This window comes from Trinickia sp., from assembly GCF_051953405.1.
Lineage (GTDB): Bacteria > Pseudomonadota > Gammaproteobacteria > Burkholderiales > Burkholderiaceae > Trinickia.
On sequence record NZ_JBQCIV010000054.1, the window covers coordinates 57,529 to 156,283 of the forward strand.

Here is a 98,755-nt window from a genome sequence, read left to right on the forward strand (position 1 = left end):
CGTTCGGCGGCGCGTCGAAAGGCACCTATTCGACGGATACGGGCGTGACATGGACGAGCTTTCCGACCGTGCCGCCGGTGATAACGGGCCGTGGCGACGAATCCAAGGTCGCGGTGACGGCCGACGGTTCCAACGTGATTTGGGCCATCGCGGGCCAGGTGCCGTACTACACGAGCGATCGTGGTGCGACATGGCAGGCGACGAACCTTCCGGCGCCTGCCGAGGCGTACCATATCGCCGCCGACCGGAAAAACCCGCTCAAAGTGTATGCGTACGATCACGGCGGCAATTGGTGGTACCCCAATCCTCCGGGACGGTTCTATGTCTCGACGGATGGAGGACACACGTTCACCGCGAGCGCGTTGACGTGGCCTCACAACGGCTTCGGCGTCACCGATCTGGCCGTGAACCCGTTCGCGGAGGGCGATGTGTGGCTGGCCGATGCCGACAACCTGTGGCACTCGACCGATTCGGGCGCGACCTGGGTCAAGCTGACTGCGATGGCGACCGTCGGTTCGGAGCCCGCGATCGACCACGGCGCAATGAAGGTCGCGCTCGGCGTGCCGGCGGCAGGTTCGCAGTATTCGGCTGCTGTGTACCTGATTGGAACGATCAACGGGATCGATGGCGTCTACCGGTCGGACGATGAGGGCAACACCTGGGTGCGCATCGACGACGACAATCACCGTTACGGTGGTGTCGGGGGCATTGCTGCCGACACGAGCGTTTATGGCCGTGTCTATCTGTCGGGTCGGGGGATCAATTACAACTTCTAGCGTCCCAAACCGGCGGGCAGATTCCAGCCTGTCGGTTCAGACCTTCGAGGGGGGCGGACACAAGTGTCCGCCCCTAGCGTGTGGCCGCGAATAGCGTGGTAGGACTGAGGCGGTAGAACGAGGCCCGAGCGGCCGAACGAGGGCCGAACAACCGAACGAGGGCCGCACAGTCAACGCGGGTGCATGGGTGAACAACCTTTGCTGTCCGCCCAAGGACGCGCCTTTCTTTTGGTTACTTTTCTTTGGAAGACAAAGAAAAGTGACCGCTGCCCCGCGGAGGGGCGACGCTAGCAGACCGATAAGAAAACAGGTTGCACGAAAAGGCGAGAACAGAGAAGGCGGGCGACGCTAACAACCCACTAAGAAAGCAAGTTGCACGAAAAGGGCGAGAACCAAGAACCCCACGCCCGCGGCGCAGCTCACTAGTGCATCCCCGAGCTAACCCTCCCCATCTGCTCGACCCCCGCATCGACGAGATGCGCAAAAAACGGAATCATATTGGGCAACATGAGCATGAGCAGCAGCATGCCGACCATGAGGGTGACGGAAAACCCGATTTGAAACACGCCGATCTGGGGTGCGGCGCGATTGAGAATCCCGAGCGAGAGGTTAGCCACGAGCAGGGCGATGACGATGGGCAGTGACAAAAGGAGCCCGGCGGAAAAGATAGCTCCGCCCCATTGCACGACGGTATGGAGCCCGGGCGGCCCGATCAGCGCCGCCGCGACGGGCATGGATTGAAACGATTCAATCAACGCCGCGATGACCTGCAGGTGTCCGTTATAGGCGAGAAACGCGAGCATCGCGATCATATTGAGAAAGCTCGAGATGACTTGCGAAGAAGCATTCGAGCCGGGATCGAAAAACGTGGCAAACCCGAGTCCCATTTGCAGGCCGACGAGCGTGCCGGCCATCTCGACGGCGGCGAACACGAGCTGCATGGTGAACCCGAGCGCCGCGCCGATCAAAAGCTGCGTGACGAGAATCCAGACCCCGTTAGCGGAAAACACGGTGGCCTGAGGCATAACCGGCAGCGTCGGCGCAACAATGAGCGTCATAAACGCGGCCAGCCCGATCTTCACGCGCGCGGGAATGCCCGTATGCCCGAGCACGGGCGCAGCCGCGATCAGCGCGGCGATCCGCGTGAACGGCCACAAAAACGCCGTGAGCCAGGCATTGAGTTGTGCGTAGGTGACGGTAAACATCGCCGGTTCCGAGGGCGGCGGGCGGGGCCGCTATCCCGCCATCGAAGGAATGCTGGTGAGCATCTGCCGCATGTAGTCGAGCACGATCGAGAGCATCCACGGCCCCGCGATCACCAGCGTGATCGTCACGGCCATGAGCTTCGGAATGAACGAGAGCGTCGCTTCGTTGATCTGCGTGGCGGCTTGGAAGAAGCTCACGAGCAGGCCCACCACGAGCGAGACGATCAGCGGCGGTGCCGTGAGCAGTAGGGCGACGTACATCGCGCGGTGCGCAAGCGTCAGGACGGATTCGGGCGTCATGAGAACGAGTCCTCGATACTAGGGGAGCCGTCGAGCCGGCTCAAACGAAGCTTTGCGCCAGCGAGCCGATCAGCAACTGCCAGCCGTCGACGAGGACGAACAGCATGAGCTTGAAGGGCAGCGAAATCGTGACGGGCGACACCATCATCATCCCCATCGACATCAACACGCTCGCAACGACCATATCGATGATGAGAAACGGAATGAAGATCGTGAAGCCGATTTGAAAGGCCGTTTTCAGTTCGCTGGTCACGAATGCGGGCACGAGCAGCGGCAGCGGGACGTCTTCCGGTCCTTGCAGCGGCGGCGAGTGCGAAATCTTCGCAAACAAGGCGAGATCGGATTCGCGCGTTTGCTTCAGCATGAATTCCTTGAAGGGCGCCACGCCGCGCGTCACCGCCGTTTCCATCGGAATGGTGCCGTCGGCGAACGGCTTATAGCCGTCGGTGTAAGCCTTGTTGATGACGGGCGACATGACGAACAGCGTCAAGAACAACGCCAGGCCGACGAGCACTTGATTGGGCGGCGTGGTGCTCGTGCCCAGCGCCTGGCGCAGCAGCGAAAGCACGATGATGATGCGCGTGAAGCTCGTCATCATCAGCACCATGGCCGGCAGAAACGACAGCATCGTGAGCAGCAGCATGGTCTGCACGCTCAGCGAGTACGTCGTACCGCCGTTCGGACCGGGGCTCGTGGTAAAGGCCGGCAGTCCGGTCGGCGCTGTTTGCGCGTGGGACAGCGAGGGCAACAGCGAGAAGATCAGAAAGGGCAGTGCGGGGGCCGCGGCACGCGCGAACCGCACGATGGAGCTGGACGACATTTACTTGCCTCCGCCCGTAGGCCGAGAAAACCGTTTTTTCGCCTCGCCCGCCAACGCGTCGCGAAAGCGCGAGCCGAACGTGCCGGGCAGCGTGCCGTCGGCCGTAGCCGAGCCGCTGCCGGGCGTGCCGGCCGCATCGCCTGTCGGCGCGGGCATGGTATGGAGCAGCCGCACGTTGCCGGGCGCGGCGCCGAGCACGAGCCAGGTGTCGCCGATCTCGACGACGGCCACCCGCTCCTTGCCGCCGAGCGACACGCCGCCGACGGTGCGCACGAGCTGGCCGCGGGCCGAGGGCTGCAGTCCCAGGCGCCGCGCGAGCCAGGCACACGCGAACACGAGCGCGACGACGACGGCCAGCCCGACGAGCGTTTGCAGCACGGCACCGACGCCGACGGACGGCACGGCCGTGCCGGCGCCTACGCTCGAGGCGATTTTCGCGGCGTTGTTGACTGCGTTCATATCGGCGGCCGCTGCCGCGGGCGAGAGTGCCGCCGATGCGGTGGCCGTGGCGATCGCCAGGGCCGCGTGGATTGCCGCCATGCGCCGCCTATGCGGCGCACGCTGCAAGCGTGATTTCATCGATTTAATTTTCGAATGCGTTCGGCCGGCGTGATGATGTCGGTCAGCCGGATACCGAACTTGTCGTTGACCACGACGACTTCGCCTTGGGCAATCAAACAGCCGTTTACGAGCACATCCATCGGCTCGCCGGCCATCCCGTCGAGTTCGACGACGGAACCTTGCGCAAGTTGCAGCAAATTGCGGATCGCAATTTTCGTGCGCCCCAGCTCGACCGTCATCTGAACCGGGATGTCCAGGATCATGTCGATGTCGTTGCGCGTCGTGGTCGGTTCGACTTTCGACAGCGGCTGGAACACGCCGGCCGCGGCGGGCGCGGGTGCCGGGTTCGTATTTTGCTCGGCGAGCGCCGCGGCCCAATCGTCGAGACTGGTTTCGTCGTCGTCGGCCGTCGTGGCGGGTTTGGCGGTTTCGGCGGCCATGGCGGCCAGTTGCGCGTCGAGTTGGGCCGAGGCTTCACCCGGCGTAGCGTTCAGGTCACTCATAATCCGTTTCCTTAATCGTGTTTTCTGCTGCGCTGATCATCTTTTGCACGCGCAACGCATATTGACCGTTGAAGATTCCGTAGCCGCATTCCATGACGGGCACGCCGTCGACTTTCGCGACGATGTTTTCGGGGATGTTGATCGGCAGCACGTCGCCCGCGCGCATGTTCAGGATGTCCTCGAACGTGACCGGAATGTGCGCCAGGTCGGCCGTCAACTCGACCTCGGCCGCCTGCACTTGCTTCGAGAGCACGCGAACCCAGCGGCGGTCCACTTCGAGCGCTTCGCCTTGGATCGGCGAGGTCAGTACGTCGCGGATCGGCTCGATCATCGAGTACGGCATGCAGATGTGCAGCGTGCCGCCCGTCGGGCCGAACTCGATCGAAAACTGCGTGACGATCACGATTTCGTTCGGCGTCGCCACGTTGGCGAACTGCGTATGCATTTCCGAACGCATGAATTCGAACTGCAGCGGCCGCACGCTCTTCCAGGCCGTCGTGTAGTGATCGAACACGAGGTTGAGCAGCTTGGCGATGATGCGCTGTTCGGTTGCCGTGAAATCGCGCCCTTCCACACGGGTATGGAAGCGGCCGTCGCCGCCGAACAGATTGTCGACGACGAAGAACACGAGGTTCGGATCGAACACGAACAACGAGGTGCCGCGCAGCGGCTTCACGTGAACGAGGTTCAGGTTCGTCGGAATCGGCAGATTGCGCGTGAATTCGCTGTACTTCAGCACTTTGACCGGACCGACCGAAATTTCGGCGGTGCGGCGCATGAAATTGAAAATTCCGAGGCGCAAGAGGCGCGCGAAACGTTCGTTGATGATTTCGAGGCCGGGCATCCGGCCGCGAACGATCCGCTCTTGCGTCGCGATGTTGTACGGGCGTACGCCCGCCTTCTCGCGGTGCTCGGTGTCGGCATCGGATTTGCCGGTTACGCCCTTGAGGAGTGCATCGACTTCCTCTTGGGACATGAACTCTTCGTGGCCCATCGCTTTGCTCGTCCCTGTATTGCAGTTGATGAGAAACGCCTGAAGTGGCAGGTTCGGCCCGGCGTGACGCACCGGGCGCCGCGCACTACTGGACCACGAATTCCGTGAAGAGCACTTCTTCGACGTGCACCGGCGGCTCGCTCGCGTCCGTCGGCTTCTCGATCAGCGTCTTCAGCTCTTGCGAAAGGGCGCGCTTGCCGTCGAGCGTTTCCAAATCCTCCGGATGCTTGTTCGACAGATCGAGCAAGATGCGGCTGCGGATTTCCGGCATGTGCTGCGTCAAGGCCTCCTGAATCTTCCCGTCGGCCAGCTTCAGCGACAAGCCGACGCGCAGATAGTGCTGGCCGTCGTCGGACAGCAGATTGACCGTCATCGGGTCGAGCGCGAAGAACACCGGCGGCGGGGGCGGGGGCGGCGGAGCAGGCTTGCCGTTACCCATGCCGTTCTTGAGCAGGAAAAAGTACATGCCCGCGGCGGCGACGCCCGCCGCGACGAGCGCGATCAAAACGATCAGCACGATGCGTTTGAGCTTGCTCTTTTTCGAGGGAGCGTCGACGGTTTGCTGAGCTGCGGTCGTGGATGCCATGACAATGCTTTGCGTGAGTGCGGTAGGGTGAATTGTTGGCTATCCCGGGCGCTTGCGATAAGCCGAAAAGAAGGGACATTCGACGCCATCTCATCCGTTTAAGCCGATCGGACGCCCCAAGCGCGCGCGGCCCGGCCGGAACCGGGCATCGACGCGCGCTCTCTCGCGCGGTACCGCGTCCGCGGCTTTAGGCGAAGGTATCGACGATGCCGACGGTGCGGCGCGTGGCAACCGGCGCGACGGCCGCGACGGTACTGTCGACGCTGCCGCTGCCCGAGCCGCCGCCCCCGCGCCGGCCGTTGCCGCTGCTTTGGTTGCCCGCTTGCTGTTGGCTCGCTTGGCGCGCGAAGCCGTCGCTGACGCTCGCGCTGCCGAGCCCGAGCCCGCCGGCTTCCAGCGCGTCGCGCAGCTTCGGCAAGGCCGCTTCGACCGCTTCGCGCACTTGCTGATGCTGCGAGACGAACAAGGCGTGAGCGTGGTTGTCCGCCACCTGGAGGACAACCTGCAGCGGGCCCAGATCGGGCGGATTGAGGGTGAGTTCGGCGCTCTGCTGGTGGGCGTTCGTGAGGAAGACGACCTTCTGGCTGAACGCGTCTTCCCAATCGGGCGTGCCGACCTGCGGCGCGATCGACGCCGCGGCTGCCGCTGCCGCCGCCGCGTTCGGCGAGGCCGCGGCGGCCTGGGCGGCCGCGCTGGCCACGCTCGAGGCGGAAGCCGCTTGGGTGGCGGCCAGGGCGGCGTTGGCGGCTTGGGCGTTGTCCTTCAGCGTGGCGATCGCGGCGGTGGCGTCGCCCCCGCCCGCGAGCGCTTGCGCCGTGGCGACGGCGGCGCTGTCGGGCGAGGCCGTGGCCCCGGCCGTCGCCTTCGCGGCCTGCTCCGTTGCGTTGGCGATCGCCTGCGCATTGGCGTTTTTGCCGTCGCCCGTCAGGGCCGTAAGGGCTTTCGAATTCAGCGGCAGCGAGCCCGCCCCGTTGCCGAGGGTGCCCGAGCCTGCCGAAACGCCCGAGTTGCCGAGTACCTGTGTGCCCGATGCGCCGCCGGCCGCGGCGCCCGTCGCAGCGGCCCCTTGCATGCCCATTTGGGCGGCCAGTGCGGCTTCCAGCGCCGCACGCACGCTTTTCGGCTGCACCGTGCCTTTCGCGGCGCTGCCGGCTGCACCGATGGCAGTGCCCGCGCCCGACCCGGACGTCGCATCGCCGCTGGCGACCGAGCTAGCGCCTGCCGTCGCCGCATTTGCGGCGGCCTGTGCCTGCTGCGCGGCAGCTTGCGCGGCGGCTTGCGCCTGTGCGGCGATGTTGCTCGCCGCTTGCGCCGCGCTTTGGCCTTGGCTCGCTTGCTGTTGCGAATCGGGGGCGCCGTCGCTCGATTTCGTACCGGAGCCCGCTTGGGTCGACGACGTGCCGTCGCTGCCTGTGGCGCCGGACGTTCCGGACGAACTCGACGAGCTTGATGCGGTGCTGCTGCCGTTGGCGGTATTGCCGCCGTCGTTGCCGTTGCCGTTCGCCGCATTCGCGCCGTTCGACGCGGATTGGGATGCGTTGGCGGCGTTCGAGGACGAGGCGCTCGCGTTGGACGGCGCCGATTGCGCCGATTGTGCCGATTGGGACGATTGCGAGGCTTGTTGCTGCGCATTGACGCTTTGCTGCAGCGTTTGCGAGAACGGCGTCGGCGCCGGGGTGTTCGCGCCCGCGCCGGCAACGCCGGACGAGGGGGTCGACGCGCCCGTGAGCGAGCCGAGGAAAGAAATGGGCGACATGGCTATGCCTCTATATAAGTCGGCCGGCCGCACGCACAGGCGTGCCGGCCGCCGATTCGATTCCGGTTCAGTTCAAGTTTTCGTGCCGCATGCGCAGCATTTTGGCGGCGTGCTCGTCGGCGTCGCGCTGCTCGCGCCGTGCGGCGAGCCGTGCCTCGGCCGCATCGCCGCGCGCTTGCAAGACTTCGTATGAGCCCAGCTTTTGCTTCTGACGCTGCCACTCGGGTTTGGCCGCCTCGACGCGCGAGGTGGCCGCCGCGAGCAGGCGCCGTTGCTGTTCGATCGCCGCGTCGAGCGTATCGATGAACGCCTGAAAATTACGCCAGTTGCCGGCCGGCATGCCGTTCTGGGCCGAAGCCGAGAAGTTCGCGTGGTATTCGTCGCGATAGCGAACGAGCGATTCCAACTGCGCTTGCACGTCCGAGCGCTCGCGTTGCGCGCGGCCGAGCTGCTTGGCCGCCGCGTCGACGTCGTTTTGCGCGAGATCGATCAGCGTCTTGATTGGAAAGTGATTTCCCATCGCTCAGAACTCCTCATTGGAACAACGCATCCAGCATATTGAGGCTGGAATCGAACGGTGCACATTCGCGAAAGCCCTGCTGCAAGAATGCTTCGATGCGTGGATACAGTGCGATGGCCCGGTCGAGCAGCGCATCGCGTCCGCTCGAATAGGCGCCCACATTGATCAAATCGCGATTGCGCTGATAACGGGAAAGCATCTGCTTGAAGAGCCGCACGCGCTCCAGATGGTTCTCGTCGATAAGCGCCGTCATCGCGCGGCTGATCGAGGCTTCGATGTCGATCGCCGGATAGTGGCCGGCTTCGGCGAGCGCACGCGACAGCACGATATGGCCGTCGAGAATCGCGCGCGCCGAGTCGGCGATCGGGTCTTGCTGATCGTCGCCTTCGGTCAGCACGGTATAGAACGCCGTGATCGAGCCCCCGCCGGCCGGGCCATTGCCCGTGCGTTCGACGAGTGCCGGCAGTTTGGCGAAGACGGAAGGCGGATAACCTTTCGTTGCCGGCGGCTCGCCGATCGCGAGCGCGATCTCGCGCTGCGCCATCGCATAGCGCGTGAGCGAATCCATGAGCAACAGCACGTGCTTGCCTTGGTCGCGGAAGTATTCGGCGAGCGATGTCGCGTACGTGGCGCCTTGCATCCGCATGAGCGGGGAGACGTCGGCCGGCGCCGCCACCACGACAGAGCGGGCCAGGCCGTCTTCGCCGAGGATCTGCTCGATGAATTCCTTCACTTCGCGGCCGCGTTCGCCGATCAGCCCGATCACGATGACTTCGGCGCTCGTATAGCGCGCCATCGTGCCGAGCAGCACCGATTTACCGACGCCCGATCCCGCGAACAAGCCCATACGCTGGCCGCGTCCCACCGTGAGCAGGGCGTTGATCGCTCGCACGCCGACGTCGAGCACTTGGTGGATCGGCTCGCGTTGCAATGGGTTGATCGACGGGGACGACAGCGGGGCGTCGGCGCCGGTATCGAGCGGACCGAGACCGTCGAGCGGGCGGCCCCCCGAATCGACAACGCGTCCCAGCATGCCCCAGCCCACCGGTAGGCGCTTGGCGCCCGCCAGCGGATCGGTCAGCAGCGCGCTTTCGCGCGGGTAGACGCGCGCCCCGGGCAAGAGGCCGGCGAATTCGGTCGTCGGCATCAGAAAGAGCTTGTCGCCGGCAAAACCCACGACCTCGGCTTCGGCCATCGGCCGGCTGCTGCCGGGCGGCATTTCGATCAGGCACTCGGCGCCTACCGCCATGCGCATGCCGATCGCTTCCAGCACGAGCCCCGCCGCGCGCGTGAGGCGCCCGCACGCCGACAGCGGCCGAGCGAGCGCGCTGCGTTCGCGCAAAGCGTCGAGCCGCGCCCGCCAAGCGGCCAGGTGGCGATTGTTCGCCAGTGCGGGATCGTGCGCCGGCGCCGGGGGTGGGGGCGGATAGGGCGCAGCGGCGCGCACCGTTGCGGGCGTGTCTTCGCCCGCGGCGGCTTTGGCGATCGCGTCGATCGCGTCGATCGTCGCCATCTCCTCGGTCGGATCGAACGCGCTCGCTGCGCCCGCGCCGGCGTGCGGGTCGAGCACGCGCCGCGCCTCGGGCTGTGCCTCGGGGCTAAACGACGCGAGCGCGAGTTCGACCTCGAGCGGCGAGAGCCCGCTTGCGCGCAGCGATTCGAGCGTAGGGGCCGCGTTCACCATTGGCTCACCTTGCCGAGTGCGGTGACGACGCGCTCCCAGCGCGAGCCGATCGTCGCATCGATTTCGCCGGTGGCGGCCTGGGCGCGGCACCCGCCACGCTCGACGGCCACGTCGGTGCGTACGTTCCAGCCGAGCGTGTCGAGTTCATCCTTCAAGTAGGCTTCGACAATCGGCAGATCCGCCGGGTTGACGATCAGTTGCGGCGCACCGGCTAACGCCGGCTCGGCCGCGAGGACTTCTCGGGCGCAAGCGATCAAGGCCGCCGGATCGTGCGCGACGTGCTGGCGCACGACCTGGTGGGCAATGTCGATCGCCAGCGCGACGAGCGATTCCGCCATTTCCGCTTGCGCACCGTCGAGCGCGGCTTTGAATGCATCGGCGAGCCCGGCGAGCCGCGCGGCTTCCGCGAGCGCTTCCTGACGGCCTTTTTCGAAGCCTTGAGCGTGGCCCTGGTCGAAGCCGGCTTGGTAGCCGATCGCCTGACCGGCGACGTGGCCGGAGGCGAGGCCCTGTTGATGAGCGGCCGCGCGAATGCGTTGGATCTCTTGCGCGAGCTTGTTCTCGCGCACGGGATCGGGCGGCGGGGGCGGGTCGAACGAAGCCATCTCCCAGCGCTGGTACGCGGAGACGGGCTTCTTGTCCGAACGGCCAGAGTCAGACATAGGCATCTTCCGCCTTTCCACCAATCACGATTTGGCCGCTCTCGGCCAGGTTGCGCACGATCTGCAAGATACGACGCTGTTGCGTTTCCACTTCCGAGACGCGCACCGGACCGCGCGCGTCGAGATCCTCGGCGAGCAGCTCGGCCGCGCGTTGCGACATGTTCGAGAGGAACTTCTGACGCAGTGCCGGCGGGGCGCCCTTGAGCGAGATGATGAGCGCTTCGGACTCCACTTCCTTGAGCAGCAGCTGGATCGCCCGGTCTTCGAGGTCGAGCAGGTTCTCGAACACGAACATCTGGTCGATGATCTTTTGCGCAAGATCGGCGTCGTATTGGCGCACGTTCTCGAGGATCGATTCCTCGTGCACGCTCGGCATGAAGTTCAGGATTTCGGCCGCCGTGCGGATACCGCCCATCGGGCTGCGCTTGAGGTTGTCGCTGCCCGAGAGCAGGCCCGTGAGCACGTCGTCGAGTTCGCGCAGCGCGGCCGGCTGAATCCCGTCGAGCGTGGCGATGCGCAGCAGCACGTCGTTGCGCAGCCGGTCCGTGAAGCAGGCCGCGATTTCCGAGGCCTGGTCGCGGTCCAAATGCACGAGGATCGTCGCGATGATCTGCGGGTGCTCGTTCTTGATGAGTTCGGCCACGGCGGGCGAATCCATCCACTTGAGCCCTTCGATCCCGCTCGTATCGCTGCCTTGCAAGATACGGTCGATCAGCACGCCGGCCTTGTCTTCGCCGAGCGCCTTCGTCAGCACCGAACGGATGTAGTCGTTCGAATCGAGCGACATCGCCGTGTGCTGCTCCGCTTCCTTGACGAAGTCTTGCAGCACGTGCTCGACTTCCTCGCGCGTCACGTTCTTGAGCGCGGCCATGGCGGCGCCGATCTTCTGCACTTCGCGCGGTGCGAGAAACTTGAATACTTCAGCGGCTTCTTCCTCGCCGATCGACATCAGCAGAAGCGCGCTCTTCGTGACCCCTTCAGCGCTCATCGGACACCCAATTCTTGACAACCGTCGCTACGATCTTCGGATCCTTGCGCGCGATGGTCCGCGCGTAATCGAGGTTCCGTTCGAACTTGTGCTTTTCGCTTTCGAACGCCAGGAGGTTCTGCTCCATGTCGTTGTCGAGCTCGATCGCCGTCGTGACCGGCGAAGGCGAGCCGCCGTCGAGCAGCACGGGCTCTCCGGGGCCGTCCAACAGGCTGCCGGCGCCCGAGCCGTCGGCGGCCGCGCCTTCACCCGGCGGCGGGAAGGCGCGCTTCATCGCGGGCTTGACCATCATCAGATAGAGGACGAGGGCCACGATGCCGATACCGATCCACTTCGCCGCTTGGATCGCGAGCGCGATCATCTGCGGCGTGCGCCACCACGGCACGTTCGCGAGCGGGTCGGTTTCGGTCGTGAAGGTCGCGTTGACGATGTTGACCGAATCGCCGCGCTTGGCGTCGTAGCCCATCGCGTCCTTCACGAGCTGCGTGACTTGCGCAAGCTTTTCGGGCGTGAGCGGCTGCATCGTCGCGTGGCCCTTGGCGTCGACCACGCGCTGGTAGTTGATGACGACCGCCGCGGACAGGCGCTTCACGCCGCCCTTGGCTTGCTCCACGTGGCTCACGCGCTTGTCGAGTTCGTAGTTCGTGGTGGCATCCTTGCGCTCGCTGATCGGCGTCGTCGTCACGCCGGGCGTGGCGGCCGCGCCGCTTGCAACGACGACCGGCGCCGACGCCGGTTGCGGCGGCGTGTTCGACAGCGCGCCGGGCACGCCCGAGGCGCCGCTTTGCGTCATATCGGCCGATTGGCTCGTTTGCTGGCTGCGGATCGCCGCTTGCTGCGGGTTGCCGTTCGGGCCGTACGTTTCGGCCGTCTGTTCCTGCTGCGAGAAGTCGATGTCGGCGCTCACTTGCGCATGCGCGTTGCCGGCGCCGAACAGCGGCGCCAGGATCGCGTCGATGCGTTGCTGCGTGTTGTGCTCGACTTGCTGGACATACTTCAATTGGGACGCGTCGAGGCCGGTTCCCGAAGAGGGCTGCGTGAGCAGGTTGCCGTCCTGGTCGACGATCGTGACGTTCTTGACGGGCAGATCGGCCACGCTCGACGCCACCATGTGCGTGATGGCCGAAACTTGGCCTTCGTCGAGCACCCGGCCCGGATACAGGTTGACGAGCACCGATGCCGTCGGCGCTTCGCGGTCGCGCACGAACACGGAGGGCTTCGGAATCGCCAGATGCACGCGGGCTTGGCGCACGACCGAGATCGATTGGATCGTGCGCTCGAGTTCGCCTTCCAGACCGCGTTGATAGTTCACTTGCTCGGCGAACTGGCTGATGCCGAACTTCTCGTTGTCCATCAACTCCATGCCGACCGAACCGCTCTTGGGCAGCCCTTGCGAGGCAAGCTTCAGGCGCGTTTCGTCGACTTGATCCGACGGCACCAGAATGGCCGAGCCGCCTTCCGAGAACTTATAGGGCACGTTCGCCTGCTGCAGTGCGGCGATGATGGCGCCGCCGTCCTGGTCGGAGACGCCGCTGTAAAGCACGCGATAGTCGGGGGTGCGGCTCCAGAGGACGAGGGCGGTGACGACGGCGATGAGAACGGCGACGGCAATGATGAGCGGCGCGCGCGGGTTGCCGCGCATTTGCGAGAGCGACGACAGCCGCTGGGCGAAGCCGCCGAACTCGGCCGCGCCGGCGCCCGCGGTGCCTGCTCCGGCGCTTTGCAGGGAGCCGGCCGCGCCGGCGCCTGGCTGCGCGCCGGCGAGGCCCATGCGGGCGTCGGGGTTGATCAAAGAGTTAGCCTGCGAATCCATGCGTCGGGGTTCTCCGGAATGCGGGGGTGTCCGACCGGCGGGTCCGGGAGGGCGCTACGGCCGCATCGGGACTGGCGGGACACTTTCACGATGGGGATTATCCATACCGGTGCGCAACTGAATCAGTCGAATAGAAGCGGGTTTTCCCCCTAGTTTCACGGGTTTGCGAAGGGGGGCGCTGCTATGCTCACTCTCCGTGATGGGTCAGTGCGCCGCCGGTTCGGAGGGTGCTTCGCCTTTCGCCCCTTTTTACGGAGAAACCATGACCGTTCCAGTCAATCCGCTCACCTCGGCGCTGCAGCAGATGCAGTCCATGGCGGCCGAAGCCGCCGGCGAGTCGAAAGCCGCGACGCTCGGGGAACAGTCGGGCGTCGCGACGGCCGGCAGCTTCGCCACGGCGCTCAAGAGTTCGCTCGACAAAATCAGCGACGACCAAAACAAGGCGGTCGGGGAATCGCAGGCGTTCGAACTCGGTTCGCCGAACGTGTCCCTGAGCGATGTGATGGTCGACATGCAAAAGGCCAATATCGGCCTGCAATTCGGCTTACAAATTCGTAACAAGCTCGTGGCCGCCTACAACGACATCATGCAGATGTCGATTTGAGGCTGGCGCGGCCGCCGCGGATTGGCCGCTTACGGATGCCTAAAGCTTTGGCCGGGGCGATCCGATAACCGCGATAAGACCTGCGCGTTCGTACGACGGCGCGCTTGGCAAACCCCCATCCACGACTAACAAGGAGAAGCGCCGATGTTTTCCCAAGGACACGCTGGAGCGGGTGCCTATGCGCGCGTCGGCGTCGAGACAGGGGTGATGGGCGCCAATCCGCATCGATTGATCCTCATGCTGTACCAAGGCGCGCGCAAAGCTATCGCCCAAGCGCGCATGCATTTGCAGCAAGGCAATATCGGCCCGCGCGGCGAGGCGATCACCAAGGCCATCGGGATCATCGGCAGCGGCTTGCAGGCATCGCTGAACAAAGACGTCGGCGGCGAGATCGCCCAGCGGCTCGACGCCCTCTACAGTTACATGATGCGCCGGTTGCTCGAAGCGAATATCGCGCAGAGCGAAGCGATGCTGATCGAGGTAGACGGCTTGCTGGCGACGCTCGAGGAAGCGTGGGTCGGCATCGGCGTCGAGGCGGCGCGCATCATGGCACAGCAGGGGCAGGCGGACGCGCAGCGATGAGTTCGAAAGCAGATTACTTTGAACGGTACGAGGCGATCGCGGCGGTTTCGTCGCGGATGCTCTCGGCGGCCCGAGAGGCGCTCTGGAACGACCTGATGGCGTTGCAGGACGAGTACCGGGTGCTTGTCGATGCGCTGTGCGAGTTCGACGCGGGCGTGCCGCTCGACGAGCAAGAGCGGATGCGCAAGTACGACCTGATTCGTCAGATCTTGGCCGACGACGCGGCGATTCGCGACTTGCTCAACCCGAGCGTGGCGCGCTTGTCCGCTTTTTTTTCGGCGCGGCGTCCTGCACACGTGCTCAAGGAGCTGTTCGGCGCGCGCTGAGCGCGCCCGTTTGCTCGACCCCTTCAACTCATTTTCCCGGCCCGCGGCGCATGTCGCCTGCGTAGTGAGGGTAGGCCCGAACGACGGCGCAAGGACGCGGCATGACAGGAATCGATTCTGCCCTCGCCTCGATGCTGGTCAGCCGCATCGATAGTGTGCTCGACAGCGTGGGCGCGGGCGCCCGCACGAGTCCGGCCCAATCCGGCGCGACGGGCCTTACCGTCGACACCCCGGCTCCGGCCGATTCGGCCGCCGCGCTGCCCGACACGCCCCCGCCGGCTTCCGCCCAAGCCATCCTTTCCGAAGTGGCCCTGACGCTCGACGCGATTTCGCGCTTCGGCGGGGAAGCGACGCCTGCCGTGATCGGCGAGGTGCCGATTTGGCCCTCGCCGCCGGCGATCGATACGGCCGCTGGTGGCGATGGACTGTTTCAAGCGGGGCAGGGCGCTGCGGGCGCCGGGGCGAACGCGGCTGCGAGTGCGGGTTCCGGCGCTGGCGCTGCGGGGCCGGCGCAAACCGGTTCGACAGACTCCGCGGCCGGGGCCAGCGGCGTGGGGGCGGCCGCAACGGCGATGCCGGTGGAGGCGTTGGCTGCTGCGCTCGAGCAGACCGTGGGCGAATCGGGGCTATTTTACGAATCGCATCTGGCGCAATGGCTGAGCGGCGGATATTCGGCGGCCGCGCTGGCGAACGAGCCCCAAACGCGGCTTGCTGCCGAAGCTATCCAGTTGCCGCTCGATTGGAGCTACTCGTCCGGCGGGGGCGATGCGGCCACCATGTCGGGCTGGCAAGGCCCTGCCGCATCCGTCCCCGCGGGCGGCGGCTGGCTGCCGCATGAACTGCCGCCGCAGTTGTCTTTACCTACATTCGGCGCGGGGCCGCACGCCGCTGGGGTCCCGCCTTATCCGGGTGCCGCGGCGGACGGCACGCCGTGGCGGGGCACGCAGGCGACCTTTTTCGAAGATGCGGCCCTGCATGGCAACGGCGCTGGGCATGGCGCGACGCTCCCGCCGGACGTCCGCTCGTCGATTGCCGCATCGATCCATCCGGCCACGATTCCGCTGGTGCGCCAGCAACTCGACGTACTGGCCACGCAGCAGTTCCGTTGGACGGGCGAGGTTTGGCCGGGGGCGAAGCTCGATTGGACGATCGAACCCGACCGCGAGCAACGCGCGCGTGCCGGGGAGGGCGGCGAGGATGCGGAGCAGACGTGGCGAACGCGCGTGACGCTTGCGCTGCCGACGCTTGGCACCGTCGATGCCGAACTGGTGCTGAGCGGCTCGCAGCTTGTCGTGCGGGTGCAGGCGAGCCCCGGTGGGGCTGCGAAGCTCGCGACGGGCGGCGCCGCGTTCGGGCGCCGGTTGGAAGCGGCGGGCATCGAGTTGGCGGGCTTGCAGATCCGCGAGATCGGCGGGACCGCGCCGGCCGCTGCGGGCGGGGCGGCCGCGGCGGCGACGTCGGCCTATGCGCGCGCGGCGGCGGAGGCCGAGCCGCGCGAGACATCGAAGGATGTATCGGATGTCGAAGCGCGCGATAGCGGGCTCGATCCGACGAGCGCGAGCGGAGCGTTCGGGGCATTCGCCGGACAGGGCGGCGAGGGGGATCCGGCTCAAGCTAAGCGCGGACCGGTGCCTTCGCCGATCGATCGTTTGTTCGACGATCCGTTCGAATGGAGCGGATCGTGAGCCGGCGCGAGCGACGCCAAAGCGCGGCGGCGCTGGCCTACGACGCGAAAGGCGGCGATCGAGCGCCGCGCGTGGTGGCGAAGGGCTATGGGCTCGTGGCGGAGATGATCATTCAACGGGCCCAGGAAGCGGGGCTTTATGTTCATCGCGCACCCGAGATGGTGTCGCTGCTGATGCAGGTGGATCTCGATGCGCGGATTCCGCCCGAGCTTTATAAGGCGGTGGCGGAGTTGTTGGCTTGGTTGTATCGGCTTGAAAGCGGGGTGGCGGAGGAGGGGGCGGCCGAGGGTGGTGCTTCGACGGGCGCGCCGGACGCCGATGAAAGTCCGGCGACGAGCCCGAGCGCCGCATATCCGTTGCTGCCACGGTGAGCGCGGGATCGACGTCCTTCTCGACAGTTGCGGCCGACGGCGGTTAAAGACGATTGCGCCGCCTCCATCTGGATCTGATCCAGGCGAACATTGCTTCCGTCAGGTAAACCAGCGGAACAGATGCGCAAGCGATTACCGCCCACTCGATGGCACCGAGGTCGTGCGCGGGATACTTGTAGCGGTAGTGATCCAGGGCGCTTCGGATCATGTCCCAAATTAACGGCGAGACCACGAGCACGCCGCACATCAAGAAGCCTATCGTTTTCACAACGCTTTTCCGAGAGGATTCAAGCGGTGGAAAAGCGGTCGCCCGGCCAATGCCTATGATTCCAACATGGCCAAGTACAAAGATACCGATCGTCCAAAGCCATGCCAAGGCCCGATTTGCATCAGATGCCAGGGGGCCAAGGATAAAGAAAACCATCATGAACCATAACCCGATGCAAAGAAAGAAGGCTGGAATAAGTCCGAAAATATAGTAAAAAATCAGCCTGATCGGTGGCGACAGCTCGCAAAGTATTTCTTTCATACGTTCTCTTGAATTTTACCCAATAAGATTAGCGATGGTCAGTCGACCTCGGCCGATTTCGCTATCAAAACTGCACCGCAAGTCGTCTTGTGCCCTTCGAGGGCGACGGGCGCGCCAAAGTCGAGGCTACCGTCGCAACCCTCCGCGATCTCGAACAGGTGAGGCTCGCATTTCGGGCACGTGACCTTGTCGCCCTTGCGTGCAATGGGAATCTCAGCCCGGCTCCATGTGGAAGATGGGCTGCCGGAGATCACGCGGCCACCGTGGCTGGTTGTGTCGCCGATTACGATTTGCGCTTTTCCGTCTACGGTTGCTCGTGTCACTTTCGGAGCCTCATTGCGGATTGGAGGGCGATCCCTGCAATGCCTTGATCGGTGGGTCCTGGTAAGTCGTGTCGATCGCGTAGCCTTGTTCTTTCAGAACCGCTTCGGTCTTGAGGCGATCTGCATGGTACTTCTGTAGCTCCGCTGGAAGCAGCTTCTTCCAGTTGGCGATTTTCTCCGAATTGCCCGGAAAGTAACCTATTCCATAAAATGAGTATTCATTTTTAAATGTTATCGTCAGTAAATATGTACTCTTGTCGATGAAATCTTCCGCGTTGCTTTCCAGGAGCGAGACGTCTAGATAGACGCCGTCGGCGTAGAAAACCCAATGTGGCATCTTTCTGATCGTCGCCTTCCATTCATCCATGGTTGGCATATAATTCGGGTCGAGCGAATAGACGGGGTTCAACTTGATGTAATTCCATGCCTGTCGACCGCTAAGGCGCGGATGGTTTATTCCGATATATCTAACCCAACCTTTTCTGCGGAGGTCGGAAAAAAGACTTTCTATCCGTGCGAGAGCAGATTTATGCGTATCCACTCGCTCGGGGCTCACTCCGAAGTTTACGCTCCATTGGTAGATTCCATCGGGCACGCCGTTGGCGTCTGTGCCCATTGCCGACAGCGCGTTGTCAATCAGGAAACTATGCTTGCCGTGCATAAACTCCAGCGTGCCAAGATTGCCATCAATCCAGTCGTATTGGAAGAAATTGGTTCCGGATGGATGGTTGTCAACGGACGATCCGGGCTGGTTAAGGTCCGATTTTTTGGGATCGCCGAGGCTGATCCGCACAAGGGAAAGTTTCATGCTTTTGCTGTCACCATGGGTGAATTCGAACGGGAGGCGGGGCGTGGCCAACGCCACACCGGACGCAGTCAGCCCTAAAAAAACAACGAGAGGGAGAATTCCTTTCATCATTTATCTGGCCAGTCGAGCCATCCTTCTACGGTTCGGAGTTCGCCGAGCATGAATGTTTGCTGGGTCAGCATCAGCCCGTGATATTTTTCTGCTGCTTTTTGGATCCAATCCATACGCTTGCGATAATTTTCTAGAACCAGGCGATCCGGAGCGTCAGACCGGTATTTGATATCTTTCGTCTTGTAGTCGGATGTCAGCACCAGATGAAGACCTGGCACCACAGCGCGGGTAGTGACCACCAACGCGTCGGGGCCGTCGGATAAACCGGACCTCACTGTTGGTGAGATTGTCGAATGATTGATTGCTGTATTGTCAGCGACTGCCAGCGCTCGACGCTGGTCCTTAAGCCACTTGCTGAAATCCGGGTCGTCGTAGATTAACCCTTGCAGCACCTCGCCTTGCTCATGCTGCGCAATCGCAAGCAGATGCGAGAACGCAATGGCGGGCCTATCGACGTCACGGGCATTTTCCCAGGCCGTGACCAGCTCGAATCCATCTTTGACAATCTGCGTGCATTTCAGATACCCGAGCTTCGCCTTCTTCGTGCCTGAATCACCATCGACCTCATAAGGAACCTGACCGATCGAATCGGCGTGCGCGTGTTGCCGCGTAAAATTGGTCGCGACCTGATCGACAAAATGCCTACTGTCGCGCGAATTCGCGCACTTTTCGAATGTGTCGGCACCCGCGGCGTAGCCGTAGAACCAACCGAGGACGTCGTTGAAGAGCCAAAGGTTGCCGCGGCCCAGGCCTGCACGTAACTCGGAACAGTGCAATACCCAGTCCACCTGCCATTGGTTGAGCGTTGCCGCGACCTGCTTGGACGCGAACGCTCCCAAGCCCAACCAATAGAAGCGGCCGATCTTGCTCGGGTCGCCCAGGTGGAAGTTCTCGAGAAACACGTGCGCATACGCGGCTGCAATACGTCTTGCCCGAACCTCGGGGTCGCTGACGAACGTGGGCGGTCCGTTCTGAGGAAACAAATTCTCCGAAACATGAGTATTGCAATCGCGATAGTCGAGCACCTCACCCAACACGGACCAACGCGTCACAAGCTGTCGCATCGCGAACTGCTGCGCCAGCGACCAAATGACGTTGCAATCGCAGTGCGCATCCACGCAGGTATTCGGTTCGGGATTCGTCGTTCCCGTGACTTTCAAATTCTTAGCCAAACTCTGTACTCCCTGTCGACTCTCGGTGTGATGGGTCAAGCGCCGGAACGGCCGGCAGGCGCAGCTGCGAATTCATCCCAGTGCAACTCGAATTGCGCGGCCTCCTGCTGCACCGTATTCAGTGCCGGCGAGCGACCGTGCCCATCTGTCCTAAAGATGTGGCCACTGGATTGCGCGCTGAGCCGGTAATCCACGCCAGGCAGCGGCTTGCCGGTTGGCAAGAGAACCCCGAAATTCGCGCTTTTCCGCCGACGGTTGCTCGCGTCATCTCCGAAACCTCATTGCGGGTTGGCGGATGATCCCTGCAATGCCTTGATCGGCGGATCCTGGTAGGTCGTGTCGATTGTGTATCCTTGTTCTTTTAGGACTGCTTCGGTCTTGAGGCGCATTGCGTGATACTTCTGAAGTTCCGCGGGAAGCAGCATCTTCCATTTGTTAATCTTATCCGAATTGCCGGAAAAGTACCCAATTCCATAAAAACTGTATTCGCTTTTCAAGTGCATTGTTAGTAGATAAGTGCTCTTTCCAACGAAATTTCCCATGTTGCTTTCTATCGGTGATACGTCCAAATAGACGCCGTCTGCGTAAAATATCCAGTGTGGCATCTTTCTGGCTGCTGCTTTCCACTCAGCAATGGTTGGTGTGTAGTTTGGGTCGAGCGAGTAAATTGAATTTATTTTGATGTAATCGAAGGTCTGTTGGCCTGTAAGGCGTGGATGGTTTGTTTTTATATATCGTATCCACCCATTTTTTCGTAAATCGGAAAACAACTTCATCATGCGTGCAAGGGCGGCTTCGGGCGTGTCGGCTTGCTCTGAGCTGACTCCAAAATTTATGCTCCAATCGTAAATACCCTCTGAGACATCCTGGTCATCGGTACCCAGCACGGATAACACATTGTCTATCTTGAAGCTGTGCTTCCCGTGCATGAACTCCACGGTACCCAGGCTACCTCTTTCCCACTCACGTTGGTAAAACTTCATCCCGGAGGGATGGTTGTCGGTGGACGAACCGGGCCCCTTGAGATCTGAATCTTTCGGGTCTCCCAGCCGAATTCGCATAGGCGATGATTTCATGTTGTTGCTGCTTCCAATTGTTGGATTAGAGGGCAAAGGACGCGCGGTCGACGCGGCACAAGCGACAAGTATTGCTAGCGTTAGCGAAACATAGAGATATTTTTTCATCGTTTGCTCGGTCTATCGCTGAGATTTTTTATTTTGCTGAGTTCATCAAGCATGAATTTCTGCTTTTTTTGCATCAATCCGTCGTATTTATTTGCGGCGTCCGTGATCCACCCCATGCGCTTCTGGTAATCGGCCAAATCCAAACGGTCCGGAGCGTCAGAGCGGTATTCTGCGTTGTCTGTTTCGTAGTCCGATGTTAATACTAGCTGAAGGCCCGGTACTAGGGCGCGGACAAATGGCGCTAACGGACCTGCGCCTTCGGATAGACCATATTTGATCGTTTCCATCGAAGCATTCAGTGCTGTGTCGTCGCCAAAGGTCCTTGCGAAACGCTGCCGGTTGAGCCACTTATTAAAGTCCGGATGATCATAGATTAGCCCTTGCAGCACCTCGCCTTGCTCATGTTGCGCAATCGCGAGAAGATGTGTAAGTGCAAAGCTGGGCCTGTCGCCATCGGCAGCATTTTCCCAGTCTGCGACCGCCTTGAAGCCGTCTTTGATAATTTGCGTGCATTTGTGGTACCCGAGCTTCGCCTTCTTCGCGCCGGTGTCGCCATCGATCTCATAAGGAATCTTATCGATCGTTATGGCATGGTCCACCTGCCGCATAAAGTTGGTCGCGACCTGATCGACAAAATGCCTACTGTCCCGCGAATCCGCACATTGTTCGAAGGTATCGGCGCCGGCAGCGTAGCCGTAGAACCACGGTAGGACGTCGTTGAAGAGCCAAAGGTTGCCCCGCCCCAAACCAGCACGCAACTCGGTGCCGCGGAGGAGGCCCTTCACCTGCCATGTGCCGAGCGTCGCCGCGACTTGCTTGGACGCGAACGCTCCCAAGCCCAGCCAATAAAAGCGGCCGATCTTGCTCTTATCGCCCAGATGAAAGTCCTCGAGAAACACGCGTGCATACGCCGCCGCAATACGCCGCGCTCGGACCTCGGGATCGTCGACGAACGTGGGCGGTCCCTTCTTCGCGAACAGTTCCTCCGAAACATGAGTTTTGCAATCGCGGTAGTCGAGCATCTCACCGTGCGCGGGCGTATGCGTCACAAGCTGTCGCATCGTGAACTGCTGCGCCAGCGACCAAATGATGTTGCAATCGCAGTGCGCATCCATGCAGGTATTCGGTTCGGGATTCGTCGTTCCCGTGACTTTCAAATTCTCAGCCAAACTCTGTGCTCCCTGTCAACACTCGGTGTTATGGGTCAAGCGCCGGAACGGCCGGCAGGCGCAGCTGCGAATTCATCCCAGTGCAACTCGAATTGCGCGGCCTCCTGTTGCACCGTATTCAGTGCCGGCGAGCGACCTAGCCCATCTGTCCTAAAGATGTGGCCTCCGGATTGCGCGCTGACCCGGTAATCCACACCGGGCAGCGGCTTGCCGGTTGGCGAGAGAACCCGAAACGTTTGATCGTTCAACTGCACGTCCGGTTGCCCGTTGGCGTTCACGCCCATCGTCTTGGATGGCATCGTGCTGACCTGCGCATTGACCTCGTATTTCCCGCTACCCACGGTGATCTTCCCGGGGTTCAGGCTGATATAGCTGTCGCCGCCGTTGAGCATGAGCTGCTTCGTCGCCCTGATCGTGATGCTTTCCGCCGTCTGGGTGATATCGAGCTTGGCCAACAGATTCAGGTTCTTCTGCAGCGCTTTGATATCGATGTCGCCGGCGTAGGAAACCATTCGAATCCCGAGCCGATAGGCGAAGAAACGGATCGCGTTTTTCGCGGAAGCGAGCAAGCTGTTGCCGGTGCTCACGCTCAGATGACCGCCGGCAGTCATTGCCGTATGCGCGCCACTGGCGAGGTGCGTACTGCCGGCTGTCGTCGCTTGTATCCCAGCGGGCGAAGCCAGCACCAAATGCGGCTTCGACAGTTCAGGAAAATCCCCGCCCGCCTGCCCACCGATTTCGTCGTTTTGTTTCTTCAACGCAGCAGTCACCGTCGGCTGATCCTGCTTGTCCTGCGCCTGAGCCTGTATTGCCGCGCTGGCGAGCGTATCGTGTTGCTCCCGCGCTTGTGCCAGACGCTGCACGGTCTCGCCCATCTCCTTAGCCGCAGCCGCCGCACCCGATCGCGTCTCCGTGGTCACCAGCATGCCCTGATTCGCGCGCAGCACGCCCCACGCGTCGGTTGCCAATTCCCACCCGGTCCCGCGCGCCTGTCCGCGCCCGGCGTGGCCAGTAATGCGGGTGTTGTAGCCCACCACCAGCCGCGACTGTGCATAGTCGCTCGATACCTGGACCTGAAGTTTCCCGTTCGTGTCGTCGGCCACCACCCGGTTTTCCTGCGAGCCGGCCAATTCGCGCGAACGCAATCCCGATAGCGCCTGGTTCTCGGGCAGCTTCCACTGCACGTAGTTGATGGCGTTCGACACGCTCCCCATGACGATCGGCCGGTCCGGCGAGCCATCCACAAAGATGACGGCTACCTCGTCCCCGATGCGCGGAAGATGGCGCATCCCATACCCGCGTCCGGCCCACGGATGGATGACGCGCAGCCAGCAGGAACTCGTCTGGTCTTGCTTGCCTAGCCGGTCCCAGTGGAAATGCACCTTCACTCGGCCAAGCTCGTCGGTGTAAATCTCCTGGCCAGTGGGTCCCGTTACGAACGCTGTCTGTATCCCCGGCACCACCGGTCGCGCAATCGTCCGCGCCGGGCGGTATGGGATCTTCTTTCGAATGCAGGTGAAGCTTGCGCTGTACGCTGCCGCGCCGTCGCCCGTCTGATAGTTGTTGCGCGCGCTATGCCTGATCTCGGTCAGCATGAACTGCCTGTCTTCAGGCTCGGTGCCCTTGTGATCGTAGTGATCCTCGAGCTGGAAAAAACGCCTCGGCATCAGCTTGCGGCACGTCGTCTGCCCAAAGAACAGCTTAGCGGCGGATGCGATCGCCTCGGCGTGGAAGCCGGCCAGATCCTGGCCCCGAGCCTCGTCCGGGTACGCGTGCGCGCCCGGATAGTCGTAGATGTCGTAGGCGGGTACGTCGCCCTGGTCGTTCTCGATATCGAGTCCCGCCTCGCGCAGTGCGTGCGGCACCTTGTAGTCGAACGTCTTGTACGACACGCTGCCCGACGCCATTTGCCGCCACGCACGGAACGACGAAATGATGTCGATGTCGTCCAGCCGCTCGCCCTGCGAATACGGAATGCCCGGGCTGAAGCCGTCGATGGGCTTCGCACTGGTCGAGGTGTCGGTGACGATGAGCTTATGGCTTTGCTTCGTATGCTCGAAGTAGAAGAAGAGACCTTCCTCCTGCATGAGCCGCAGGGCAAACACCAAATCCGTTTCGCGGTATTGCGTGCAGTAACTGCGATTCGCAGTGGGTTTCGACAGTCGGAACTCGAACGAGGCGAGCGAGCCGTATTCCTTAAACACTTTCGAGAGGATCGATTGAACGGTCTGTTCTTGAAAGATGCGGATATCCTGCCTGCGTGTCAGTCTCCACAACCAAGGCCGTATTTCCGCTCTGTATCGCGCGAGTCCGCCATCGTTATCGACGTGGGAAAAAGCGGTGACATACCCGTGAAAATATCGATGTTGCGAACTCGAGAGCGCAGTGTCCTGTTGCAGTGAAATCGTCACCGGCTGGCCGATCATTCGCTTGAGTTCGATGGTCGAGTCCTGCGACACGAAGCTCGCCTGCATTTCATCGATGACCGACAACCCTTCCGTACAGTCGAAGGCAACCAACAACAGCTTCGACCGCCCCGACAGCGGTGTCTGCGCGTCGATATGACGAGGGGCGTTCAGGAGCTTGAGAAAATCCGGAATCTTGGACATTGGATTCGAATAGCGCGCGCGACCTCAATGCCGCGGAAACGGGAGCCGGATAATAGCGCGGAAAATTATAGGGTGTCACTTCTATTTACGGAGAAAACGTTTTCTCTTCGAGGTGCGGCTGATGTTGTCGGGCGTGATGGAGAATTATCCTATTGCATTTTGATTCGGCGCGTGATGCAAAGAGTTGGGCAAGTGATATGCGCGATGCGTTTTGGGTCGAATGAGGGACGGTTCCGTCCGTGACGAAAAATATTTATTTGCGCCATTGTGCGGAAAGCATTGCGTCGTTTTAATACAACCGCTTATAGTCCGTACCTTTCGTATAGCCCCGCACCCCCGCGCCGCACCCCTAACCGCATGGACGACTTCGATACCCTTGTGCCGCATTACGAACGCGAATTGGCGCTGCTGCGTCAGGGCATGGCGCGGTTCGAACGTGAGTTTCCGGCGGCTGCAGTCCGGCTTTCGCTGTCCGACGGGCTGAGCGGCGACCCGAGCGTGGGGCGCATGATGCAGGGGGCCGCGTGGCTCTATGCGCGCACATCGCGGCGGATCGGCGACCACGTACCGGAGTTCACCGAAGCGATGCTCGAAACGGTGTTCCCGGCGTATCTGCGATCGGTGCCGTCCTGCTCGATCGCGCGGTTCGATGTCTCTCGTTTGTTCGAGGACCGGACGCGGACATTCACGGTGCCGCGCGGCACGGAGCTGGCGTCCCGCCCGTCGCAGTGCCGCTTTGCCACGGTCTGCGACGTGACGCTCGCGCCACTGGAAATCGCGGATGCGCGCTTTGCACCCGCCGCCGTCGCGCCCATTCTCAATGCGGGTCGGCTGCCCGACGATACCGCCGGCATCATTTCCATCGAATTCGCGTCGCCCCACCGCGAGTGGGTGGAGCGCAGCGAGTTGTTGCCGGAGACGCTGCGCGTCTACCTGCATGGCGAGCGTTTCTTTGCCACCTCGTTGGCGGATGCCCTGTTGCTGCGCCCGGCCACGGCCTTTGTCGAAGCGAACTGTAGGAACGGTAGCGGCTGCTGGCGTCCGTTGGAACGGTCGCCTGTGTCCGCAGCCGGCTTCGAGCAGAACGAGGCCCTCATCGAGGAGCCGCGGCACGTGCCCACCCAGCCGGCGCTACGGATGCTCATCGAATACTTGGCTTTCCCGCAAAGGTTCCGCTTCGTCGATCTCGACTTCACGGCGCTGCTGCGTGCCGCCGGCAGATGCGACCGGCTCACGCTGCACCTGCCGGTGTCGGCGCAGCTAACCGATGCGCGGGCCGTGCAGCGCCTCGCCGCATTGAGCCGAGATCATCTTCGGCTCTTCTGCACGCCCGTCGTCAATCGCTTCCGGCTAGAAGCGGAGCAGGCCGACGTCAAGCGGGGGCGGCCGTACTACCCGGTCGTGTTGCCCAAGCCGAAGAAAGGGGCGGCGCGCGCCATCCCCCATTCGATCGATGCCGTACGCATGATGCTGGACGAGGACGGCAAAACGCGAGGGGACGAAATTCCGCCCTTCCATTCCTTCCAGCACAGCTCGCCAGTGGGGATGTTCTGGCTGCGGGAGCGCGAGCGGTCGGCTGCGCGCGGGGTGGGCAACAAAGCGGCGATCCGCGTTGTCGACTGGGGACACGAGCCCGTCGTTCCCCGCGCTGCCCGGCTCGCGATCTCACTGACCTGCACGAATGGCGACGTGCCGGCGATACTCGGCACCAGCGTGCAAGAAGGCCGCCTGCACAGCGAGTCGCTGGGTCTCGACGCACCGGTCGCCATGCTCATGCATCCGTCCTCGCCCATGCGCCTGCCACAGGACGGCGAATCGCATTGGCGATTGATTTCGGCGCTCTCGCCCAATCCGGCGACGCTGTCGGCCTCGGGCCTGCCGATGCTGCACGATCTGCTGCACCAGTTGGGCAACGGCGCGTCCAGCGATACGACGCGGTTCGTCCGCGGCATCGTGAGCATGGACTGCAGCCCGATTCGGCCGCTGATGTCCGTCCCGGGCATCCCGACGCCCCATCTCGTCCCGGGCATCCGGATCGTATTGACCATCGACGAAGCCGCCTTCGCCGGCGAAGCGCGGCATACGTTCGCGCGGTTGATGGAGCGGTATTTCCTGCGGTACGCCGGCATGGACTGCGTACAGCTCGCGATCGTATCGACGGCCGGCACTGAAATCTGGCGTGGAGAACCGCTGCTCGGGCCGCCCGGGCAGGGCATCCTCTAACGCCGTCGGAGACGAGGGAACCGATGGACGGACTGCTGCCCTGGTATGAACGCGCGCTATCTCATCTAAGGCAGGGTGCGCGTGGGTTTGCCGCGCGCTATCCGAAGATTGCGGGGCACCTTGTCCCAGCGGACGAGGGCGAGCGCGATCCGCACGTCAACCAGATGCTCGATGCGCTTGCGCTGCTGAGTGCCCGGGCCGACAAGAAGCTCGACGACGACTATCCGCAGTTCGCCGAAGCGCTGCTCGATGTGCTCTACCCGCACTACTTGCGGCCGTTTCCGGCCTGCTCGATTGCCCAGTTCACGCCTGCACCGTTCACGGCCGCATCGGATACGACGTTCCCTTCCAAGCAGACGATCGCGCGAGGGAGCGTCCTGGAAAGCCGATATGTGGGCGCGGTCGCGTGCCGGTTCAGAACGGCCTACGACGTGACGTTAGTGCCGCTTGCTGTCAGCGCGGCGCGCTATGCCCCGGCCGCCGTTGCGCCCATCGTGCTGCCGCCCGATGCGGCCGGCGTCGTGTCCGTCACGTTCGAATCTACCCGCGCGTCATTCGATATACGATCGCTCGACCAGCAGACTGTGCGTCTGCACTTGCACGGCGAGCAGTCGCTCATCGCCGCGCTTGCCGACGCGCTGTTCATCGATGCCTGCGCCGCGTATGTCCAGTCGGACGAGGGCGCTTGGACGCCGCTGCCGGCCGTCCCGATTGCCCAAGTGGGCTTCGATCCGGCGGATGCGTTGCTCGACTACCCGGCTCGATCGCATCCGGCGTTTCGGCAGTTGATCGAATACTCGGGCTTCCCGGAGAAGTGCGATTTCGTCGATGTCGATTTCCGCGCGATGCTCGCCGCCGCTGGGCCTTGCCGGCGCGTGACGCTGCATGTCGTTCTGAGGGGCACGCAGGCGACAGGTCCGCTGGATTCGCTCTCGGCCACGCATTTCCGGCTCTTTTGTACGCCGATCGTCAACTTGTTTCGCCGGCCGGGCGAGCCGATTCGCGTGACGCATACGGCCGTCTCGTATCCGGTCCTTGCGGATGCGCGTCACGCGTCTGCGTACGACATTTATTCGATCGATTCGGTGCACCTTGTGCGCCAGACCGAGGAGCGCGAGCAGATCGTCGAATTCCGGCCGTTCTTTTCGTTGCACTATGGCGAGCCGCAGCAGCGCGGCCATTACTGGTTCGCTCGGCGGGACGATGAGGTCAAGGCGAAGAGCCCTGGCTATGAGATGGAAATTTCCGTCGTCGAGGCGGATTTCGACCCGTCGATACCATCGACCGACACCCTCAGCCTGGCGCTAACATGCACGAATCGAGATCTGCCTTCGCGCCTTGCCCTCGGTCTCGACGGTGGAGACCTCTTCCTTTGGGGCGATGCACCGGCCGCCCTTATCGCGATGCTGCGTCGGCCCACGGTGCCTTTGCATTTCGAGCGCAAACGCGAACTGCACGGCCGGCTGCTGTCGCACCTCGCGCTCAACCATACATCCCTGGTCGGCGCCGGCGCCGGCGTGTTCAGAGAATGGCTGACGCTGTACGACTTGCAACGCAGCGCCACATCGTCGCGTCACATCGCCGGCATTGTGGCGCTCGAAGCGCGCCAAGCGGTGCACTGGTTGGCTGGCAAGCCATTCGCAACGCCCGTGCGGGGCGTCGAGGTGCGAATGACGCTGGACGAAGGGCATTTTGTCGGCACAAGTATCGCGACGTTTGCCGGGATGATCGACGCGTTCCTGGGCCTCTATGTCCATCTGCGCAGCTTTGTGCAATTGGTCATCGTGTCGAAAAAGACCGGCAGGGAGATCTTGCGATGCCGGCAGCGCAATGGCGAGACCCAACTGCCATGATCCGGCAACTTTTCAAGAAGCCGCAGGCGTTCGGCTTCTTTCAACTCGTTCGGCTCCTGGATCACGGGTACAGACGGCGTACGCCGGGCGCCTCCCCCGACGGGCCTATACAGAAGCTGTTTTTCCGCAATACGTTGTCGCTCTCGTTTGCACCGAGCGAAGTCGAGCGCCTGCAAGTGCTCGATGCCGACGGGGTTCCGCTAGACAGCGACGAAGCCATTGCTGCAGCGCTTGGGCACGACGGGGCGGAGCGGATCGACCGGATCGAGGTGACGCCGGCATTTTTCGGTTTACTCGGCGTGCACGGTGCATTGCCGCCGCGCTACACGGAGCAGATCGCCGGACACGAATCGCTTAAACGCGACTTTGCGGCACGCGCGTTCCTCGACGTACTTAGCCATCGCGCCACCGCGCTCTTTTGGTCGGCTTGGAAGAAATACCGGCTGCCGTTTCACTATCGGACCGATGACGACAAGCGATATCTGCCGCCCCTGCTTGCACTGGCAGGCGTGGCGGAGAACGGCACACGCGCCGGCCTGCGATGTGACGGCGGCGCGTTCTCAGACGAAGCGATCGCCCACCATGCGGCGGCGGCGCGACATTGGCCGATGTCGGCGGCGTACCTGCAGCAGACGCTGTCCGAATTTTTTCGAGTCCCTGTGCAGACGGAACCGCTCGTAGGCGAGTGGTACGGCGTGCCGCGGGAACATCTGTCCCGATGGGCTCGATCGGGCGGGATGAATATGGTGCTCGGTTCGGCAACCCTCGTCGGCGAACGGGTCTGGCAGTGCGACATCGGTGTCCGGCTGGTCATTGGGCCTTTATCGAAACGCGACTACGAAGCGTTCTTGCCTGGATTCGATCGCGCCGTCGCCCTGCGGCGCCTCGTGACGATGTTGGCGGGCGCGACCGCCGAGTACGACGTTTCGTTGGTGTTGCGCCGCGCCGAAGTCGCTCCGGCACGGCTGGGCGGAAACGGAAGACTGGGGTGGGACGCCTTTCTTTCTACGCGGGCCGCGTGCACGGATCGCGACGATGTGCGCTACAAATTGCACGGGAATCAGCGCTGACCCGGGACCGAATGCGCTCAGCCGATGTCGGCATGCCGTTCGAACCCGACGCCCGAACGGCGGCGCGTGTGCGCCGGCCTACGGTCGGCAAGCCAGCGCACACGGTTGCTCAGGACCGCGACGTCCATGCTTTCCACGACTTGCCGCCTTTGCCCCCCGGCGCCGACTCGAACACGGCCGCATGTTGCCCCGATGGCCCGGCCGGTTGCGGCGCGTCGCTCGGCAGTGAGTTGTCCGCCGCGCTTAGCCGCGCGGCGAAGCGCTTGAAGAATTCGTCGGCGACTTTGCGCACGACATCGTCGGCGGGGCTCTGTCCGTCTGCGTGCAGCGTTTGCGCATATGCCGTATAGAGCAGCGTGCTCGACGCATCGCCGTCGGCTTCGAGCCGTAGCCGCGCCCCGTGTGCCCCGCCGCCGTTCACCGTGCCGGCCGGCGGTGCCTCGAGTTGAAACAACAGCGTGCGTGCGCCCGGCGTGTCGACTTCCGTCAGCCGCACACGCCCCTTGAATCGCGTTCCGACCCCATCGGCGCCGAGGTCGACGGCGAGTGCAAAGCCGTTTTCCCCTTCGGCTTGAATGTCTTCACAGCCGGGAATGCACGCGCGCAAGATCGCAGCATCGGACAGGGCCTCCCAAGCCCGTTGCGGCGGCACGGGCAGCGTGTAGCTTTCCGTCAATTCCATTGCGTTGCTCCTCCTTCTTCAATAGGGAAGGGCCGGCGCCCGTCAACGGAGCGTCGGAGATGATCAGCGGAACTTGTTCATTATGGACCGCTCAGCGCGCGTGAGTTCAATGCGCAGCGCATGCTTTCGCGCAGCAAGGCCTGTGCAGCGTGCCGTAAACAAAAACGGCATCGCTGCGTAAAGCCGGCGATGCCGTTCGGATGCCGCAGGGGCGCGGTGTTCAGCACCCCGCTCGGGGCACCTCGCCGCCGCGCTAACGCGCTAGCGGCGGCAGTACATTCGCACTCACGCCTTGCCGCGAGCCAGCAGCGAATGCTTGCGCGAGTAGCCGAAGTAGACGGCCAGACCGATCAAGAGCCACACCACGAAAGCCACCCACGTGATCCACTGCAAGTTGATCATCAGGAACACGCAAGCCGCCACGGCGAGTAGCGGCAGGACCGGCACGCCGGGGCAGCGGAACGAGCGCGGCAGATGCGGATGCGTACGGCGCAGGACCAGCACGGCGATCGAGACCATCGAGAACGCGGCGAGCGTGCCGATGTTGATCAGTTCGGCCAGGACGTTCAGCGGCACGAGTGCGCCGATGAGGCCGAAAAAGATGCCGACGAGCCAAGTGGTCGTGACCGGCGTGGCGAAGCGCGGATGCACGCGCGAGAGCACCGGCGGCAGCAAGCCGTCGCGCGACATCGCGAAGATGATCCGCGTCTGGCCGTAGCTCATGACCAAAATGACCGTGAGCATGCCCAGCACGGCGCCGAGATCGATAAAGCCAGCCACCCAGTTCTGCCCCGCCACTTGCAGCGCGTACGAGACCGGATGCGAGACGTCGGCGAAGCGCGGCGAGGGCACGATGCCGGTCACGACGGCGGCCACCGCCACATAGAGCACGGCGCACACGGCCAGCGACGCGATGATGCCGATCGGCAAGTCGCGTTTCGGGTTCTTGACCTCCTCGGCCGCGGATGAAACGGAATCGAAGCCGATGAACGCGAAGAACATCACAGCGGCGGCACCGAACACGCCATGCCAGCCGTTCGGCATGAACGGGTGCCAGTTCGCCGGCTGCACGTGGAACGCGCCCACCGCGATGACCGCGAGCACGACCGCGACCTTGATCGCCACCATGATGTTGTTCACGCGCGTCGATTCGCGCACGCCGACGGACAGCAGCGTCGTGATGACCATCATGACGAGGAACGCGGGCAGGTTGAACAGAGTGGTTACCCCGGCCACCGCGCCGGGCGCCGCCGTGAGCGCCACGGGCAGTTTCAGGCCGAAGCCCGCCACGAGCGATTGCAGATACCCGGACCAGCCGACCGAGACGGCCGAGGTGGCCAGCCCGTATTCGAGCATCAAGTCCCAACCGATGATCCACGCCGCGAGTTCGCCGAGCGTCGCATACGAGTACGTATAGATCGAGCCCGCGACGGGAATCGTCGAGGCGAATTCGGCATAAGCGAGACCGGCCAGCGCGCACGCGACGGCGGCGATCAGGAACGCGATCATCAGCGCGGGGCCGGCTTGCACGGCGCCCGTGCCGGTCAGCACGAAAATCCCGGTGCCGATGATGGCGCCGATGCCGAGGAACGTGAGATCGAGCGCGCCGAGGGCTTTCTTCAAGCCGGTGCGTTCGGCACCGGCAATCATCTGCTCGACGTTTTTCTTGCGGAAGAGGGACATGGAACGGGAGTCTCCTATGGGTTGCACCCAATGGTGCAACTCTGTACGGAAAAACCCTAGATTCTAGCCCATCGGGCCCGCAAGACCGGTTGCGACGCAAGTAAATCGGAAAAGTCTGACAAACGATTAATCGTGCCCTGAATTCATCCCGTCATCGCCGGGTTCAGGTCCACGAGCCGATTGCTCATGACGTAGAAGGTAAGTTCGGCGTTGTTGCTGAGCTTCATCTTTTCGAGCAGGCGCGCGCGGTAGACGCTCACCGTCTTTACCGATAGCGAGAGCGCATGGGCGATGTCGGTCAGCCGCTTGCCCGATGCGAGCATGCACAGCGTCTGGTACTCGCGGTCGGACAGCTTTTCGTGGGGGAGCTGATCGCTGTCGAACGAGACGTAATCGGCGAGCGCCTCGGCCAGCGCGGGGCTCACGTATTTGCGGCCGGCAGCGACCTGCCGAATCGCCTCGATCATTTGCGAGGCCGTCACCGTCTTCGACAAATACCCGGCCGCGCCCGCCTTGAGCGAGCGGACGGCGTACTGATCCTCGCGATACATCGAAAACATCATGACGGGCGTGCCCGGCGCACGGCGCTTGACGCGTTTGAGCACTTCCACGCCGTTCATGTCGGGCAGCGAAATATCGAGCAAGACGATGTCGAACGTATCGCCATCCAGGCTGGCGAACGCCTGCGCACCGCTGTCGGCTTCGACGACTTCGCGCGCAACCCCATGATTGATCAAAAGCTGACGAACGCCTTGGCGGACGATGGCGTGGTCGTCGACAAGCAAGATCCTGAGCGTCATTGCCTTACCTCGCGCGCCTGACGCGGGTTGCACCTCGCGCACCGCGGCCGGTGGCGGCATCTTGCTCGTGCCCCATCGCGGCCCACAGGAAGTGCGCTCGCACGGTCGTGCCCGAGCGCGCGGCCGGGGCGTCGGTATCGCCCCCCCAGGCGCCGTGCCATAGGGCGAACGATTCGTCGCGCAGCCGCGAAGCAATGCGCACCGCGCCGCCGAATCCTTCGCAGCGGGCGCGCATCCCCGGCAGCCCGAAGCCGCGTGCACTGATCGAATCCGGCGCGCCGGCGCGGCGAGCGCGGGGCGGCATGCCGCGGCCGTCGTCTTCGACGATCAGCACCAAGCGCTTGGCGTCGGTTTGAATGCGGATATCGGCGCAGGTGGCGTCGGCATGCTTGGCCACGTTGTTCAGCGCCTCCTGGGCCACGCGCATCACGGCCAGTGCCGCATCGGCCGGCAATTGCGCCAGGCGCACGTCGGCTGCGCAGACGAAACGCGTGGCCAGACCCGTGCGCTCCGAGAACGCGCGTGTCCATTGCGCGAGCGCGGTGGCAATTCCGCCCTCCACGTCGGGCGCATGCAACGATTGAACGAGCGTGCGGCTGGCTTCGCAGGCCGCCTCGAGCGAGCGCTGCGCAACGGCGAGCGCCGCCGCAGCCGCCCCGGTGTCGCCCCCCGCGCTCAACGCGTGTTCGACATTGGCCAGTGCGAAGCGCGTCGCCGTCAATTCGGCGCCGAGGCCATCGTGAATCTCGCGGGCGACGTGTCGTTTGATGGCTTCGCCGATATCTTCCAGCTCGGCGGCGTGCTCGCGCGCGTGCCGCTCGTTACCGTCGCCCTTGGGTTCCTCCGAGAAACCGGCCGGCGCGGCCGCAACGGGGCGGAGGCGCGCATCGCGTTGCCGCGAACGGTCCGCCTTGCGCGCCGCGGCGGGAGTCGCGCCGGCAACCAGCGGGACGCCCGTCGCGGCGTCCGAATTGGGGTGCTGCCGGGCGGAATTGGCCAGACGTTGACTCATCGCGAAGACCACATCTCACATTTGAACGCGCCACGCCGGAAAACAGGACGTCCGCACGTAACGCAATTTACATCTAGTAACAACCGGACCACCGGCGCCAAACCGTTTCCATTCGACCCTTCTTCGGGGCGGATCATATCCCAAAATTCGGAAAATTGGCGTCGCGGCAGGCGTTACGAAGTGCTTATTGACAGATTGGACGTTTTTCGCTGTAGGAAAAATTCCTACGAGGGGATGGCGCTTCAGGACGGGGTAAATGTAACAAGAACGCTGCGACGATGCGTCGCAGATAACGCCGCAGGCAACGTAGCAGGTAAGCAAAAACGTAAGCAAAAACCGAAGCACGAAGGCTCCGGTTTTGGGGGATGCCGGCTACGCCGGGCGGCGCAGCGGACACATGCGTGGATTGGCCGGTCATCGAGACCGGCACGGGGCGTGCCGACCTTGGGCGTGCTAACGGCGCCGGTCGACGCTCGGCTGTCAGCCGACGAACGCTTTCTCGACCACGTAGTGGCCCGGTTCGTTGTTGCTGCCTTCCTTGAAGCCGAGGCCGTCCAGCAATTCGCGGGTGTCGCGCAACATATGCGGGCTGCCGCAGAGCATGACACGGTCGTTCTCGAGCGAGAACGGCGGCACGTTCAAGTCTTCGAACAGCTTCTTCGTATCGATCAGTTCGGTGATCCGGCCGCGGTTGTGGAACGTTTCGCGCGTGACCGTCGGATAGTAGACGAGCTTTTCGCGGACGATTTCGCCGATGTCCTCGTGAGCCGGCAGGTGTTCGGTGATGTAGTCCTTGTAGGCCAGTTCGTCGACGAAGCGGCACGTGTGCGTCAGCACGACCTTCTCGTAGCGGTCGTACACGGTCGGATCCTTGATGATCGACATGAACGGCGCGAGGCCCGTGCCCGTCGAGAGCAGCCAAAGCGTCTTGCCCGGCAGCAGGTTGTCGGCCATGAGCGTGCCCGTCGGCTTTTTGCCGATCAGGACTTGGTCGCCGACCTTCAAGTGTTGCAGACGCGACGTGAGCGGGCCGTCCTGCACCTTGATGCTCAGGAATTCGAGATTTTCTTCGTAATTCGCGCTGGCCATGCTGTAGGCGCGAATCAGCGGTTTGCCGTCGACTTCGAGCCCCACCATCGTGAATTGCCCGTTTTCGAAGCGAAACGACGCGTCGCGAGTGCAGGTGAAGCTGAACAGCGTGTCGGTCCAGTGGTGGACGGAGAGGACGGTTTGCGGGTTCAGATTGCTCATGGCTACTAGAAAGTGCGAAGGGAAGGGCACCAAAGCGCTCGGCACACGAACGCTCAGGCCGGCGGGGCAAGGGCGAAGGGCTGTCGCGGGGCTGCGTCTCACGACGCTGAAAACCGGACATTTTACCGCGCCTCGAACATCACCGGGGCCCGTGGGGTTTTTCGCCCAGCGGATAGACGCCGCGCAAGCCGTCGCGAGCGCCGACAGGACGGCGCCGGCGGCTTACTGCGACAGGGTGCCTCAGCGGCTGAGCGCCTCGGCGCCTCAGCGTTCGGCGACGAGCTTCGCGCCGAGCCCGACGAGGGCCGCGCCGCAGAACGCGTCGATGGGCCGGCGCACTTTGCGGTAGCCGCGCTGCGTGCGCTCGCTAGCGAACATGAACGCCATGCCGCAGTACCAGCTCGCCGAGAGCGAACCGACCGTCGCGAACACGGCGCCGTAGAACCAGAGCGGCGGATGGGCGGGGAACATCGTCGCGAAGACGCTGGTCCAGAACGCGACCGATTTCGGATTGGTCGCGCAGGTCACGAAGCCCGACCGATAGGCCCGAAACCAGGCAGCGGCGTCGTGCGCGGCGCCGGGCAAGACCTGCGCGGGCGTCGGCGGAGCCGGGGTGCGGCGGGCGCTGGCGCGCAGCAGCTTTAGGCCGAAGTAGACGAGGTAGAGCGCCCCCGCGATGCGCAGCCCGGTATAGAGCCATTCGAGCCGCTGCAGCACGGCCGCGAGACCGAGCATCGCGAGCGTGACCCAGAGCATCGAGGCGGTACAGACGCCGAGCGCGGAAGCCGCGCCGTGGCTACGCCTGCCTGCCAGCGACAACTGCGTGATCATGAAGAAGTTCGGGCCGGGACTGGCCGCGGCCATCAAATAGATCACGGCGATTTGCGCGAGGATCGGCAGGAAATGCATCGGGGCACCAGGCGAAACGGGTACGGGAGGGCCTAATCTAACCGAACTTGCGCGTTCAGTCTTTCAATTCGAGCCGGGCGATGTAAGGCAGGTGATCGGAAAGCCACGCCGTTTCCTGCGTGGGCGGGACGCAGGCGATCGGCTGCATGCCGCGCACGAACATTTTGTCGAGCGCGAGCGCCGGCGAAAACGCGGGAAAGGTGCGCGCCGGTTGCCCCAGCAACGTCGCCACTTCCACGAGCCCATGTTCGCCGAAGATCCCGACCGAATCGTTGCGCCAATCGTTGAAGTCGCCCGCGAGCACGAGTGGGCCGGCCGGCGCCTCGCGCGCGATCCAATGGGCGATCCAGTTCATTTGCCTGACGCGAGCCGCGCGTGTCAGCGCAAGATGCGCGCACAGCAACGTGACAGAGTGTCCCGCGAAGGCCGCGCGTGCGACGAGCAAACCGCGGCGCTCGAAGCGGTGGGCGGAGATGTCCCAGCGCCCGCCCAAATCGAGCGGGTGCGGCGAAAGGATCGCATTGCCGTGGCGCCACGAGGGTTTGAAGACGTTCGGCCCTAGCGCGATCTCGAGGTCGAGCGAGTGGGCGATCTCCGTGGCCTGGCATTCCCAGACATCGGCCAGCGGTTCATGCACGGGTGCGCCGAAACTCGTCGCGAGCACCGGGCCCGGCATGCGCCGCGCCATCGCTTCCTGCAGAAAATAAACGTCGGCGTGCGTGGATTCGACCCAGCGTTGCATCGCCTTCCACGCGGTAAAGCCGAGCGGCGACCTGCCCTTGTGCAGGTTCCAGCTAACGGCCACGAATTCCTTTTTTTGCGGGTGAGCCGCAACGGCCTGGGTCAATTCTTCGGGGTTTCGCATGCCGCGTTGCATCCGCTTCGTTCCAATCGTTAATGAGACGTGACGCCTGCATGCACGCGATAGACGAGCGTCGGATTCTTGTCGATCAGCGTCCAGTCGGCCGATTCGCCGATCGGCACGAACAGGCCGGGATGGCTCGCATTCACGCGTCGCGGTTGCGGCGGCAGCGCACAGCCTTCGGGCGTTGTCGGGGCCGTATCGTCCTCGATCGTTTCGTCCGCGTCGATGGCGAGCGTGATGCCCTTGATATCCGCCGCGACGGGCGACACGGAAACGGTCCGTGCAAGATCGATGCCGCCCGCGGGGTTCTCTTTGCATCCCACACGGTGCGTGGTGGGGTGATGATGCGTATCGCTGAAGGTTTGCCCGACCATCGTCGTGGCTTGGAACGTGTCGATCGTTCGACCGTCGCGCACGACGTCGAGCTGCCAGGCGACGGCCGTGGGCATGGCGCCGAGCGCGGACGAATCCGCAGCTGGGGCGGCGGCGCTTGCGGCCGCGTCGCCCGCGGCGGCCGCCGCGGTTGCAGCCAGCGTGCTTGCCAACATGAGCGCGGCCGACATGCCGAGCGCTCCGAGGACGCCGCGGCGCAGCCTGGCGGCGATAGGGGTAACAGGCCTCATCGAACCCTTTCTCCTTCGCGCGGAAATGAATCCAGCCGAATGCGGCCGCGCGGGACGACAAGCGCCCATCTTACGCCTAACGCGGCGCTCGCCGGGCGCCGTATGCCGCGGCCCCCGTGGGCCGAAGCGCGGATGCCCAGGACAACGCCAGGCGCAGCGCCGGCGCGCCGGGCACGCTCTCGCATGGGTTGCGTTTCGTTACCGTCCGTTTCGTTTTTTTGGTTTTTCGTTATTAGCAGCACGTACGCCGCGCTGCTGGCTTTTCGCATGGAACTTGCTTCGCTACACTGAAACCGGAATTAGCGAACGATGCGCCGCTTCCGAAGGCCGCACGAGAGGGCAGCACAATGGATCGACGGGGGCGCGCTCGGCAATGTGCGACATGCGCTTGGCATGGCATGGGAGGTGAGCGATGACGACTGCCGTAGTGAAACAGGAAATCGCAGTGGCATCGTTCAGCAAGGTGTACGACCTCGATCGGGTCGAGACGGCGCTGAACGAGTTGTCCGAGGGCGCGAACGACGCGTTGCGCGCCACGTACGAAAAAATGCTGAAAGTGGGCAACTTGCGGTTCTGCGTCAAACCGAATCGGATGCCCGCGATCGATGCGCTCATCGACGCCTTGCCGAATTTTGTCGATCCGCTCGAGGACGTGCGCCGGCAAGTAGCGTTATGCGTCGAAACGGAAGACCGGCTCGAACTGATGCCGATCCTTTTGCTCGGCGATCCGGGCATCGGCAAAACCCACTTCGCCAAGGCCCTCGCGCGCTTGCTCGGCACCTCGCACCACTACGTCGCCATGAGTTCGCTCACGGCAGGCTGGATCCTCTCGGGCGCGTCGTCGCAATGGAAGAACGCCAAGCCCGGCAAAGTCTTCGAAACGCTCGTCAACGGCAGCTATGCGAATCCGGTGATCGTCGTCGACGAACTCGATAAAGCGAGCGGCGATTCGCAGTACGATCCGCTGGGCGCGCTTTACGCGTTGCTCGAATACGAAACGGCGCAGACCTTCATCGACGAGTTCGCCGAGGTGCCGATCAACGCGGGCCAAGTGATCTGGATTGCGACGGCCAACGACGAACGCTCGATTCCCGAACCGATCCTGAGCCGCATGAGCGTCTACGAAATCGCACCGCCCGATCGAGAGGGGGCGCGCCGCATCGCGCAGACGATCTACGACGAAGTGCGCTGCGCGCACGGCTGGGGGCGGCGCTTTCCCGAACGGCTTGGCGAAGACGCGCTCGAAGCGCTCTCGCGCGCCTCGCCGCGCGACATGCGCCGCGCAATCCTGCATGCGTTCGGGGAAGCCCGCGTCGATGGGCGCGATGTCGTGCGCGCGGCCGATATTCGCCCGGAACGCGGGGCGCGTCGCCGGCCGATCGGCTTCTGAAACACGGTTCTTTCGGCCGTAGCGCCGGCCTTTCGCTCGCGGCTCGGAAGGGGGCTCGCGGTTCGCGTCGTACAATGACCCTACGCCAGATCGACGCGACCGACGCGACATGACTCGGCGCATCGATGCGAGGGCAGAGACAGGACGTTCCAGGCGCAACCAGCGTGTTCGCGAAGAAGTTCCACCGAAGTTGCAGGCGGACGGAGAAGCGTGCCCGAGCGGGCCGCGACGAAACAATATGGATGAGATCGAATGTGTGGTGATCGGCGCGGGCGTGGTCGGTCTAGCGATTGCACGCGCGCTGGCCGAGCGCGGCCGCGAAACGATCGTGCTCGAAGCGAGCGAGGCTATCGGCACCGGCACGAGTTCGCGCAATAGCGAAGTCATCCACGCGGGCCTGTACTATCCGCGCGGTTCGCTGAAAGCGACCCTGTGCGTGCGTGGCCGCGAAATGCTCTATGAATACTGCGCCGAGCGCGGTGTGCCGCATCAGCGTTGCGGCAAGCTGCTCGTTGCAACGGCGCGCAATCAGCTGCCGCAATTGGCGGCCATCGAGGCGCGCGGCAAAGAAAACGGCGTGCTCGATTTGATCCGCCTGTCCGGGGCCGATGCGCAGGAACTCGAGCCGGCGTTGCAATGCGAGGCCGCCGTCTTTTCGCCGCAGACGGGGATCGTCGACAGCCATCAGTTGCTGCTCGCGCTGCAGGGCGACGCCGAGCGTGCCGGCGCCGTCTGCGCGTTTCATTCCCCCGTTCAATCGGTCGAAGCGCGGGCCGGGCGTTTCGTCGTCGCGGTGGGCGGCGAATCGCCCACGACGCTGTCGGCCGCCTGCGTCATCAATAGCGCCGGCCTGCACGCAAATGCGCTCGCTCGCAAGATTCGTGGCCTCGACGCGCGGCACGTGCCGCCGCTTTATCTCGCGCGCGGCACCTACTTCAGCATTTCCGGGCGCGCGCCGTTCTCGCGTCTGATCTATCCGATGCCGAACGAAGCGGGCCTCGGCGTGCATTTGACGATCGATCTCGGCGGCCAAGCGCGTTTCGGTCCCGACGTCGAATGGGTCGATACGATCAATTACGACGTCGATCCGCGCCGCGCCGATGCGTTTTACGCGGCGATTCGCGAGTATTGGCCCGAGCTTCCCGACGGCGGCTTGCAGCCCGCCTATGCGGGGATTCGTCCGAAGCTGTCGGGACCGGGCGAACCGGCCGCCGATTTCGTCATCCAAGGGCCGGCTGCGCACGGCGTGCGCGGGCTCGTCAACTTGTTCGGGATCGAATCGCCGGGATTGACGGCCTCGCTGGCGATCGCCCTGCGAGTGTGCGAGATGGTGGGCCGAGGCTAAGGGGCGGGGGAACTCGGCACGCCGGCACGCCGTTTTGCCGTTTGGCCCCTTCGCTGGTTCGCTCGGCAGACCGCGACGTGCCGGCGACATCGGCTGGGTTATCCGCGACATTTGGCCGATGTAGCTGCGCCGAGCGCGCTTCATTGTTATGCTTGCCCCCTGCTGCCGCGAGAAGCAGCGGTGAGTAGGACCATATAAAGGAGAGTCCCCCATGAAATCCTCCCGTCGCACGTTTTTGATCACGAGCTTGGGCGCTGTTTCCGCATTGGCGTTGGCTTCCCGCGAGGCGCTGGCCGATGCGCCGCACGTGGCGGAAAACGATCCGACCGCCGTGGCGCTCGGCTACAAGATGGACGCGAGCAAGGTCGACAAGGCCAAGTATCCGAAGTACGCCGCGGGCGAGAAGTGCGCCAACTGCCAATTCTTCCAAGGCAAGGCCACGGACACCTTCGCGCCGTGTCCGATGTTCGGCGGCAAGCAAGTCGCGAACGGCGGCTGGTGCAGCGCCTATTCGAAGAAAGCGTAAGGCCGTAGCGGCCGGCGGCTCGCTTAGCGCGCGCCAGCCGCATTGGCGAGCCAAGAATCGGCACGACGTAGACCGCCGCGCCGATTCGCCGCTCACAAGTGCTGCGAGAGGAAAGTCAGCGTGCGCCCGTGCGCGAGCGCGCAAGCGTGCTGATCGAAGGCGGACCGGTCCGAACAATTGAAGCCGTGTCCGACGCCCGGATAGTCGTAAAACTGCGCGTTCGCATGGCCTGCGAACTGCTGCTTCACTTGCGCGACGGCCGCTAGCGGAATCGACGAATCGTGCTCCGCGTAGTGAAACACGATCGGCACACGCACGTTCGCCGCTTCGTCGAGCTTGTTCTGAATCCCTCCGCCGTAATACGAAACGGCCGCATCGACGGTGCCGCGCGCCGCCATCAAATAGGCGAGCTGCCCGCCGAAGCAAAAGCCGACCGCACCGATTTTCCCTGCCGTTTCCGGGAGCGCGCGTAGCGTCTTGGCCGCCGCGCCGAGATCGGCCACGGTCTGCGGCACGTCGACGCGCTTGAGCAGCGCGAGCGCCTGGTCGCGGTCGGCGCCCTCGTAGCCGAGGTCCACGCGCCGCTCGGCGCGCCAGAAGATATCGGGTGCGAGGGCGACGTAGCCCGCAAGCGCATATTGCTCGGCCACCGACCGGATATGGGCGTTCACACCGAAGATCTCTTGCACGATGATGACGCCGGGGCCTTTGCCGGCACGCGGCAAGGCCAGGTAGCCATCGTAACGCTCGCCGTCGCCGGCATCGATTTCGATCCATCGAGTCGTCAGACTCATCGACCACCTCCTATCTCTCGAGTCGCAAGGGTTGCCAGTTTCGCATCGATCGGCGACGCGCGCTCGACAGGGCGTCCCGCCGTCGCCGTTCGGGCCGAGCGGTCGTTCATCGAATGCGAACGAAACGATCTCGATAATTCATTTTTCGTGCGGGTGGCCCGGGCGTAGAGTGAGCCCATTTACGGGCCCGCACGCGGCGCATCGTGACCTGCCGCCTACCGCCAGCCGGCCCGAACCGAAACGAGACAAGGAGAGTCGAGATGAACGCGAGCACGACGAGCCGCCACGCCACGGCGTTTGCGCGGCGGTTCGATTTGCGCCTGCCGCTCGTGCAGGCACCGATGGTGGGCGCGAGCACGACGGCGCTCGTGGTCGCGTCTTGCAACGCCGGTGCGCTCGGCTGTCTCGGCGCGGGTGCCATGACGGCCGAGAAGATCGCGGCGGAAGTGGCGCAGATTCGAGCCGCCACCTCGCGCGCGTTCGGCCTGAACCTGTTCGTGCTGGAACCGGCGGCGCCCGACGACGCGACCGTGCGCCGCGCACTCGGCGCGATCGACCCGCTGCGTGCCGAATTCGGCTTGCCGCCTGGGCGAGCCCCCGAACGTTACGCGCCTGCCTTTCGCGAACAGCTCGATCAGGTCATCGCGCTGCGCGTGCCCGTCGTCAGCTTTACGTTCGGCGTGCTGGACGCGGCCGACGTCGCGCGGCTAAAGGCGGCGGGCAGCTACGTGATCGGTACGGCCACCCACGTGGCCGAGGCGCTGGCGTGGCGCGACGCCGGCGCGGACGCCGTCTGCGCCCAAGGCGCCGAGGCCGGTGGCCACCGGGGCACCTTCATCGACGCCGAGAAGAACCCGCTGGTCGGCACCATGGCGCTCGTGCCGCAGCTCGTCGATGCGCTCGGTATTCCGGTGCTGGCGGCCGGCGGCATCATGGACGGCCGGGGCATCGCGGCGGCGCTCGCGCTGGGCGCCCAGGCCGCGCAGCTCGGCACGGCGTTTCTGCCATGCGCCGAAAGCGCGATTGCTAACGACTGGCGCAGGCGGCTCGCGGCGAGCAGCGATACGTCGACCGCGGTGACGCGCGCCATCACGGGCCGCTACGCGCGCGGCATCCGCAATACGCTCATGGACCGGCTCGAAGCCGAGCCCGCGCTCGTCGCGCCGTACCCCGTGCAAAACGCCCTCACGCAAGAGCTGCGTCAAGCGGCCGCGCGTGCCGATCGGGGCGAGTTCCTCTCCCTGTGGTCCGGACAGGGCGCGCCGCTGTTGCGCGGCCGCCAGGCAGGCTGCGGCGCGGCCGAACTGATCGACGCGCTCGATGCCGAATGGCGGGCCGCTTCGATGCGCGCGTCGGGCTTCGCGGCATTGGAATAATCCGTCTAGGGCGTGCCGTATAAGCGAGCGTTCACCGGACGACTGAATGACATTCGTATGTCCGCCTTAGCGTTCTTTTTGATTGCGCTCAACGCTTTCGCGCATCGCTTTCGCAATTGAAAGTGAAGCTGTTGCGCGGGCGCCGCACCCCCCGACTGCTCGAAAACCCGCATGCTTAGTGGGTTTCGGGGCAGCAGGGGCGGTTTCCGCAAACGCTTTTTGCGGCCGGCGCTATTAGTAGTCTTCCCACTTTCTCAAAAAAATCCCCAACTTTAATTTGTTGCCCTACACTTGCGCGCAGCACGAAGGCGCGGCCAGTCACGAACTCGCCGGCTCGCGTGCACCACCAAGTGCATGACGATGCATCCGACGTAATTGCCCCTTCGACGGAAAACAACAGGAAGGCGGGGATTCGGGCGATCACGTCGTTTTTGGGACCGAAACCGGAGACTTACATGAATATCAAGATGCAAAAACTGTTGCCGATCACCGCGGCTGCTATGCTGTTCGCGACGATGGCAACGGGTGCCGCGGCAGACGAAATCGTCAAGATCGGTCACGTCGGGCCGCTGACGGGCCAAATCGCCCACCTCGGCAAGGACAACGAAAACGGCGCGCGCCTTGCCGTCGAGGAAATCAACAAGAAGGGCCTCGTGATCAACGGTCAAAAGGTCACGCTGCAACTGGATCCGCAGGACGACGCGGCTGACCCGCGTCAGGCCACGCAAGTTGCGCAAAAGCTCGTCGACGACAAGGTCGTCGCGGTTGTCGGCCACCTGAACTCCGGTACGTCGATCCCGGCTTCGAAGATCTATAGCGATGCAGGCATCACGCAGATCTCGCCGTCGGCAACGAATCCCCAATATACGCTGCAAGGCTTCAAGACGACGTTCCGCGTCGTGGCGACCGATGCACAGCAAGGCCCGGCTCTCGCAAACTACGCGTCGAAGGATTTGAAGCTGAAGAAGGTCGCAATCGTCGACGACGCCACGGCATACGGCCAAGGCCTGGCGAACGAATTCGAGAAGACGGCGAAGTCGCTCGGCATGGATGTGGCCTCGCATGACGCCACGAACGACAAGGCTGTCGACTTCCGCGCGATTCTGACGAAGATCAAGGGCGAAGGCGTCGACGCAATCATGTACGGCGGTATGGACGCCACCGGCGGCCCGTTCGCCAAGCAAGCGAAGCAGCTCGGCTTGAAGGCCAAGATCCTCGCGGGCGACGGCGTGTGTACCGACCAGCTCGCCACGCTGGCTGGCGATGCGACCGACAACATCGTGTGCTCGGAAGCGGGCCGCTCGCTCGAGAAGATGGGCAAGGCCGGCGAAGAGTTCCAAGCCAAGTTCAAGGCTCGCTTCGGTGTGCCGATCCAGATCTACGCACCGTTCACGTATGACGCCGTGTACATCATCGTCGACGCGATGAAACGCGCGAACTCGACCGATCCGGCGAAGATCCTGGCCGCGATGCCGTCGACGGACTACAAGGGCGTGATCGGCGAGACGCAATTCGACGCGCACGGCGATCTGAAGCATGGCGTGATCTCGCTGTACCACTACGTGGGCGGCAAGAAGACGCTGCTGAGCGAAGTGAAGCTGTAAGCGACCGGCTCCGGCCGGACCGATCGAGGGTGGCGGGCCGCTTGGCGGCGGGCTACCCGCGAAAGGGACACGATGGGCGCGCACGCGAGTAGCATGCGCGCCTTTTTATTTTGTGCGCTCGGCTTCGCTTGGCTGGGCGCCCTCCGCGCTCAAACGCCGAGCCGTTTGAGCACGCGCGGCCCGATGACGGCGACGAGCGCGGCGCATAAGGCCACAACCGAGAGCCCGATCGACAGATTGGTGGCCTGGGCGACGCCGCCGATCAGTACCGGGCCAAACAACAAGCCGACATAGGCGATGCTGGCCACATGCGCGAGCCCTTCCGCCGCGTGAATGCCTTTCACGCGCATGGCGGCGGCGAACAGCACCGGCATCATGTTGGCGAGCCCGAGACCCATCATCGCGAAGCCCGCCAGCGCCGTGACGGAAAACGGCAGCACGAGTGCGCCGACCATCCCCGCGCAGGCCAGCGCCGCGCTGACGAAAACGAGCTGCACGGCGCCGAAGCGCGCCCGTACCGCATCGCCCGCGAAGCGGCCCGCCGCCATGGCGCCCGTGAACGCCGCGTAGCCGGCACTGGCGAAGGCCGGCGTCGAATGAACGACATCGCGCATATAGACGGCCGCCCAGTCGTACATCGCCCCTTCGGCGACCAGCGCGATGAGCGCGACGGCGCCGAGCGCCCACAGCACGGGCGAGCGCCAACGGCTTGCGCGCGTGCTCTCGTGATGATTGTCGGTATGCGGCACGTGCGGCAGCACGGCAGGGCAGGCCAGCACGAGCACGCCCGCGCTGACGAGTGCCGCGAGCAGCATATGAAGAGCGTTCCCCATGCCGTGGGCGAGCGCCACGCCGCCTGCCGCGGCCCCCGCCATCCCGCCGATGCTGAACATGCCGTGCAGCGAGGACATGATCGGCCGCCCGAGCGCCTGCTCCACGGCGCTGGCTTCGGCATTCATCGCGACGTCCATCGTGGCCATGCCGGCGCCGAAAGCGGCGAGGACGGGCAACATCGCGAGGAAGGTGGGCGCCGCTAGAATCAGCGCCATACTGGCCGCCATGACGAGCCCGCCGACGAGGCAGGCCCGGCGCGTGCCGACCCGGGCGATCCATTTCGCGCTGCCGACGGTGGCCACGATCGAGCCCCCCGTCAGGACGAACAGCGCAAGCGAGAGCGCGGCCGGTTCGAGGTGGAACTTGTCGCGCACGGTCGGCACGTGCACGCCCCACGACGCGTACGCCATACCGGCGATGAAAAACAGCGCCATCGTGGCGTACCGCGCGCGCTGGCGCGCGGCGGGAGCAAGATTGCGGTGCGCGGCAGGCGCCTGCGACGAGGTAGTTTGCGACACGGATATTAGGCGTTGGGTGAAGCAAAAGGGACGGAACGCGCGAAATCCGGGAGGCGAAAACGCGCGCAAACGCTACGATGAATGGGAAACGCCGATTCTAACGGACGGCTTGGTACCTCGCCGCGAGGCGAGCCCGACCTGAAAACGGGGACACGATCCATGAACATTTCCGCACACGCTCCGCTTCATTTGCTGCATCGTAAGCCGACCGGTGCGTTGGCCACGCACGCGCGCGAGCCGCTCGGCTTTCCCTACCCGACGGCGCTGCCGTTCGCACCCGACGCAAGGCACCGGCCTATCGTGCTAGTAAGCCGTCTGGCGGAGCATGCACGCAATCTGGAAGCCGATGCGCGCGCGGGCTTTCTGGTCGTGGATACGCCGCCGAACGAGGACGTGCTGAACGGCGAACGGCTGACTTTGCTCGGTCGATTCGTGCCGGGCGGGCTCGAGCCGTCGCTGGTGCGCCGCTATTTGCGGTATCACCCGGATGCGGAACGATATCTCGCCCTCGGCGATTTTTCCTTTCGCGTGCTCGAAATCGGACGGATGCGGTACATCGGCGGCTTCGGCGCAATGGGCTGGCTCGACGCCGAAGAACTCGATCCGCTAGAACCGTTGAGCGACGAGGAAGAAACCGCACTGATCGAGTACTTCGACCGGCACGTCGGCCGGCCGGCGCTCGTGCGATTGGCGGGCGTCGATCGCTATGGCGCGGATTTGACGGTGCAAGGCCGGCGGCGCCGCTGCGCATTCGATTCGCCGAAAACCGAGATAGACGCACTCGAACAGGCGCTGGCGCAGTGCATAACGGACCAGACTGAATAGCCCGTCCGTATATCTCAAAATAGGGAAATTGCCGATGCGGTTGACGAAATGTGGTGAGCCGCACGGCCGCGGCGCCCGCTCTGGTGCAGCATCCTATCATTTCATGAAAACTTTTCCGGGGAGTATGCTGCTCAGTTTCACGAATTGAGAGTTATCGGCGTGTTCGCTTCTCCGTGCGTTGGAAATATGAGACGCCAGTTGCATTGGGTAAAATTGAGATGAGGGGATCGGTGACGAATGAGTGAAACAAATCAATGGACGTTATTTCACGATGATGGTCTTTTCGGGCTTTTCGTCCGCGCGCGTTTTGTGCTAATCTCGCTTCCGAAATATCCGAGGCACCAGCATTGAGGTGGCAAAAACCGGCTAGAGATCGGAGCCATTTACCGAAACCACAAGGGAACATATGTCTTCTTACAAGGAACTTCTCGCCCAACGAGAGAAGTTGGAGAAGCAGATCGAAGAGGCGAAGGCGCGCGAATACGCCGAAGTGCTGAACGAGATCAAACAGAAAATGGCCGACTACGGCATTACGCTTGCCGAACTCGGCGGTGGCCGCGGCAAGCACGCGAAGGTGGGGCGTCCCCGTGCCGGCGTGGCGCCGAAATATCGGGATCCCGCGAGCGGCAATACGTGGTCGGGCCGCGGCAAGCCGCCCCGGTGGATTGCCGGTCAGGATCGCGACCAGTTCCTGATTCAAAAGTAATAGGCCGATTGGCAATGGCGGCCGGTGCGCCGGCGTTATTGCGAGCAGCTGCCTAAAAGAGAACCGCGTAACCTGTCCGGGTGCGCGGTTTTTCTCGTCTAATGAATCTTTCTATTTCGTCAGCTTCGTTCGATTCCGGCTATGGTTACAGAAAGCATGCAAGGCCGGGCGAGACGCGAATAAGAATGCGTTGCGTTCTCATAACCTTCTGATTTAAAAAGAAAAACGACGCAAGCTGTCACAGCGCTGCCGCGCGCTGCTTGATACAATCGAATGGTAAACAACCTGTCGTCTACCGTTTCCGATGCATTCCCATCCCGCCATCGAACTCCCATCCGGAGAAAAACAAGCCGTCGCGCGCAAGAGTACGTTTGCGAGCGTCGGGGTCAACATCGTCCTCATGAGTTTGCAGGTCACGATAGGTTTCTTCGCCCATTCGCAGGCGTTGATCGCCGACGGCATCCACTCGCTGGCCGACCTCATCTCCGATTTCATTGTGCTGATCGCCAACCGGGCCAGCGCCGAGAAGCCGGATGCCGATCACAACTACGGGCATGCTCGATACGAGACCGTGGCATCGCTGTTTCTCGGCGCGCTGTTGGTTGCGGTCGGCGTCGGCATGCTGTGGCGTGCGGGCACGCGCTTGGCCGATTTGGAGAACATCCCGGCCGTGCACGTGAGCGCCTTGGTGGTGGCTCTGCTCGTGCTCGTCTCGAAAGAAGCGCTGTTCCGATTCATGCTGCGCCAGGCGGAACGCGTACGATCCGCGATGCTGATCGCGAACGCGTGGCACGCACGCTCGGATGCTGCCTCGTCGCTCGTCGTCGCAGTCGGTATCGTCGGTAGCCTGTTCGGGGTGCGCTTGCTGGACCCGATCGCCGCCGCGATCGTCGGGTTCTTGGTGGCGCGCATGGGCTGGGTGTTCGGCTGGGATGCGCTGCAAGACCTCTCGGACCGGGCGCTGGACGAAACCGCCACCGCCGATATCCGCCGGCTGCTGCTGGCCACGCCCGGTGTGCGCGACGTCCACGAGCTGCGCACCCGCAAGACGGGGGATTTGGCGCTTGTCGACGCGCACATCCTTGTGGACCCGTTCATCTCCGTCTCCGAAGGCCATTACATTGCGGAATCCGCGCGGATGAAAGTCATGACGGACAAGCGCGTGCTCGACGCGCTGATTCACGTCGATCCCGAAAACGATGCGCTGGCGCATCCGCCTGCGCGCTTGCCGGCGCGCGCGGCCGTGGCGGCGCTGGTGGACGCCGAACTCGCGCAATACGGCTTACGCACTGCGAATCTGAACGTGCACTATCTGAGTACGGGGCTGGACCTCGACATTACCCTCGCGGCCGAACCCTTGGCCGACCGCGAGCACGATGCCGAGCTGATCGAGCGGCTCGACCTGACGGCGCTGAAGGCGAAGTTGGGCGCGCGTCGCGTCACGCTTCAACGGGAACTCGGCGCCGCGAAGGTGCGTGCGCCGGGGCATGCGTGATCGCTGCCATCGGGGGGGGGGCGATGCGGATTCGGCCGATTGGCGCGATGGGCTCGATCTGATCGATTGACGCAACATCGCCGCTCACGCGGGCACGCGCGATTGACCCTCAGAGCGGCAACTGCGTATCGAATTTGATTTCGCGCAGCACGACGCTCGTGCGCACTTGCGCAACCGCGGGGATTTTGAAGATACGATCGTGCAAGAAGGCGTCGTAGGCTTTGATGTCGGGGGCGACGATCTTAAGAATGTAATCGGCTTCGCCCGTCGTGCTATAGCATTCGGTCACTTCGGGGCACGTGGAAATCTCGCGCTCGAACTGCTCGACACCGCCTTCGGTATGCCGCGTCAAATGAATATGCGCGAGCGCGCAGACATGCAGGCCGAGTTTCTCGCGATCGAGCAGCGCCGTGTAGCGCTGAATGATGCCCGACTGCTCCATGTCCTTGATGCGCCGCCAACAAGGCGTACTCGACAGTCCGACTTGATCGGAAATCTCCTGCACCGAACGCCGCGCATCCAGCTGCAATAGGCGCAGGATCTTTTGAGAAAACGTGTCGAGCGCCATCCGCGCCTCCCTTTACGACAGCCACTGAAGCCGATATTAGTGGCGGAAGAAACAAAAGGCAATCGAATGACGGGAAAGTGAGGGATTTTCCCTAATTTGGCGGGCTCTCAGCGTCGTTTTGACTAATACCACTGGCAGCGACTTCCTCTGCCCGTGCTTTGGCTTCCGCGGCCGTGGCGGCCGTTTGTTGGATCGTGCGCAAGTCCTTGAGCATGTTGCAAAACAGGGCGCCTTGCTCGATTGCGTCGTCCAGCGCCACGTGCGTATGGGGATGATCGTCGAACCAGTGTTTCGGCATGCGCGGCTTGATGCACTTCCGATACGGCAGCCCCGTCATCGCAAAGGCTAGTGTCTTGATATCGAGCGCCGACCACGAAAACGGGCAACGACCCGTAAAACGCATCATGTACCAAAACATGAACGTGAAATCGAAGCCTGCCGGCATGCCTACGAAGACAGGCTTGCCCGGTAGCGCCTCCACCCACTCCACGTAGGCGACTAGCGCTTCCTCGGGACGCCGCAGATCCTGGCGGCAGGCCGCCCAGGCTTCCGGCTGCGTTTTCCACCAGGCCGCTTGCACAGGGTGGGGTTGCGCGCCGGGCAGCGTGTCGAGATTGGCCGAGAACGTGCCGATCAACTGCTTGTCTTCGGTGTAGGCCGCCGATGCGAAGCTCAACATCGAATGGGGGCCGGGGATCGGGCCGTCGGCCTCGATATCGGTGCTCACATAGATTTCGGACGTCATGCGCTCACCCCATCGGCGACATAAGGATTCGTGCGCCGCTCCTCGCCGAACGTCGACGTCGGGCCGTGGCCGGGGACGAACGTGATGTCGTCGCCGAGCGGCCAGAGCTTCGTGCGAATCGAACGGATGAGATCGGCGTGATTGCCGCGCGGGAAATCGGTACGGCCGATCGAACCGGCGAAGAGCACATCGCCGACGAAGGCGATGCGATGGCGCGCACTGACGAACACGACGTGGCCGGGCGTATGCCCGGGGCAGTGGTAGACGTCGAGCGTTTCGTCGCCGAATTGCACGGTGTCGCCATCGTCCAGCCAGCGGTCGGACTCGAAGGCTTGCGCGGCCGGAAAGCCGAAGCGCACGCTTTGATCGGGCAACTGGTCGATCCAAAACCGCTCGTCGATATGCGGCCCTTCGATCGGCACGCCGTAATGCGTGGCGAGCGCTTTCGCACCGGCGCAGTGATCGACGTGGCCGTGCGTGAGCAGGATCTTTTCAACGGTGGCGCCGTGCTCGGCCACGGCGCGCTGGATCAGTTCGAGATCGCCGCCCGGATCGACGATGGCCGCGCGCTGCGTCGCCTCGCAGATGGCGAGCGAACAGTTCTGCTGAAACGGCGTGACGGGAATGACGAAAACCTTCATCGGGGCATCCGGGAACGGCAAAAAGAAAGATGGTACCAGCCGCGTCACGCCCGCGCTGCTTGGCCGAACGGCTGCTACTCAATTTGCATTGTTGCGGCCATAGGCAGAATCAATGAGGGAACGGAGCCTGCAGTCGAGATTGCTCCTTCTTTCTGGTATAATGCAGTAGCTTTTGCGCGGGAAGCCCTCCCATGAGGTCCGCGCAGCTCTACCGGCGATCCGGCCCTTGCGTGAACTCGAGCATGCCGGTCGCTGTCAATGAAGTCCGAAGTCGTGCGTTGCGCGGCTTCGTTTCCGTATCGACGAAGTTCGATGCACACGTCTTGTCCAGCCAGGCGCCGCGCGCCTGACACGGCCTTCGGCCGGAACGCTGGGCAGGCCTACGCCGCTGTTCCTCGTGCCTTCGGGCGCGCAAGAACGTGGTTGCCATGTTCGATGGCGGCGTGTGGGGTCTGGTCAGGCTGAAGGGGACAGCCGCGCCAGACGTGAATACCAACCGGGCTGAATGCGGCCGAAAGTGGCCGCAGCCGAGTGCCTTGTCGCGACACACGCTTTAAGCGTGGGTGGCGTCTCGTACTCGATCGCCCGAGCCGTACGCACAGCGAAACGCTGGTTGCCGCGGCTCGACAGATTGGCAAAACGTCATATGAAACATCGATTTCGTCGATCGCTGGGGATTCTTTTTGTCTTCGGCGCCTTTACGGGCTGCGCCATGCAGCCGACGGCCACCCAAACCGGGAGCGCAAGCACCGTTCCCGCCGCCGCGCAGGGCGCGAACGCGCCTGTGGCATTCGGCAGCGCGACGGCCCTGCCGCCTACCGCCGGCGACAAGTCGCTGGCCGGAGCGAAGCCGCTGGACGACGGCACGCCCGACATTTCCGACTTCAAGCAAGTCGGCCGCGCTTCGTGGTACGGCGGCCGGTTCGTCGGCCGGCGCACGGCGAGCGGCGAGCGCTACAACATGAATGCGATGACGGCCGCACACAAAACGCTGCCGCTGGCGTCGTACGTCCGTGTCACGAACATGTCGAACCATAAGACCGTGGTCGTGAAGATCAACGACCGTGGCCCGTACGTGCGTGGGCGGGTGATCGACCTCTCGTATGCGGCGGCGAAGCTGCTCGGCTTGGCGCATGCCGGTACGGCGCGCGTCACGATCGAAGGGCTCACGCAGGAACAAGCGCGTGCCGAGCGCGCGGAAATGCTGGCTAGCAACAATGCGCCGAAGGATTCGGGCAACTAGTCGGGTTTTTGTTTTAGTCGTTTAGGGTTTCGCTCGGGTTGTAGGATCGAGCTAGGACAGCGCCTCTCGGGGCGCTGTTTTTCTTTAGGTGAGGATATTCAGGACTACTAACGAAATCTGAGCGCTAGCCTTTGCCTGCAGAGGCATGTGAGGCTGCATTCCTGATGGCAGGATGCGTGAACGGTGAGACTTATCAGGACTACTAATTAATCTGGACGAACCGTCGGTTACGTGGGCATCTTTACGATTGAGCCCGGGGCGCGCCGGCCCCTTTCACGCGAGTAATGTTCAGCGATCTTCCTTCGACAGCTCGAGCGCCCGCGAATACAGCGAGTTTCGCGACGCGCCCGTGATCGAAGCGGCGAGCCGTGCCGCGCTGCTCACGGACACTTCTTCGAGCAAGAGCAAGAGCAAAGCATCGTGAGCCGTTTCGTCCTGCTCTGTCTGTGCCGGTGCGCCTTGCACGACGAGCACGAACTCCCCGCGTTGGCGATTCGGATCGGCTGTGAGCCAGCTTGGCCCTTCGGCCAGGGTGCATCGATGAATCGCCTCGTGTAGCTTCGTCAGTTCGCGTGCAATCACGAGTTGCCGGTCGCCGCCGAGCGTATCGGCCAGCGCTTGCACGGTTTCGACGATGCGGTGCGGCGCTTCATAGAAGACCATCGCATGCGGATGCGCCATGAGCGACTGCAAATGGGCGGCGCGCTGCTTGGCTTTCGTCGGGAGGAAGCCGAGGAACGAGAACGCGCCGACGAAGTCGCCGGCGGCGGAGACGGCTGTCGTGACCGCGCTCGCACCGGGTAGCGGAACGACTTCGAAGCCGGCTGTGCGGACAGCGTCGACCAGCTTGGCGCCGGGATCGGACACGCCGGGCGTGCCGGCGTCGGACACGTAGGCGACGCGTTCGCCGGCGCGCAGGCACTCGACGACGCGTTCGGCCGCTTCCCGTTCGTTGTGCTCGTGCACGGCTAGGAGCGGCTTCGAGATGCCGTAGAGGCCGAGCAGTTGCCCGGTATTGCGCGTGTCCTCGGCCGCGATGCGATCGACGAGACCGAGCACGTGCAGCGCGCGCAGCGTGATGTCGGCGGCATTGCCGATCGGCGTCGCAATGACGTACAGCGTGGCGGACGGGTATTGCTGCCGCTGCGCGAGATCGAGGAGGTCGGACATGAAGCGAGAGACGCGAACGAGCGAGGGAAGGCCGCCATTGTGCCACGCGCGGCAGGAGGGAGCGGCGCGCGGCCGGGCGCCGAGCCAGCAAGGAACCGGCGGGCTTCAAAGCGCCGACAACTTTTCCGGACGGCGCGAGTCGAAACGCATCGGGGCCGTGTTCGAAACGCAGGCGCTCGACTTCCTGCGCCGGCAGCGCATGCGGTTGGTGGCGCGTAACGTCACTTGCCGGGGCGGGGAGATCGATCTTGTCATGCGCGACCGGGACGGTGCGCTGGTGTTCGTCGAAGTGCGGGCGCGGGCCGGGAACCGGTACGGCGGTGCGGCGGCGAGCATCGGCGTACACAAGCGGCGGCGCATTCTGCTGGCGGCGCGCTATTTTTTAGCGATGCGGGGCGACAGCGCGTGCCCGTGCCGCTTCGATGCGGTGGTGTTCGAGGGGCCGCGGCTCGTTTGGCTGCGCGATGCCTTTCGAGAGGACGGCTCTTAAAACTAAAACGTGCGGCGAGTACGGTAAACTTGCGCGCTGACGAAACGGCCGCGGGTCCGCGGGGCCGGCATAGCAGAGAAACGATGTCAGTCGAACGAATTCAACAGCATTTTCGCGAAAGCGCGGCATTGAAAATGGAGGCGCTGGACGCCCTTTCGATGCCGATCGCCGCTGCCATCGACACGATGTTCGGCGCGCTCGCGAACGGCAACCGGATATTTGCGTGCGGCAACGGCGGCGGCGCGGCCGAGGCGCAGCGCTTCGCCGCTCAACTCACCGCGGGTTTCGAGCGGGAGCGCCCCAGCTTGCCCGCGATCGCCTTGACGGCCGATTCCACGGTGCTGACCGCGCTCGCCGCGGGCGGCGCGTTCGATACCGTCTACGCCAAACAGCTTCGTGCGCTCGGGCATGCGGGCGACGTGCTGTTCGTGGTGGCACCGCAGGGCGGCGAAGCGAACCTGCTCGAAGCGATTGCCGAGGCGCACGAACGCGAGATGTTCGTGATTGCGCTGACGGGCGCTGGCGGCGGCAAGGTGGGCGAAGCGCTCATCGAAACTGACATACAGATTTGCGTGCCGTCGCAGCGGGCGGCGCGGGTTCACGAAGTGCATGTGTTGGCCATTCACTGCTTGTGCGACGGCATCGATGCCATGTTGCTCGGCGAAGATTGACTTCGAAGGGGAGTTCGTTGATGAAGGCAAATCGCGTCACGAAGACGCTTGTGCGGAGCACGCTGACGGTAGCGACGGCGGCTGCATTGGTGGCGTCGCTGCAAGGTTGTGTGTTGGCGGTGGCCGGCGCGGCGGGCGGCGGGGCGCTGATGGCGACCGATCGACGCACGTTGGGCACGCAAACGGCCGACCGCGAGATTCAGGTGAAGGCGTATTCGCAAATCGCCAACCAGCTCGGCGATTCGGCGCATGTGGACGTGACCGTATTCAATCGGCGGGTGTTGTTGACGGGCGAAGTGCCGTCGGATGCGGTCAAGCAGCAGGCCGAGCAGATTGCCCGCGGGGTGGGCGATGTCGAGGCGATCGTCAATGAACTCGCGGTTGGGCCGGTGACCGATTTTTCGGATCGGGCGAACGATTCTTACCTCGTGACGCGCGTGAAGACGATGTTGATCGCCGAGAAAGGGATCTCGGCGAACGACTTCAAGGTGGTGGGCGAGGCCGGGAACATCTATTTGATGGGGCTCGTGACGCAGCATGAGGGGGACCTTGGGGCGGCTGTTGCGGCGAATGTTCCGGGTGTGAAGAAGGTTGTGAAGGTTTTCCAGTATGTGCAGCCGGAGCAGGCGCAGGCTGTGGCGGCGACGGCGGGGCAGGCGGCGAGTGCGCCTAGCTCGGCGCAGTCGGCGGATGCGCAGCCGACGGTGGGCGCTGTGCCGATTGGCGGTGGGGTGACGGAGAAGCCGCTCGATAGCTCGGCGACGCCGGCGCCTGTTAGTAATTCCACGCAGGTGCATCCGGGTAGTACGGGGCAGGTGAAGTGATGGGGTTCCGGGCGCTGGGGCGGGTTTGCGCTGTGGTTGGCGTTGCCGTCGCGGCGGGGTGGTCTGGGGCGGGTTGGGCCGCTTCGGGGCCCGCCGGGCTCGAGATCGCTAAGCAAAACGCTTGTCTCGGGTGTCATACCGTCGATCGGAAGCTTGTGGGCCCTGCGTTTCGGGATATCGCCAGTAAGTACAAAGGGGATGGGCAGGCGCAAGGGCGGCTCGAGAAAAAGGTTAGGGATGGCGGCTCTGGGGTTTGGGGCGTCATTCCCATGCCTTCCCACCCCAGGATGAGCGACGCCGATATTCATACCGTCGTCGCTTGGGTGCTGGCCGGGGCGCCTACTTCCGCGGCGGGTGAGGCTAAGTAGTTGCCGGGGTTGGGGTTTTTCCTGTCGATGGGGCTTTCGATGGGGCTCTTGTCAAACCCATAACCCCGTGACAGAATTGCAGCTTCGTTGGGGCGGTAGCTCAGCTGGGAGAGCGTCGCGTTCGCAATGCGAAGGTCGGGAGTTCGATCCTCCTCCGCTCCACCAATAAAATCAAAGGGTTACAGGTGATTTGCCTGTAACCCTTTTATGTTTCTGCGGGGCGTGTAACCGCTGTGTAACCGGATTTGGTCAACCTTATTCCATGTCCTTCGCCACGCGGCGAGTATATGTCCCGCTGCTTTCCTGTCGCGGCCTTGGCATCAACGTTATGCCGACGCCGGCGTGGACCATTCCCCGCGGGCTCACGGAACTCTCACCAGTAAATACCGGTGCGGCATGCCGCTGTATCGATGATCCTGCTGCGAAGCGCTACGGCGGCGGCAACCACCTACGCGCGCAACGCGGTCGATCCTGACAGTCGAAATTCTGATGGTTTCATCAGCAAACTACCGTCGACCAGACAGTTCGGCCCATGAAAGGGTCAGCATGTGGCCATCCAATTCGAATGGCTTTGTCATTGCCCGTATGCTTCCGATCATTGAGAATCACGAATCGGTAAAGGGGAGCGAAGGGGACAAATGAGCATAGATACTGCAATTCTTGAGCTCCGGCTTATTGGTGACATCGTAGGCTCATTCCGTGTCGCTAGATATCAGCGGGGGTATCGCTGGGGCAAGCTCGAGGTGGAGCGCCTGCTTAACGATATCTGGGAGAGCAAGGGAGAACCCTACAGTCTGCAGCCGGTGGTCGTGAAACGCGACAACGAAACCGTTTGGGAGCTGGTCGACGGCCAGCAGCGACTGACGACGTTGTACCTGATTTTCGTATATATGCAGCGCGCGGGCCTCAAGAATGTCGGCCCGCAGTACTCCATCAGCTACGACACGAAGACGCAGACCCGGGACTACTTACAAGAACTGGACCCCGCGCTTGCCAACAGCAACATCGATTTCTTTCATCTGCATGCAGCGCACGCTTGCATCCAAAAGTGGTTCGAGCAAAAGGGCCCAACGCCTCTCAAGCGGCAAGAAGTTGCCGACGACGTCTTTCGTTACCTTTGCAAAAGTGTGCGCGTGATCTGGTATGAGGCGCCGAAGGAGCTGGATTCGACGACACTCTTCACGCGCCTTAACGTTGGGAGAATTCCGCTTACGGACGCGGAACTGTTCAAGGCGCTCTTGCTTTCCCAAAGTCGGGGAGGAGCTGGAACCTCGGACAGAATTCATGAGATCGCTGCGCAATGGGATAGCATCGAGCGTGATCTCCATCACCCCGACGTCTGGGCGTTTGTCGCAGACGAGGCGGCTGCAGATAGCCCGACGCGGATAACGCTGCTACTCGACACCCTTGCGGGTGGACCCCGCGGTCGACTACGTCCGCGGTTCCATACCTTCGACGTCCTGAGGGACAAGGTGGAGAAGAGTGGAATGGAGGCGGTCTGGAACGACGTGGTCCAACTCCACGCGCTCGTTTTGGGGTGGTACGAAAGCCGGGATCACTACCACAAAATCGGCTACCTCGTGGCCGTGGGGCAGCGGTTTAGCGACCTTGTCGCGCTTGCGTCCGGCAAGACGAAAAGCGAATTCGGAACTCTGCTCGACGCGCGGATTTGCGATAGCCTCGACCTTACGCCTTCTGGGGTCGCAGCACTGAACTACGAGTCCGATGCACACAAGTGCTCGCGCCTGCTTCTCTTGATGAACGTCGAGACGGTACGGCGAATGAAGGACTCGACCGAGCGCTACTCCTTCCGTATCCATCGCCGCCAAACATGGTCGCTTGAGCATATCCATGCGCAGCAGGCGGAAAACCTAACCAAGGCTGAGCAGTGGAAGGAATGGCTCCGGCTTCACCGCGAGGCGCTCGCAGATCTTCCGTCACTCGACGAACTTCGACGGGAAGAACTTCTCCACCGGATCGACGATGTCGGCGATAAGATCGACCGACAGGTTTTCCAAGCGCTGGCGCGTGAAATAACAGCAGTATTCACGCTCGCTGACGCGCCGAATGCGGTCATGGCGCACTCGGTTCATTCAGTGTCTAACCTCGCGCTTCTTGCAAGTGGTCATAACAGCGCCTTGAATAACGCGGTCTTCGAGGTAAAGCGGCGACGCATCCTCGAACTCGATCGACGTGGGGCATACATCCCGATCTGCACGCGCCAAGTCTTCTTAAAGTACTACACGGATGCGGATGCACAGCAGTTCCACTTCTGGAGCACGCGGGACCGAGAATCCTACTTGAACGCGATTCTCTCCTCCAGCGGGGGTGTGGGCGCTTACCTCAAGATGGAGATGCCGCAGTCATGAAGAGCTACGTCACGTCCTATAACGGTCTGTTCACTCGACGCGCGGTGGACGCACCGGAGGTAGAGCGCATTGAGATCCCGATCATTCAGAGAGATTACGCGCAGGGGCGAGACAGCGAAGCCGTTGCTCGCATTCGCGCTAACTTCCTCAACGTCTTGTACGACGCGCTAACGACCGGGATGCCTATCAGCCTCGACTTCGTCTACGGCGATGTCGAGAACGGTACGCTTCGTCCTCTCGACGGTCAGCAGCGTCTCACCACTCTGTTCTTGCTGCACTGGTACCTCGCTTGGCGGGCGGATCAACTGGACAAGGCGCAGGGATGGAAGCAATTCGCGTATGCCACCCGTCCCAGTGCGCGTCGTTTCTGCGCCTGTCTCGTGGAGTCGAAGCCGCAAATTGAAGTGAAGTTGCGCGAGTGGTTTGAGGACCAGCACTGGTTCCTGCACACGTGGCGGCACGATCCGACGATCCAAGCGATGCTGCTGATGCTGGAGGCGATCCACGAGCGCTTCGCTGACGTTGACTGTACTGCTGCATGGGGTCGGCTCGTGGACATCAAGGAGCCGCCGATCTCGTTTCACCTGTTGCCGATCGAGCAGATGGGGCTGAGCGAGGACCTTTACATCAAGATGAATTCGCGTGGCAAACCTCTTACGCCGTTCGAGAACTTCAAAGCGCGATTCGAGCAGATCTTAGAACGTTCCTGCCCGGACCGCGTCGAGGAGTTCGCGCAAAAAGTCGACGGCGTATGGGCTAACCTGCTGTGGCCATTCCGAGGAGCCGACGACATCGTCGATGACGAGTTTCTCCGTTACTTCCAGTTCCTAGCGGAGGTCTGTGAGTGGCACGACGGACGGCTTCCGTTTGGCGACACGGAGACGCTTGCAGAGCGCGTCTTCGGCCCGGGCAATGCAACGGCTGAGGCGCACCTAGACTTTGTCATCCGCTGCTTCGACACCTGGTGCAATATCGACATAGCCGCTGCTTTCTCCGAGATATTCTCCCAGGCGACAGTTTCGCTCGAGTCGGCTGACACCAGTAAAGTGGTCCTGTTTGGCATATATGGAAGCACGGTAAACCTGTTTGCCGAGTGCTGTCAGGGCCAAATGCGCCGTAGCTTGCCACGTACCCTCCTGCTTTACGCAGTGCTACTACACAGGTTGAACGGTACCGCCGAGTTTCCACGTAGGCTCCGCGTGCTTCGAAACCTGATTGAGGCATCCAACAGCGAACTTCGTGCTGAAAAGATGCCAGCGCTGATTTCTGATGTGCGCCGAATCATCGTCGAAGGCGCGCTTGACGGCATCACCAGCTTCAACCAGGCGCAGCTTGCAGACGAACGGTTGAAGGCCGAGATGTTGAGCAAAGCGCCCGCTCTGGAGCACCATCTCTTCAATCTCGAAGATCATCCACTTCTGCGCGGCTGTCTGGCTGCCTTCGAGCTTGATGCGTCGTTGTTTGAGCGCCGGGCACAAGCCTTCCACGAGCTTTTTGCTAACTCAAGCATACTGCCCGCTCTCACCGGGGCGTTGCTCGCCGCAGGGGACTACGCCCAGCGCATTAACCATCGGTTCCTGCAACTCGGTTCCGGCTCCAACATGTCTCAGTGGCGGGAGGAAATCCTTGCTGGTTCAAGTCGCGCTCACCTCGTGAACGTACGCGACGCGCTGAAACGCCTACTCGACGCTGTTGCTGAACGAAAAGGCGATGTACGGTCGGCACTCAAGTCCTTTGCGGATGACTGGCTGGAGATTTCGGGAGGTGTGAACGGTTTGGACTGGCGCTGGTACTTCGTGCGCTATCCAGAGATGCGCGTAGGTCGCTCGGGCATCTATGCCTGCGCGACAGGTGCGCTGGGCTACAACGTATGCATGCTGGATAAGACGGCGATGAGCAGCTACTATCGCGACCCGTACCTCTCTGCGATTCGGCAGCAAAGTGGCGTAGAGGAGACGGCCGTCGAAGGAGCGGTCGCGCAACACTGGGCTGGCGGCCCCTGGTTCACGGGCTATGAGACAGAGGCGCGTTGGATGCGTCTCACGGCGAGTGGAATCGAAATCCAGTGTGTAGAAGAGGGGCTGCTACTCCGCACTCTCCCTACGGTGCCTTCGCAAGCGGATGCTTTCTCGCGCGTTTGTACGGACCATGGGATTGGCCCTGATCTTCTCCTGACGATCCCAAAAGTCGAGTCAAGTGGATACCGACTCGACATGCAAGACCGAGTTCAGCTTGGCGCAGCGCTGTTGCGCGATTTAGTGGCGGCTGGCCTATGAGATCTGTCGTATGTCTGTTCCTGCGGCGGAGATCGGAACGTCACGGCACGCGGTTCGTTCACTTGCGCGCATGACGCACGCAAGTGAACGAACCGTTCAGAATTGGCTATCAGGAGTTCGTGGGCCGAGCCGCGTACATCCGATCCTGCTGGCGCAAAATTTTGCGTCGATTCGCACGACGATCATGTTCCTGGCAGGTCATGGAATGCAGCCGTCAGCCGATATAGAAGATGTCATTCGGTTGCTGTTCGAGGCAATTACACGCCTGTCCGGGCCGGGTAAGTGGGTGGCTGAAAATGCCGACATACCCTGAGCGTGCGCTTGCAGCCGGACGATAGAAACCAAAAACTTCGGACCTTTGAGAGCCGGTGTCTAGGAGGGTCGGCATTATGGTACAGGCAAAGATGATGCGGGAGCGAATTGCTTCCAGTGCGAGTGTGCATGCCGAGCTGCGTACCTATCTCGATATGAGCGCATGGACGCCAGCGATGGGCGCGATGCTTCTGGCGGGATTGCGTCCCGAGCAGGGCTGCACTGAGTTCCCCGAGCATGGGGCTGTAGGGCTGGATGGCGGCGCGATTCGACGCCTGGGGGACGCGCGTTTCCACGAAGCGCGCAGAATTCTGGCTGCGTTCGAGGAGCATTGCGAAGATGAGGGGCATCGTCCAAGCGTGGTTGCGCCGGGGGAGTTCATTGCGTGGCTTTTGGACGATCAGGTCAGGGAGCAATACGCGATCTTTCACGAGTTTGAATGGATTGATATTTTTCTCGACGTCCTCGGCCAATCGTCGGCACAGAGCATGGTTCCCGTTGACGTCGTCCAGTACGTAGAGGAAAGCGCTCAACCAGCAATGATGATGGCAAAGCTGGACGATCTTATTGGCGAAATCCGGGCGGACCGGAGGTCAGCTGGTGGCACCTCCGTTGATTCGACGCCACAGGTCAACGGCGATTTCCCAGTCGCATCTCGGAATCTGCTGCGTGGCACACAAGGGAAGCGGCTCGACTGCGCACTATCGACACGAAATCTGGCTGGCGCATTTGCCGATAACGATGACTGCAGTCGTAAGACCGGCAGAAATTGGCTGAAGTATCTACAAGACCCGCCGCAATGGGCTACGGATCCGAAGATTCGCCTTCATGCGGGTTCTAAAGGGAAAGGAAATGAATCACTGTGGGACCCATTGGAGTTCGCGAAGGTTGCTGTACTGGAGTCTCGGCGCGCACCTTCCACGGGATCTGCACACGACTTCTTTCGTGCGATAGATGAGAGATTTCAAAAGGTCGAGTTGCTTCGGCGATGGCGGAAAGATTGGGCTGACTGGGTTGAGGATGTCTACCGACCTATGAAATCGGGGGATGCGGCAGGAAAACCCGGCAGGGAAAACCGGCAGTGATGGTAGGCTTTATGCTCGCATTTGTTCGTAACAGATTGATTTAAAAGAAAAATGATAAACCCGGCAATCGGACCGCTGAGGCCCGCTTCAAATGCCGTTATTTTCAATCCGCTCCAAGTCGTCAACGTCGGTCTCACTGGATCGGCATGGATGGCCCGGCGTTCAGCGAGCCGCTCACCGCTCGCGACTTGGAGAAAACAACATGCTGCATCACCCGCCCGCGATAGAACCTGATCATCATCTCGCCGTTCCTGTCGAGAGCGCAGTGCCGCTCATTGACTCGCCGTTGAATCCGCTGCGTCCCTGCTCATCGCTGTCGTACTGCACGGACAGTCAAGCAGTGACTCCGCCGGCTTTCTTGGTCATGCCGAATTGGACCGTCGAGGAAACTGCGACGTATCTGCGTTGCGAGGCTCAGACGATCCGCAAGGCAATCTCCCAAAAAGGGGCATTTCATGGTCTGAAGCCTCGGCGCTTTGGCCGCCGCTGGTACTTTTCCGCTGCTGATGTGCGTTTGGCGCTGGAGGCTGCCTAATGGAACGTCTTCGCATTAACAAGACCGCCCTTGCGTTTGCACTGTTCACTACCGCGGCGTCGATTTTTATCGCGGTGCTCTCGGGGGGCGAGCGCGGCGGCACACACGCGGAACAGGCCGTGAGCATCGCTCTCTCGATGGTCGCCGTTCTTTTTGTGCATCTCGCCCCTACCATGTTGCCTCGTTTGGGCTGGGCCGCTCGCATGGCGGCAATTGTGCTTTGGTTTGTCGGGTTGGTCGTGGTCGCATACGGCCAGGTAGCGTTCATCCTGCGGGCGCAAGAGCATGCGGGTAATGTGCGAGCCCTGGCTGTACCGAACGAGCCTATGCAGACGGTAGTAGCTATGCCGGGTGTGCGCAACCCTCTCCAGATCGCGCAGGACGTGTCGAAGGTACGTTTGGCGTTGGCTCGTGTAGATGCCGAGGCGTGTTTTGATTCGTGTGTCCAGCTCAAGGCGAGGAAGGCGTCATTGTCGGCGAAACTCGCGGTGCTGAATGTAGAGGCCAGTGAGGCAACGCGCCGTGAAGTCGCGGCGGATCTCGCCGCTGAACAGTTAGAACGTGGCAACGCGCTTCGCGACCGCATGCGTTCCGATCCGGTAGTGTCGCATCTCGCCAAGTCGCTCGGCGCGACCGAATCGGTGTTGTCCCTGTCGTTTGCTGTCGCGATGGCTATAGTGCTGGAGGGGGCGGCCATCATGAGCTGGCTCGTGGTTGGGAGCGCGTCCGGTCGTCAAGAGGGTTACGCCAGTCGCGTGGACGCTTTACCGGATGTCGCGGGGTCGGCGGGCAACGCGACGGACATTGCGCCTGCCGCAGGTATCGAGCGTCTTCTCGCAATGGACACAACCAATGCAGGTGGATCGCTGTCCGACGACGAACGCGAGATCGTACGTATCCACTCTGCCGTCTCGACGGGGCGCCTCAGTCCGACGCAAAAGGCGATTCGCAAGTTTCTTGGTTGCGGTCAGCAGCGGGCGGGCCATCTCAACCGAGTGTACGCCGAGCGGTTTGGTCGTCTTGACACGGAGGTCGCGTGAACGTAGACCTTGATCCAAATGTGGTAATTGATGTCCTCGACGACCGTCGTAAGTCGGTATTTCCTAACTACGAACCGCCCGGTGATTTTCCGTGGCAAGCCTTGCCGGAGATGATTCGAGGCGCGGTACTCGAAATCTGCGCGAACGATAAAGTGCCAATAGCGCTGGCTACCCAGTCTGCGCTCTCTGCTGTTTCGGTGGCCTGCCAGGACCTCGTGATGGTCGACCGCGGCATCGGGGATCCGTCGATCTGTTCGCTCTTCCTGCTTGCGGTTTCAGACAGCGGTGCACGCAAATCGACTGCCGACCTTGCAGTTACGGCAGCGATCCAGCAGCTCGACGAAGATGCCGTGCTTGAACACGAGCAGCAAAAACTTCATTCCGATTGCGAGCGTAAATTCAGTCAGGACGAGGAGCGAGCACTTCAGCGCACCTACGCGAGTTTGATGCGGAAGGCTTATACAGGTGCTTCGGCCAAAGCGCAAGAGGCTGCAGTTGCGCTTGAAGAGGTCCAACAGAAGTTGATGGGCATCCGCCGCCAGGCACCCGAAAAAGCGCCACAATTGCGCAAGACACTGTATATGCAAGCCTCAATGCGCGACCTCCAGCACAGTTTGCATGAGAACTGGCCGTCCGCAGGATGGTTTGCAAACGAGGCTGCCGACTTGCTTGAAAGTCGCAGCAGTGCAGATATGGCTCGTCTGGATAGGCTGTGGGACGGGCAGCGGATCGACGTGGTAGGCCGCACGAGACGGGAAAGCTTTGCGGTCGCCGATCCACGCCTGACACTTTCGCTGATGGTGCAACCGGATATCTTCGATCGCTTTATTGCGCGAAAGGGAGAGTTGGCAAAGGGCATCGGCTTCTTGCCTCGGACGTTGATCGCCCGTGCCGAACCGTCGTATGGAGAGCGTACCATCGACCGCTCGATACCTCGTTCGACCACCTGGCTCGAATTATTTAACCAACGCGTCCGCGATTTGCTGGAATATGGTCGCGTCGATATAGATCAGCGCTCGTCAAAGCGCTCGATTCTGCACTTCTCACCTGCTGCCCAGCAGTTGTGGGACAGCGTGGTCAACGAAAAAGAGGTGCAAACTGTTGACGGCGCCAGGCATGTGCATGAGCGTGAATTCATCAGCCGCTACGGCGAGCATGTCGCGCGGTTGGCTGCGCTTTTCTGGTTCTTCGAGACAGCCATCCTGGCTGATTTTGAGGAGTCAGGGCGCCAGCAGCAACGCCGCATGGAAATCCCGGACCGTATCGTCGAGTCGGCGATTGAAATTACCGAGTGGTACCTCAACGAGTTCCGCGCAATCTTCAATCCCGATGCTCAGATCGCAGAGGTTGCGGTTCATGTACTAAAAAAACTGAAGGAGAGACTGAGAGCGAACAACGGCGGTGAACTGCCCGAAACCCCGACTTTGGCGAACCAGAATTTCGAGTACCCCAAGCACGAGCTGCGGAATTTTTGTACGAAATTCAATCTGCGAAAGGACCGAGATCTGTTCGATCGAGCTGTTGCGTGGCTCGTCCAGAACGGCGAAATTTCTGTTTATCACAAGCTGTCGCCAACATCGACTCGAAGGCAGACTGAATATGTCCAACTGAAAATTGCCGAGAAAAATTGGCGGCAAACTCGATCGATCTGATGCGTTGATATATCAGAGGTCACGGCCTTGGCCGCGCAGCTCGTTTCAATTTCCCTCCCCCTCGACTCGCAACGGCCTGCCGGCTAGTTGCGAGCATCCTCTATCATGGCGCTAAGGACGAATTCCCACGGTGCCACCTCGACTTCTCCCTTTTTTGTAATTCGTTCGCCTGGCTTCCGAGGCGGCATGGTGTCCTGTCGCCAGCCCGTGTAACTGGGCACTACGGAATGTTTAAAAAAGCGGCACGCGCGCACCATCCGAATATGCTTTTTCTGCTGGCTGGACAGCAGAAAAAGCATTTCTGGATAGGCGGTGTGTCGATTTTAAAATGCCGGAGAGACCTGGTCGGGCACTTCGTCGCGACTACGATCCGTCAAGCTGTTGCCGGCGCGCGTCGTACTCTTCCCGCTCTTCTTTCGACATTCCGCGAATTCGCGCCTGACCAAGATGGTGCTCGGGTGCCCGGTCGATTCCTTGTGCCTTTAATGTTCGATGGTCGACACGAGCGGCGTGGCCATATTTCTCCAGCGCAGCATTTTGAATGTCCGCGCATTTCTTGCGCGTGGCGATCATCTGGTCGCGAAGTTCCATGCTGTTCTTGCCGCCGCTGTCCTTCCTGCGGCCACCGCGCTCGGGATGCTGTGCGTTATAGCGTCGGAATGTTTGCTCTGGTGAGCGTTCGATACCGTCGTCTTCACGATCCGAGTACATTAGGTGGACATGCGAGTTTGTCCCACTGCCAAGCGCGGCATCGGGCGCATGAATTGCATATTGAAATGGCTTGTTTCTGACCAGGGCAGGAACGAGTTGCCGAACGAGTTCCTTCTGCTGTTCGAGCGTGAGTTCGTCCGGTAGTGCGATTTCGTGCTCGCGGTAAACGGCGCCGTTGGCGCGCTCGTATCTGTCGCTAGCTTTCCAGAACAATGTTGCGTCGTCTTTTGCCCAGCCAGGCATATTGCCGTAGTCAGTGGCTACCAGATCTTCTCCGCGTTTTCCATGCTTGCCCTGTCTGGCGATGTAAGCGCTGTGATCCGTGGCGGAGCCTTTCTTGCCGCTCTTGATTCGGTGATGAAAACTTGCCATGATCGATCTACCCTTTCTCGTTAGGCAAATAAAAAGGCCGGCACTGTTGGCTGGCCATGTTCGGAGACGGGTGATTGATCGTGTTGAGGTTACATGAACCGTTTGAATTTCGAGAAACGGTAAGTGCGCGTACCGTATTCCCCTCTATTCTTTCCAGTACAGTGAATCTTCTCTGATACCGATACGACTACAGCAACTTGCTGATCAATTCCTCATCTCATATGTGATACGAATGTATGTAAAAATTCCACAGATGAAGACCAGAAGAAATCGACGAGTTGGGAATACGAGTGGCGTCTGGACAAACTCGATCTCGACGGGTCTGATGAGATATCGGCTGGGAGTTTGTTCTTTTGCCGGTAGTCCCACTTGTACATTCGCCTAAGCTCATTGGTAGCACGACGAACAGAAACGTTTTGTGCTTCCGCTAGATCGTGTCCTTCGCAGTGGTGCTAGCGACACAAACTGATCTCTAATCTGATCCGAACCGCCAAAGGTGAGACGCGATCGTTGGCAAAAAAATACAGCCCAGGAGGGGGCTGCATGGTGCTGGTGCGGGTGGATCTAGTTGCCCGATGTGGCGGGATGATCGTTAGCTGCGGTATCTGACGCTCGACTGAAGGATGAGCATTCGGGTTCGCCCTGCAATCCTCTCGCCACGCAATGATCTGCTTGTCGTAGGCAATCACCTCGTCGTCGGTCGTGGAGCTGCTTTCAACTCAATGCTGGACTTTGCACTTGACGTTCGAGGTAGGTGAGCCAGCACCGCTTCGGCTGAGTTCGCGTAAACCGCTATGATTAAGTTTTACCATAACTAAACAGGAAGACTATGGCTACTTGGAAACCGAAATTTAAAGTCGGAGCAACTGTGACTCTCAACACCGGCGGTGGTCCCGTCATGTCGGTGAAGATCGTCCCCAAGGAGCCGGATCGTTCCTACTACTGCCAATGGTTTGCGGGCAAGAAACTCGACCAAGGGGAGTTCAAGGAAGAACAGCTCGTTGCAGCCGAACCGAAGGCACCCCTCCCCCCGCCTGGAAACGAGAAAAAGTGATGCTTGCCTCCACGGCTGCTCATTGGATGCTTGAGATGCTGCATCGCGACGGGTGCATCTATCAAGATGACACGGTCGACATGCTCACGAAAGCGAACGCAGAGGCATTGCTTCGTGAAAACGCGGATGGGAATCTCGTGCTAGGTAACGAAGTCTTATCTGCGTTCAAGAAGATTTCCGCCGATGCCGTGTGGATCAAGCCCGACCGATATTGGCGCTGGCGGGTGGACGAGGACGAACAGGGCCGGGAGCAGCGTGGGTAGCGTCGTATGGACGACCGGCCTTCTGCCGCGGAATGCTGTTGCTTGAAGGACTGTTGGACACATACAAGCTGACGTTCGCCATGAAAATTCGAATGGCACTTTGTGGCCGATCTGGGACGACGCCAAGACTGCAAGCAGGGCCCCAATCGCCACATGGCAACGCGGGTTCCAGCTTCCGTCCCATGGGTTTCAGTGCAGTCGCGAAGACACGCCGAAAATGCGGAAATGGCTCAACGGCCCAGATACTGGGGGATCGACGGGCGTCGTTGGGGAATTCGCACGGAGCACCCGTGTTCAACAAACTGTGCCTATCCTTCTCATACACGAATTCGAATTGGGGGGGGGCTATGGTTCCGAGAAACCGCTGGGGGCTCGTCGTCGGTAAGTACTATCGGGTTGTACCCGAGCCGGCGCCGACAGCATACAGCGCGTGGGAGGACGGGCCACAGCCAGTTCGGTTCATTGGCCGAGATACCAACGGTGCCCCTGTCTGGAGTTGCGTTGGGATTGACGGCATCACGAACTGGCCCATGAGGTGGATTGGCAGCCAACTGCAGGAGCCCAAAGCTACCCGCAGCGCCTCCTTGCTCGGACAACTCGAACCATAAGAGTCCCGTGCGAGACGCGTTATTTTGGAGCACCCACATGGGCCTTGGTGGCGTAACGCCGAAACAATTACCCCTAGACTTATCCAAGTAGATACCTGATGATCTGCACGATACCAACACACGCTATAACAAGAACTGAATCATGCTCCCAAAGCTGAACCAATTTCGCCGCTGGACCTACCCGAACAAATTTGGCTTCGTCACTTTTTTTATTGCCATCACCGTCGCCATCGCGTCTTTCCTTGCTGCCATATGTTTTTGGTTGTTTCCCGATTTCGGCAAAGAACTGGGCGACATGTTGATATCTGGCCGCCCAGAATCGGTTGTCATTCCTGGCGACAACGCGATTGAAAAAGCAATTAACAAAGCCAAGATGAAAGGCATCAATTCAACCGATCCTAGCACTGATTTCGCGGTAGCGATTCCATTTGCTCGCCCCAGCCTCTCCAAAAGCGCCGAAACGAATTACAATTCCGATATTGTTGCGCTATCCAACGCTTCGGCTCTGCGCTCATCAAATCAAGATCTGGTCTTTGCTGCCGGGCGATGCCGCTTTCTTGGCACCGTCAGTTGGTCTGGACAAACATCACTTATAGGGACGGCTGACATCACCGGTGTCTCATGCGTTATGGATAATCGCGACTCTTACAATTTTTCTGCCCCTGACGGTCACAGCATTGGGTATCTCACACCTGTTGATCAGCCAGCGAGTCGGGAAATTTCTCTTGCTAAAGAGGGGCCGGTGGTCACACTGCCAGAGGACGGGGTGTATCTGGTTAGATTCACGCTTCCACTCCGGAGCATGTCTTTTACAGGTAAATCTTCAATAGCATGGTAAATCACTAATCACGCGCAAGGGGGCGCACTTGAATTACAGATATTTTCACGACGAAGCGGCGCGCACGCTTTATCGCATGCCTGAACAGCCGAATGTGTATCCGAGAACACAGGGCCGCGGCAATAGGTCCAAGATCATTGGATGGACGGTCTCAATGCAGGTCGATAACGTGCGTGCAGACAACAAACTCGACGCACACAGGTGGGCCCATCCGACGTTCTACATCCGGCAGGAGTTTTACCCGGCGCTGCAACACTCGAAGGACGATGCGCTCCACTATTTTTTGCTTTCGAACTCACCCGAGGGGGACGAGATATCCCGCGAAGAGTATGAAAGGCTGGCTGCACAGTATCAGCCTGCAAGCCAGTAACTTTGCCAGACTCTGCGCAAATCGCTACGATCGATGAATATCCGAGGCATGTTGCCGTACATCGTCCGGTGCGCCTCTCGCAACACAGGCAAGATTACTCCGTAGTGGCGTACTGTTGGTCAAGCGATCGTCTTGACGCCAAAGCGGGGTAGCGCCCTATCCCCTGACCAGGTGCGACAATGGCTACGAAACAGCAGGAACAAGCAATGAAGCTGTACGCCGACCTGATGGAGGAAATTAAGGTTAGGTTAGTCTCCATCGATGAGACTCTATCGGGCAATCTTCAGTTTCCTTCGGCGCTCGCCCGCGAGTATATTTTTTTGCAATTCCGAATGATTTGCGAGCTTATCGCTTTAGGCTGCTTAGTCGCACACGGCGACATACCTGCGACGCAAGAAGGGCGCTTAAAATCTGCATGGAAAGCAGACTTTATCATTGCCGAACTGGAAAAATTGCATCCCGCTTTTTATCCATCCCCAATGCAGCAGGTGCTGATGACAGACTCATCAGATCCCGGGGAGCGGCATTTCGGCCTTGAGCCTGTTTCCTCAGGGTTTCTTACCAAAGGTGAGCTCGTCAAGCTATACGGAAAGTGCGGAGACGTGTTGCACAAGGGAAATATAAAAAAACTGCCAAGCTCCCCGCAAAAGGACCAAGCTGACAATTCAGAACTTATACAAATCACCCAGAGATTTCGAAATCTTCTCAATCATCACGTCATTCATTGCTTGAACGAGGCCACTATGTACGCATGCGGGATGCGAGATGCTCAGACAGGAAATGTGTTCTGGGCTATTTTTGAGCGACAATGACTGGTCAATCGCATATCGGGCTTACTAAAAATCATGAATTATCTAGACTCCGCATTTACTCAACTAGCCTTCGCGGCAAAGTTATACGATTACGTCGAACAGAAAAAGCTAGACATTACCGAGATTGACCAGCCTCTGAGATTCGAGGATGGGCCTAGTGTGTGGGTTCTTCCCGACCGAATCTTCGCTTCAAATGACGATTTGCGATTGGCCTGTGGGAATCAACTTTCGATTGCATTCGGCGCTGCCGCAATCACGCTTAACCGGTGTAGAGAAGAATATGAGCAAGCCAACGGTAAGCTGTTGCGAGCCATCAACGGAAACGTGCCGACGTCCGAGGACGAACACTTCGCAGAGCTTGTCTACCAAATCAGGAACGCATTTGCTCACGATATTTCAGAACCGCGCTGGGAAATACGCGGGGCCGCCCGTCAGCGTCTATACTTGATCGACCGCGTAGACGACATGGCCCGCATCACCGTCGACCTAACCGATGTGCATGGGCATGCATTTGAGTATGCCCACATCGGTGGAATCGACACGCTACACCGTCTTCGCGAATTTAGCCGCCGTTACTGGGGATGACGGATGGCGTTACCTGCACGCCAACAAGACTGCCCTTGGTGATCGTGGATACGGTACGCCGGAATCATCCGCTAATCCGGGCTTCATCTGCTGCCAGCCAACTTGGCTCTTTTCATTTCCACGTGTTGCTTACCGGTCAGCGAGCGCGGTCGGCCGGAGATATTCGCTTCGGAACGCGGCCGCCAAAGCCCATCGTCCACATGTCGTTCCTGTGGCTGCGGACGGCCGTTTTAGAGCACCAAGTCGGCACTCCGCTGCCCACGAAACGGCAGCCAATATGGCAGTTTCTGGCCGCTCTGCGACCGACGATGGTACGTCGATGCCCAGCGACGCTAGGACGGCGCAATCCGACCCGTTGCAGTGCTTCGATTCGCAAAGCCGAAACGTCGCTGTGCAGCGGGTGCCGCCGTTCGCCTTGCCAAATTCGACGGCTGAAAGCGGTCGCTCAACATCCTTTCGATTGAAGGGTTTGCCATTTGCAGGCAGTGTGGTCTTGGCTAGTCACTCGGACTCATAGGCGACCACGAGCGCTTTGCCCGTTTCATAGAAGCTCTGGATCATGCTTCTAACGGTCTGCGACTGGACTCCTCGGGAGCCAATCCAGCCGGCATGAACGCTGGCTGCGAACTGTGAGTTCGTAAGGTACCTGGGTGCTCCTTCGAAGGTGATCTGGGCACCGCCCTGCGGGCCCTTTGGACCATTGGGGCCCAAGAGAAAATGCATGTACTCACGCGGTACATACATGCCCTTTATCAGCTCTCCAGATGCGGGTCTAAGCCCCTTATTTGGCACCAACTTCACCATGAATCCATCGTCACTCAAGCGGTACTCGTTGTGTGATTGGATTGCGGCCGCAGATCGGGTCGAGTTATAGAAGCCGTCCATCCTTGCCAACTCCTCAGCAAGCTGTGCATCGGGCCGATACAAGGCCCGATCGCCTTCCTCACGCATCAGTTTGTACTGAACCAGAACGAACAGTTCGTACGACTCGTTGTAGTAAATCAGATCGACCCCAAGCGTGTGCTCAAGATCGTTCCGATTCGCGTAGTTGACTTGCAGCCTCCGCCCACCTTGCTCGAATGTAGATACACCGGCCTGATGCATGGGAGTCATTCCGGGCCAGTTAAAGAGGTCGTGTTGAATCGCCGACTCTTCCTGTAGATACCGCTGCGGTATGCCCGTTAGGAATGCTGATTGCCCCGACTCTAGATTCGTCAGTTTCGCCGTGGCTTCGATCTCGTTGATCTGTTCCACTGAACCTTCATAGGGCGCCCATTCGCTCAACACGCGCTCGCGGAGTTGGTTGCTTCCAGAGAAAATGTCGAGCGAGATACCGACAGCCTCTCGCTCTTGGATGAGTATCTCGGCTGATTCGCCGTGTAGGCGAAATCCAGAGTAGCGACGAAGTGAAAGAAGCCGATCGATATCACCAGCGAGGCTCGGGCGCTCAGATTTGATTGCTTCGACTAGCGCTGACCACGTGGCTTCGGAAATGACGCCACCTGAGCCTTGTGATGCCTTGATGAAGTAGCGTTGCAGGCGCTCAGAAAGCTTGGATTCGAGGACTCGAATAGGGATGCTATTAAGAGCCACTGTGCTGGAGAACTCGACTCGGGACTTTGACGTAACTACGCGCTTTCCCTTCTTCGCCAACGCGATGTAGTCGATTGTTGTGTCTGAAAAGCATAGGAGGGCAATGCTGAGTTGCCCTATCCCCCAGTCGGGGACGCTTAATGCGTCCGAAAATGGCTCGTAACTACCTTCGACCTTTTCTTGAATGAGATCACGCCGTCTGTCTTCGTCGAAGTGGATCAGCAGTCCGGTTTTATTTGCAGCCATGGGTGAGCGGTAATCGTCCGATAGTTTGTGGATGGCTAACGTTGAAATTGAGTGCCCACCATTAGTATACGCGAGCGGTGTTCGTCGGCCGCAGGATAATTATGTCTAGCCGGCGCCCGCTGTAGACCGGCAGGACAGTGGGGGCGGTTTCCTGGCGCAGACTGGATGCACCGGCTTCGCGGCAAGGCAGCTTCAAGCGGCCACTCCTGGCCGCATCGCGCCTGGTGCCTTCCTTCAATTCAGTCGTAGTACGACAGTGCGACCAAAGCGGCTCCATCCTCGCGCGTACGACGCCAGTTGACGACAGCGCACGCGTCTTGCAAAGCCTCGAATAGGTCTGGACAGTGTCTCCTGAAACTGTTGACAGCGCCAAGCTGTATCGCCAACGTTTCTCCCGGCCTGACATGCAAGCTCGTCATCGCAGCCTCGGGCTCATCGAGGTAACTCAGACAGTCAATCAACGCGTCCATGTTGTTGCCATAAAACGCGGGAAAACCAAAGATCTGCGAGAAGACCCGATGGAATGAAGGCCAGTCCGTAATTTTGGTCGTGTCTACGAACACTTTCGTCATCGCGCTATTCCGAATTCTATTGTGCATCTAACCGGTTCCGATAGATGCTCCATCTTCGGATTGTCGACGATTGTGGCACTGAGTGCCAGTGACCGTTCCTGGCCGAGAGGACACTGCCATACCGGCCCTCACTTCCTGAAAGCGAGGCGCGTCCACGTAACTCCCTTGTTCCTGTTTGCTTGCTGCGCCGAGCCGCTGCGAACGTTGAGCAGAAGCTGGAGACGATGGGCTTCGGCAAGTCGGACCGTGTCCGCCGCTGAGACGTCGAACATGCGCCGCGCCTCCGGAAACGGCCCATGCCGCAACGACAAAATGACGACGCCACCATCGACTAACAGGTCAGAGACGGTGCCCATGCCTCGGCGACGTTGGACTTCGTCGAGGTGCATCCACACTGCGGTAACCATAACAACGTCGAACGTGTTCGCCCTCTCACGGACGAGGCGGAGATCCGGCAGGCTATCGTCGAGCCAGACAACGCTGGAAGCGGGATAGAAGTTGATCGCAGCAGCCCGCAGTTCGTCGACGGGCTCAACCGCCAACACCGCGTGCCCCATCGATGCCAATGCGGCGGCGTCGCGGCCCATGCCTGCCCCCACATCGAGGATGCGTGAAGGTGCGTCCGGGATCAGGTCCAGAACTGGTAGGTGGTGGTCTCCGAATGAAATCTTGCTCCAATCGTTAGCCAAAACCTCGGCATGCTTGGCATAACCTTCGGTTCCCGGAACGTCGATCGACATTGGTGCAAAATGGATGGTCAGATCAGTCGATTGCCGATGATTCTAGTCGAGGTGTCGAATGACGATTTGTGGCCGACCGGCGTCCCTGTATTTACGAAGGCCACGCCGCGTTTTGAATGACGACTCGATATCCATCGAGGTCCGTGAACGTCTGGCCCGAAGCGTCCCAATAGGGATTGAATGACGTGACACGAGCGAACCCATTCTCGACAAGGCGGATGCACGCGGACTCCCACTCGTCTCGGGCAGGGGCGTAAAACACCAGCAAATCCTCATGCGTCGGAGAAGGAACCACCGGATGTTCACGACATTGGGTGAACTCGAAGTGATAATTCATGCCGGGACACCCAAGCATCACGCCATCGAATCCTTGATGATTCTGGAATCGCGCCAGCACGACCAATTCGAGCGCCTCACAATACATGCGTTCAGACCGGAAAATATCGCTGACAGGTCTGGCGACTCTGAGCTGTGCTCGCATGGGTTGATTGTCTCCGCGGTAGGTCAAGGATGTCGACATCCTTCGCAAGGATACGTCGCGCCACTGAAATCGTCGACGATCCAGAGCGTCTGGTCCAGGGGCTATTCGTGGCCGACAGGCGTCTCTCCACCGAGGTCACGCACGGGTTAGCTGAATGCGAATACAGACACAGCAACGCCGAGCACGGCAAGGCCGACGAGAATGAAAAGCGTGCGGACGCGATGAGCGTCACGCCAAGCCGCCCGGATTGCCTGTCTGTCGCTCAAGGATTGCCAGCCTGTAAGATGCCCGCCGGAAACGACCGGGTACTCGTTGGGATGAATCTTCTGCTCGCTGAGATCGATCCCATTCCGATCATAGTCGTGGCCAGTGATCCTGCCTCCTTCTTCCTGTGCAGTGACGACGCCCGACAAGCGATTGCCTGCGCCGTCATGAAGTGCATCCGTCTCGCCGCGACGACCATAGCGGCCAAAACCAGCGTCCTCGCCCCCGAAATGCGCCCCCTCTCCACCGCGGCCGCCAATGGCCAATGCATTAGTGGAAAACCAGAAGGAGGCCAGCAGTAGTAATGTGAGCGTCCGTCCGTCAAGTAAGTGCTGACGATCAGCCATTATTCTCATCGCGCTCGCCTTAGCCTCGAATTCCGGGATTATCGATGATTCGCAGGGCGGCGTCGAACGTCTCAAGATGGCTGAACTCGGCCGGGATCATCAGTCGCGTCACATGGCGAGACCACAACGCTTCGAATGCCTTCATCGTTGTTTCCCGTGCTTCGAACTGCGGGTCGGCGTTTATCTCGGGCAATGCGGGCACCGGCAGCAATCCGAGTTCCGTCCCCAACGTCGATCTCTTTTCGTCTGCAAATCCAACTCGTCCGTCGCGAAAGAATTCAAGCTTACAAATCTCATAGCGATTCTGGTTGAGGACGGACACGAGACGGACAGGCTCCGCGTCAAAATTGTGATTCCACATGACGTCGATTGCGATCAACCCATCTTCCATTAGCTCTCCCCCCGCTAGTCGAAAGAACTTTTATTAGCGCTGCCTCGTTGAATTGTCGACGATTCCTGTATCGAATGCCAGTGACTGCTCATGGCCGAACTGATTCAGCCGATCTGACGCTGCCTGTTTGATCTAGTCCAACCTTTCACATTTCAGGTGCTTTGCTCTACGGCGCATATGCCTTCCGGTTGAGAGGGCGCGCGCCCTGTCCTCTCGCTTGCTTTACGCGACTGTCCCAATTGAAGCTTTCTCTTTCTTGCTTTCCGCTGCTTGCTGTAATGAAGAAAAAAACAGGTCTCACGAAGGAGACCCGTTTTCACCCGCAACTACGCCTCAACTCGTCACGAGTGACTTGCGTTATTGCTATCCGATGTCGGCGGCATGATCTTCAGTGACTGATCGGACGCTGCTGGGAGTGCATCTGGGTTAGCTTTGCATTCCACGTGTCTAGCCAGGAGTTTCCTGTCATAGTCACTCTGCTGGCTGTCGTTCATCGCCATGCCGCTGTGATCGACAATCGCCCTTACGCATGCAGCAACCTTCGGGTCCGGGTCATTCAGGGCGAGATTGATTTCATTGGCAAGCTCCGCTTTTTCATCGGCATTCTGCTGTTCCGCGACATCAACACCATTAACGTAGTTCTTTTCGCCGAGCGATTTGCCGCTGGCGTCCCACGCCTGGGCTGATCCATTCAGCTTGCCATCGGCAAAGTGATCGACTTCACGGATACCGGTCTTCGGGTCGAACTGGGTGACCTCGCCGTCCTCTTTCCCGTGGACGTACGTTCCCTTGTAGAGCAGCGTTTTTCCGTCTGCTGCGAATCGCGTGACTTCGCCATCGTAGGTTCCGTTCACGAGTGTGGCGTGCAGAATCAGGTTGCCGGTATCCGGATCGTAGCCACTTTCCTCTCCGTTCAGCACTCCCGCTTCCCAGGTAGCGACATGGATTAGCTTGCCGCTCTTCGCGCTATAGATTTGCATCTTGCCGTCCAGTTGCCCGTCCTTGAACGAAAGTTGCGCGAGCGTATGGGCACCTGTCTGATCGTGAACGGTAAAGGAACCATCGAGGCGGCCGGAGGAGAACTGCGACTCGATAGTGACGGCGTCGCTGTTTCGTTCCTTGCAGAGAACCTTGCCGTCGAGCACGCCATCGCTGGATTCGGCATCGCACAGAGCGGTGAGGCCCACATCGGCGATCGAGAGATCGGGGCTGACGTTGCTCAAGGTCGAGATCAGTTTTGCATATCCGGGCTGGGGGCCGAAGACGGTTCCACCTGGTACGTTCGTGACCTTGCCGGAAAACGGCGTGTTTGCACCGTTGGCGTATACCTTTCCATTACTGATTTCGGCGTTGCGGAAGTCGAGTACCTTGCTGCCGCATCCGGCAAGAAGAGCCGCTACACCCGGCAGAACAAGTGCCGAGAAAATTGCTGAGTGAATTCGTTTCATGGGTTGAGCCTGAAAAGAAAAAAGCAGGCGTTCCCGAAAGAACGCCTGCCGGATTGGGTAGGAAAGCTTACTGGCCGTACTGGTAGGTATTCAGGTAGTAGTCACCATCCACCTGACTTGCCAACGTGAGCGACTGAACGACACCTGCTTCAAGCACGCCCGAATGCGCGGATTGCAGCGGGAAAGTTGCTGTCGAGGTCGAGCCGTTCTGACTTACCCTGAGGCTGGTTGTGGGCGTCACGCTACCTTGAACCGTTTCGCTCATGCCCAACCAGGCCATCGTGGGTTGCATCGGATTGATACCCGAGGTCGCCCAGTCGAGCGACAGACTGGATACCGGAACAAGGGCTGCCCAGCCTTGCGGCGTCAGATAGTTGGTGATGGCGTCGCTTCCCAGCGTTGCCCATGCCACCTGTTGTGCTGCTTGCGACGATTGGATCGATGCAACGTTGATGACCGTGTCGGTACCAAGCAGGGACGCATTCTGGTCATACAGCGTGATCGAGTACGCACCGTACTGCTGGATTGTGCTCGTGTCTTCCTGCGTCGTCGCGTAATCGGACGTTTGCGGAACCGTCACGGCACTTCCGTTCAACCCCGTCCATGCCCACTTGTATTGCGTCGACCAGCCGTTTGATTCCACGACTGGCGAGCCATTCGGAACATACGGAATCGGCGCAGTGAGCGCGGTCTTCGGGAAGGTCAGGTACGGTGATCCGGGTGCCGCAGCCTGCATCCAGACGCCGGATGACGGGAGGCCAGGTCCCTTGACCAGCGCTGAACCGACCGATACAGACTGCCCGTTGATGACAACCTGGGACGGAATCTGAATGCGCAAACCCGTCTCGTAGCGATTGTTGCTGGCGTTGCTGTCCGTGTACTGAATGCGACCGACGAACGAAGCAACGTAGTTGTTATGTGGGTCCTGGTCACCGATCACTTTCCAGCCGGTCGCTTCCTGCTGCACGTAGTCCGACGCGAACTGCGGGGTGCCGGTGCCGTCCGTGTACAGAAAGTACACGAGGGCAACCGGACCAGTAGTGTTCGGAATCGTGCCGGCGGGCAACATTGCAATCGTCTTGATGCCAGTGAGCTTCGCGCCAGCGGCGAACAGGTTGTGACGCACCTGAAAGCTGGTCTTGCCAACGCTCAGGTAGTTCGCGTCGATTGCTGTCGTACAGGCCGCATCCGACGTGCTGCTCGCGCCGCCTTGCACGTCGGTCATGCACTGGCTCATCGAGGATTGGAAGCTCGCGAGATAGTTGGCCGGTTGCGAGGGTGCAGCTAGGGTAGTCGACACTGACGTCGAGCTATTGAGCTGGATGGCGGAATTTGGATCGGCGAGGCTCGTGATCTGAAGACCCGTTCCCTTGGTCGATGCTGTCACGGAAACGGAATCGATAACGGCATCAAGGCCAGTCTGGTTCGCCGTGAAGGTCGTGGCGATCGGATCGAGCGTACTTGCCACGTTGTTCGCGCTCAGGATCGGCCCTAGCGCTTGGTCGAGCACGCCCACCGCATGCGAGACGTTGGTGGTCGTGACCGTTGAAGGACTCGCCAGGAGATCCGCCGGATTGCCCGAGGCGGTCATGAGTGCCGCGACGGCCGTGGTGAGCGGCGTAACGTTGGCGGTCAACGACGTGCCGCTCGAGGTGAGCGTTGGCACCACGGAATAGAGCAGGCTGGACGCCCCGGAAGCGTCTTGCGCTTCCAGCACCAGCGGAGCCGTCAGCCCTTGCACCGAGACGGTATAGCTACCGTCCGTGTTCGATGTGCCGGTGGCGGTCTTGCCATTGGCATCGATGACGGTCACGGTCGCGCCAGCAAGCGCAGTCCCGATCGCGACGGTGCCACCGATGGAGGTCGCGATTTGCTGAGTAGGTTGTGAACTTGCGGAAGACGAGCCGCCTCCACCGCCGCATGCGGCCAGTAGGGTAAGGGAGCTGAGGGACGCGCCGAGCGCGATTCGAATTCCCCGGTTAGGACGTTTGTTGTTCATTCTTGCGGTTTCCTTTCAAATTAAATTGTCGTGTTTACTCAACAATCAGGAGCGCCAGCCGGCCTGACTGGTACGCCCTCAGGCCGCTATATCGGCGTGTGTCGGCAAAAATGAAGAGTAAACACTACGTCAATTGTAGAGTGTATAGCGTCGAGAATTAGTCGACGGGTGGGCATCCTCCTCGGCATGACTGCCAAGCGATCCACACCAGCACCTGCCCGACCGGCTCCGATCTCGATTGCTCTAGGGAAGAGGATCAAGCAATGTCGGCACGAAGCCGAGAAATCGCAGGAGACGCTCGCTTTCGAGGCGCACGTCGACCGTACCTACATTTCGACCATCGAGCGCGGGATTGCCAATCCATCCGTCGAGACGCTCGCGAATATCTGCTATTCGCTGAACATCACACTCGCCGAGCTGTTCGCGCCGTTGGATGGCGTTTCGCTCAAACCGACGGGGGAACGCCGGGCGAATGCCGCGACGCCACCCGAGATTAAGCGCAGCCGCTTGAGATGACGGTGGGCGGCGATCTCGCGATCGGCCGGATGGCGATCGCGGTATCGACTGTCACCGCATAGGCGTGCGTCTCAGTCACATACGACGGGTGCTGGCGGCCGAAGACCAATCGGGCATTGCACGCCGCGAGTTTGGGTTCAGCAGCGGCCGGATCGAGCAGCAGCAGACCATGGGGTTCAAAGGTTCGCTTGTATTGCCGCCCCTCGATGCCGATGACGAGTGCCGCGTGTGCATCGCGAACGAGGTGGCGACGCCAGCCAACAATGACGGGCCGTCCCCGCTTTAGCTCAAGTTCACAAAAGTTAAGTATCGAGCCCCGGCCATCATGTAAGGCGACCGGCCGCACGCCCATGTTCAGTTCCCAGACGAAGCTTTCCAGCTCCGAATGCGCGAGACCGTGCAGGTAGTGCGGCCATGCGCGATCCCAAAACGTCGCTTCCGCGCACGCAGCACTTTGTGAAAGTGCGACAGGGTCGGCGAGCTTGCCCAGCAGCGCGAGCGCCATGGCGACGCAATGTAGCGCGCTGCCGCCGTCCCAATCACCCTGGCGGCTGAAGAGCTGCTTACCGGAAGCGGCGAGAACCAACCGCTGGCCGGGCCGCAGTGCCGGATGAAATTTCTGGATCAGCATGTCAGTACTCGCCCGGCAATAGGAACGTCGTGGCGTAGCGATCAGCCTCGGTAATGATCCACACAGTGTGGCCGCCGGGCAGCACGTAGTTCGACAGAATGCGCTGGCCGGCAGTCACTGCCAGCTCGTTTTGTTGTCGGTCAGAATCGGACAGGTCGCCCCAGTCGCCGCGCAGGTGGCGGATTAGCAAGTCGATGATCGAGACCTGTGCGCCGGCGATGACTTCGAGCGCCCCGAGTGTGGCAAGGATACGGCCGGGCTTGAAGCGCGGACCGGCGTGATGAGTCGAAGGAAGGTTCAAGATAAATTTCTCCTGAAAACGGTCGAGCGCTGGCCTCCGGTCATGCCGGATGCGAGAGCGTTGAAACGATGGGAAAGGGACTAAGACGCGACGCGCGTCCTCGGACACCGTAGGAAGGGAGTGAGCTACCGTGTTTCGGCGGCGAGCGCGTTCGGGTAGTGCTTGGCGAGGATTAAATTCATCTGTTCGACCAGATCGGACCGCTTGAACGTCAGGTGCCCATTGCCGTTCTTGAACCACCGCAGATGGAAGTAGGCATGCTCGGCTTCGGTCTGCCGTGCTTGTTGTGCGTTTGAGACTGAAGCGTAGGCAGCGTGTCGATGATCGGGCTCGGGCTTACCGTCGAGCAGGCAAAACGCGCGGATGAGATCGTCCAGTTCGTTAGTGACGCGGTGATTCGTGCAGCCGTCCGACAGCAGGCGCTTGACGATGATCCGTTTGCCGAATTTGAAGGGCCGATTGGTCTTGTAATCCCACGACAGTCGCCGAAAACACTGGATCACGCCACGCTCGAACATATCCCCGCGCGAGTCGTAGAGTTGTGCGAATGTCGCTTCGATGTTCGCCGCCGTGAGTTTGGGCACATCACCTTCGGAGAGCTGCCGGTCCCACTGCTCCCGGGCTTGGGCGTCCATGAAGGTGCGCAAACCCGATTCGGAGAGCAGATAGCTCCAGCCGCGCACGTCGATTACACGCACGATGGCGCCTTCTGCCTCGTCACGTTTGGCGTATTCTCCGGTAACGCTTGGCCTGCCGCGACAGGCATAAGCGTCGTCGAGCACGAGTCGCGGGAAGCCCAGATGGGCCGCCCTTGCGATCTGCTCGGCTTCGTTGAGTAGATCGAGCGCGGCATGCACGCGTTCGACGACGGCGGCACGCTGGTTGGCGAGATTGGTAATGCTGACACTCTTGACGAGGTCGGTGGTCGTATCCATGACGTTGGGCGTGACAAAAGGTTGGAAAGAAAACGCCGGGCGCAAGGCCCGGCGTTTATGCCGCTGTGTGACGTGCGGCGAGTTGGCGGCGCAGCGTGGCTGCCTTCGCCTGAGAGCATCCAAGGTGACGACGAATCTCGGCGACGGTTGGACGCAGACGACCCGCAGCGATGTCCCGGAGCAGCCGGGCCACGTCGTCACCAGGAGAGCCGACGTCCGGTAACGGTGTAAGCGGATCGTCACGCGGGGCGCGGCTGTGAGTCGTGCTGTCGTGACTGGGCAATCCCCTTTCGCGATTCGCGGTCTCGTCGACGTGACTTGCCGCCGCGCTCGTTACTACGGGTTCGGTCACGGCAGTCTCGGCGGCGACCGGCACGACTGCGCTTGGCGTCGACCCACTCACGACGGGCGCGGGCACCGGTAACGGCGACGCATCCAGCGTGAGCATCCACAGCAGACACGCCACGCCTTCCAGGACTGAGGCGAACATCAGTCCCGATAGCAAATCGATGCGCGGAGCAGTCGTGCCGAGTAGCCCCGCGAGTCGGGACGTGACCGGATCGGCGAGTAACGCGTCACGCCGGGCCGTCACTCGATCGGTGACTGCCTCCCGACGCCGGATTTCGCCGGCTTCGGTGTTGAGCGCATCGAGCCGTGCGGTGAGTGAAGCACGACGCACCCGCAGACTTGGGCAGTCCCGCACGCAACGTCGAACATCGGCGGCGGTAAGCTGTGCGGTCACGATGGCGCGCTCGTCCATGACGGCTGTGAGACTGCGGCCAGGCGACTTGTCCGGTGGTGGCACCGCCGCTTCTCGTCGTTCGCCGGCATGGGCTTGCGTCAAGAGAAAGAAGACAGCATGGCCGTAGACAGCCACTCCCATGCAGCCCAGCCACAACACGGCGGCGACGAATTGCACGCGCAGATTGGCCGAGCGTGCGATTGCCGGTAACAGGTGCGCGGTCACGACCAGCACGACGCCGATCGCAACCCACGCCAGCCGCTCCGGGAGCGAGCCGCCACGCTGCCAGCCCGACAGGACGGATAGCGTGACGGCCGTACCCGTGGCCGCGACGGCTAGGGCAAACGCCCCGCGTTGCGTTGTCATGCCGCCGCTCCCCCGAGCAGTACCGCTTGACGATCCAGCTTCTCGCGTAGCGTCGGACGTGTGGTGGCCCCGCTCTCAGTGGGAGGCGGATTGCCATCCGACTTCTGCGGGTCCTTCTGCGGTTCCGATGGCGGATAGAATTCCTCCGCCACGGCTGCTTGCTCCTCAGCACTGTCCTCGAATGCCCCGTTGGCGAAACCTAGGCGGGCCGCGGCATCGAGCGCTGCTTGATCGAACCCGGCCGCCTTGCGTCGGGCGTCCAGTTCCCGCGCCTGTGTGAGCGCTTCTTCGAGCGTGCTGCCCGCGCGTACCGACAAGTCGACGTAGTAAATCGCCGAGCGGTAGCTTTGCGTCGTCGATTTGCCGCGCAGCTTCAATTCCAGCGGCAGGCACGCGAGTAGATTGCCCGACACCGCAGCGAAGTAATGTAAGCGCGCGGCGAGCGTGCGGATGGAATTGAACGACGTCGTCCTGAAAACGAACGAGCCCATCTCGTCTTCGTCACCGATCAGCACGTTCAGCCGCGCATACGGTTTGCAGCCGCCTTGCCGACCGAACGCGCAGCCGTCGGGTGAGGCGCACGTCAGTGCCTCGATGCCCTTATCAGTCGTACGCTTGCATGTCTGACCGTCGCCGACACACACGGGGCGACCGGTGTCGCGATCGAACAGGCTGTAGTCGGCCCGCAGGTTCAGGTCCGGATCGTTAAAGAGCACCCGGACGGGAATCGCGCGCAGCTTGCCCGACGTGGCTTTGCGTAGCTGTTCATTGAGAGGGTGGAGCATCCATTCACCGCGCTGCTGAACCTGCGTCGTCAACGTGAACTGGTCGTCCTTCTCGGGCAGACGCTTGCCGGCCTTCTCGACAATACGTCCGATGGCAATGCGCCCGACGACGGGCGGGGTAATGGCTAAACCTTTGAGCATGATGTTCCTCAGAATGGAAAGGTGAACGAGGGCGCGATGATGGAGTCATCGCGTCCGGTTGCCGGTGCAAATCGCTTGGCGGGCCGCTACTGAGCAAAGTGAGCCTCGAGCTTTTCGTGAATCTCTTTGGCGACAAGCTGCCAAGCGTTGGCGCCGATCATCGGGAGATTGCCGAATTTCTCCTCCAACTGTTCAAACGGCATCTGGGCGATGTGCTCGGCCTGTTTGCTCAGTGCGTCCATGACGAACGCTTGCGCGAGCGCGCCGTACCGAGAGAAAGTCATGATCTGCGCGAGGCATTCGAGATTCGTCACGGCCTAACTCCGATCAGGTGGAAACGAGAAAGCGGCGCGAACCGGGCCTCGATCCGGCGTATTGCCGCTCGAACTCGGGGTGATCGGCGAGCAGCCGTGCCAGGTCGACGGTGGATGAATCTCGGCTGCGCTTGAACGAGACGTGACCGGTCTCGAACACCGCGCGAGTGGCCTCGCCCATCGCCTGCTGGATCGCTTGCTTTAACTGGGCTTCGATCGCTTGCTGAGCCTCGATCTGTGCGCGAACCGCCACAAGGTCAGCGAACACCGACGAAAGCCGCCGGTCGTCTGTGAAGTCGACCGTGCCGCCGTTGCCGGGATAGAGGTGCCGCAGTGCTCGATCGGAGGACTCCGAGCCGTCGGCTGGTGGTGGCGTATCGGTCCCGACGAATCTCCAGAAATCCGCTTCAAGTTCGATCAGTTGCGCGATCAGGACATCGTCGCGCTTGACGCGATGCACTTCGAGTTTCTGGCCACAGAGCAGCACGGCGACATCCGCTGCCTGTTTGCCCGTCACCGCGAGCTGGTGCTGTACCTGAATCTGCACATATTCCGGTACACCGTCGCGCCAGAGGCGTGCACCGAACTCCCCCGCAGTTTTGCATTCCAGAATCGAGACATCGCGGTTGCCGACGACTTCACGATCGATGTTCGCGAGCATGAACGGAATTGACGGATGCCGGAGCACGGCATTGACGCGCCGCACGCGGTTTCCGGTTTGTTTCGTGTAGCTTGCGGCAACGATCGGTTCGAGCAACGTCCCCCAGTACACCGGCTCAGTTGTGTCGTCCGGATCGGGTTTCGGCAGGTTCGCATCGCGCCCGGTCTTGATCAGCCATAACTCCAGTGGGCTCATGTAGGGTGAAAGCCCTACAGCTGCTGCCGCGTCCGATCCGCCGACCCCGGATTTCCTCACCTCCAGCCAGTCGTTACGCGAGAGGTCCTTCGTCTCGACAAGTCGAAGCGCTGGACGATGCCGATGTTGTTCAGCCACTAATGCCATTTGGATCTCCAAAAATGAAAATGCCCGGCGGGGAGCCATCCCGGCCGGGCGATATGCCGCGAAGAACAGAGGGGATCAGGCGACAAGTTTCATTGCCTCATCCCACGCTTTTTGTTTCAGTGTTGCGCCCGCGCCGAACCAGGCCGCGTCTGTCCGGTGGTCATCGCTACGCGCGCGACGGTGGTGATCGACAAACTCCGTGATCGAGTTCAGCAAGCCGAAGGCTGTGCCTGAAGCCGATGCAAGCGTTGAACCCATGCCCTGTCCGGCGTACAGTGCATGTGCAGCCTTGACTGCACGGTCGTTTGTGGCAATTTCGGTATTGGTACCGCTTGCCGAATAGGTGAGCACGCGACGGAAGAAAGTTTCGGCAGTCGTATCGTTGACCTTGCAGTCGGCCAGCGCCTTCATGCGTGCCATAAATCCATCCCAGCTGGAGATCGCAATGCCGAGTTGGCGCTTCACGGCTTGTGCATCGAACTGCGAACGATGCGGCACTTTCACGGCACCTGCGGAATCGCCAAGCGCGATCTGCAACGTGTTGTTGCACACTACGCGCACGCTGGTGAATTGCGCGGTGGTCGCGAGCGTGCCGTCGCACGCGGTGGCGAGCAGGAGATAGCCATTCACCGTGTCCTTGCCCTTGAGCGACGCGGACTGTCCGGTGCGAGCGAGCGCCCACAGTTTTTTGCCATCCTTGAGCACACCCGCTGTTTCCAGCTCGAAACCGCCGACCTCCGTCAGGTCTCGATAAAACTCCAGAATCTGTCTGGGTTGTACGACCTGATAGCGCGACGATACGACCGACAGCGGTGACTTGGTATCCGATCGGTAAAGCACCTTCTGCTCGGGAAACGCATGGATTGAGCCGAGGTTGGTTCCGGCGTTGCCCGACACGAACCGCACATCGGCGGATTCGATGGCCCAGTCCATGCCGGCCTGTTTTGCCCACACTTCGATGGGTTGTTTTGGGGAAAGCTGATTGCCGAGGCCATGCCACGGCTGTTGGCCGACGTAGGCCATCGTGTTGACGAGATGCATGAAACGATCCTTGAGGTTAACGGCATAGAGCCCAGCGCACGGCCGGACGGATGCTTTGATAATTGGGAAAGACAGCGGAAAGCGGAAACCGCCCGATCAGGCGGATGCCTTGGCGCGACCGAATGTGTGCTTGCAGTCGAGGCAGCGATAGTTGTCGAGCACGTGGGTATCGACGGTTTCTCCTAGCGCGACGCCAGCGGCACAGCCAGTCGTCCCCCCAATTAGCGCGCCGATGATTGCGCCGGTCAGGCCGCCGAGCGCGGCGCCGACAGGGCCGGCTAACATGCCGATCGCCGCGCCAGTTTCAGCACTGGCCAACGTCATGGCTGCACCGCCGGCAGCACCTGCGATGGCACCGGCCGCGCCACCGATCTTCGTAGCTCGGTCGAGCGCCTCAGTTTGAGGGGAGTTACATTTAGGGCATGGAATTGTCACCACATATCTCCATAGTGAATGTCATTGAACTACGTGGTATGGCTGCGATTTCAGCCATACCGCCATAGCTTCAACGAAGTGATATGTGATTGAAATAATTTGGAGCACAGCCCAGACTGGAGCCAGGGGTGCCGGATACGCACCCAGCCCGTGCCACGGAGTGTCGGCGACATACGCCATGCTGGATGCGAGACGAATTTTCATCCTTACTAAAATGAGTGAGGGAAACAGAAAGCGAAAATGCCTACAGGCCCGAGGGGCTGTAGGCATTGAGCGAGAAGCGAAAGAGTGCGGGAGGGTATCAGGTAGCGGACGGCTTGCTGAACGTGTGGCCGCATTCCAGGCAGACGTAGGTGTCGAGCACGCGTTCTCGATCCGCTCTCCGACAGCGGAGCCAGCGGCACACCCGGCAGCGCCACCGAAAAGCGCGCCGAGTAGGCTTCCGGCAAGGCCGCCAAGGATCGAGCCGACTGGTCCGGCGACCATGCCGAGGGCAGCGCCAGCTTCGGCAAACGGTGAAGCGATGTCCGAAAATCAGATGGTTCCAAGTTTTAACACGGCCTCGGCCGCGAGCCCTCACTAAAAGAGGCCGTTTTAGCGGTAGCTGTATGCTGGGAGCAGTCGGACATTGAGTTATCACGTGATGACCGTCGGCATCAAAGCGGCCTGTCGACTCACGGCACCTCGGTGTACCTATACGAAAGATTCCAGTGCGCTGCGTGACTTCTGGCTCATACTCCGAGCTGCCGCAACAGTGCTAATACTGTATATTTGCACAGTATGAAAATTGTCTTCGGAGCGAGCCGGATCCGCGGTGTAAACGACCTCGAGATAGGGCGAGGCCGTAGTGCCGCCGCGTACACGAGCACTCGGTGCCACATTTCCTATTGGACCGGTAAAACGTACCGTGGGCGAGTACGTGCAAATGTGATACAAAACGTGCATGCGAAATCCGGGGGCAAAGCGAAACGCATGGACTCCATCCATGAAAAAGAGCCGCGCGAGACAGTTGGTCGCAACACCGTTGCAAGGTTCCGTATGCAGTTCCAAGCAGCTGCCTATGCGGCGCTTGAGATCCTGAGCGGCAAGGAGATCGACCGAGTCTACTGCGATTATCACGACGACTTTGTCGTGCGCAGAACCGTAGCCGGCGTGGTCGACTACCATTTCTTCCAGGTGAAAACCAAGGGGAAGGCAAACCAGCAATGGGATGTCGCGGAGGTGTTCTCTCTCAAGAAGACCGGGGCGCTGGATACAGAAGAGAAGTTGGAGGCGATCCGCGACAGCATCGCGGGCAAGCTGTTCGTGCACACTGTCGAATTTGGCGACCAGTGTCGTGAAATCACGGTTCTCAGCAACGTTCACTTCAACGACGATGTTCACGATGTCGTCACGGACCTCTCCGCTGGTACGTCGAGCAAGAAGTACATCCGTCAGCTCATCGAAAAATTTGCTGAAATTGTTTCGCCTGAGACCCCGCTGTCATCCGAGCAAATTGATGCGGCTCGAAAGAAGCTCTCCTTGCTGCCGAACGTTCAGTACATCGGCGACACGCTCGAAGCGTTCAGTATTGCCGCGCACAACGCTATCTGGAGGCACAGCGAGATTGAGCTGCATCAACACGAGGTTGAGCGCCTCGCAAGAAGCTTGGTGACACTTGTCGAGGAAAAGTCCTGCTCTCCCATCAGCGGGCTATCCAAGGCAGACATCGATCTAGCAACTGGCGTCGGCCTAGAAGACCTACTTGATGTCCTGAGCATTTCCACCCAGGTGTACCAGACCCTGCAGCAAGGGGGCGACCCCGCTGCCATCAAAGCGGCGTCTATTCTTCAGCGGAAGCTGAAGGAGGCGGGTGCCACTGAATCCATGATAGAGGCGGCCTCGCGAGCGAAGGTCGCCTGGGACGTCTGGGTTAGAAGTGCGCGGCATACATTCCCGGACTTCACGTTCAACGTCTTGCTCGATGAAGTCGACAAGAAGTGCAAGGCTTGGCTGCTTGGAGGAGGCGTCTTGGGAGACCTTGAGAACTTCGTTCAAGCAACGCTGGACTCCCCCATCGCGAAGAAGTTCGCGACACTAGATACGGACCTCGTGTTCGGAGCCTTCTGTGCCGCCGTCGTTAGGAGAGCAACGCGATGAACTCGCCAGAATTCTTCAGCGAAGCTAGGCGGCTTGGTCTCAAGCTGAACCTCTCCGGCGAAGGATCTTCGCCAGTGCACACGCTCGACAATGAGGCCCTGTTCCAGTTGCCCTTGCTCGCCATGACTATCTTGGCAATCTCGAAGGCTCAGTCCAAGCCTCAACTGCCCGAGATTGGGCAGTTGGTCGGCGAGTGTCTGGAGCGGACTGTCGCCGGCTTCAAAGGATCTTCTCAGGACATTGGCTGGTCCGGCAACCTGCGGATCAGGACCATCAAGGCGTTGACGTTCTTAGAGTCGACGGGGCTAGTCACCATCGACGAGGTGACACGCCGAATCGCCGCGACTGACTTGGGAAAGAAGGTCTACAACGGCGCCGTCGAGGGGGAGAGTCTCTTGTCCTTCTCAATGAAAACCGTCGAGCTTAGCTACCAGTACATCCGGGATGAAGCTAAAGCCAGAGGAGAAGTAAATTGAGGCTGAAGTCACTGCAGATCGAATCTCTGGGCGACGTGGGTTGGGAAAGCCCGCTCCTGGAGTTTGGCTACAGGACCACGATGCTGTTCGCGCGCAACGGCAGCGGGAAGACCCCTGTCGTCCGTGCGCTTGCGTCCGCGCTGGGGTTCCCAAACAACTTTCGGACCGACATCCTTGAGAAATGCAACGCGGTTGTCTTGCGCGCCGAGTCGGAAGGGAAACCGCTCACGATTCGCCGCACCATCGACGCGACGAACGAGGCGTTTTACGCCACGATTGATTTCGATGGCGAGCAAACCGAACACTATTCACAGGGTTCCTTCTCGCTCGCGCTGTTTCAGCTTCTTGGGCTCAAGCCGCCACGGCTGGTGTCGACAAAGGGCGAGGAGGCACAGCCCTACATCGCCACCCTGTTGCCGCTGTTCTACCTCATACAAGGCTACGGATATTCAGCTGCCTACCGTGCCCAAAGCACGTTCATCGCAGACCAATTTGCTGAGATGGTGCGGTTCGCCTTCGGGCTGAACCCAAAGCACTCCTATGAGATCAAGAAGACCCTTATCGAAGAGAAGAGTGCCCTAGAGGCTCAGACACGTAAGATCGTTGCTGCACAGCGTGTGCTTGAGTACCAGAGTCGCGGCGTGGACGATAGCGATGCAAACCAAGCTGTGCTGCAGCGGACGGCTGAAAACCTAACGCAGCAGATCGACGGACTTCGTGCGTCCGTGGACGCGAGGGGAACCGCGAACTCGACGCTCACTGAACTCCTGCGTCAGAAGGACATCCAAATCCGAGCTCGGCAATTAGAGCTCTTCGAACTGCAGAATCGTGTCGCTGGCATCGAGACCATCCGCGCGGAAATTGATGGTGAGGTCAAGACCCTCGGGCTGAACGAAGAGGCTCGGCGTGTCTTCACATCGTTTCAGGAAATCTGCCGCGCGCCGAACTGCGGGTTGTTTCTGGGTAGCACGGAATCGTACGGGAAGAACCTGCTGTATCTCAAGGATCAAATTAAGGACCTCGAGCGGAACAGCCAGCGTGCCGAGATTCGGGTTGAGCAATTGGAGGAGCGGCTTCAGGAGCTAGGCGCGGAGCGCCAGACGCTAGTTGACAACCTTGAGTCGCCCAATACCTCGGACGTCGACCAGTTGGTGACAGCTGTGCAGGCCTTGACCAAGCAACTTGTCGGCGTGCAGAGCGAAATGGGCCGAATCTCTGGGTTGAAGGAAGAGCGCTCAAAGCTATTCAAGCTTGAGCGCGAACGCGATCGCATCCAAGATCGCATTGACGGGCTGTCGAACACCGGCAGAGCTGACCATGAATTCAACAAGCTTCGACTGACCCTACGCGAACTCACCGTGAAGTGGATGCAGACGCTCGAGACGCAAAACGTGTCGACGAACGTCGACATTGACTTGAATCTTCGCTTTACGTTCGGGGGCGAAACGCTTGATGTCATCGGCAGCGGCGGCAGCAGTAGCACGACGATCAGATTAGTCCTCGCCATACACGCGGCCCTGCTGGAGGCGTATCTGTCTGATAAGACTCGTCCATTCCGCTTCATGATCCTCGACACTCCGAAGCAGGAAGAACTCCACACTGCCGACCTGGCCCGTTACCTCACGGAGCTCGAGAAGATGTGCGAGGCAAATGATGCCCAGCTTATCTTTTCGTCCACCGAGTATGATCACCCAACTGGCCCGAAGGACAAGCGTTGGCTGCCGAGCTACCGCGGACCGGACAAGCCGATGTACCTCGGCAAGCAAAGCGATTTGCTGGCAGATGATGGGCTCACGTGATTCAACGACTGAGCTAACTCATACGACGTCGGTGAATGCGCGCAGGACCGCTGGGTGCGGACTGCTACATTCAGCTGTTTGGGTGACGGCCGCGCTGCGAAGCAGGCGTTGCGCAACGGAATCCGAATGGCTGCAATGGGTCGATTGTATTAAAAAACTCCTCGAGCCCGGGCAAAGCCAGACTGCCAGGGGCCTTCTTACCCCTCGCCGATGCTCGCAAGCGGTTTGTGCCGCGATCCGAGAGGCCGATTTTTCGCGACTCGGTCCGGCTGCGGGGCGAAGCGAGGTTTTCAACAGAATCGGTCGGCTACGGGCGCTCGTCAATGGTGAGACGGCGGCGCGCACTGGCAAACGGTTAACTTCCGGGTCTGGCAACTAAATGGGGGGCACGCGGGCGACTTCCCATCACAACGTGGAGACGGTACAGAGGGCTCGCTTACGGCTCAATGACACGTGTACCGCTTCTACATTTATCGCGATTGAGACGTAAAATTCCACGTTCGGTGTGTCGTGGGCGCAGAGCCCGCACACTCAACCCGATTTACCGCGCTTCGAGCTGCAACGGATGACCACGTAAACCATATCGGAACAGGAACAGTACTATGACAAGCACCCAACAACGTGCCGCCCTGCAACGCCAGATTTGGCAAATCGCCAACGATGTCCGCGGTGCCGTCGACGGCTGGGATTTCAAGCAATACGTGCTCGGCACCCTGTTCTATCGCTTCATCAGCGAGAACTTCGCCAGCTACATCGAAGGCGGTGACGACAGCGTCCATTACGCCGAACTGCCCGACAGCGTCATCACCTCGGACATCAAAGACGATGCCATCAAAACAAAGGGCTATTTCATCTACCCCAGCCAGCTGTTTGCCACACTGGCTGCCAGCGCCAATACCAACGAGAGCCTCAATACCGACCTGGCTGCCATTTTTGCCGCAATCGAAAGCTCCGCTAACGGGTACCCCTCAGAGCAGGACATCCAAGGCCTGTTTGCCGACTTCGACACCACCAGTAACCGCCTCGGCAATACCGTCAAAGACAAAAACGCTCGTCTGGCGGCTGTGCTCAAAGGTGTAGCCGGGCTAGATTTCGGTCATTTTGACAGCGCTCATATTGACCTATTCGGCGATGCCTACGAGTTTCTTATTTCTAACTACGCCGCCAACGCCGGTAAATCCGGTGGCGAGTTCTTCACGCCGCAGCACGTATCCAAGCTGATTGCGCAGCTGGCCATGCACAAGCAAACCAGCGTCAACAAAATTTACGACCCAGCCTGCGGCTCCGGGTCGCTGCTGTTGCAAGCCAAGAAGCACTTCGATGCGCACGTCATCGAAGAAGGTTTCTTTGGGCAAGAGATCAACCACACCACCTACAACCTGGCGCGGATGAACATGTTCTTGCACAACATCAACTACGACAAGTTCAACGTCCAGCTAGGCAACACTCTGATCGACCCGCACTTTGGCGACGACAAGCCCTTTGATGCAATCGTCTCCAATCCCCCGTATTCGGTGAAGTGGATCGGCTCTGACGACCCCACGCTGATCAACGATGAACGCTTTGCCCCGGCCGGTGTGCTCTCGCCCAAATCCAAGGCCGATTTTGCGTTTGTGTTGCATGCACTCAGCTACCTTTCCGGCAAGGGCCGCGCCGCCATTGTCTGCTTCCCTGGAATTTTTTATCGAGGCGGTGCTGAACAGAAAATCCGCCAGTATCTGGTTGATAACAACTATGTCGAAGCTGTGATCTCGCTTGCGCCCAACCTGTTTTTTGGTACCACTATCGCGGTGAATATTCTCGTGCTGTCCAAACATAAGACCGACACCACCACCCAGTTCATTGATGCCGGCGACCTGTTCAAGAAAGAAACCAATAACAACGTGCTGCTGGACACGCATATCGAGCAAATCATGCAGGTGTTCGATAGCAAGGCGAACGTGGCACACTTTGCCCAATCCGTACCTTTTGAGAAGGTGGTTGCTAACGACTACAACCTGTCCGTCAGCACCTACGTCGACGCAAAGAACACCCGCGAGGTGGTGGACATTGGCCAGCTCAATGCCGCTCTAAAAAACAGCGTGGCAAAAATCGACAAACTGCGCGCGGAAATCGATGCCATCGTCGCGGAGATCGAAGGCGAGGAGCTGGAGGCATGAGTAGCGTCAATTTCTTGGACAAACTGCTAGATGGAGTGGCGGTGGAGTGGAGGGCGCTGGAAAGCGTCGCGGAATATGTGCGCGGTTTGACTTACAACAAATCAAGTGAAAGTTCCGATGGCCAAGGCTATAAAGTCCTTCGCGCAAATAACATTACCTTATCGAATAATTCATTAAACTTTGATAATATCAAGGTGGTTAGTTTTGACACAAAAGTAAAAGACACGCAAAGGCTTCGCAAAAACGATATTTTAATAAGTGCTGCCAGTGGAAGTCGTGAGCATGTCGGGAAGGTGGCTTACGTCAATTCCGACATGGATTGCTACTTCGGTGGGTTCATGGGGGTTGTCAGGTGTTTCGCCAAGATTAATTCGCGATATTTGTTTCACGTTCTAACGAGCGACATTTTTCAAAGTCATCTTGACGAAATGCTTAATAGCTCAACCATAAACAATTTGAACTCAGCGGTAATGGGTGCCTTCCAAATCCCCATCCCCTGTCCGGACAATCAAAAAAGATCGCTTGAAATTCAGGCCGAAATCGTCCGCATTCTGGATGCCTTCGCGGAGCTTACCGCGGAGCTTACCGCGGAGCTTACCGCCGAGCTTGTCGCCCGCAAAAAACAATACAACTACTATCGCGAGCAGTTGTTGAGTCCTGAAGACGGGGACGCGGAGTGGACGACACTGGGCGAGCTTGCGGAGAACCTTGACTCTATGCGCAAGCCGATTGCGAGTGGGTTAAGAGATCCAGGTGATATTCCGTACTACGGCGCATCAGGGATTGTCGATTACGTCCGAGATTATATATTTAATGGGGATTTTTTGCTTGTTTCCGAAGATGGTGCCAATTTGGTGGCGCGAAACACACCAATAGCTTTCAGTATCGGTGGAAAAAGCTGGGTGAACAATCACGCGCATGTGCTTAAATTTGAGACGCACGCTGAGCGCAAATACGTGGAATATTATTTAAATAGTATCGATTTGACGCCCTACATCTCGGGTGCCGCTCAACCAAAGCTAAATAAAAAGAATTTGGAGGCCATCAGCGTTCCGAACCCTTCTCCTGAAGAGAAGAAGCGAATCGTCGCCATTTTGGATAAATTCGAACTTGTTGCCAACTCCGTCAGTGAGAGCTTACCCTGCGAAATTGAGCTTCGCCGGAAGCAATACGAGTATTATCGTGATTTGCTGCTCGACTTTCCAAGGCCGGAAGAGGTAGCGGCCTGACATGAGCAAGACGCTAACGGAAATCGCCCAACAGCTGAGAGACACCAATAAGAAGGTGCAGCTAATCTACGCCTTTAATGGCACGGGCAAGACACGCCTTTCGCGGGAGTTCAAACAACTGATTGCTCCGAGAGCCGAAGGCAGTGAAGGCGGCGACGAGGCCGATCAGCCCGAGTTTTCGCGCAACAAAATCATATATTACAATGCTTTCACCGAAGACTTGTTCTATTGGGACAACGACTTGGCGGGTGACGCTCAGCCTAAGCTGAAAATTCAGCCTAATACCTTTACGGATTGGGTGCTGAAGGATCAAGGCCAAGACCAAAACGTCATCACGACCTTTCAGCGTTACACCAACGACAAACTCACGCCACGATTTAATCCGGAGCGAATAGAAAAGGACCGGGACGATAAAGAAATAACCATCAAAGCCTTCTCGGAGGTCACTTTCTCGATGGAGCGCGGTGACGCGACGCATTCGGGAAATCTGAAAATCTCCAAGGGTGAAGAAAGCAACTTCATCTGGAGTATTTTCTACACGCTACTTGAGCAAGTGATTGGCGTGCTCAATGTTGCTGAGCCAACCGAACGCGAAACAGATCAATTCAATCAACTGGAATATGTGTTTATTGATGACCCGGTCAGCTCGCTCGATGAGAATCACCTGATTCAGCTGGCCGTAAACCTGGGGCAATTGATTAAGTCAAGTGCGTCGGATGTTAGATTTATTGTGTCGACCCATAGCCCGCTGTTTTACAACGTGCTTTACAACGAAGTCGACGCGAAGGCTGGATATATTCTGAGCCGATTAGGTGATGGGACATTTTCTATTGAAGAAAAGAAAGGCGACTCAAACAAAAGCTTCTCGTATCACCTGCATATTAAGAATCTTATTGAGCAGGCAGTAGAGGAGAACAACGTGCAGCGCTACCATTTTGCGCTGCTCCGTAATTTGTATGAAAAGACTGCCAACTTCCTTGGATATCGGAGTTGGTCTGATCTGTTGCCGGATGATAAAAAAGCGTACGCAAGTCGAATTATGAATTTTTATCCTCACAACACCTTGTCAAACGAAGAGATCGCAGAGCCAACGCCGCCCGAGAAAGAGATGGTTCGTCTACTGCTTAGAAACCTGAACACCTATGGCTACTGGCAGCAGGAGCAACAAAATGGTTGATTACACCAAGCCCATTGCCGAATGCAGTAATTTCATCGTGCTGGATAAATACAGCAAGGAATGGCAGTCTGCCGAGAGCTATCAAAGCGAAGGCGATCTGGAGCGTGAGTTCATTCGGGATCTGGTCAATCAGGGCTATGAACACCCACCCGGCCTGAACACGCCCGATGCCTTGCTAGCCAATGTGCGCGTGCAGCTGCAAGCGCTCAACAACGTCCAGTTTGCTGATGGAGAGTGGCTGCGTTTTGTCGAGACCTGGCTGGACAAGCCCAGCGATGGCATCGTCGAAAAGACCCGGAAGATCCACGATGATTACATTCACGATTTTGTGTTTGACGATGGTCGTATCCAGAACATCTACATGCTGGATAAGAATAACATTGCCCGCAACAAAGTACAGGTGATCAAGCAGTTTGAGCAGGCCGGCACGCACGCCAATCGCTATGACGTGACGATTCTGGTCAATGGCTTGCCACTGGTTCAAGTGGAGCTGAAAAAGCGCGGTGTAGCGATTCGCGAAGCCTTTAACCAGGTGCATCGCTACAGCAAGGAAAGCTTCAACAGTGAGCGTTCTTTATTCAAGTATCTGCAGCTGTTCGTGATCTCCAACGGCACCGATAGCCGTTACTTTGCCAACACTACGCAGCGCAATAAGAACAGCTTTGACTTCACCATGAATTGGGCGAAGGCGGATAACAGTCTGATCAAAGATCTGAAGGACTTTACTGCCACTTTCTTCCAGAAGCACACCCTGCTCAATGTGCTCCTGCGCTACTCGGTATTTGATGTCAGCAATACGTTGCTGGTGATGCGCCCCTACCAGATTGCTGCCACGGAGCGCATTCTGTGGAAGATTAATAGCGCGTATCAGGCAAAGAACTGGAGCCGTACGGAAAGCGGTGGCTTCATCTGGCATACCACCGGCTCGGGCAAGACCCTGACCAGTTTCAAGGCGGCACGTCTGGCCACTGACTTGGATTTCATCGACAAGGTGTTCTTCGTGGTAGACCGCAAGGATTTGGACTACCAGACCATGAAGGAATATCAACGCTTTTCACCGGACAGTGTGAATGGGTCGGACAGCACTGCTGGCCTGAAGCGTAACCTCGACAAGGACGACAACAAGATCGTCGTCACTACCATCCAGAAGCTCAACAACCTGATGAAGAGCGAAGCCGACTTGCCCATCTACGGCAAGCAGGCGGTCTTCATTTTTGACGAGTGCCATCGCAGCCAGTTTGGTGAAGCACAGAAGAACCTGAAGAAGAAGTTCAAGAAATTCTATCAGTTCGGCTTTACCGGCACGCCGATCTTCCCCGAGAACGCGCTGGGCGCCGACACCACGGCTAGCGTGTTTGGCCGTGAACTGCATTCGTATGTGATCACCGACGCGATTCGTGACGAGAAGGTGCTGAAGTTCAAGGTGGATTACAACGATGTCCGCCCTCAGTTCAAACTGATTGAAACCGAAAAGGACGAGAAAAAGCTTAGCGCTGCGGAAAATAAACTGGCCTTGTTGCACCCTGACCGAATTCGCGAAATCACCCGGTACATCCTGAACAACTTCCGGCAAAAAACTCACCGCCTGCAATCAGGAAATAAAGGATTTAATGCCATGTTCGCGGTAAGCAACGTGGACGCAGCCAAGCTGTACTACGAGTGCTTCAGGGAGCTACAGAAGAGTAGCGACAAGCCGTTGAGAGTTGCCACCATCTTCTCGTTTGCGGCCAACGAGGAGCAGGACGCCGTAGGCGATATTCAAGACGAAAGCTTCGATGTCTCCGCCATGAACAGCAGCGCTAAGGAGTTCTTGAGCACGGCCATTGCGGACTACAACGCGCTGTTCAAAACGAACTTCGGCGTGGACAGCAACGGCTTCCAGAACTATTACCGTGATTTGGCCAAGCAAGTCAAAGCTAAGGAAATTGATTTGCTGATTGTGGTCGGCATGTTTCTGACAGGTTTTGATGCCCCCACACTGAACACCTTGTTTGTCGACAAAAACCTGCGCTACCACGGTTTGATGCAGGCCTACTCGCGCACGAACCGTATCTTCGATGCCACTAAAACCTTCGGTAACATTGTGTCCTTCCGGGACCTTGAGCAGGCGACCATCGACGCCATCACCCTTTTTGGTGACAAGAACACCAAGAACGTGGTGCTGGAGAAGAGCTACAAGGAATACATGGAGGGCTACACCGATGTGGCCACCGGTGAAGCGCGGCGTGGCTTTGTAGACGTGGTGATGGAGCTGGAAGCACGCTTTCCCGACCCCGCTGCCATTGAAAAGGAAGCTGACAAAAAGGCTTTCGCCAAGCTGTTTGGCGAGTATTTGCGCGTCGAGAACGTGCTGCAGAACTATGACGAGTTCGCCAGCCTGAAGGCCTTGCAAGATCTCGATTTGGATGACGTTGCGGCGGTTGAGGCCTTCAAGGCGAAGCACTATTTGAGCGATGACGATCTGGCCGCACTGCAAGCCATCACGCTCCCCGCCGAGCGGACAATCCAGGATTACCGTTCGACCTATAACGACGTGCGCGACTGGCTGCGTCGGGAAAAAGCTTCCGGCGAGAAGGAAAAATCCGCCATCGACTGGGATGATGTTGTCTTTGAGGTGGATCTGCTCAAGTCGCAGGAAATCAACTTGGATTACATTCTGGAGCTGATTTTTGAGCACAACAAGAAAACTAAGAGCAAATCAGACCTGGTGGATGAAGTGCGCCGGGTGATCCGCGCCAGCCTGGGCAACCGCGCCAAAGAGGGCTTGTTGGTGGACTTCATCAACCAGACCGATCTTGACCAGATTGGCGACAAGGCCAGTGTGATGGACGCCTTCTTTGCCTTTGCCCAAGAGGAACAGCAGCGTGAGGCACAAGAATTGATCAGCGCCGAGAACCTGAACGTCGAGGCAGCACGACGCTATATCACCACTTCACTCAGGCGGGAGTTCGCCAGTGACAATGGCACTGAGCTCAATGCCGTTCTGCCGAAGATGAGTCCGCTGAATCCGCAATACCTGACCAAAAAGCAGGCGGTATTTCAGAAGATCGCTGCATTTGTTGAGAAATTTAAAGGCGTGGGTGGACAGGTTTAATGAAAGTGGCACGAGAGTCGCCTCAAGGAAAGTGCTGGGAATATACTAGTTTTCGGCTCGAAAGGGGGCGGTCGAGTTGAACTCATATTCCCAAAAAACCAAGAGACCACGTCGTTGGCAACGCACTTCGCGGAGTGCTTACCTCAAGGCTGCGCGATGCCATTTTTGATCGGTCTGCGCATCGTCATTAAGCTTGAATCGCGATTACGGTAATGGCGGGAGCTATGGCGCCTTTTGCAACTCGATCCAGTATTGAACCGCTGGTCCGTAAGCCCCTGCTCGTAATGATAGCGCAGCTTCCGCGGCATGGTCATCTCCATCTCCGTCGGACATAAGCCCTTTACATTGTCGAGGTGTCCCCGTCGTATCCGAACCCGTTCGACGGAATGGGCTCGGGCAGTCCCATGGCCTTCCGAAACCGCGTGAGATTGGCTGCGATCGCGGCTTTGCTGCTATTGACAGTAGGCGTTTTATGCAATTCGCGCCATTGCTCGGTCACCTCGTCCGACGGCAGAGCGAAGCGCTTCAACCAGGCTTCCGTGGCGATGGTCGTGTTGAGCAGCGGTGCGGTGCTGTCGAGCGTACCGCTCTGCAAGATGTCCATCTTCTCGGCGATGATGGGAGTAAGCGTGTCGCGAGCATCGTCTTGACGACGGGTGCGTGATGTTCAGGCGGGGTTGCGAAGTTGATCCACCACAACCCACGGCATGAGTTGGTCCACGCGGTTGATCGCGTGATCGGCGATTCGGGCAAGTACGAAGCGC

General features: G+C 60.5%; 95 protein-coding genes, 1 tRNA gene and 1 pseudogene (1 of these 97 cut by a window edge). 44 read left to right on the forward strand and 53 right to left on the reverse strand.

What is annotated here, in order from left to right; all coding sequences use genetic code 11:
• Positions 1 to 776, forward strand: partial view of a dockerin gene (locus ACTHN9_RS08455; protein ID WP_440536307.1) — the final stretch only. 1,621 nt of this gene lie to the left of the window's left edge; only the last 776 of its 2,397 coding nucleotides appear in the window; its start codon lies beyond the left edge, outside the window; its stop codon occupies positions 774 to 776.
• 422 nt (positions 777 to 1,198) lie between these two features.
• Here the strand turns inward: ACTHN9_RS08455 and fliR are convergent, their stop codons facing one another.
• The 13 genes from fliR to fliF form a co-directional block, all read right to left on the reverse strand.
• Positions 1,199 to 1,981, reverse strand: a complete 783-nt coding sequence (gene fliR, locus ACTHN9_RS08460) for a flagellar biosynthetic protein FliR (protein WP_440536308.1) — start codon at positions 1,979 to 1,981, stop codon at positions 1,199 to 1,201.
• A gap of 30 nt (positions 1,982 to 2,011) precedes the next feature.
• Positions 2,012 to 2,281: a flagellar biosynthesis protein FliQ gene (gene fliQ / locus ACTHN9_RS08465; protein WP_440536309.1), complete on the reverse strand. Its 270-nt coding sequence runs from the start codon at positions 2,279 to 2,281 to the stop codon at positions 2,012 to 2,014.
• Between the two features lie 40 nt (positions 2,282 to 2,321).
• Entirely contained in the window at positions 2,322 to 3,101 is a 780-nt protein-coding gene (fliP, locus tag ACTHN9_RS08470; RefSeq protein WP_440536310.1) for a flagellar type III secretion system pore protein FliP, read from the reverse strand.
• Complete coding sequence (gene fliO, locus ACTHN9_RS08475) at positions 3,102 to 3,680, reverse strand: flagellar biosynthetic protein FliO (protein WP_440536311.1); 579 nt, start codon at positions 3,678 to 3,680, stop codon at positions 3,102 to 3,104.
• On the reverse strand, positions 3,677 to 4,165 hold the full coding sequence (gene fliN, locus ACTHN9_RS08480; protein WP_440536312.1) for a flagellar motor switch protein FliN: 489 nt from the start codon (positions 4,163 to 4,165) through the stop codon (positions 3,677 to 3,679). The genes fliO and fliN overlap by 4 nt, the downstream gene beginning before the upstream one ends.
• Positions 4,158 to 5,159: a flagellar motor switch protein FliM gene (fliM, locus tag ACTHN9_RS08485; RefSeq protein WP_440536313.1), complete on the reverse strand. Its 1,002-nt coding sequence runs from the start codon at positions 5,157 to 5,159 to the stop codon at positions 4,158 to 4,160. The genes fliN and fliM overlap by 8 nt, the downstream gene beginning before the upstream one ends.
• Positions 5,160 to 5,244: 85 nt before the next feature.
• Positions 5,245 to 5,745 carry a flagellar basal body-associated protein FliL gene (gene fliL / locus ACTHN9_RS08490; RefSeq protein WP_440536314.1) on the reverse strand — a complete coding sequence of 167 codons (501 nt, stop codon included), beginning with the start codon at positions 5,743 to 5,745 and terminating at the stop codon, positions 5,245 to 5,247.
• A 187-nt stretch (positions 5,746 to 5,932) separates the two neighbouring features.
• Positions 5,933 to 7,501: a flagellar hook-length control protein FliK gene (locus ACTHN9_RS08495; RefSeq protein ID WP_440536315.1), complete on the reverse strand. Its 1,569-nt coding sequence runs from the start codon at positions 7,499 to 7,501 to the stop codon at positions 5,933 to 5,935.
• Between the two features lie 67 nt (positions 7,502 to 7,568).
• The gene (fliJ, locus tag ACTHN9_RS08500; RefSeq protein WP_440536316.1) at positions 7,569 to 8,021 is read right to left on the reverse strand and encodes a flagellar export protein FliJ; all 453 of its coding nucleotides are present in this window, start codon (positions 8,019 to 8,021) and stop codon (positions 7,569 to 7,571) included.
• A gap of 13 nt (positions 8,022 to 8,034) precedes the next feature.
• The gene (gene fliI, locus ACTHN9_RS08505) at positions 8,035 to 9,705 is read right to left on the reverse strand and encodes a flagellar protein export ATPase FliI (RefSeq protein WP_440536317.1); all 1,671 of its coding nucleotides are present in this window, start codon (positions 9,703 to 9,705) and stop codon (positions 8,035 to 8,037) included.
• Positions 9,699 to 10,367: a flagellar assembly protein FliH gene (fliH, locus tag ACTHN9_RS08510; RefSeq protein ID WP_440536318.1), complete on the reverse strand. Its 669-nt coding sequence runs from the start codon at positions 10,365 to 10,367 to the stop codon at positions 9,699 to 9,701. Before fliH ends, fliI begins: the two co-directional genes overlap by 7 nt.
• Positions 10,360 to 11,355 (reverse strand): flagellar motor switch protein FliG, encoded by a 996-nt coding sequence (fliG, locus tag ACTHN9_RS08515; RefSeq protein WP_440536319.1) that lies wholly within the window; start codon positions 11,353 to 11,355, stop codon positions 10,360 to 10,362. The genes fliH and fliG overlap by 8 nt, the downstream gene beginning before the upstream one ends.
• The gene (gene fliF / locus ACTHN9_RS08520; RefSeq protein ID WP_440536320.1) at positions 11,345 to 13,168 is read right to left on the reverse strand and encodes a flagellar basal-body MS-ring/collar protein FliF; all 1,824 of its coding nucleotides are present in this window, start codon (positions 13,166 to 13,168) and stop codon (positions 11,345 to 11,347) included. The genes fliG and fliF overlap by 11 nt, the downstream gene beginning before the upstream one ends.
• Before the next feature lie 262 nt (positions 13,169 to 13,430).
• On the opposite strand from fliF, the gene fliE reads away from it, so the two are divergent.
• The 5 genes from fliE (at position 13,431) to ACTHN9_RS08545 (ending at position 16,736) form a co-directional block, all read left to right on the forward strand.
• Complete coding sequence (gene fliE / locus ACTHN9_RS08525; RefSeq protein ID WP_440536321.1) at positions 13,431 to 13,772, forward strand: flagellar hook-basal body complex protein FliE; 342 nt, start codon at positions 13,431 to 13,433, stop codon at positions 13,770 to 13,772.
• Positions 13,773 to 13,916: 144 nt separating this feature from the next.
• Positions 13,917 to 14,354, forward strand: a complete 438-nt coding sequence (gene fliS, locus ACTHN9_RS08530) for a flagellar export chaperone FliS (RefSeq protein ID WP_440536322.1) — start codon at positions 13,917 to 13,919, stop codon at positions 14,352 to 14,354.
• Positions 14,351 to 14,680, forward strand: coding sequence for a flagellar protein FliT (locus ACTHN9_RS08535; protein WP_440536323.1), 330 nt, complete (start codon positions 14,351 to 14,353; stop codon positions 14,678 to 14,680). The genes fliS and ACTHN9_RS08535 overlap by 4 nt, the downstream gene beginning before the upstream one ends.
• Before the next feature lie 101 nt (positions 14,681 to 14,781).
• Positions 14,782 to 16,365 carry a flagellar hook-length control protein FliK gene (fliK, locus tag ACTHN9_RS08540; RefSeq protein WP_440536324.1) on the forward strand — a complete coding sequence of 528 codons (1,584 nt, stop codon included), beginning with the start codon at positions 14,782 to 14,784 and terminating at the stop codon, positions 16,363 to 16,365.
• Positions 16,350 to 16,736 (forward strand): EscU/YscU/HrcU family type III secretion system export apparatus switch protein, encoded by a 387-nt coding sequence (locus ACTHN9_RS08545; RefSeq protein WP_440536325.1) that lies wholly within the window; start codon positions 16,350 to 16,352, stop codon positions 16,734 to 16,736. Before fliK ends, ACTHN9_RS08545 begins: the two co-directional genes overlap by 16 nt.
• Before the next feature lie 43 nt (positions 16,737 to 16,779).
• Here ACTHN9_RS08545 and ACTHN9_RS08550 read toward each other — a convergent pair whose 3' ends face one another.
• The 7 genes from ACTHN9_RS08550 to ACTHN9_RS08580 all read right to left on the reverse strand — a co-directional run bounded on the left by ACTHN9_RS08550 (position 16,780) and on the right by ACTHN9_RS08580 (position 24,641).
• A complete protein-coding gene (locus ACTHN9_RS08550) occupies positions 16,780 to 17,265 on the reverse strand; it encodes a hypothetical protein (protein ID WP_440536326.1) in 486 nt (161 codons plus the stop codon).
• A gap of 38 nt (positions 17,266 to 17,303) precedes the next feature.
• Complete coding sequence (locus tag ACTHN9_RS08555) at positions 17,304 to 17,588, reverse strand: PAAR domain-containing protein (RefSeq protein WP_440536327.1); 285 nt, start codon at positions 17,586 to 17,588, stop codon at positions 17,304 to 17,306.
• Positions 17,589 to 17,598: 10 nt separating this feature from the next.
• A complete protein-coding gene (locus ACTHN9_RS08560) occupies positions 17,599 to 18,507 on the reverse strand; it encodes a hypothetical protein (RefSeq protein ID WP_440536328.1) in 909 nt (302 codons plus the stop codon).
• Positions 18,504 to 19,679, reverse strand: a complete 1,176-nt coding sequence (locus tag ACTHN9_RS08565; RefSeq protein WP_440536329.1) for a DUF2515 family protein — start codon at positions 19,677 to 19,679, stop codon at positions 18,504 to 18,506. Before ACTHN9_RS08565 ends, ACTHN9_RS08560 begins: the two co-directional genes overlap by 4 nt.
• Before the next feature lie 278 nt (positions 19,680 to 19,957).
• Positions 19,958 to 20,863: a hypothetical protein gene (locus ACTHN9_RS08570; RefSeq protein WP_440536330.1), complete on the reverse strand. Its 906-nt coding sequence runs from the start codon at positions 20,861 to 20,863 to the stop codon at positions 19,958 to 19,960.
• Positions 20,860 to 22,032: a DUF2515 family protein gene (locus ACTHN9_RS08575; protein WP_440536331.1), complete on the reverse strand. Its 1,173-nt coding sequence runs from the start codon at positions 22,030 to 22,032 to the stop codon at positions 20,860 to 20,862. Before ACTHN9_RS08575 ends, ACTHN9_RS08570 begins: the two co-directional genes overlap by 4 nt.
• Before the next feature lie 35 nt (positions 22,033 to 22,067).
• Positions 22,068 to 24,641 (reverse strand): type VI secretion system Vgr family protein, encoded by a 2,574-nt coding sequence (locus tag ACTHN9_RS08580; protein ID WP_440536332.1) that lies wholly within the window; start codon positions 24,639 to 24,641, stop codon positions 22,068 to 22,070.
• 357 nt (positions 24,642 to 24,998) lie between these two features.
• On the opposite strand from ACTHN9_RS08580, the gene tssF (ACTHN9_RS08585) reads away from it, so the two are divergent.
• The 3 genes from tssF (ACTHN9_RS08585) to tssG are packed head-to-tail and all read left to right on the forward strand — an operon-like array spanning position 24,999 to position 29,787.
• Positions 24,999 to 26,864, forward strand: coding sequence for a type VI secretion system baseplate subunit TssF (tssF, locus tag ACTHN9_RS08585; protein WP_440536333.1), 1,866 nt, complete (start codon positions 24,999 to 25,001; stop codon positions 26,862 to 26,864).
• Positions 26,865 to 26,887: 23 nt separating this feature from the next.
• Entirely contained in the window at positions 26,888 to 28,717 is a 1,830-nt protein-coding gene (gene tssF / locus ACTHN9_RS08590) for a type VI secretion system baseplate subunit TssF (RefSeq protein WP_440536334.1), read from the forward strand.
• Entirely contained in the window at positions 28,681 to 29,787 is a 1,107-nt protein-coding gene (gene tssG / locus ACTHN9_RS08595; protein ID WP_440536335.1) for a type VI secretion system baseplate subunit TssG, read from the forward strand. The genes tssF (ACTHN9_RS08590) and tssG overlap by 37 nt, the downstream gene beginning before the upstream one ends.
• Before the next feature lie 109 nt (positions 29,788 to 29,896).
• Here tssG and ACTHN9_RS08600 read toward each other — a convergent pair whose 3' ends face one another.
• From ACTHN9_RS08600 to ACTHN9_RS08635, 8 genes are all read right to left on the reverse strand, one after another.
• A complete protein-coding gene (locus tag ACTHN9_RS08600; RefSeq protein WP_440536336.1) occupies positions 29,897 to 30,469 on the reverse strand; it encodes a CoxG family protein in 573 nt (190 codons plus the stop codon).
• 285 nt (positions 30,470 to 30,754) lie between these two features.
• Complete coding sequence (locus ACTHN9_RS08605; protein ID WP_440536337.1) at positions 30,755 to 32,152, reverse strand: amino acid permease; 1,398 nt, start codon at positions 32,150 to 32,152, stop codon at positions 30,755 to 30,757.
• A 143-nt stretch (positions 32,153 to 32,295) separates the two neighbouring features.
• The gene (gene rqpR / locus ACTHN9_RS08610) at positions 32,296 to 32,952 is read right to left on the reverse strand and encodes a response regulator transcription factor RqpR (protein WP_440536338.1); all 657 of its coding nucleotides are present in this window, start codon (positions 32,950 to 32,952) and stop codon (positions 32,296 to 32,298) included.
• A 4-nt stretch (positions 32,953 to 32,956) separates the two neighbouring features.
• Entirely contained in the window at positions 32,957 to 33,964 is a 1,008-nt protein-coding gene (locus ACTHN9_RS08615) for a sensor histidine kinase (RefSeq protein ID WP_440536339.1), read from the reverse strand.
• Between the two features lie 480 nt (positions 33,965 to 34,444).
• On the reverse strand, positions 34,445 to 35,215 hold the full coding sequence (locus tag ACTHN9_RS08620) for a ferredoxin--NADP reductase (RefSeq protein WP_440536340.1): 771 nt from the start codon (positions 35,213 to 35,215) through the stop codon (positions 34,445 to 34,447).
• 264 nt (positions 35,216 to 35,479) lie between these two features.
• A complete protein-coding gene (locus ACTHN9_RS08625) occupies positions 35,480 to 36,124 on the reverse strand; it encodes a LysE family translocator (protein ID WP_440536341.1) in 645 nt (214 codons plus the stop codon).
• Between the two features lie 55 nt (positions 36,125 to 36,179).
• On the reverse strand, positions 36,180 to 36,989 hold the full coding sequence (locus tag ACTHN9_RS08630) for an endonuclease/exonuclease/phosphatase family protein (protein ID WP_440536342.1): 810 nt from the start codon (positions 36,987 to 36,989) through the stop codon (positions 36,180 to 36,182).
• Between the two features lie 29 nt (positions 36,990 to 37,018).
• Positions 37,019 to 37,612, reverse strand: coding sequence for a hypothetical protein (locus tag ACTHN9_RS08635; RefSeq protein ID WP_440536343.1), 594 nt, complete (start codon positions 37,610 to 37,612; stop codon positions 37,019 to 37,021).
• Between the two features lie 412 nt (positions 37,613 to 38,024).
• Here ACTHN9_RS08635 and ACTHN9_RS08640 point away from each other — a divergent pair, with 412 nt between their 5' ends.
• The 3 genes from ACTHN9_RS08640 to ACTHN9_RS08650 all read left to right on the forward strand — a co-directional run bounded on the left by ACTHN9_RS08640 (position 38,025) and on the right by ACTHN9_RS08650 (position 40,873).
• Positions 38,025 to 39,002, forward strand: coding sequence for an AAA family ATPase (locus tag ACTHN9_RS08640; RefSeq protein WP_440536344.1), 978 nt, complete (start codon positions 38,025 to 38,027; stop codon positions 39,000 to 39,002).
• A gap of 238 nt (positions 39,003 to 39,240) precedes the next feature.
• Positions 39,241 to 40,347: an NAD(P)/FAD-dependent oxidoreductase gene (locus ACTHN9_RS08645; RefSeq protein ID WP_440536345.1), complete on the forward strand. Its 1,107-nt coding sequence runs from the start codon at positions 39,241 to 39,243 to the stop codon at positions 40,345 to 40,347.
• 211 nt (positions 40,348 to 40,558) lie between these two features.
• Entirely contained in the window at positions 40,559 to 40,873 is a 315-nt protein-coding gene (locus ACTHN9_RS08650) for a high-potential iron-sulfur protein (RefSeq protein WP_440536346.1), read from the forward strand.
• 92 nt (positions 40,874 to 40,965) lie between these two features.
• Here ACTHN9_RS08650 and ACTHN9_RS08655 read toward each other — a convergent pair whose 3' ends face one another.
• Positions 40,966 to 41,661 carry a dienelactone hydrolase family protein gene (locus ACTHN9_RS08655; RefSeq protein ID WP_440536395.1) on the reverse strand — a complete coding sequence of 232 codons (696 nt, stop codon included), beginning with the start codon at positions 41,659 to 41,661 and terminating at the stop codon, positions 40,966 to 40,968.
• A 266-nt stretch (positions 41,662 to 41,927) separates the two neighbouring features.
• Here ACTHN9_RS08655 and ACTHN9_RS08660 point away from each other — a divergent pair, with 266 nt between their 5' ends.
• Together ACTHN9_RS08660 and ACTHN9_RS08665 are read left to right on the forward strand one after the other, a co-directional pair.
• Complete coding sequence (locus ACTHN9_RS08660) at positions 41,928 to 43,043, forward strand: NAD(P)H-dependent flavin oxidoreductase (protein WP_440536347.1); 1,116 nt, start codon at positions 41,928 to 41,930, stop codon at positions 43,041 to 43,043.
• 455 nt (positions 43,044 to 43,498) lie between these two features.
• Entirely contained in the window at positions 43,499 to 44,647 is a 1,149-nt protein-coding gene (locus tag ACTHN9_RS08665; RefSeq protein WP_440536348.1) for a branched-chain amino acid ABC transporter substrate-binding protein, read from the forward strand.
• Between the two features lie 149 nt (positions 44,648 to 44,796).
• Here the strand turns inward: ACTHN9_RS08665 and ACTHN9_RS08670 are convergent, their stop codons facing one another.
• Positions 44,797 to 45,915: an MFS transporter gene (locus ACTHN9_RS08670; protein ID WP_440536396.1), complete on the reverse strand. Its 1,119-nt coding sequence runs from the start codon at positions 45,913 to 45,915 to the stop codon at positions 44,797 to 44,799.
• Positions 45,916 to 46,158: 243 nt separating this feature from the next.
• On the opposite strand from ACTHN9_RS08670, the gene ACTHN9_RS08675 reads away from it, so the two are divergent.
• From ACTHN9_RS08675 to ACTHN9_RS08685, 3 genes are all read left to right on the forward strand, one after another.
• Entirely contained in the window at positions 46,159 to 46,824 is a 666-nt protein-coding gene (locus ACTHN9_RS08675) for a HugZ family protein (RefSeq protein WP_440536349.1), read from the forward strand.
• 406 nt (positions 46,825 to 47,230) lie between these two features.
• On the forward strand, positions 47,231 to 47,530 hold the full coding sequence (locus ACTHN9_RS08680; RefSeq protein WP_206950765.1) for an H-NS histone family protein: 300 nt from the start codon (positions 47,231 to 47,233) through the stop codon (positions 47,528 to 47,530).
• A 304-nt stretch (positions 47,531 to 47,834) separates the two neighbouring features.
• Positions 47,835 to 49,025, forward strand: coding sequence for a cation diffusion facilitator family transporter (locus ACTHN9_RS08685; protein WP_440536350.1), 1,191 nt, complete (start codon positions 47,835 to 47,837; stop codon positions 49,023 to 49,025).
• Positions 49,026 to 49,134: 109 nt separating this feature from the next.
• On the opposite strand, the gene ACTHN9_RS08690 is transcribed toward ACTHN9_RS08685, so the two are convergent.
• The 3 genes from ACTHN9_RS08690 to ACTHN9_RS08700 form a co-directional block, all read right to left on the reverse strand.
• Positions 49,135 to 49,593, reverse strand: coding sequence for an Lrp/AsnC family transcriptional regulator (locus ACTHN9_RS08690; RefSeq protein ID WP_115534067.1), 459 nt, complete (start codon positions 49,591 to 49,593; stop codon positions 49,135 to 49,137).
• Between the two features lie 91 nt (positions 49,594 to 49,684).
• Positions 49,685 to 50,338, reverse strand: coding sequence for an exonuclease (locus ACTHN9_RS08695; RefSeq protein WP_440536351.1), 654 nt, complete (start codon positions 50,336 to 50,338; stop codon positions 49,685 to 49,687).
• Positions 50,335 to 50,979 (reverse strand): MBL fold metallo-hydrolase, encoded by a 645-nt coding sequence (locus ACTHN9_RS08700; RefSeq protein ID WP_440536352.1) that lies wholly within the window; start codon positions 50,977 to 50,979, stop codon positions 50,335 to 50,337. The genes ACTHN9_RS08695 and ACTHN9_RS08700 overlap by 4 nt, the downstream gene beginning before the upstream one ends.
• Positions 50,980 to 51,625: 646 nt before the next feature.
• On the opposite strand from ACTHN9_RS08700, the gene ACTHN9_RS08705 reads away from it, so the two are divergent.
• Positions 51,626 to 52,222: a septal ring lytic transglycosylase RlpA family protein gene (locus ACTHN9_RS08705; RefSeq protein ID WP_440536353.1), complete on the forward strand. Its 597-nt coding sequence runs from the start codon at positions 51,626 to 51,628 to the stop codon at positions 52,220 to 52,222.
• Positions 52,223 to 52,510: 288 nt separating this feature from the next.
• Here ACTHN9_RS08705 and rsmI read toward each other — a convergent pair whose 3' ends face one another.
• The gene (gene rsmI, locus ACTHN9_RS08710; RefSeq protein ID WP_440536354.1) at positions 52,511 to 53,392 is read right to left on the reverse strand and encodes a 16S rRNA (cytidine(1402)-2'-O)-methyltransferase; all 882 of its coding nucleotides are present in this window, start codon (positions 53,390 to 53,392) and stop codon (positions 52,511 to 52,513) included.
• A gap of 37 nt (positions 53,393 to 53,429) precedes the next feature.
• Between rsmI and ACTHN9_RS08715 the strand changes: the two genes are divergently transcribed.
• From ACTHN9_RS08715 to ACTHN9_RS08770, 12 genes are all read left to right on the forward strand, one after another.
• A complete protein-coding gene (locus tag ACTHN9_RS08715) occupies positions 53,430 to 53,882 on the forward strand; it encodes a YraN family protein (protein ID WP_440536397.1) in 453 nt (150 codons plus the stop codon).
• Between the two features lie 83 nt (positions 53,883 to 53,965).
• Positions 53,966 to 54,553: an SIS domain-containing protein gene (locus tag ACTHN9_RS08720; protein ID WP_440536355.1), complete on the forward strand. Its 588-nt coding sequence runs from the start codon at positions 53,966 to 53,968 to the stop codon at positions 54,551 to 54,553.
• 20 nt (positions 54,554 to 54,573) lie between these two features.
• On the forward strand, positions 54,574 to 55,377 hold the full coding sequence (locus ACTHN9_RS08725; protein ID WP_440536356.1) for a BON domain-containing protein: 804 nt from the start codon (positions 54,574 to 54,576) through the stop codon (positions 55,375 to 55,377).
• Positions 55,377 to 55,745, forward strand: coding sequence for a c-type cytochrome (locus ACTHN9_RS08730; protein WP_440536357.1), 369 nt, complete (start codon positions 55,377 to 55,379; stop codon positions 55,743 to 55,745). Before ACTHN9_RS08725 ends, ACTHN9_RS08730 begins: the two co-directional genes overlap by 1 nt.
• 89 nt (positions 55,746 to 55,834) lie before the next feature.
• Positions 55,835 to 55,910, forward strand: a tRNA-Ala gene (locus ACTHN9_RS08735).
• A gap of 473 nt (positions 55,911 to 56,383) precedes the next feature.
• A complete protein-coding gene (locus ACTHN9_RS08740) occupies positions 56,384 to 58,114 on the forward strand; it encodes a DUF262 domain-containing protein (RefSeq protein ID WP_440536358.1) in 1,731 nt (576 codons plus the stop codon).
• Complete coding sequence (locus tag ACTHN9_RS08745) at positions 58,111 to 60,390, forward strand: DUF262 domain-containing protein (protein WP_440536359.1); 2,280 nt, start codon at positions 58,111 to 58,113, stop codon at positions 60,388 to 60,390. Before ACTHN9_RS08740 ends, ACTHN9_RS08745 begins: the two co-directional genes overlap by 4 nt.
• A gap of 10 nt (positions 60,391 to 60,400) precedes the next feature.
• Positions 60,401 to 60,703, forward strand: coding sequence for a hypothetical protein (locus tag ACTHN9_RS08750; RefSeq protein ID WP_440536360.1), 303 nt, complete (start codon positions 60,401 to 60,403; stop codon positions 60,701 to 60,703).
• 76 nt (positions 60,704 to 60,779) lie between these two features.
• Positions 60,780 to 61,787, forward strand: coding sequence for a hypothetical protein (locus ACTHN9_RS08755; RefSeq protein WP_440536361.1), 1,008 nt, complete (start codon positions 60,780 to 60,782; stop codon positions 61,785 to 61,787).
• 202 nt (positions 61,788 to 61,989) lie between these two features.
• Positions 61,990 to 62,322: a helix-turn-helix domain-containing protein gene (locus ACTHN9_RS08760; RefSeq protein ID WP_440536362.1), complete on the forward strand. Its 333-nt coding sequence runs from the start codon at positions 61,990 to 61,992 to the stop codon at positions 62,320 to 62,322.
• A complete protein-coding gene (locus tag ACTHN9_RS08765) occupies positions 62,322 to 63,362 on the forward strand; it encodes a hypothetical protein (protein ID WP_440536363.1) in 1,041 nt (346 codons plus the stop codon). The genes ACTHN9_RS08760 and ACTHN9_RS08765 overlap by 1 nt, the downstream gene beginning before the upstream one ends.
• Positions 63,359 to 65,014 (forward strand): DUF3987 domain-containing protein, encoded by a 1,656-nt coding sequence (locus ACTHN9_RS08770; protein WP_440536364.1) that lies wholly within the window; start codon positions 63,359 to 63,361, stop codon positions 65,012 to 65,014. The genes ACTHN9_RS08765 and ACTHN9_RS08770 overlap by 4 nt, the downstream gene beginning before the upstream one ends.
• Before the next feature lie 363 nt (positions 65,015 to 65,377).
• On the opposite strand, the gene ACTHN9_RS08775 is transcribed toward ACTHN9_RS08770, so the two are convergent.
• Positions 65,378 to 66,097, reverse strand: a complete 720-nt coding sequence (locus ACTHN9_RS08775) for a MobA/MobL family protein (RefSeq protein WP_440536365.1) — start codon at positions 66,095 to 66,097, stop codon at positions 65,378 to 65,380.
• Positions 66,098 to 66,926: 829 nt separating this feature from the next.
• On the opposite strand from ACTHN9_RS08775, the gene ACTHN9_RS08780 reads away from it, so the two are divergent.
• From ACTHN9_RS08780 to ACTHN9_RS08805, 6 genes are all read left to right on the forward strand, one after another.
• Complete coding sequence (locus ACTHN9_RS08780) at positions 66,927 to 67,151, forward strand: DUF2158 domain-containing protein (protein ID WP_440536366.1); 225 nt, start codon at positions 66,927 to 66,929, stop codon at positions 67,149 to 67,151.
• Positions 67,151 to 67,414: a DUF6953 family protein gene (locus ACTHN9_RS08785; RefSeq protein WP_440536367.1), complete on the forward strand. Its 264-nt coding sequence runs from the start codon at positions 67,151 to 67,153 to the stop codon at positions 67,412 to 67,414. Before ACTHN9_RS08780 ends, ACTHN9_RS08785 begins: the two co-directional genes overlap by 1 nt.
• 750 nt (positions 67,415 to 68,164) lie before the next feature.
• Entirely contained in the window at positions 68,165 to 68,860 is a 696-nt protein-coding gene (locus ACTHN9_RS08790; RefSeq protein ID WP_440536368.1) for a hypothetical protein, read from the forward strand.
• A 28-nt stretch (positions 68,861 to 68,888) separates the two neighbouring features.
• Positions 68,889 to 69,230 (forward strand): hypothetical protein, encoded by a 342-nt coding sequence (locus tag ACTHN9_RS08795; RefSeq protein ID WP_440536369.1) that lies wholly within the window; start codon positions 68,889 to 68,891, stop codon positions 69,228 to 69,230.
• A 179-nt stretch (positions 69,231 to 69,409) separates the two neighbouring features.
• Positions 69,410 to 70,042 carry a hypothetical protein gene (locus tag ACTHN9_RS08800; RefSeq protein WP_440536370.1) on the forward strand — a complete coding sequence of 211 codons (633 nt, stop codon included), beginning with the start codon at positions 69,410 to 69,412 and terminating at the stop codon, positions 70,040 to 70,042.
• Between the two features lie 33 nt (positions 70,043 to 70,075).
• A complete protein-coding gene (locus tag ACTHN9_RS08805; protein ID WP_440536371.1) occupies positions 70,076 to 70,627 on the forward strand; it encodes a hypothetical protein in 552 nt (183 codons plus the stop codon).
• Positions 70,628 to 71,128: 501 nt separating this feature from the next.
• On the opposite strand, the gene ACTHN9_RS08810 is transcribed toward ACTHN9_RS08805, so the two are convergent.
• The 8 genes from ACTHN9_RS08810 to ACTHN9_RS08845 all read right to left on the reverse strand — a co-directional run bounded on the left by ACTHN9_RS08810 (position 71,129) and on the right by ACTHN9_RS08845 (position 78,708).
• Entirely contained in the window at positions 71,129 to 72,466 is a 1,338-nt protein-coding gene (locus ACTHN9_RS08810; protein WP_440536372.1) for a hypothetical protein, read from the reverse strand.
• Between the two features lie 239 nt (positions 72,467 to 72,705).
• The gene (locus ACTHN9_RS08815; protein WP_440536373.1) at positions 72,706 to 73,065 is read right to left on the reverse strand and encodes a barstar family protein; all 360 of its coding nucleotides are present in this window, start codon (positions 73,063 to 73,065) and stop codon (positions 72,706 to 72,708) included.
• Positions 73,066 to 73,166: 101 nt separating this feature from the next.
• The gene (locus ACTHN9_RS08820; protein ID WP_440536374.1) at positions 73,167 to 73,778 is read right to left on the reverse strand and encodes a class I SAM-dependent methyltransferase; all 612 of its coding nucleotides are present in this window, start codon (positions 73,776 to 73,778) and stop codon (positions 73,167 to 73,169) included.
• A 91-nt stretch (positions 73,779 to 73,869) separates the two neighbouring features.
• The gene (locus tag ACTHN9_RS08825; protein WP_440536375.1) at positions 73,870 to 74,286 is read right to left on the reverse strand and encodes a VOC family protein; all 417 of its coding nucleotides are present in this window, start codon (positions 74,284 to 74,286) and stop codon (positions 73,870 to 73,872) included.
• Positions 74,287 to 74,405: 119 nt separating this feature from the next.
• The gene (locus ACTHN9_RS08830; protein ID WP_440536376.1) at positions 74,406 to 74,870 is read right to left on the reverse strand and encodes a hypothetical protein; all 465 of its coding nucleotides are present in this window, start codon (positions 74,868 to 74,870) and stop codon (positions 74,406 to 74,408) included.
• Between the two features lie 19 nt (positions 74,871 to 74,889).
• On the reverse strand, positions 74,890 to 75,261 hold the full coding sequence (locus tag ACTHN9_RS08835; protein WP_440536377.1) for a DUF6881 domain-containing protein: 372 nt from the start codon (positions 75,259 to 75,261) through the stop codon (positions 74,890 to 74,892).
• A 341-nt stretch (positions 75,262 to 75,602) separates the two neighbouring features.
• Positions 75,603 to 76,709, reverse strand: coding sequence for a toxin-antitoxin system YwqK family antitoxin (locus ACTHN9_RS08840; RefSeq protein WP_440536378.1), 1,107 nt, complete (start codon positions 76,707 to 76,709; stop codon positions 75,603 to 75,605).
• A 67-nt stretch (positions 76,710 to 76,776) separates the two neighbouring features.
• Complete coding sequence (locus ACTHN9_RS08845; RefSeq protein WP_440536379.1) at positions 76,777 to 78,708, reverse strand: cell surface protein; 1,932 nt, start codon at positions 78,706 to 78,708, stop codon at positions 76,777 to 76,779.
• A 186-nt stretch (positions 78,709 to 78,894) separates the two neighbouring features.
• Here ACTHN9_RS08845 and ACTHN9_RS08850 point away from each other — a divergent pair, with 186 nt between their 5' ends.
• Positions 78,895 to 79,224, forward strand: a complete 330-nt coding sequence (locus tag ACTHN9_RS08850; RefSeq protein ID WP_440536380.1) for a helix-turn-helix domain-containing protein — start codon at positions 78,895 to 78,897, stop codon at positions 79,222 to 79,224.
• Here ACTHN9_RS08850 and ACTHN9_RS08855 read toward each other — a convergent pair.
• From ACTHN9_RS08855 to ACTHN9_RS08895, 9 genes are all read right to left on the reverse strand, one after another.
• A complete protein-coding gene (locus ACTHN9_RS08855) occupies positions 79,202 to 79,855 on the reverse strand; it encodes a hypothetical protein (RefSeq protein WP_440536381.1) in 654 nt (217 codons plus the stop codon). The two genes, ACTHN9_RS08850 and ACTHN9_RS08855, sit on opposite strands and share 23 nt — an antisense overlap.
• 1 nt (position 79,856) lies before the next feature.
• The gene (locus tag ACTHN9_RS08860; protein WP_440536382.1) at positions 79,857 to 80,156 is read right to left on the reverse strand and encodes a hypothetical protein; all 300 of its coding nucleotides are present in this window, start codon (positions 80,154 to 80,156) and stop codon (positions 79,857 to 79,859) included.
• Between the two features lie 125 nt (positions 80,157 to 80,281).
• A complete protein-coding gene (locus tag ACTHN9_RS08865) occupies positions 80,282 to 81,091 on the reverse strand; it encodes a DUF4942 domain-containing protein (RefSeq protein ID WP_440536398.1) in 810 nt (269 codons plus the stop codon).
• A 55-nt stretch (positions 81,092 to 81,146) separates the two neighbouring features.
• A complete protein-coding gene (locus ACTHN9_RS08870; protein WP_440536383.1) occupies positions 81,147 to 82,199 on the reverse strand; it encodes a hypothetical protein in 1,053 nt (350 codons plus the stop codon).
• Complete coding sequence (locus tag ACTHN9_RS08875; RefSeq protein ID WP_440536384.1) at positions 82,196 to 83,125, reverse strand: recombination directionality factor; 930 nt, start codon at positions 83,123 to 83,125, stop codon at positions 82,196 to 82,198. The genes ACTHN9_RS08870 and ACTHN9_RS08875 overlap by 4 nt, the downstream gene beginning before the upstream one ends.
• Positions 83,126 to 83,211: 86 nt before the next feature.
• Entirely contained in the window at positions 83,212 to 83,439 is a 228-nt protein-coding gene (locus ACTHN9_RS08880) for a hypothetical protein (RefSeq protein ID WP_440536385.1), read from the reverse strand.
• Between the two features lie 13 nt (positions 83,440 to 83,452).
• A complete protein-coding gene (locus ACTHN9_RS08885) occupies positions 83,453 to 84,442 on the reverse strand; it encodes a YqaJ viral recombinase family protein (protein WP_440536399.1) in 990 nt (329 codons plus the stop codon).
• 75 nt (positions 84,443 to 84,517) lie between these two features.
• Positions 84,518 to 85,483: a DUF932 domain-containing protein gene (locus tag ACTHN9_RS08890; protein WP_440536386.1), complete on the reverse strand. Its 966-nt coding sequence runs from the start codon at positions 85,481 to 85,483 to the stop codon at positions 84,518 to 84,520.
• 96 nt (positions 85,484 to 85,579) lie between these two features.
• Positions 85,580 to 85,807, reverse strand: coding sequence for a hypothetical protein (locus ACTHN9_RS08895; protein ID WP_440536387.1), 228 nt, complete (start codon positions 85,805 to 85,807; stop codon positions 85,580 to 85,582).
• Positions 85,808 to 86,890: 1,083 nt separating this feature from the next.
• Here ACTHN9_RS08895 and ACTHN9_RS08900 point away from each other — a divergent pair.
• The 7 genes from ACTHN9_RS08900 to ACTHN9_RS08930 all read left to right on the forward strand — a co-directional run bounded on the left by ACTHN9_RS08900 (position 86,891) and on the right by ACTHN9_RS08930 (position 97,991).
• A complete protein-coding gene (locus ACTHN9_RS08900) occupies positions 86,891 to 88,057 on the forward strand; it encodes a dsDNA nuclease domain-containing protein (RefSeq protein WP_440536388.1) in 1,167 nt (388 codons plus the stop codon).
• Positions 88,054 to 88,533 (forward strand): hypothetical protein, encoded by a 480-nt coding sequence (locus tag ACTHN9_RS08905; RefSeq protein WP_107310669.1) that lies wholly within the window; start codon positions 88,054 to 88,056, stop codon positions 88,531 to 88,533. Before ACTHN9_RS08900 ends, ACTHN9_RS08905 begins: the two co-directional genes overlap by 4 nt.
• Entirely contained in the window at positions 88,530 to 90,332 is a 1,803-nt protein-coding gene (locus tag ACTHN9_RS08910) for a hypothetical protein (protein WP_440536389.1), read from the forward strand. The genes ACTHN9_RS08905 and ACTHN9_RS08910 overlap by 4 nt, the downstream gene beginning before the upstream one ends.
• 602 nt (positions 90,333 to 90,934) lie before the next feature.
• A complete protein-coding gene (locus ACTHN9_RS08915) occupies positions 90,935 to 92,491 on the forward strand; it encodes a type I restriction-modification system subunit M (protein WP_440536390.1) in 1,557 nt (518 codons plus the stop codon).
• The gene (locus ACTHN9_RS08920) at positions 92,488 to 93,720 is read left to right on the forward strand and encodes a restriction endonuclease subunit S (RefSeq protein ID WP_440536391.1); all 1,233 of its coding nucleotides are present in this window, start codon (positions 92,488 to 92,490) and stop codon (positions 93,718 to 93,720) included. The genes ACTHN9_RS08915 and ACTHN9_RS08920 overlap by 4 nt, the downstream gene beginning before the upstream one ends.
• A gap of 1 nt (position 93,721) precedes the next feature.
• Complete coding sequence (locus ACTHN9_RS08925; protein ID WP_440536392.1) at positions 93,722 to 94,897, forward strand: anticodon nuclease; 1,176 nt, start codon at positions 93,722 to 93,724, stop codon at positions 94,895 to 94,897.
• Positions 94,890 to 97,991 carry an HsdR family type I site-specific deoxyribonuclease gene (locus ACTHN9_RS08930; protein ID WP_440536393.1) on the forward strand — a complete coding sequence of 1,034 codons (3,102 nt, stop codon included), beginning with the start codon at positions 94,890 to 94,892 and terminating at the stop codon, positions 97,989 to 97,991. The genes ACTHN9_RS08925 and ACTHN9_RS08930 overlap by 8 nt, the downstream gene beginning before the upstream one ends.
• A gap of 340 nt (positions 97,992 to 98,331) precedes the next feature.
• Here ACTHN9_RS08930 and ACTHN9_RS08935 read toward each other — a convergent pair.
• A pseudogene (locus ACTHN9_RS08935) lies at positions 98,332 to 98,619 on the reverse strand (hypothetical protein); the annotation flags it as partial.
• Positions 98,620 to 98,755: the final 136 nt, after the last annotated feature.

Bases quoted from the DNA above. Each gene is read 5' to 3' on its own strand.
- fliR (WP_440536308.1), bottom strand. From the start codon at position 1,981: ATGTTTACCGTCACCTACGCACAACTCAATGCCTGGCTCACGGCGTTT.
- fliQ (WP_440536309.1), bottom strand. From the start codon at position 2,281: ATGACGCCCGAATCCGTCCTGACGCTTGCGCACCGCGCGATGTACGTC.
- fliP (WP_440536310.1), bottom strand. From the start codon at position 3,101: ATGTCGTCCAGCTCCATCGTGCGGTTCGCGCGTGCCGCGGCCCCCGCA.
- fliO (WP_440536311.1), bottom strand. From the start codon at position 3,680: ATGAAATCACGCTTGCAGCGTGCGCCGCATAGGCGGCGCATGGCGGCA.
- fliN (WP_440536312.1), bottom strand. From the start codon at position 4,165: ATGAGTGACCTGAACGCTACGCCGGGTGAAGCCTCGGCCCAACTCGAC.
- fliM (WP_440536313.1), bottom strand. From the start codon at position 5,159: ATGGGCCACGAAGAGTTCATGTCCCAAGAGGAAGTCGATGCACTCCTC.
- fliL (WP_440536314.1), bottom strand. From the start codon at position 5,745: ATGGCATCCACGACCGCAGCTCAGCAAACCGTCGACGCTCCCTCGAAA.
- ACTHN9_RS08495 (WP_440536315.1), bottom strand. From the start codon at position 7,501: ATGTCGCCCATTTCTTTCCTCGGCTCGCTCACGGGCGCGTCGACCCCC.
- fliJ (WP_440536316.1), bottom strand. From the start codon at position 8,021: ATGGGAAATCACTTTCCAATCAAGACGCTGATCGATCTCGCGCAAAAC.
- fliI (WP_440536317.1), bottom strand. From the start codon at position 9,705: ATGGTGAACGCGGCCCCTACGCTCGAATCGCTGCGCGCAAGCGGGCTC.
- fliH (WP_440536318.1), bottom strand. From the start codon at position 10,367: ATGTCTGACTCTGGCCGTTCGGACAAGAAGCCCGTCTCCGCGTACCAG.
- fliG (WP_440536319.1), bottom strand. From the start codon at position 11,355: ATGAGCGCTGAAGGGGTCACGAAGAGCGCGCTTCTGCTGATGTCGATC.
- fliF (WP_440536320.1), bottom strand. From the start codon at position 13,168: ATGGATTCGCAGGCTAACTCTTTGATCAACCCCGACGCCCGCATGGGC.
- fliE (WP_440536321.1), top strand. From the start codon at position 13,431: ATGACCGTTCCAGTCAATCCGCTCACCTCGGCGCTGCAGCAGATGCAG.
- fliS (WP_440536322.1), top strand. From the start codon at position 13,917: ATGTTTTCCCAAGGACACGCTGGAGCGGGTGCCTATGCGCGCGTCGGC.
- ACTHN9_RS08535 (WP_440536323.1), top strand. From the start codon at position 14,351: ATGAGTTCGAAAGCAGATTACTTTGAACGGTACGAGGCGATCGCGGCG.
- fliK (WP_440536324.1), top strand. From the start codon at position 14,782: ATGACAGGAATCGATTCTGCCCTCGCCTCGATGCTGGTCAGCCGCATC.
- ACTHN9_RS08545 (WP_440536325.1), top strand. From the start codon at position 16,350: ATGGAGCGGATCGTGAGCCGGCGCGAGCGACGCCAAAGCGCGGCGGCG.
- ACTHN9_RS08550 (WP_440536326.1), bottom strand. From the start codon at position 17,265: ATGAAAGAAATACTTTGCGAGCTGTCGCCACCGATCAGGCTGATTTTT.
- ACTHN9_RS08560 (WP_440536328.1), bottom strand. From the start codon at position 18,507: ATGATGAAAGGAATTCTCCCTCTCGTTGTTTTTTTAGGGCTGACTGCG.
- ACTHN9_RS08570 (WP_440536330.1), bottom strand. From the start codon at position 20,863: ATGAAAAAATATCTCTATGTTTCGCTAACGCTAGCAATACTTGTCGCT.
- ACTHN9_RS08580 (WP_440536332.1), bottom strand. From the start codon at position 24,641: ATGTCCAAGATTCCGGATTTTCTCAAGCTCCTGAACGCCCCTCGTCAT.
- tssF (WP_440536333.1), top strand. From the start codon at position 24,999: ATGGACGACTTCGATACCCTTGTGCCGCATTACGAACGCGAATTGGCG.
- tssF (WP_440536334.1), top strand. From the start codon at position 26,888: ATGGACGGACTGCTGCCCTGGTATGAACGCGCGCTATCTCATCTAAGG.
- tssG (WP_440536335.1), top strand. From the start codon at position 28,681: ATGCCGGCAGCGCAATGGCGAGACCCAACTGCCATGATCCGGCAACTT.
- ACTHN9_RS08600 (WP_440536336.1), bottom strand. From the start codon at position 30,469: ATGGAATTGACGGAAAGCTACACGCTGCCCGTGCCGCCGCAACGGGCT.
- ACTHN9_RS08605 (WP_440536337.1), bottom strand. From the start codon at position 32,152: ATGTCCCTCTTCCGCAAGAAAAACGTCGAGCAGATGATTGCCGGTGCC.
- rqpR (WP_440536338.1), bottom strand. From the start codon at position 32,952: ATGACGCTCAGGATCTTGCTTGTCGACGACCACGCCATCGTCCGCCAA.
- ACTHN9_RS08615 (WP_440536339.1), bottom strand. From the start codon at position 33,964: ATGAGTCAACGTCTGGCCAATTCCGCCCGGCAGCACCCCAATTCGGAC.
- ACTHN9_RS08620 (WP_440536340.1), bottom strand. From the start codon at position 35,215: ATGAGCAATCTGAACCCGCAAACCGTCCTCTCCGTCCACCACTGGACC.
- ACTHN9_RS08625 (WP_440536341.1), bottom strand. From the start codon at position 36,124: ATGCATTTCCTGCCGATCCTCGCGCAAATCGCCGTGATCTATTTGATG.
- ACTHN9_RS08630 (WP_440536342.1), bottom strand. From the start codon at position 36,989: ATGCGAAACCCCGAAGAATTGACCCAGGCCGTTGCGGCTCACCCGCAA.
- ACTHN9_RS08635 (WP_440536343.1), bottom strand. From the start codon at position 37,612: ATGAGGCCTGTTACCCCTATCGCCGCCAGGCTGCGCCGCGGCGTCCTC.
- ACTHN9_RS08640 (WP_440536344.1), top strand. From the start codon at position 38,025: ATGACGACTGCCGTAGTGAAACAGGAAATCGCAGTGGCATCGTTCAGC.
- ACTHN9_RS08645 (WP_440536345.1), top strand. From the start codon at position 39,241: ATGGATGAGATCGAATGTGTGGTGATCGGCGCGGGCGTGGTCGGTCTA.
- ACTHN9_RS08650 (WP_440536346.1), top strand. From the start codon at position 40,559: ATGAAATCCTCCCGTCGCACGTTTTTGATCACGAGCTTGGGCGCTGTT.
- ACTHN9_RS08660 (WP_440536347.1), top strand. From the start codon at position 41,928: ATGAACGCGAGCACGACGAGCCGCCACGCCACGGCGTTTGCGCGGCGG.
- ACTHN9_RS08665 (WP_440536348.1), top strand. From the start codon at position 43,499: ATGAATATCAAGATGCAAAAACTGTTGCCGATCACCGCGGCTGCTATG.
- ACTHN9_RS08670 (WP_440536396.1), bottom strand. From the start codon at position 45,915: ATGGCGCTGTTTTTCATCGCCGGTATGGCGTACGCGTCGTGGGGCGTG.
- ACTHN9_RS08675 (WP_440536349.1), top strand. From the start codon at position 46,159: ATGAACATTTCCGCACACGCTCCGCTTCATTTGCTGCATCGTAAGCCG.
- ACTHN9_RS08680 (WP_206950765.1), top strand. From the start codon at position 47,231: ATGTCTTCTTACAAGGAACTTCTCGCCCAACGAGAGAAGTTGGAGAAG.
- ACTHN9_RS08685 (WP_440536350.1), top strand. From the start codon at position 47,835: ATGCATTCCCATCCCGCCATCGAACTCCCATCCGGAGAAAAACAAGCC.
- ACTHN9_RS08690 (WP_115534067.1), bottom strand. From the start codon at position 49,593: ATGGCGCTCGACACGTTTTCTCAAAAGATCCTGCGCCTATTGCAGCTG.
- ACTHN9_RS08695 (WP_440536351.1), bottom strand. From the start codon at position 50,338: ATGACGTCCGAAATCTATGTGAGCACCGATATCGAGGCCGACGGCCCG.
- ACTHN9_RS08700 (WP_440536352.1), bottom strand. From the start codon at position 50,979: ATGAAGGTTTTCGTCATTCCCGTCACGCCGTTTCAGCAGAACTGTTCG.
- ACTHN9_RS08705 (WP_440536353.1), top strand. From the start codon at position 51,626: ATGAAACATCGATTTCGTCGATCGCTGGGGATTCTTTTTGTCTTCGGC.
- rsmI (WP_440536354.1), bottom strand. From the start codon at position 53,392: ATGTCCGACCTCCTCGATCTCGCGCAGCGGCAGCAATACCCGTCCGCC.
- ACTHN9_RS08720 (WP_440536355.1), top strand. From the start codon at position 53,966: ATGTCAGTCGAACGAATTCAACAGCATTTTCGCGAAAGCGCGGCATTG.
- ACTHN9_RS08725 (WP_440536356.1), top strand. From the start codon at position 54,574: ATGAAGGCAAATCGCGTCACGAAGACGCTTGTGCGGAGCACGCTGACG.
- ACTHN9_RS08730 (WP_440536357.1), top strand. From the start codon at position 55,377: ATGGGGTTCCGGGCGCTGGGGCGGGTTTGCGCTGTGGTTGGCGTTGCC.
- ACTHN9_RS08740 (WP_440536358.1), top strand. From the start codon at position 56,384: ATGAGCATAGATACTGCAATTCTTGAGCTCCGGCTTATTGGTGACATC.
- ACTHN9_RS08745 (WP_440536359.1), top strand. From the start codon at position 58,111: ATGAAGAGCTACGTCACGTCCTATAACGGTCTGTTCACTCGACGCGCG.
- ACTHN9_RS08750 (WP_440536360.1), top strand. From the start codon at position 60,401: ATGTCTGTTCCTGCGGCGGAGATCGGAACGTCACGGCACGCGGTTCGT.
- ACTHN9_RS08755 (WP_440536361.1), top strand. From the start codon at position 60,780: ATGGTACAGGCAAAGATGATGCGGGAGCGAATTGCTTCCAGTGCGAGT.
- ACTHN9_RS08760 (WP_440536362.1), top strand. From the start codon at position 61,990: ATGCTGCATCACCCGCCCGCGATAGAACCTGATCATCATCTCGCCGTT.
- ACTHN9_RS08765 (WP_440536363.1), top strand. From the start codon at position 62,322: ATGGAACGTCTTCGCATTAACAAGACCGCCCTTGCGTTTGCACTGTTC.
- ACTHN9_RS08775 (WP_440536365.1), bottom strand. From the start codon at position 66,097: ATGGCAAGTTTTCATCACCGAATCAAGAGCGGCAAGAAAGGCTCCGCC.
- ACTHN9_RS08780 (WP_440536366.1), top strand. From the start codon at position 66,927: ATGGCTACTTGGAAACCGAAATTTAAAGTCGGAGCAACTGTGACTCTC.
- ACTHN9_RS08785 (WP_440536367.1), top strand. From the start codon at position 67,151: ATGCTTGCCTCCACGGCTGCTCATTGGATGCTTGAGATGCTGCATCGC.
- ACTHN9_RS08790 (WP_440536368.1), top strand. From the start codon at position 68,165: ATGCTCCCAAAGCTGAACCAATTTCGCCGCTGGACCTACCCGAACAAA.
- ACTHN9_RS08800 (WP_440536370.1), top strand. From the start codon at position 69,410: ATGGCTACGAAACAGCAGGAACAAGCAATGAAGCTGTACGCCGACCTG.
- ACTHN9_RS08805 (WP_440536371.1), top strand. From the start codon at position 70,076: ATGAATTATCTAGACTCCGCATTTACTCAACTAGCCTTCGCGGCAAAG.
- ACTHN9_RS08810 (WP_440536372.1), bottom strand. From the start codon at position 72,466: ATGGCTGCAAATAAAACCGGACTGCTGATCCACTTCGACGAAGACAGA.
- ACTHN9_RS08815 (WP_440536373.1), bottom strand. From the start codon at position 73,065: ATGCACAATAGAATTCGGAATAGCGCGATGACGAAAGTGTTCGTAGAC.
- ACTHN9_RS08820 (WP_440536374.1), bottom strand. From the start codon at position 73,778: ATGTCGATCGACGTTCCGGGAACCGAAGGTTATGCCAAGCATGCCGAG.
- ACTHN9_RS08830 (WP_440536376.1), bottom strand. From the start codon at position 74,870: ATGGCTGATCGTCAGCACTTACTTGACGGACGGACGCTCACATTACTA.
- ACTHN9_RS08835 (WP_440536377.1), bottom strand. From the start codon at position 75,261: ATGGAAGATGGGTTGATCGCAATCGACGTCATGTGGAATCACAATTTT.
- ACTHN9_RS08840 (WP_440536378.1), bottom strand. From the start codon at position 76,709: ATGAAACGAATTCACTCAGCAATTTTCTCGGCACTTGTTCTGCCGGGT.
- ACTHN9_RS08845 (WP_440536379.1), bottom strand. From the start codon at position 78,708: ATGAACAACAAACGTCCTAACCGGGGAATTCGAATCGCGCTCGGCGCG.
- ACTHN9_RS08850 (WP_440536380.1), top strand. From the start codon at position 78,895: ATGACTGCCAAGCGATCCACACCAGCACCTGCCCGACCGGCTCCGATC.
- ACTHN9_RS08855 (WP_440536381.1), bottom strand. From the start codon at position 79,855: ATGCTGATCCAGAAATTTCATCCGGCACTGCGGCCCGGCCAGCGGTTG.
- ACTHN9_RS08865 (WP_440536398.1), bottom strand. From the start codon at position 81,091: ATGGATACGACCACCGACCTCGTCAAGAGTGTCAGCATTACCAATCTC.
- ACTHN9_RS08870 (WP_440536383.1), bottom strand. From the start codon at position 82,199: ATGACAACGCAACGCGGGGCGTTTGCCCTAGCCGTCGCGGCCACGGGT.
- ACTHN9_RS08875 (WP_440536384.1), bottom strand. From the start codon at position 83,125: ATGCTCAAAGGTTTAGCCATTACCCCGCCCGTCGTCGGGCGCATTGCC.
- ACTHN9_RS08885 (WP_440536399.1), bottom strand. From the start codon at position 84,442: ATGGCATTAGTGGCTGAACAACATCGGCATCGTCCAGCGCTTCGACTT.
- ACTHN9_RS08890 (WP_440536386.1), bottom strand. From the start codon at position 85,483: ATGCATCTCGTCAACACGATGGCCTACGTCGGCCAACAGCCGTGGCAT.
- ACTHN9_RS08895 (WP_440536387.1), bottom strand. From the start codon at position 85,807: ATGACGTTGGCCAGTGCTGAAACTGGCGCGGCGATCGGCATGTTAGCC.
- ACTHN9_RS08900 (WP_440536388.1), top strand. From the start codon at position 86,891: ATGGACTCCATCCATGAAAAAGAGCCGCGCGAGACAGTTGGTCGCAAC.
- ACTHN9_RS08905 (WP_107310669.1), top strand. From the start codon at position 88,054: ATGAACTCGCCAGAATTCTTCAGCGAAGCTAGGCGGCTTGGTCTCAAG.
- ACTHN9_RS08915 (WP_440536390.1), top strand. From the start codon at position 90,935: ATGACAAGCACCCAACAACGTGCCGCCCTGCAACGCCAGATTTGGCAA.
- ACTHN9_RS08920 (WP_440536391.1), top strand. From the start codon at position 92,488: ATGAGTAGCGTCAATTTCTTGGACAAACTGCTAGATGGAGTGGCGGTG.
- ACTHN9_RS08925 (WP_440536392.1), top strand. From the start codon at position 93,722: ATGAGCAAGACGCTAACGGAAATCGCCCAACAGCTGAGAGACACCAAT.
- ACTHN9_RS08930 (WP_440536393.1), top strand. From the start codon at position 94,890: ATGGTTGATTACACCAAGCCCATTGCCGAATGCAGTAATTTCATCGTG.